Here is a 98,872-nt window from a genome sequence, read left to right as displayed (position 1 = left end):
ACTCGTCTTTGCGAGCAACGCGAAGCAATCCAGAACTGAGCCTTATTGGAACTGTATTCTGGATTACTTCACTTCGTTCGCAAAGACGGGGGTTTATATGACCATTAAGACCTAAATTAATGTTCGGTGTTATATTACTCAGGGCTCAGATCGCTCCTATTATTGATCAATTGAATCAGATGGATCTGATTTATTGTTCACAGCATGGCCTGTTTTTTTTAATTTTGTTTCTTTTCTTTTTTCTTGCCAGCTTTCCAACAACACATAAAAAACTGGAACGAAAACCACTGCAAGGCAAGTTGACGCGATCATTCCACTCGATACAGCAATTCCGATAGATTTCCTCGCATTTGCTCCAGCGCCAGTAGCAAATACCAAGGGCATTACCCCCATTATGAAGGCAAAAGAGGTCATTAAAATGGGGCGAAAGCGAGTTTTAGCTCCAAGAACCGCAGATTCAAATATGGATTTATGATGGATTTGGCGCTGTTCGTGAGCTACTTCTACAATCAATATCGCGTTTTTGGTTGCGAGAGCAATTAAGAGCAATAAGCCTATTTGGGTGTACATATTGTTATCCATACCGAGACTGGATAAAGCCAATACGGTTCCAATCAATGTGAGTGGTACACTTAAAATGATAGAGGTGGGTATGAGCCAGTTTTCATATTGGCCAGAAAGGATTAAATAAACAAGAACCAATGATAAGGCAAAAATAAAATAGCTCATGTTTCCTGCTATTTTTTCCTGATATGCAGTACTGGTCCATTCATAAGACATGCCCGGTGGCAGTTGTTCCTTTGCGATCTGTTCCATGGTTTGAATTCCTTGCCCTGAGCTGAAACCTTTTGCCGCAATCCCATTAATGTTGCTTGAAGGATATAGGTTGTATAATGAAATGATCGCAGGCCCTACGGCTGGAGATACGTCCGTTAATGTTCCTAATGAGACCATAGATCCGGCCTCATTTTTTACATAATAATTTCTCAGATTTTCGGCTGTACCTCGTGAAGCGGCATCAGCTTGAACATAAACTGGAAATACCTGACCAAATTTTGTAAAAAGATTTACATAAGAGGAACCTAAATAAGTTTGTAATGTATCAAACGCGTCACCTACATGAACCCCCAAAGCCTCAGCCTTGGTACGATTAATAGGGGCTGAAACCTGTGGTACATTAGAGCGAAAAGAAGTCATAAGATTTTGCATCTGAGGTTCTTGGACGCCGTAATTGATAAAGCTGTCAGTAACCTGTTGAAGCTTGTTATAATCAAAAGTGCCATCTTGCAATTCAATCTGCATCTGAAACCCACCTGAAAGTCCTAATCCTTGGATAGAGGGCGGTATCACGACCATTACTTTTGCATCCAGTGTTTCTTTGGCAATCGCATTGAGTTTGGTGTAAAGTGCTAAAAGGTTCTCCGATTTTCCTCGTAAACTCCAATCTTTAAATATCAGATACATAACACCTGAATTTGCTAGGCTGGAATTGTTATCCAGTAGGGAGATACCATCAATTGCGATTACATTTTCAATGCCATCAATATGTGAAATTTTCTTTGTCAATTCGTTCAACACTGCATCTGTACGACCCAGACTGGCTCCATCGGGTAATTGCACACTTAACACGAGGTATCCTTGGTCTTCGATAGGAATGAAGCCAGTCGGTATACGCGTCAAACCAAAAATTGCCAAGGCTACTAAAAGGGCTCCAATCAGGCAAACAGGGCCACTATGATGTACCAATCGATTAATAAATTTTAGATAGGCAGCCTCTAAAGGATTGTAAATTCGATCAAATGTTCTAAAAACAATATTTTTAGGTTTCGATGTATCTACAGGTTTTAGCCATAGAGCACATTGAGTGGGTTTCAGGGTCATTGCATTGATAGCACTGATAAATGCTGTTGCCGCGATTACCAGAGCAAACTGAGCATACATGGCTCCAGTCAAACCCGGCATAAAACCTGCGGGGACAAAGACTGCCATAAGAACCATGGTTATGCCCAGAATTGGGCCAAAAAGCTCTTTCATGGCTTTTATTGATGCTTCTTTCGGAGGGACTCCATTTTCTATATGTTGCGTAACTCCTTCAACAATGACAATGGCATCATCTACGACAATACCTATCGCGAGTACCAGTCCAAAAAGCGTCAACAAGTTGATTGTGTATCCCAATAATAATAAGGCGAAAAAGGTACCAATAATAGTAACTGGTACTGTTGTTGCTGGTACCAGGGTTGCGCGAAAATTCTGTAAGAACACAACTATTACCAGTAAAACAAGTATGCCTGCTTCGATGAGCGTTTTATAAACCTCGGTAATGGATGCCTTGACAAACATGGTTGTATCGAAGGGAATATCATATTGTAAACCCGGGGGGAATTTTTTAGCCATTTTTTCTACGGTTTTTCTCACTTCACTGGCAACCTCAAGAGCATTGGCGCCGGGTAATTGATAAATACCAATAGCAGCGGTGGGTTTACCGTTAAATTTTGCAAGCTGACTGTAACTGGATGAACCTAATTCAACTCGTCCCACATCCCGTATCCGTACTATCTGAGCAGTACTGCTTGCCGACGCGTTAACATCTGGGGCGGTTGATATGGTTTTGATAATAATGTTGGCAAATTGATTGGGATCAGCGAGCTGACCAGGAACGTTCACTGTGAATTGATAGGATTGGTCTCCCACAGTTGGAGGAGCTCCCAGCTGACCGGCTGATACTTCTTTGTTTTGATAACTTATCGCATTGATAACATCACTTGGATTAAGGGAGTATGCCTGCATTTTTCCTGGATCAAGCCAGATACGCATTGCATAACTTCCAGATCCAAAGACCAGAACATTTCCAACGCCTGGTAATCGTGACAATTCATCCTGCATATTAATTTCAGCATAGCTGTCAAGAAAAACACCATCATATTCATTATTCTGTGAGGTTAAAGTAATGAATTGCAGAATGGCTGTGGACTTCTGTTGAACAAGTACCCCTTGCTTTTGTACGGCTTCCGGTAGTTGGGCCATCGCCGCTTGTACCCTGTTCTGAACAAGCACCTGGGCGTAATTAAGGTCTGTTCCAATCGCGAAGGTTACGATGAGATTATAATTACCACTATTAGTACTGGTTGATTGCATATACAGCATATCTTCCACGCCATTGACTTGCTGTTCAATAGGCAGGGCAACGGTACTAATCAGTGTTTTCGCGTCCGCACCTGGATAATTTGTAGTCACCTGAATAGTTGGTGGAACTATAGCGGGGTATTGAGATACCGGTAAAACATAAATCGCAATTAATCCTATAAAAACAAGGAAGAGAGCAATTACATTCGCCAGGACAGGACGTTCTATGAAAAATTTCGATATCATTTATGTTGCTACTCTCCCTGTATAACCCTGGTGATAAAAAAGGATAATGTGATTTTATCAAATCCGGTTATTTTAATTAGATCAATTGTTTTGCACTTTAGGCGTCACTTGATGGCTCGGTGTCGCATTTTGAAGTCCTGAAACAATGACATTGTCCTGGGCATCAACTCCTTTAAGGATCGCGCGCATTCCGTTATTTAAACTACCAATAACCACCCGTTTCAGCACTACATTATTATTTTTATCTACCACCAGCAGGTAGGGGCCTATTTGATCGTATTGGACTGAAGTATCCGGTACGGTTAATTTCTTAGACGGTTGGGAAATGGGAATCCGCACTTTAACAAAAAGTCCTGGAACCAGTTCAAATTGGTCATTAGCTAATAAAGCTCTGAATTCCATTGTACCTGTTGAAGAGTTCAAACCGGTATTCACAAAATCCATACTGCCTTTATGGGGAAAATCGGTCTCAGATTGCAGACCTACAAAAACTGGAATTTGAGTAATGTCAGTAGAGTTATATCCCTTCTTTCTTGCGGCTGTTCTTATTTTGATTAAATCTAATTCATTAAGATAAATATATACATATATAGGCTTAATCTGTTCGATAGTCGCGAGCTCAGTAGCTGTTCCATTCCCGACAAGGTTTCCGGGATCGACTAAATGACGCCCAATGCGACCATCAAATGGCGCATTCACATGGGTATAGCTGTAATTAATCGCTGCAATTTTGGCGTTGGCCTCAGCCTTATCAATTTCTGCTTTCACTTCATCTTTTTTGGATGCCCATTTTTCAACACTTTTTAAAGAAGTGGCATTTTGCTTATACATGAGTTGCTGACGTTCGTATTCTGTTTTGGCAAACGCATAGGCCGCTTTTTGTGCAGCCACTGTAGCTTCAGCGGCCTTTAGCTGTTCATAATAAGGCTCAGGTTCTATGACAAATAGTTCTTGTCCTTTTTTAACAAATGAACCGTCGACAAACTTCTGTGAGTCTAAATAGCCCTCGACTCGTGCAACCAAATCTACCGAGTTATAGGCAACGGTGTTTCCCGTTTGAGTGATGTATTCGGTGACTTCCATTAGTTTGGGTTTCTGGATGGCAACAACTGGCGGAGGAAGCCCGGGTTTGGCACTTTTATTATGTTGATGTGTCAACATGTAAATTACGAACAGTATTGCAACCGCAATTGCTGCTCTTTTTATAAGTTGAGTTTTTTTATCTGAATTCATAAACATTACCAGGTTGGTAGATAAAGTTGTTTTATTCTTTGCTTGTTTGTAGCTGGCTTTTGGTGATTCGATTGTTTTAACAAACTACCCCAATTGGTTCGTTCAGCCATTTCATTTTTTACCTGATTTGAAACAATATCATTACCATTTCGTATTTGCCAGCCTCCGCCGAGAGAACGATAAAGTGCTACCAAAGATTGAGACACATCACCTTTAGCATTGGTTAATGATGTCTGAACACGAAGTTGCTGCTGCTCCGCATTCAAGACTGTGGTGTAATCAGATTCTCCCTCTTTATAACGAACAATAGCTAATTTGGTAGATCTGATTGCTGAGCTATTCGCTCTTGAAAGTAAATATTCTGTTTTTTGCGATTCAATGTATTGGGTAATGTTATCCTGTACTTCCTGTTGAACCTTAAGTACGAGGTTCAGGTAGTTTAATAAGGACTGTTGAAATACAGCATCCTGAACTCGTACAGAGTTTGTAATTTGTCCGTAATTCAAGAATGGCCAGACAACTGAAGGACCTGCGGTAATCATTCGATTGGACCAGTTAAACAGATCGCTTATTGAAGAGCTGCCAATATTGTTGGAAGAAAATGAAAAAGTACCGTTTAGTGATAAAGAAGGGAAGAGGTTGGCTTTGATTGCTCCTATAGCCTCTGATTGAGCAATAGCCTCCATTCTGGCTTGATAAATATCAGGTCTGCGTGCAACTGCTTCTTTGGGTATGCCCACAGCAACTTTGGAAGACGCTTTAGGAATTCCATGGCTTTTTTGAAGCAGAGCATCTACCTCATTCGGAGTTGTTCCCAATAAAACTCCCAGATTGTCTTTTTGATGCTGTAATTGACTGACGTATTGTGGAAGTTTTGATTGTGTTTCAGCCAGCTCTGTCTCGGCTTGTTCGACATCCAGTAAACTCGTTTGTCCTCCTTTATACCGTGATTTTGCAATTCGTAGACTTGATGTCTGCACCTGGATGTTTGTTTTGGTTATTCGAATCAACTCTTCCTGAGTACGGATATTGATGAAGGTACTGGCAATATCTGCTGTAAGAGTCACTAGGGCTTGATCATAAGCGGCGAGCGAAGCCAGGAAAGCTGCATCATTAGAGAGTATGGCTCTGCGGTATTTTCCCCAAAAATCAAGTTCCCAACTTGCAGAAAAACCCAGTGAAGCAGTCAGGAAATCGGGAGGTAAAATAGATTGCAATTGGCTGCCACCAATTCGCCAGTAGGTATAACTCCCATTCAGAACTTGTTGTTGAGGATACAGCTCACCGACTGATTGAGCGAGTTGCGCTCTGGCTTGTAATACGCGTACTCCTGCTATTTGCAATGACAGATTGTTTCTGTACCCTTTCTGAATTAACGAAGTCAAAGTCTGATCATGAAACACCTTCCACCAGTTCGCATTTTGAATAGGGGTTTGTTTTAGTGCAGGGTTATTTTGCAGCCAATGATCGGCAATCTTTTTTTGAGGCTCTTTATAATTAGGTCCAACCATACAGGAACTAAGTAAAAAGCAAATGATTACTGTTAGAGTCCTCAACATAAGTTCCTGAATTTCCCTATATAATGATGGCTGCTGCCTAATTCAACTGGTGACAGTTTGTGGTTAAAGTCATTTATTAGATAGATAATAACGATGAATGTTCCTGGGAACAAGTCATTTTCATCACTGAATTTTGATTTGTCTCTAATTCAAAAAACTTATTTTTACCACTGTCTTAACATCGACAGTTTTGATCTAATCGATATGGCATTCTCAGAAGGTTTGGACACTTAAGGTGTAGTCTCAATGAAACCGAATTTAGTATCTTGAAAAAACTCCACCTCACCAGTCGAGATATCGTGATTGCCACCAATGATTCCACAGGCGCCAGTTTCAATTAGTTCTTTTAATATAGGGCTGCGCTCCATAACCGCATGTACAGTTTTGTGTACATTGATTGTTGTAACCTTTTCCACAAACTCCTCGTTACTTGAAGTCCGGTTCTCCACTACTGTTTTTTCAGCACTAACTGCAGGTTGGATTTTAGTTAACAGAGCGGTCAGATTGCCCATTTCTATGTGATCACATGCGCCTTTTATCGCTCCGCATTTTGTATGACCTAAAACCACAATAATCTTAGCTCCGGCTACTTTGCAGGCAAATTCCATACTGCCTAAAATATCTTCGTTGATAATCGTTCCCGCTATGCGTACGCTAAATACGTCACCTAAACCCTGGTCAAAAATCAGCTCAACTGAGGTTCGTGAATCAATACAGCTCAAAATGATTGCAAAGGGATGCTGTCCATCAGAGGTATCATTAGCTTGTTGCAACAGGTTACGATTAACTTTTAAGTTATTTATAAATCTTTTGTTACCTTCTTGTAATAAATGCAATGCAAGTTGAGGGGTAATAGCTTCTTGCATCTCTTTAGTTAATGTTTTCATTGTTCATTCTCCGTATACGGCTTGAGTGTTAGCTGGGTTCAATAAAATCAATAGTTATAACAGAACTATTGTTCAGGTTTGTGTTCTTTGAACGTATCAAATCTCCCACATAGTTCTTGTTTAACGTTAATTGAACATTTTTTAGAGTTTGAAGTATCTAATTTTATGGATGTGATTCACTATCCTTATAAAGGGCATCTGGGGTATGGCTCCAAATGGTTTTAACCTCCTTAACTGCTGAACGAATGGTTTCATCAGATTGTAATCCACCTTCAAGATAAGCTAGCCCTTGAAGGAGCCAATCTGCCAATTCTGGTTGAGCCAATTGATAAAACACCAGGTTACCTTCTTTGCGCTGTTTGACTACTTTATGCGCTCTAAGTGTGGATAGATGTTGTGATACAACAGAGTGACTTGTTCCCAAAATGGCTTGTAGGCTATTGACATTATGTTCACCTGTATGCAATTCCTCGATAATTCTTATCCGGTGTTGATGTGCTATAGCGCTTAAAAACTCTGCCATTTTTTCTGAAATTAGTTTTCTAGAGGGCATAGTAAGTTCCTGTGTATGCATATTAGTATATTTTAATATACTAATTTAACTATGCAACTCAATTTTAAAACATTATGTTGATGTTTCTTGTTGATAATGTTTCAACAGTCAAGTGAGTTGCAGCGAGTTGGTTTTTACCGCATATCCAGCCCAAACTGGCAATGAACTATATATGCTTCAGAACATTTTAGTTATATTCAAATTGAGATCTTGATTCTTTTATTGTTTTACTTTCAGTACCTAGCTTCGCATTTTGTCGAACCTCTTCGGTTCGAACCCTTCCGGGAAATGAAGTTTTATTCTTGTTTAGTAGGTTTTCGATTGGGATTTGATTACAGAGTGCCAATAAGTGATGGAGTGCCACTTGATGAGTAAGGATAGATTCGTCATTCGCTTTCGCTCATTCTTCACCGATTTGCGGCGCTAAAGCGCGTCCAAAATACTTCGCCGCGCTTTGCGCTCTACGCTTCGTATTTTGTCGAACCTCTTCGGTTCGAACCCTTCCGGGAAATGAAGTTTTATTCTTGTGCAGTGGGTTTTCGATTGGGATTTGATTACTTATTTAGTAATGGCGCGCCCGGAAGGATTCGAACCTCCGACCCTTTGGTTCGTAGCCAAATACTCTATCCAACTGAGCTACGGGCGCGTTGATTGGCGGAGAGAGAGGGATTCGAACCCTCGATGGGATTTCTCCCATACTCCCTTAGCAGGGGAGCGCCTTCGACCACTCGGCCATCTCTCCAATCAATGGTTGCGGAGTATATCAGGTATTTTGACGTCGTCAATAACTCTTTAGTTTTTAGTAAAGAAATTTATGAGGAAGCATGCAAAATAGGCTTTATGCTCATCAAGATCGCATGGCATATTTTTTTACAAAAATCTGTGTTATTACATATACATCACTAATTATGGTGTCTGAAATCATGTGGTATATTAAATTCCTTGAACAATTGGCAACAACTATTTGTGCTTCTGATGCAAGTGCCGCAGTCGTCTTCATTAACCAACTAATGACATTAGTTAAAAAGGAAATTTTTGGAGATGAAGACCTTGAACCGTTATTTGTCCTGGGCTTGATAAAAGATTTGTTTAAATATTCAAAAAACACCAAGGATAAAGACATCACCTTAGCGGAATTTGCTCAAAAATGTATGGGTTTAGTTATTCTTCATGCTAAAAGCTCCGATGATGAATCCATATACTGTATTGATTTCATTGATATTTTAAAGGACAAAACAATATTCAACGCACTTAATATCAATAAAGATTTGGCTGTATTAAGGCAAGAGTGTCTTGATGGTAAACGAAAAAGCGAATCGATATTACCCAGTTCAGAATTAAAAACGGTTAATGATTACATTGCCAATAGAGTACAACTCACTACCTACACCCAAAATTACATGCTTAAACTCTTTGAAAGAAAATCTTTCAATGACCTGAAGTATGTAGTTAAAGTTGATCTTGGATATTCAGTGCATGTATTAACTGTGTTATTGAATCAACAAAAAAATCCTTATCCAGTATTAAAAAGTCTGCATTCTTTTTTGTTGCCTTTAAAAGATAAAGACAAGCGATTTGACTTATTGATACGTTCTGTTGAAAAGGAAATTAATACCATGGAACAGTCGGAGAAGAGTTCGATACGATGCACTTTATCACGAGTTTTTAATCAGTCCGCAGTAACAAAGCGCTCTCGATCATTTAATTCAGAAAGTGATAACAAGGAAAATCATTGTTTAAAATCTATAAATGTAAATAACTAAAGTTTATTTGAAATTATAGCGCAGGAGCTGATTAATATTTTAATAAATATAATGACAAGAACCCAATTAATTCCAAATCAATAATTGATTTTTCTTATAATAATCAATGAAAAATTTCCAAATTTAAAGGATTACTGCTAATCTTTGTGTCTATTAATTTAAGTAAATACCTGTAATTCAGGCCCGGATAAGGAGGACTAATGAAACAGCAGTCGAATTTAAGTGGTCGAGATGTATACGTGGTTGATGGGAGTCGAACTCCGTTTCTCAAAGCTAAAGGGATTGGTTCATTTACAGGCTCTGATCTGGCTGTAGCTGCCGGAATGACCTTATTGAACAGACAACCTTTTTCACCATCGGATTTGGATGAAGTCATTATTGGTAGTGCCATGCCCGGACCCGATGAAGCAAATATAGCTCGTGTAGTTGCATTACGGTTGGGATGTGGTGAGAAAGTTCCTGCCTTTACTGTCATGAGAAATTGTGCTTCCGGAATGCAGGCTCTCGATAATGCTGCGATGCAAATTGCCAGCGGTCGAAGTCATTTGGTATTAGCCGGGGGCACAGAGGCCATGAGTCATGCTCCTTTACTCTTCAATCAAAAAATGGCTGGCTGGCTAGCAAATTGGTATTCAGCAAAAAGTTTGGGGCAAAAAGCGGGTTTGATTACTCAGTTTAGACTGTCGTATTTAGCTCCTGTGATTGCGTTGCTCAGAGGATTAACGGATCCTATTGTCGGTCTCAATATGGGACAAACTGCTGAAAAAGTTGCTTACAGATTTAATATTACTCGAGAGCAAATGGATGCGTTTGCTGTTCAAAGTCATCTAAAACTGGCGAACGCTTATTCTGAAAATAGAATGTCTGAAGTGATGCCAATTATTGACTATAAAGGTAAAGTTTACCCACAGGATGATGGAATTCGGGCTGATTCGACTGTTGAAAAATTAGCTCAACTAAAACCATTTTTTGATAGAAAATATGGCATGGTCACTGCGGGAAACAGCTCTCAAATAACCGATGGAGCCTGTTTACTGTTACTGGCAAGTGCTGATGCAGTTAAAAAATATAATTTAAAGGTTCTCGGCAAAATTGTGGATTCTCAGTGGTCTGCTTTAGATCCATCGCAAATGGGTTTGGGACCAGTTCATGCGGTTACACCTATATTGGTACGGCAAAAATTAAAACCTCAGGATATTGATTGCTGGGAAATAAACGAAGCTTTTGCAGCGCAGGTTTTAGGATGTGTGGCGGCATGGAATGATGAAGACTACTGCAAAACTCAACTGGGATTGAGTGAAGCGATTGGTGGTCCATCAATGGATAAATTGAATCGTGAAGGTGGTGCTATAGCTGCAGGTCATCCTATTGGAGCCAGTGGAGCTCGGATCGTTTTGCATACTTTAAAATCCATGGAACAAAGAAATGAGTCCAGAGGTATGGCTTCCATATGCATTGGCGGTGGTCAGGGTGGTGCTATGTATCTTGAACGAGTGACTGAGGTGAAAGGACATGAATAATTACAAACATTGGGATCTTCAACGCGATAAAGATGCCATTTTATGGCTAGGCATCAATAGAAAAGATACCGCCGTTAACAGCATTAATGAAGAAGTTTTGGATGAATTAAATAGCCTTTTACAAGAAATAGCCCAGGATAAAAAGGCTATCGGGTTGGTTATTTATTCATTAAAAGATAAAGGCTTTATTGCTGGTGCTGATGTTAACGCATTCTCTCAGTTTGAAAATGCTGCCCAGGCTGTAGATTTTTTACAAAAAGGTCAGGCTGTATTTTCTCGATTACAAAATCTGGCAATTCCTACCGTTGCCATGATTGATGGTTTTTGTATGGGTGGTGGATTTGAATTAGCTCTTGCGTGTACCTACCGCATCGCAACAGATGAACAAGATACACGTATCGGTTTGCCTGAAGTGATGTTAGGCATACATCCAGGCTGGGGAGGAACCGTCAGATTACCTCAGTTAATTGGTGGTTTTAAAGCATTGTCACAAGTGATCCTCACCGGCAGTGGAATATCCTCTTCTCGGGCTAAAAGTTTGGGAATGGTTGATGAGGTAGTTCCTGTCCGACAATTGAAAAGAGCCGCAGTGTACTTTATCAAGATTAAACCTCTCAAACATAAACCTTCCTTTATTGATGGTTTAACGAACAGTTCCTGGTTGAGAAAACCTATTGCATATTTGCTACGTTATAATGTTGCGAAACGTGTTCGTAAAGAACATTATCCAGCGCCATATGCTGTCATTGATCTTTGGGAGAAAGAGGGTGGTTTTGGCGACAGGGCTTATTTAAAAGAAGCAGACTCAGTAGAGCAACTCGTTTCCAATGGTGATACCTCTAAAAACTTGATTCGTGCGTTTCATTTGCGTGAACGGTTAAAAGGTTTTTCCAAGAACAGTAATTTCAAAGCAAAGCACGTTCATGTTATAGGTGCTGGAGTCATGGGTGGTGATATTGCTGCCTGGTGTGCATTACGTGGTATTCATGTTACTTTGCAAGATAAAACTTATGCACAAATTGCGCCTGCGATTGGAAGAGCTCATGCATTATATAAGAAAAAGTTACGCAAGCCCCGTTTGATTCAAGCTGCAATGGATAATTTGATTCCCGATCCTGAAGGGCATGGCGTTGCCAAAGCAGATGTCATCATTGAGGCGGTTTTTGAGAATTTAGCTGTAAAACAGGACATTATGAAATCTGTTGAGAAGGCTGCCAAGAAAGATGCCATTCTTGCTACGAATACATCCAGTATTCCATTGGATGAAATTAGTGCTGTAATGGCTGATCCCAAAAGGCTGGTAGGAATACACTTCTTTAATCCCGTTGCTAAAATGGATCTGGTTGAAATAGTGAGCAGTTCAACCACAGCTAAAAAGGTAGAGCATAACTCCTGTGCATTTGTTGGTCAAATCGGGAAATTACCATTACCTGTCAAATCAAGTCCTGGCTTTTTGGTCAACAGAGTACTCATGCCTTATTTAATGGAATGTGTCCAACTCTTGGATGAGGGATATAGCGCAGAAACCATTGATGAAGCCGCTCTTGAATTTGGTATGTTCATGGGGCCTGTTGAACTCGCTGATACTGTTGGTATGGATGTTTGCCTCGCAGTAGCTGAAAATCTAACCAGTCATTTTGGTGGATCTGTTCCTCAGAAATTACGTGATATGGTTAAAGCAGGTAAACTGGGTCGTAAAACAGGAGAAGGGTTTTATCGCTATAAGAAAGGTAAAGCAGTTAAAAAACGTCCTGGTTCGAAAATTGATAAAACCATTGCAGACAGATTGATCCTGAGAATGGTAAATGAGTCTGCGGCCTGTTTACGTGAGGGTGTTGTGGCAGATTCTGATTTGCTTGACGCGGGAATGATCTTTGCCACTGGCTTTGCTCCATTTCGTGGTGGTCCAATGAACTATGCTAATGATTTTGGCAAAGATAAATTGGAAACTTTATTTAAAACATTTGAATCTAAATTTGGTGAACGCTTTAAAGTGGATACCAGTTTGTAATCTTAAAGGCAAAGCATTTTTGCTTTGCCTTGCTGTGTTACACAATTCCACGAACAAATCTGGTTAAGAGTAGCCAATGTTGAACAAAAAATTTATATCAATAATTTTTTCTCTTATCGCTCTATCAGGTAACAGTTCAAACGCCGAAACTTTTGTTTTGCCTGCGGCAGGAGATGTAGTAGGTCAAATTCAATATTCTTACTCAAAGATTGATGAATCTATTGATGAGGTTGGGCGACGATTTAACGTAGGGTATTATGAAATGGTTCGAGCCAATCCATTAGCGGATCCGGTTCACTCATTACCTGAACATACTCGTTTAATCATTCCATCACAATATATTCTTCCTGATGTTCCCCGAAGAGGTATCGTTATTAATCTTGCTGAATATCGCTTGTATTATTTTCCTGATGATGAAAATGTAGTCATTACTTTTCCTGTTGGGATAGGAAAAGAAGGGTGGAATACCCCATTAGGGCTTACCCGAATTACAAGTAAAGTGGTTAATCCGATCTGGAGGCCTACCGCAAAAGTACGAGCCGCTGCAGAAGAGATTGGTGCTCCATTACCAGAATTATTTCCTGCTGGAGCTGACAATCCTCTTGGAAAACATGTTCTACGACTCGGATGGCCCACGTTTCTTATACATGGGACAAACAGAGCTGATGGAGTCGGAGCGAGAGTCAGTGCCGGATGCATCCGTATGTTGCCAGCAGATATTGAGCATCTTTATGAGCTGGTCTCGATAGGCACACCAGTTCGAGTGATTAATGAGCCCGTGAAGATTGGAACTCTGGATGGCATGATATACATTCAAGTCCAACCCCCTTTAAAGGGGCAAGCAAATTCAAGCCTCAAGCGTCTCACTGAAGCGCTATTAATAAAAAATAATCAGCTTCAATTGAGTACTAATCAAGTAATTCAGAATGAGCTTTCAAAACCTACTGGAATCGTGAAGCAAATCAGCAGGGGGTAGTAACCTGTTCCTATTTGTATTCGTCATCTCGAACGCAGTGAGAGATCTCCTAAAACTCGCACGGTGGCTGTATTTGGAGATCTCTCACTGCGTTCGAGATGACGGAATTTTGGTCGTTATTGATAAATTACATGAAAGAATCATTAAATTTATTGATTATGAAGAGATAGCGGTTTTTGATTTGGTTAGACTTAATAAATAAAAGCCTCCAGCAGCCAATATAAATCCACCAAGGATATCTACGGGGTAATGCCAGCCTAAAAGGACACATGAAGTAATTAATAGGACATTAATTATTAATAGAATAATCCAAGGGATCATCCATTCTTTAAGTAAATAAACACAAAATATGGCCCAGATGGTATGGAATGAAGGTAAAGCGATTAATCCTCCTTCGTTTGTTGACGGATTAATATGATTGTGAATTTGATAAAATTTATATCCTGTAGCTGTCTGTTCAGGCAAAAACAATGAACTGGAAATAATGCTTGCGGGAGCAGTAGTTGGAAAGAAGTAATAAAATGCAAAACCAATAATCGCAGTGACGAGTAACAGAAAATAATAGTCCCTAAGAAGATAAAATCTTCCAGACGCAATGATAATTAAGGGAATGATACTCATTTGATAGTGAATGCTATTGTATATAACGTTCAGTAGGTACTTAAACCATGGGTAAGTATTTGTCCATTCCAATATCCGAACCATATTAATATTTAGTTTGGATTCAAAACGTACTATATACAGATCAATAGGAGAAAACGGTGTTAGTTGAACTGCATTTGTAGCAAGGGCGATAAGACACATTACGCCAAAAAAATAGAGTAACTCTTTACCAGAATTAGTTGCCCTGGTATTTGTTCCAAAGAATAAAATCAATCCGAAATAATTAATAAATAGAATTAAGGCAAGAAGAGGCGTGTCTTCCGGGAAATAATTATTCCCCGGAAATTTAAAATAAAAGCTGTTAATAAGCAATACGCTTAATGACAAGCTTATTATTAAACCCAAGAGAATCGGTAAGTATCGACTCGCATTATTCTGCATGGTTAAATGCTATTCTACTGAATTTAATAGTTCTTTCTGTTTGATTGCGTGGAAAATCTCTTCTCTATGTATATTAATGGTTCTTGGGGCTTCAACTCCAAACTTAATATTACCATGCTCTTGGGTTTTGAAAGCAAGAATTTTTACAACAGTATCTCCAATGCGTATTATTAGCGGTTCTTCAAATTGAAGAGATATAATATCCATTAAAAAAACCTCATTATTTTATAATTAGTTATGTATTAAGGTTAACTGTAAATCTTTGCCTTTTGATATGTGGACGGTAACCTAATTCAGGGATGCTTGTCACTATAAATTCTTCCAAAATTAAAGAAATAATTCCACTTTAGAATTTTAAGAAAACAAGTGATTTTTAAAAGAGCACAATATTGCCTTCAGGAACACTTTAAGCGCGATATTGAACAATGATCTGTTTTAATTGTAACTAATATCTAAACCAGTTATAATTGGCAGCTTTTTAAAACCTTGCCTTACTGGTTCTAATCAGAATTAGAAGGCTTTAATCCACAAGGAGAAACCATGAGACATTACGAAATTATGTTTCTTGTGCACCCAGATCAAAGCGAACAAGTACCAGCGATGGTTGAGCGCTATGAAGGGATCATAAGCAAGCACAATGGCATTATTCACCGCAAAGAAGACTTAGGTCGTCGGCAATTAGCATACCCTATAAATGATGTACATAAAGCCCACTATATTCTGTTGAATATAGAATGTAATCTGGAAGCGCTGGAAGAAATTAAAAATGCATTTAAATTTAACGATGCTATTTTAAGAAATTTAATCACTGTTCAAAAACAAGCGATTACAAGTGAATCCGTGTTGATGAAGAAAGAAAAAGAAACCAGAACAGCTTAAGAGGAGAACATCTATGTCAGCTTATTTCCGTAGAAAAAAAATGTGCCGCTTCAGTGCTGAAGGTGGAAATGAAATTGATTATAAAGACATTAATTTATTAAAAAATTATATTTCTGAAACAGGCAAGATAGTACCCAGTCGAATCACAGGTACTCAAACTCGTTTTCAAAGACAATTAGCCAAAGCAATCAAGCATGCCCGATTTATTGGTTTATTGCCTTATTGTGACAGCCATAGATAATATAATGATGCGTGCAGGCAATTTTATAATTAGACAAAGTAAAATATTGCTCGAGAATAAACAGCAGGCGATAATGTTTGCTGTTATTTTCTCTATATTGCCATTTGCTTCCTGGCTATCCGTAGCTTTAGTATCTCTAGTTACTTTGAGAAAGGGAGTAAAACCTGGCTTTGAAGTAATGTTACCTGCGCTTGTAGTTCATTCTGTTCCGTTGATGATGCTGGTGCCCGTACAAAGTGCTTTAATAAATACCCTGATAACTTATATACCCTGTTTTATTGCCGCGTTGACGCTACGCGCAACAACCAGTTGGCAATCAGTATTTGGGATGTTTTTTATACAGGCTTTTATTGGTTTTGTAAGCCTTCAGTTTATAGCTCCAGATTTTGTTGTTGACCAATACAATCAGTTTAAACATCTATTGGATCAATTTCAGGAATACAATCAAGTTGTTAACAACAGTACAGATGGCTTGAGTTCATTTATTTTGGCTCAATTATTTTTTGGCTTGCAAATTCTAAGCGTGATTTTCTCCGCAGTGATCTCCTTATTATTTGCACGCTCAATTCAATCAAAATTATTTTTGCCGGAAGGATTTAAAACAGAAATACTGGAGTTTCGAAGTGGCAGATTGGCCTTTTTACTAATGGTTATAGTATCAATCGCATGCTATTTTGAAGTATCTTATGCGATTAATTTATTACCGCTTGTTCTTGGTTATTTTTTGTTATCCGGTTTTTCTTTGGCATATTTTGCTTTTGCACGCAAACGACAGGTTAGAGTTGTTATTTTATTATTATTAATAATTTTATTAAAACCAGCTTTTGTCCTGTTTGCCTATATAGTTTTTGGCGCATTGGATAGTTTATTTAATTTTAGATTATATCTCCCAGCTAGGGTGAGAGAATCAACTTAAGGGGTTATTAAGATGGAAGTAATCTTATTAGAAAAAGTACGCAACCTGGGAAATCTGGGTGATAAAGTAAACGTAAAGTCAGGTTATGGCCGTAATTATTTGATTCCACAAAATAAAGCAGTATTTGCTACAGCTAAAAGTATTGAGTTATTTGAGAAGCGACGTGCAGAACTTGAGAAAAAAGCGCAACAAGCTTTGGCTTTAGCAGAGCAACGTGCTTCAAAATTAAATGATATTACTTTAGTTATTAGCGCTATGGCGAGTGATGAAGGTAAATTATATGGTTCAGTTGGTGTTAATGAGATTAAAGATGCCTTAGTGGAAAAAGCAATCGAAATCAGTAAGCGTGAGATTGTAATGCCTGAAGGACCATTGCACTCTATTGGTAATTACGTTGTTGAAGTACACGTTCACAGTGATGTAATTGCTAATTTACAACTTGAAATTATACCATCCAAATAATTGTCATTAATAAGACAATACTTTCATAGTGTTACGTCGTCTTTATAGTATTCAAATCTAACTTGTGCAGTGTAACTGCACAAGTTTTTTTTAATCCCCGTATTTATTATGATGTTTTTTTCTACATAGTCGCCTCTTTGTTTCCATCTAATATCTTTTTTTTACAATTGGGTGTGACTTTTTAAATAAATGTGTATATAATTAAGGCATGTTAACTCTAGGCGTATGAATCATGTCAAAACTAAATGACAAAAAATTTAACGAAAAACTATCTGAACTACGCAATGTGATATCAGATATTAATCGAGAAGGTCTTCAGGTGAGTGCTGTCAATGCTGAAAAGCTTTTAAAGCTTACTACACGATATTCAGCGTTATCCTTATATTTCGATCGATACGAACTAACTCAAGTGCAACGAAGAGAGTTGCGCGAAGCTAGAAAAAGCTATCCCAAAGCAGAGCGCAGTCCTTTGAAACGAAATATACGTGATCGTATGCAAGAAAAAGACGTCGCTGATCAAAAGGTTAAAGTTGAAATAGCAGCTCGTGAAAATAAAGAAGCAGAAGCAAGGGAAACTGTAAAATCATTTTTTCCATCAGTACGACTTGCTGCAGAAAAAGTGCTTCAAGCGAATACTACAACCATCGAACCTTTGCTTGAAAGCTACAGATTATTGGCTGCTGAGCTGCGTAAGGCAATTGATTTATTACCTAAAACAGAGCGTGCCGAACAGACCAGAACACTAAGTTCTATTGCTGAACAAGTGAATGTACATAAAGAAAAAATAGATGAGCAGGATCGTCAGGTTCGTAGCCAAATTGAACAGGCCATCAAGAAAGCACGAGAAACTGTTTCAGGAATGACGGTTCAGGATATGGTTGTTAGTCTTATAGGTGGTGCTTCTAAACAAGAACTGTCAAGTTTACTGGAAAGTACGCGCATGCAAGCGATTACTGGTGGAACTGGTGCTGGTACTTTAGTTGTAGCAGATATGCCTATAAAAGCACAATCCGAACTGGTTCGAGTGCTAATGTCTGAATTAGCCAAAACCAAAACTAGCAAAACAGGTCCTTTAGGACAAATAATTAAAGCAATGGAAAAAGACGTCAATGCACTCATGAGTGGTGAGAAAACGCACCTATCCATACTTTATGATAATGGTAAAGGTAATGTTGGAAGTGTTCATATTGACATTCGTGACTTCATCAGATCTCCGCAATCAACTCTTAACAGTCTTTTCTTCCATTTATACAAACAAGGCGTAAGTGGAGATAGCGGTTTGGTTATGTCAGTTACATCTCCTGCTGAAGTTGGAGCATTGTTGCAACTCCAGGGATTCGAAATGCAAAGTGTGCCAGCAATAGAGAACCTGGAAGCGTTAACTGCTCTAGTGATTCAAAATGCGAATAATCCACAAGCACTTTCTCGTATTATGAACAGAACTGTAACTGAAAATGCTTTATCTGCATCGCTGAGTCAAACTCTACAGGCAGCAAAAGGCAGACCAGGCTTCAATCCTCAGGAAGTAATCAGTTTCATTGGATCTATGGCTGTCATGTTAGAAGCCGGTAAATTACTTGTTACTACTCCATCTAAACAGCAGCAACGTGAATTAGGATTGACAGGACTTACTAATACCATACAAGGTTCTATTCAATATGTTCAGATTTCCTCACCTCAAACAGCTGCCGTTACGACTTCAATAGTACCAATGATAGCACCTTCCAAGCCAGATAATGTTGTAGTGAGTATTCCTCCAGTACTTAGTGAAAAGAAACAACCGGCAGAGCCGAAAATTGATCTATCAAAAGAACACGCTCAATTTAACACATTATTAGATGATTTGAAGGCCATTCATGCTAAATTGGATAAGAAATTCAAAAGCGGTAACACAAAATATGAAATTGCAGCTAAGTTAGCTGATTTAACACACACCAATATTAAACATTTTGGTGAGCAGTTTTTTGCTAATCCCAATAAAGAGACGCTAAAAACATTAAATCAGATGACTAATTATTTTGTTAAACAACTTGATCCAGTGTTAAAAGAGCATCGAGGAAATTCTTTTGTACATGCTCTTGTTGCGGCTCTAAAAGGTATCATGGGCGTTGTTGCGGCATTGACTGTTATACCTGCGTTGGTTGTTGAGGCTACAACTAAGAAAGGATATACAGGAACCTTCTTCTCAACTCCCGAGACTGCTTCTGCAAAAGCATTTAAACCTGTTGAAGAGGGTTTATTACAACAGGAAGATGAGATTGAGAAAAAGATGCAAGGTCCGAAATAACATCTGATAGACTAAAAAAGTTCGATTTTTTAATTCTGATTAAAAATTCGAACTTTTTTTATTTGTTGTAATTTCTCGATAACCCAGGGATTTTCGTCATCCTGAGCGTAGTGAAGGATCTCCAAATGCAGGAACAGAGCCACGTTCAGGAGATCCCTCATTGCATTCGGGATGACGTATCCTTTGAGATTCTCGTCATCCTGAACGCAGTGAAGGATCTCCAAATGCAGGCACAGCACCACGTTCAGGAGATCCCTCATTGCATTCGGGATGACGTTTCCTTTGGGATTTTCGACATCCTGAACTTAGTGAAGGATCTCCAAATGCAGGCCAGCGCCACGTTCGGGAGATCCCTCATTGCATTCGGGATGACGTATCCTTTGGGATTTTCGTCATCCTGAATGTAGTGAAGGATCTCTAAATGCAGGCACAGCACTACGTTCAGGAGATCCCACATTGCATTCGGGATGACGTTTTCTTTAACTTGTTGAATGTGTAAACAATCAATTCGTCGTCTAGACTGGCTTCCACTTGATATTACATCCAAGACTGGGTTTTTGGGCAAAATTAAATGGCTTGTTTGCCAGCAGACACTCCAGTGCCATTCGAATAGAATCGCCAGTTACCGGAATAGTATTACCTGGCCTTGAATCATCCAGTTGCCCTCTGTACACCAAAGACAGATTCTTATCAAATACAAAAAAGTCAGGTGTGCATGCCGCATGATACGCCATAGCAACTTCCTGAGTTTCATCATAAAGATAAGGAAATGGATACTGTTCTGTTTTTGCTGTAGTGATCATATGTTCAGGTGAATCATCGGGATAGTTTTCGACATCATTCGAGTTTATGGCTAAAAAGCGAACTCCTTTAGATCGATAATCATTGGCTAAACGCGTTAATTCGGAATTGATATGTTTTACATAGGGACAATGATTACATATAAACATAATCACTGAAGCTTTGTAGTCTGGTGATTGGTCAAACTTGACATGTTTGCCAGTAGATACATCTAATAACTCAAAGTTAGGTGCCACTGTTCCCAAGGCCAGCATGGTTGATTCTGTTCGGCTCATAATGTTTCCAGATTAAAAAAAAATTAACTTATATAATGCAATTAATGAAAATATGGTATTGAGTATTGCCCAGATATACGAAGCGAATTGACCTCTATATGCACTATAATAGGCATAAATCGCGACAAAAGAACTTCCTGAAAAAAAAATCCATTGATTGTTAAAAGCAAACCCAAACGAAAGGAGGGCGATGCCAATAATACCAATTAATAATAAAAAAATATTTTCTTTACCAATCATTAAATAAAAAATAAATAATTGGAGACATAAAAATATTGGAAGCGCAAATTGAGTATTGGGTCCAATTCCCAGCAATATTGCAGAATGACCTGCTGCCAGTATTAATTCTAAAGCAACGAAATATACCAGCCTGAAATGGATCGCGGTAAATAGTAAGATCAGGGAGCCAAAAATATAGTAGGGCTGCGGGTAATTCTGATTGTGCCCATACAATATAATCAGCGCTCCTATTATTCCTGATGTGATGTAGTGATAATCATAGTTTATTTTAGACACTGATCACCATTTTAAATAAATACCTTTAGCTACCGAATCCTGGATTACTTCATTTTGAGTTTTATTAGAAGAAATCCAATAGTTTCCCATATTACTCAGTGCAAATCTGACTCTTGGATACTGACAGACGTCAAGTACATCGCGACAATCCACTGTAGTGGTATTTTCTTCTATATGTTTATAACATTTAAAATTTAAATTTTTAACATCAGAGGCAAAAGCGGCCCAATTCAGAGGTTCTAGAGTTGCCTGCAAAGGTGGACTCATAAATACATCACCGGTTTCATGACGTTCTAATTCAATTTTAGCGTCTGATCTGTTCTGAATTAAGTAATAGGATTGTTCACCTGATTCATTCAAAATCAAAAAATTTTGTTGGTATCCGAAACCAGATACTTCACATCCTCGTGGAAAAGTAGAAACAGCCTGAGCTGAATTGATAATTAATAAGGATATCAGTAGTATTTTATTAATTTGATTAAATAATGTCATAATTTCCTCTAGAAACAAACTTTAGTTGCTATTTTAATCATAATATAGCCAAAGTCTATCCTGGAATGAAAAAATAGAACTATAAATCTCTATTTGCTGATATTTTAGCTTTTATCATCGGTGAATAGGTTCTATAAAAACTCAAAAATAAATACATGGCTATGTAACCCAGGGACAGTGTGAGCCAGATAGTACTAGGGTTTGGGTAATAAATAAGCAGGCACGCTGAGCTGATGCCATAAATCGCTGAGCAGCAATGCATGAGAATTTTCAGTATCCTTGAATCAGTAAGGTAATCAAGTCGTGACGGATACACATATTTGACCGGAACAAAAATAAGCACACAAAATATTGACAAAAGTATAGCATTTAAAGTCATCGATGTATTAAATATAAACATATAAAAAACGGCAATATTCCAGTAGCACGGAAATCCTTTAAAGAAATGATCCGGTGTTTTCGCATCATCCTGGCAAAATTGGTACGCTGAAGTGATGGTGATCGCTCCAATTATCAATGCGGAATAGTCCTGCGGGAGCATCCCTGGTTTAACCAATAAGAAAAAGCAGGGGGTTATCACATAGTTAAGATAATCAACAATATTATCCAGCAAAGCCCCATCAATTTTGGGTAACACAGTTTTAACGTGAGATAAACGAGCAAATGTTCCATCGACTGCATCGATAAAAACAGTTAATGCCATTAGCCATAATGCAAAGATGTATTCCTGTTGATAGATTTTGGCTAAGGTAAAAACCCCGATGAGCGCTCCACTGGCCGTAAATATATGTACAGCCCAGGCTGCCATATATTGCATAGGATTAAAAGGTGGTTTTATCTGCTTCATTAATTATCCCAGGGTTAATTAATTAAATTAACATCTTGATTTATAATACTGTTCTTTATACTAAAACAGCATAGAATATAAAAATAGTATCAACAATCAAAAGTAAAGTGCAAGGAGAGTTGCAAACTTTAGCTAAAATAGTATCTAGTGATTGGTCCAAACATATAATAACGTATCTTACATATGGTGATTAAATGAAAATACAGACTATTAATCCTGCAACAGAACAGCTTTTAGCGGTATATGATTGCCTTAATGATGATGCTATTAATACTAAACTAGAAGCTGGACACAAGGCTTATTTATCCTGGAATACTACTCCATTCCAAAAAAGACAGGGATTAATGCTGCAGTTGGCACATCTACTTGAGAACAATAAAGAAGAACTGGCTCATTTAATGAGTGAGGAAATGGGAAAACCTGTTACTGCCGGTAAAGCCGAAATTGATAAATGTTCCTGGGTGTGTGAACATTATGCTGAACATGCTGAGTCCTATCTTGCTTCGCGAACAATAGAAACTGATATGAAAATGGCAAAGGTATGTTATAGACCTTTAGGGTTGGTTTTTGGGATAATGCCCTGGAATTTTCCATTTTGGCAGGTTTTTCGTTTCGCAGTTCCAACTTTAATGGCTGGAAATGCGGCAGTGTTAAAACATGCACCTATATCTTCGGGAACAGGAAATCGGATCGAACGCTTGTTCAAAGAGGCCGAATTTCCTACGAATTTATTTCAGCATCTCATTGTTGACAATGAGGGTGCGGCAAAAGTAATTCAGAATCCTTATGTTTCTGCGGTAACTCTCACAGGAAGTGAACGTGCGGGTAGTTCAGTTGCATCACAGGCAGGCAAGTATTTAAAAAAATCAGTATTAGAACTGGGAGGCTCTGATCCTTATCTGATCCTTGAAGATGCTGATATCGATCTGGCTGCTCATTCTATAGTCGCTTCACGGTTAAATAATTCCGGGCAGGTGTGTATTGCAGCAAAACGCGTTATTGTAGTCAAAGCCATTGAAGCAGAATTAACCCAGAAAATCATGGAACACATTTCTTCATACAAAATGGGTAATCCTCTAGACCCTAAAACCAATCTTGGACCTCTTGCCCGTAAGGATTTGCGTGATAATCTTCACAATCAAGTAGAAAAATCCATTAAACAAGGTGCTAAATTATTGCTTGGTGGTATAATTCCTGAGGGTAAGGGGTTTTATTATCCTCCAACTGTATTAACAGATATTAAACCTGGCATGGCTGCTTTTGATGAGGAATTATTTGGTCCTGTTATTTCAATATGCGCTGTGGAAAACGAGGAAGAAGGGATTTCTTTTGCTAACAAAGGTAAGTATGGCTTGGGGGCTGCTGTATTTACGCGAAATGTGCAAAAGGGCGAAAGGATTGCTTCAAATGAGATTGAAGCAGGGGTGTGTTTTGTAAATAGCTTTGTTGCATCCGACCCACGATTACCGTTTGGAGGAATTAAACACTCCGGTTATGGTAGAGAGTTATCCCGTGAAGGAATTTTAGAGTTCGTTAATACTAAAACAATTGCAATCAGTGACTCATAAAATGATAAAAAACAACAAAACCCTCTTTATTTCTATTGCACAACAGGAAATGAAGGGTTTCGAAAACGAAAGTCTGGCTTTTACTTACCAGGTATCTACTGGGAAAAAAGGCGCTGGAGAAATTAAAAATAGCGAGTGCACACCCAGAGGGTGGCATAGAGTCTATTCTATTATCGGATTAGAACATCAAATTAATAGTGTTCTGGTTGCCAGAGAATGGACTGGTGAAATATATTCAGAGCAACTGGCTGAACAATTTCCTGACCGTGACTGGATTTTAACGCGAATTATACAATTAGAGGGTTTGGAGCCAGGAAAAAATAAGGGCGGTAATGTAGATACTCTGGAACGGTTTATCTACATACATGGCACCCCTGACTCCACAAAATTAGGTACACCAGGTTCTCATGGTTGTATCCGGTTAAATAATAGATCGGTTATTGATCTGGCAAACTGGGTTGCAACAGATACATTGGTATATATTCAGTAATTTAAACAATAATTAATGCTGCAGAGCATATGAAAATCTGACGGGGTGAGCTAATGTCCTATAAATTTGAAGAGGGTAAAGACGTAATAATTGAAGCTGTTGTGGAAAAAATTAAAAATTCTATGGCAGGTGAGCAAGCAGGATTTTGTGCCGAGTTTGCCAAACAATTATATGGAACTGTTGCCCTGGAAGATCTTCGTGAATGGGATGTCGATGATCTGTATGGTGCGGTAGTCAATTTCTGGTCGTTAATCGTCGAACGTTCTCCACAGGAAACCAAGATCAGAATTTATAATCCGGATTTTGAACGCCATGGCTGGCAGACAACGCACACTGTTGTTGAAATTATTTGTGATGACATGCCCTTTATTGTTGACTCGCTTCGTATGGTGATTAACCGCATGGGACTGACTTCTCATCTTATAATTCATATGGGTGGTATCAGGGTAAAAAGAGACAGTCATAACCATGTTTGTGAAATCTTACCTCGTAATGGAATAGTTTCCGAAGAAAAAAACGTCTTGCATGAAGCTCCTATTTTTATGGAAATTGACCGGCAGACCGATCCTTTAATGCTTGAAGAATTACATAAGAGCTTTGAACGTGTTCTTGAGGACAATAGGGCTGTTTTTGAAGATTGGGAGAAAATGAGGGCCGAAGTTCGAGAAGCAATAAAAGAACTTGATCATGTATCCAAGGTAGTTGATTCTAATGAGCTTGAAGAAACAAAGGCATTTTTGAACTGGATAGAAGATCATCATTTTACTTTTCTGGGAATTCGAGATTACGAATTGATACAAAAGGGAACAGAAACCATATTACAGGCCATTCCTCACACTGGACTTGGTGTTTTAAGGGAGACTTCAAGTAAATCATCCACTCGAAGCATCTCTGCAATGACACCTGAAGCCAGGGAATTAACCTTATCTCCCAGAATATTGGTCATGTCAAAAACGAATACATTGGCTAGTGTTCATAGAGATGCTTATACCGACTATATCGGTATTAAGCGATTTAACTCTAAAGGACAAGTCATCGGTGAACGACGAATTATAGGACTATATACATCAGCAGCATATCATACTAACCCGAAACATATTCCATTCCTGCGTCATAAAGTCGCATTAATTATGGAAAATTCCAAGTTAAATCCTCGCAGCCACGCAGGAAAAGTACTACTCAATATACTTGAAACCTTACCAAGAGATGATTTGATTCAAGGTTCAGAAGATGAGCTCCTTGAAATTGCTATGGGTATTTTTTACATGCAGGATAGGAAGAGAATCCGTCTGTTTGCACGTATGGATGTATACCGACGATTTATTTCCTGTCTGGTCTATGTTCCCAAGGATCGCTTTAATACTGAATTAAGACATGCCATGCAAAAAATATTGGCAGAGAGTTTTAATGCCGAGGAAATTACCTTCTCTACTTTATTCTCGGAATCAGTACTTGCCCGTATTCATTTTATTATTAAGGTGAACCCTCAGGATTGTCCTGAATATGATTTGAAAGAAATAGAGAAGAAACTTATTGATGTAGGACGTTTATGGTCTGATGATCTACAGCACTACTTACATGAAGCATATGGTGAGGAACAGGCAAACGCCTTATTTGCTCATTATAAGAATGCGTTTCCTATATCGTATTGTGATAATTTTACTCCGCGCACTGCTGTGAATGATATTAAACACATTGAGGTTCTCACTCCGGAAAACTCTTTGGGAATTAATTTTTACCGACCACTTGATGAATCTGAGAATAATTTTAGATTAAAAGTATATCAACATGATTCAACTATAGCATTATCAGATGTCTTGCCTATATTGGAGAATATGGGGTTAAGAGCCATTAGTGAACGCCCTTATGTTCTCAAGTTTGAAGACGGTAAAGTCACATGGATTAATGATTTTGCCATGCAATATACTAAAGAATTTGAATTCAATATTGATGAGATCAAGGAGTTATTCCAGAATGCTTTCTCCAGAGTATGGTTTGGCGATGCGGAGAATGATGGATTTAATCAACTGGTTTTATCAGCAGGGCTTGATTGGCGTGAAGTTGCGATTCTAAGAACTTTTGCAAAATACTTTAAGCAGATTGGTTTTACATTCAGCCAGGAGTATATGGAAACGGCGTTAAATAATAATGTAAAAATCGCGAAAAAATTGGTACGGTTGTTTGAAATTCGCTGTAATCCTTTAGAACATAGTAAAAGAGAATCACGTTTTAATGATTTAATGGCTGAAATATTAAATGATCTTGATAGTGTCTCCAATCTTGATGAAGACAAAATTATCAGACAATACGTGCAGGCAATTAATGCCACTCTTCGTACTAACTTTTATCAAGTAGATTCCAATGGCAAACCCAAAAGTTATATATCAATTAAATTAAACAGCAAGATGATTCCAGGTGTACCTAAACCTCATCCAATGTTTGAGATATTTGTTTATTCGCCACGTTTTGAAGGGGTACATTTACGATGCGGCAAAGTGGCTCGAGGAGGGTTACGTTGGTCGGATCGCAGAGAAGATTTCCGTACGGAAATTCTTGGCTTGATGAAAGCTCAACAGGTTAAAAATTCGGTCATCGTTCCAAGTGGCGCTAAAGGCGGTTTTGTACCAAAGCATTTACCAGCTAATGGTACTCGTGAAGAAATTATGGCTGAAGGCATCAGTTGTTATCAACTGTTTATCAGAGGATTATTGGATATTACTGATAATTATAAAGACGGCCATATCGTTAAACCTCAAAACGTCGTTTTTTATGATGAGGATGATCCTTATCTTGTCGTTGCAGCTGATAAAGGGACAGCAACGTTTTCGGATATTGCAAACTCAATTTCCCTGGAATATGGTTTTTGGCTGGGAGACGCTTTTGCCTCAGGTGGATCCATCGGATATGACCATAAAAAAATGGGGATTACAGCAAAAGGCGCCTGGGAATCAGTTAAACGTCATTTCTATGAACTGGATATTGATATTCACAATAATGATTTTACCGTTGTTGGAATTGGCGATATGGCCGGCGATGTATTTGGTAATGGTATGTTGTTATCGAAACACATCAAGTTAGTGGGTGCCTTCAATCATATTCATATTTTTATTGATCCTAATCCAGATGCGGCATTGAGCTATGAAGAACGAAAACGATTATTTAACTTACCACGATCAAATTGGACCGATTATGATAAAAAGTTGATTTCAAAAGGTGGAGGCGTATTCAATCGCAGCGCAAAATCAATTCCGGTTAGCCCTGAAATGCAAAAAGTTTTTGGCATCAAACACACTGAAATTGAGCCTAATGAGTTAATTAAAACAATTTTAAAAGCTAAAGTTGATTTACTTTGGAGTGGTGGTATAGGAACTTATGTCAAATCAAGTCTGGAGTCGAATGCCAGCGTTGGCGATAGAACTAATGACTCAACTCGTGTTAATGCCAAACAATTGCGTTGCAAGGTAATTGGTGAGGGCGGTAATTTAGGACTGACCCAACTGGCTCGAGTAGAATATACTCTCCAAGGTGGAATGGTTTATACTGATTTTATTGATAATTCGGGTGGAGTTAACTGCTCTGATAAAGAAGTTAATATTAAAATTTTACTTAATACTATCGTAGCTGCAGGAGATTTAACGCCCAAGCAAAGGAATGAGTTATTAAGCGAAATGACGGAAGAAGTGTCTAAATTAGTACTCAGAGATAACTTTTTACAAACACGTGCCATTAGTTTATCCGCATCACAGGCATTGCGTTCATTGGAGTTACAATCGCGTTATATTAATGAACTCGAGAGAACAGGAAAATTAGACCGTAATCTTGAGTTTTTACCTGATGATAAGGCATTGCTGGAACGTAAATTGATGGGGCAAGGACTGGGTAGACCTGGTATTGCTGTATTGATGTGCTATAGCAAAACCCTATTAAAAGAACAAATTCTTGCATCTGATGTGCCTGAAGAAAGCTATATGAATGAAGTACTTATTAATTCATTTCCAAAGCCATTACAGGAACGTTTCAGTAAACAAATGCAGGATCACCCACTGAGACGAGAAATTATTGCTACACGATTAAGCAATATTATCGTTAATGAAATGGGCTTCACTTATGTTTACAGGCTGCAAGATGAAACTGGCGCGCCAGTTTCTGCTATAGTCAGAGCCTATATGATCGCTCGTACTGTTCTTGATTTAGAGTCCATCTGGAAACAAATTGAAGAGTTAGGTACCAAGATCAGCGCGCAACAACAGATTGACATGATGATGCTTTATGTCCGACTTTCAAGAAGAGTTACGCGATGGTTTTTACGCAACCAACGAAGAACATTAGATGTGAGTCATGCAATCAAACTGTATTCTAAAGGGGTTGTAGAATTTAAGAAATCAATGCCCGCTGTGTTTGGTGAGCATGGCCGAGCCCAATATGAAGAGCAGTATGAAGAACGGATCCGTGATGGAATTCCACCTGCCTTGGCACATGAATTAACGGTAACGCGTGGATTATTTGCGGCTACTGATATTATTGAACTGGCAAACATTAAGAAGATGAAAATTGCTCAGGTTGCTGAAATTTACTTTGGTATAGGTGAATTCCTTGATTTATCCTGGATTAGAACACAAGTGATTATTCATCCAACTGAAAATCATTGGGAGTCATTATCCAGAGAGGCCTTACGTGATGATTTGGATTGGCAGCAACGTCAGTTAACTTCAGGATTAATGAGTTTTCAATCTAAAAATAATGATCTTAAAGCCAGATTGGAGTCTTGGGGGGATGCTCATGTTGGTTTAATCGAGCGATGGCGTTTTATCCTGACTGATTTAAAATCCAGTACTGCTTTAAATTACACGATGTTCTTTGTTGCAATAAGGGAGTTGCTGGATTTAACACAGACCACCTTACAATCTTATGCAAAACCAGAGGATGTTTATTAATCAAGTGTCATCCCATGTTATTGACGTTTAAGTGATAACATGGGATTTTAATGGTGATGTGATTGATTCAATTGGTAGTTCAAGGAGTGATTAAGTGGAAAACAAAATTGATGCGGGATATTCTTCCATATCCAAATGGTTTCATTGGGTTATAGCTCTGACTGTTATAGGAATGTTGTTCATGGGATTTTTTCTTGATGAGATTCCTGAGCAGTACCAGGGCACTGCATATATGTTGCATAAATCGACAGGTATTACCTTATTGTTTTTGATGCTCTTGCGTTTTATCTGGGTTCATGCCAAAGGAAAACCCTCTTTACCTGAATCAGTTAAACCTTGGGAAAAGGCATTATCGCGTTTTGTACAATATAGTTTTTATGTTCTTTTACTTATTATGCCCATGAGTGGCTGGATTATGTCTGTCGCTGCTGATCGCGTTCCCACTTACTTCGGCTTATTTAAAATGCCATTGCCCTGGATAACCCCCGACAAATCGTTGGCTGAGTTAATGGAAGAGTCACATGAGGTTATTGCATGGATTATCATTGTATTTATTTGCCTGCATGTCATTGGTGCTTTGAAACATCATTTTATTGACAAAAACAATGTATTAAAACGCATGCTGCCTGGACAAAAACGATAAACTTTGCAATTGAAAAACTGGTTTTTTTTGTTTCAGTGTAAAGCGTATTAAACCCGAGAGAGCTGAATAAAACAGGCGTATTGCTCAATAAGTCCATAAGAAGTATCTCTAACGAAGTGAAAGATCTCCTGAAATAGGCATGGTGCCTGCATTTGGAGTTCATTCACTTCGTTCCGATGTATCCCCTTATAATTATTTCGAGGATAATTATCTACTTTTCAGTATAAACTTTCGTCTTTACGAACGAAGTGAAGTATTCCAGAATACAGTTTCAATAAGACTCCGCTGTGGATTGCTTCACCTTGCTCGCAAGGACGGGCTTTAATTTATCATCGAGACCCCAATAAATACATTTTTGATGTTGTAAATGATGATGGGATCCCTCAGCACTTCGTTCCGGATGATGTTATTTTGGGCCGTACTGTGAAAGAACCCTCATTTACGAGGCTTTCACTGACGTTAGTACCCAAACTCAAATTAATCAATTTAATTATCTCTATACATAATTAGAGAACAGGTATTTCAAGGACAACCTTGTCGTTATGTCCTTCAAATCGAGCAGATGTAATTGGTTCTTTAAGCAGGCTTACGGCAATCAGAAATCGATTATTGCCTACTCTTGAATAATCAATTAATTCACCAACTTCTAATTCTTCATTGCATTTAAATAGTTTTTGACCTGAATACAGATCATGTTTTACATCAATAACAAAAATTTTTAATTCATGTTTTATTGTCGCTCTGTACTGTGTTCTTGCTATAATTTCTTGTCCTTTATAGCACCCTTTGTTAAAACTAATGTATTTCGTTTCATGTAAACCGAGTCTATGGGGTAGAAATAACCCTCGGGATTCTGGATAAATATCGATTTGTTTTTGCATTAGTCTCAGTGTATGCCAAGGTAAAGAGCCTAAATATTGATTGTGTTCTTTAAACAATTCAGAACATCTTTTAAATTCATTTTGAGGTACTATAAAAATGTAAAATCCATTACCTAAATGGTAATAACAATAATTGGAACTAAACGAAAGAGCATAAACATCAGGTGAAAAGAACGTGGTATCAGGTAAAATATCTTTAGAATTTTGCAAATAAAATCCTAAAACACTAAATTCAGAACACTCTTGTAAAGTCACTTTAGATAGCAGAGCCGCTTTAGTGAGTGAATTGACGGTAGCCTCAATCAAATCCTTGGGAAGAACTAATTTTATTCCTTTCCAGTTGATGACATCCAGAAGTGAAAGGATACGGCCTTTCAAATTGCATTGAGCTCCTTGGACCATTTGTATATCCGATACAGCTGCCAAATCGCAGGTCAATTGACCTTGAAGAAAGTCAACAGCTTTCTCGCCATCTACTCCGATTATACCAAGATAGGATAAATCAAAAAGATAGTTTTTGAGTGGATCAGGTTTGAATTCAACAGTTTTCGTATCAAGTGTTGTTAACGTTCTGGAGTTAATAGTATGTTCCTGGTGTATGTTCATGGTCATATCAATGTTTCCGTTTATAATTTGACTAGTGTATCATCAGCACGGATGATTTTAGAGTCATTTTAGAGTTTAAGATTTTATTATCTTATGATTCAATAATGATAAAATAACTATGACACACTAATTTTGAGATGATTCATGCTAGATGTACGAGAAAAGGCCAGGATCACGTGGCATTGCCGACGTGGTATGCTCGAGTTGGATCTTATCCTGCAACGATTTTTGGAACATGGTTTAGAGCTTTTAAATGAGAATGAACTCAAATCCTTTGATTTGTTATTAAGTTGTACGGATCCTGAGTTGTTTTCGTGGTTAATGGGGCATACAAAACCAGAAGATACTGAGCTGAATGAAATTGTCACTATTATCAGAAATAATACTTAAGCCTGCTAAATCAAAGGTATATTTTCGTTTGATTTTAGTATTATACCTGCTCACTGTGGCTCTTATTAGTTATTCGTCCGTGTTTATTCTGATTAAGCTGGTTTTGATTACAGCACTTACTGTATGTATGAGGCTGGAATTTAAGAACCAAAATCCATGTTTCTTCATTGATGAGATGTCTTATCGCAATAAACAATGGTTTGTAACGATGCGAAATGGCTCAACACAGGACTGTGATAATCTCCGAATTATTGTTCATAACACTGTGTTTCACCTCCTTCAGCTATGCACTCCGGATAAAAAAAAATTATTAGTACTCTTTAATGATCAGCTTTCGGACCATCAAGTGCGACAACTTCACCTTTTATCTTCAAATAGATAGTATATAATTATACATAATGTATGCAAAATGCTCCAATCTCGAGTTGTACTGTTACTATCTTTCATGATAAGCAGCAACCAATAATGGACTAAAGAGGACGTTATGAATAGAGACGGATCAGATACTGATGAGTATTTAGTTGAACTGGCTAGAGGTGGTAATTCCGTTGCATACAATAAATTGCTTGAACGATACGATCATAAAGTTCAACGAATAATATATTTTTATATTAACGATCAAGCTTATGCTAAAGACTTAACTCAGGAAGTATTGCTTAAGGTGTACCGTAATTTGCATTTTTTTAAAGAAAAAAGTCAATTTTCTACGTGGTTATATAAAATCACACAAAATACGATTAAAAATTATTACCGTTCAATCAGTGTACGTTTGGATTCAGAAGCTCATTTTGTTGATGAGCAATATTCCTCGTTTTATAACTCACCTGAGCATCAGTTAATTAATATGGAATTTACAGATCAGATAGAGTCAGCAATTTCGAGATTATCAGAGGAATTACGACTTTGTTATGGTATGCATATTTTTGAAGGCCTTACCTATGAGAATATTGCCCAAGAATTACAATGTCCTATTGGAACAGTCAGGTCGAGAATTTATAGAGCAAGGAAACTGGTGACGAATTTTGTTGATAGACGAAATCAGGATTTAACTGGGTAAATACTTCATTCCAGGGATACTATGGAGTGGTTTATCAATTTCACCTCGATCCGTTGGGGCTGTGGGCTTAGTAATACCCTGATAGTTTATAAGTCCATAATTGTATTTGTTTAAATCCAGATGGCCATATTAAAACATATCTTAGCGAACGACGAGAAGCAATCCAGAACACCCATCCAATACAGCTCCTTTTGGGATTGCTTGTCTTCGTGCGCAAAGACGAAAATTTAAACCGAACTATAGATAATTATCCTTATTAGTACCAAGATTACTGTAATTTAGCGATAACTTTATGCATCCGAATCCAGGTCATGGTATTCCCTGATTCTGCCAAATCTATTAGTTCATGAGATAATAAATCAATCTCAGCCTGTGTCGCGATGTGCAAATTGATGAGTTGAGGTGTCAGATCATGTAATGCCATTGAGTAGATTAGTTTTTCTTGAGCTGTCCGTAGAACCGGCTGATATAAAGAATGATGAGTGACATTAAGAGTACATGATGCAAACTCTTGTTCGAGGCGATGTGCAATTTCGAAGTCACGTTTATTCTTGGCAAAACAGGCTCTGACCCATTGAGTGAACTGCTCATATGATTTAGAGGGAGGGTAGCAAAAAGTTGAATCAAATATGGATGGCTCTTCACAAATGATCATGCCACCTGGCTTAAGGCAACGGCTCATTTGTTGAATTACAGAATGGGCATCAGCAACATGATGAAGAACCATGCGGCAGTAAATAAAATCAAATTGCTCACCAAGGTCTGAAATATGATTTACATCCCATAACTTGAATCGTATCGTACTGTAATCGCTGGTTATATTCTGTACATGTTCCAGTTGTGATTGACTTAAATCAATCGCGAGAAGAGAACCATCAAGCCCAATAAGTTTGGCCAGTTCAAGAGTCATCGTACCTGAACCACAACCAATTTCAAGGCCACTCATACCTTTTTTGATTCCTGCTTCCTGAATCAGGCTTTTGCTGCTTTGAGCATAGAGTTGATGCTGTAACGAAAGACGCTCTCTTGCTCTGTCGTTGGTATTTAGAATGTAAGTCGCTGTCATAATAGTCCTTTATTTCTGAGTCAATTATTCATTAATTTCAAACAGGGTTCTCTATAGTTTTTAAATGAGGGAACAAACTCTCCATATAGTTATTTAACTGTTGAGCCTGCAATTTAAACATACTGTCTAAATTTTCTCGAGTAGAACTCCCCATGTGTGGTGATAAGACCACGTTATCCAGTTGCCGCAACTTTAGAGGTACTTCAGGCTCATTACTGTATACATCCAAACCAGCTCCTGCAATAACTTTGTTGGTCAAAGCATCAATAAGCGCGTTTTGATCGACTATACTTCCTCTGGCGACATTAATAAGATATCCGCAGGGACCTAAAAGTTCCAAAACCGTTTTATCAACCAGATGATTCGATTCTGCATTAGCTGAACAGCAGATAATAAGAAAGTCACTGTTACTCGCGAGTGTTTTAATATCCGGACAGTAATGATAAGAACAAACTTTTCTACTACGTGCAGTGTATGAAATATTCATGTTCAGTGCATCAGCAAATTTAGCTATGGTTAATCCAATTTGGCCTAATCCAACCAGTCCTAGTTGTTTTCCCGACAAATGGTTTCCAAGAAATTTGGGTGTATTCTCAACCCAATGATTTTCGCGGGTATAACGATCGTTAGCTAAAATCCTTCGAGCAAGAGTCAACATTAATGTGAGTGCTAGTTCCGCTGTATCATGAACACCCGCATTGGGTTGTGATAATAGTGAAATATGGTGTTCTTTCAGATAGTGCTTGTTAATGTTATCAGTACCTATTCCCAGATGGCTGATTAACTTTAAATTGGGGAATTGGGATAAATAGGGTTCATCAATACGATCCCACACTGTGGTTGCTAAAGCTGAAACCTGTAATTTATCGTAATCAGAATTTGAATCCCATCCTGATATAATATGCCACTCGGGAAGTAACAGGGGAATAATCGGTTTAATAAATTGATTGGTTAGATAAACAGTAGGGGTCATTCAATATCCTATAAAAATGAGTATTTTTAAATAAAAACTAATATGAACTAAAAAAACAGAACAGGCAATTCAAAAAAACTATCTTTTAAATGACCGCAGAAATTTCGTCATCCTGAGCGTAGTGAAGAGGGCACCGTACCACATTCAGGAGATCCCTCGTTACAGTCGGGATGACGGTTATCCTGAACGCAGTGAAGGATCTCCGGATGTGAGCACCGTACCACATTCAGGAGATCCCTCGTTACACTCGGGATGACGGTCATCCTGAACGCAGTGAAGGATCTCCAGATGCGGACACCGCACCATATTTAAGAGATCCCTCGTTACACTCGGGATGACGGTCATCCTGAACGCAGTGAAGGATCTCCGGATGTGAGCACCGTACCACATTCAGGAGATCCCTCGTTACACTCGGGATGACGGTTATCCTGAACGCAGTGAATGATCTCCAGATGCGAGCACCGTACCACATTCAGGAGATCCCTCGTTACACTCGGGATGACGGTTAGATTTCGTCATCCTGAACGTAGTGAAGGATCTCCAGATTAGGGCACCGTACCACTTAGATGAGATCGATGACGTTTTCTGGTGTTGTTGAGAATCCTTTAGTTATCTGATTCAATACATCCGAACTGAGGTCTACTTTACAGGAAAAAAGGAAATAGGATGGGGCGACGGATTATTTTTCTTCTAATTACTTTATTGATTAATAGTATAGTGCATTTTGTGTACGCATCTTCTGAGAGCTTGAAAGCGAACATAATTCAGCAAAGATTGAATCAATTAACTACGCTTTTGAATACCAGTAAATGGACAAGTCACCCCGTTAATCAAATAAACTTACCAGAACCTTATGACTATTTACTGACACAACAATTATTAACTCCAGCCATTGAGAATTATTATAAAAGGACTGCAATCATTCGAGTGATTCATACACACCAAAATTCAAATGAACATACTTATTCTCGCGTCATTTCCATGCTCCTGGATCCTGTTAAAGAGCGAGATGACGCAAAACTGGCTCAGAATATGAAGGAAGATCTCATTGTAGAGCTGGCGTTTATAACCATATTTTATAGGGAATTACCACAGCAGTTTATCCGAGATATCATCCATTCAAATATTCCGTTTGGTACGCTTTTAAAAAAGAATCATATCAATACATACTCTACAAACCGATACTATTTTTCAACCTCATGTAATTCTGAATTGGTACAACACATTAAATGCCGTTTAAACACAACACTTTATGGCCGGGTCAATACTATTGTCAAGGGAGATAATAAACAACAAATTGCTCAGGTAGTCGAACTTTTATCAGGACTTAAATGTAATAATCCAGGGTGTGATTTAATTTCAACAGGGTAATATATTAAATAATTCCTAAAAGAAAGCTGATATTAAAAAAACATATGTTAAAATGTTTTAAATTCGGGTGAATCTAATAAGACTCTTATGCTGGAAAGTGATCGCTTAATCAGTACCCAAAGTATTGTCTCTGAAGAAGCTATAGACCGGGCAATTCGTCCTTTAAGTCTCAATGAATATATTGGGCAGGATGCGGTGAGCTCTCAAATGCAGATATTTATTGATGCGGCTAGAAAAAGAAAAGATGCCTTGGATCATGTACTCATCTTTGGGCCTCCAGGATTAGGTAAAACTACTCTTGCAAACATTATTGCTCATGAAATGGGCGTTAATATTCGTCAAACATCAGGGCCGGTTATAGAGCGTGCCGGAGATATAGCCGCCATTTTAACCAATCTTCAACAAAATGATGTTCTTTTTATTGATGAAATTCATCGACTTAGCCCAGTAATAGAGGAAATTCTTTATCCTGCCATGGAGGATTACAAGCTCGATATAATGATTGGGGAGGGGCCAGCAGCCCGTTCCATTAAACTGGAATTACCACCCTTTACTTTAATCGGAGCCACAACCAGAGCTGGTTTACTTACATCTCCTTTAAGAGACAGGTTTGGTATTGTTCAGCGGCTTGAATATTACTCCATTGATTCGTTAACACAAATTGTAACTCGATCCGCCCAACTACTGAATGTAGTAACTGAACCAGAGGGCGCCAGAGAAATTGCTATGCGATCCAGAGGGACTCCACGAATTGCCAATAGATTATTACGACGCGTACGAGATTATGCAGAAGTTAAAGGACGTGGCATAATTAGCATCGATATTGCTCAAAAAGCACTGGTCATGCTGGAAGTGGATCAGCATGGTTTTGATCTTATGGATAGAAAGTTGCTTTTGGCAGTTATTGAGCGCTTTAATGGCGGTCCAGTGGGGGTCGACAGCATTGCCGCGGCTATTGGTGAAGAAAAAGGAACGATTGAAGACGTTTTAGAGCCTTTTTTAATACAACAAGGATTCCTAATGCGCACTCCACGCGGTAGAATGGCTACTCCAAGGGCCTACCAGCATTTTGGCCTAGATGCTATTAAACAGGATTAATTAATGAAACTTGCAACAAGTCATCAATCCAGTGTAAGAGTATATGCTGAAGACGTGGATTATATGGGCATCGTTTATCATGCAAATTATTTGCGATATTTTGAACGAGCCAGAACGGAACTGTTGCGATCCAACGGTTTATCATTAAGTGAACTGATAAATGAACAGGTTCTATTTGCAATAAGTGAACTTAATATAAAACATCTGTTCCCGGCAAAGCTGGATGATTTATTAACTATATCCACCCGGATTGGTGAGCAAAATAAGTGCAGCTTCGTGTTTGAACAAATGATGCACAATGAAAACAATCATTTAATTTGTGAAGCACATATTAAAGTAGTCTGTGTTGATAGTCATTTAAAACCGAGACGACTACCCGAATTATTTGCAGCAGCAAATGAATAACAAAAAACTTCGATACTGGAGATAAAAAAGTGGGTAATCAAGCAAATGTATTGATGTATTTTATGCAAGCAGGCCTAGTCGTTAAATCAGTAATGCTGATCTTACTGACTGCCTCAATAGTATCTTGGACTTTAATATTTCAACGAGCATGGTTTTTTAACCGAAAAAAACAACTGACTGATGCATTCAACAGAAGATTCTGGGACAGCAGTGATTTAAGCAAACTTTATGCTGATGTGGACAGTAATTCTGAAGAAAATCAGGGGATGGCTGCTATATTTCATGCGGGATTCAAAGAATTTGTACGCGCCAGGAAGCAGGGGACTGTAACTCTTGAGCCTATTCAACGGGTCATGCAAATCAGTCATGCAAAAGAAGCGGAGAAATTAGAACAGCATTTACCATTTTTCGCCTCAGTAGGATCCATTTCTCCTTATGTGGGTTTATTTGGTACAGTATGGGGTATAATGACCTCATTCCAGGCCTTAGGCCATGCGCAACAGGCAACGATTGCCATGGTTGCTCCAGGTATTTCTGAAGCACTTGTTGCTACAGCACTCGGCTTATTTACGGCTATTCCTGCAGTAATTGCATACAATCGCTATACAACTAGAGCGAATACTCTACTAAATCGATTCGATTTATTTCAGGAAGAGCTTATTTCCCTGATTGAACAACAAACATCGGGTACCTCAAGAGGATAATACTCAAATGATTAGAGCAAAAACCAAACGTGACCGTCCAATTTCAGAAATCAATGTTGTACCCTATATTGATGTTATGTTGGTTTTATTAGTTATTTTTATGATCACTGCACCTATGTTGACTCAAGGAGTTACTGTCGATTTACCAAAAGCGGCAAGTCAAAATCTGCAACCAACTGACAGAGAGCCCATTATTGTTTCTGTAAATCAGCAAGGTACTTATTTTCTCAATATCAGCAGTACTCCCGCTGATCCAATAGAAGCGCAGGCACTGGTGGTCCGTGTTGCTGCAGAATTGGAGCTTGCGAAACAGTCTGGGCAAAAGCTCAATGTTTTAGTAAAGGGAGATCAAGGAGTAGCTTATGGTAAGGTTGTCCAGGCGATGGCATTACTGAAGCAGGCGGGTGCAGAACAAGTAGGATTACTGACTGATTCATCAGATGAACCTTCAGAGGGTCAAGCATGATTAGTACAGACAATTATCGCAAAGCATTTATTTCAGCAATAGCACTTCATCTTTGTTTGGTGATTTTGTTGCTGACAGATACATCAACACAGCGTCCCGTTTTGACTGCCGAGAATAAAACTACTCCCGGCATGCAGCTCCCTGTTGCAAATGTACCCCAACAGGAAGTGGTTAAAGCGGTCAGTGTAGATAATAAAGAAATAATGGATACAGTGAATCGATTAAAACAGGAACGTGAACAGAAGCAAAGAGCTGAAATTAATCATCAAAATGAACTTAAACGTCAAGCAGAAGCCGCAAAACAACAACGTATCAAGGAGCAACAACAAATTGCCAAACTCAGAGAAGAGGCAAATAAAATTGCGATTGCGCGCAAAAAGCAAGCAGAAGAAGAAAAGAAGCGCTTAAAAGAACTTGCTGAACAAAAGGCTCTTGAAGCGAAACGTATCGAGGAGCTTAAAAAACAGAAAGAAACACTTGTTAAACAACAAGAGCTGGAGGCGAAAAAACTTGCTGAACTGAATAAGAAAAAACTGGAAGAAAAAGCCAAGGCAGATCAATTGAAATCAGAACAAGCTAAAGCAGAGAAACTTCGTGCGGATCAGGCACGTGCTGCACAGGCAAAAGCAGACATGGAACGAAAAAAACAAGCGGAGGCAGCTGCAGCACAACAAGCAGCACAAAATGCAGAAAATCAGGCACGAATCGCAGGAGAAGTTGATAAGTATAAGGCGCTCATCGTTAATGCGATAGGAAGAAACTGGATTTTACCTGAAAACGCTGATAGTAACTTATCAAGCCAATTCAGAATTCGCCTTGCTCCTGATGGGATGGTATTAGAAGTCACTTTAACTCGTAGTAGTGGGGATCCGCTTTTGGATAGATCAGCACAAACTGCAATCTATAAAGCATCGCCACTTCCTGTACCAACAGACGCAGAAACATTTAATTTGTTTCGTGAAATCAGTTTAACCGTTCGACCAGAACAAGTTAGGGGGTAAAACTCGTGATTAACCGAATTATTACACTTATATTGATGTTATGTACCAGTCAGATTTATGCTCTGGATCTGGAGCTTACTCAAGGCATTAATTCTGCCTTGCCCATTGCAATAAATTCATTTGGCTCAGATGCCGGCGCAGAGGAAATAGCCCATGTTATTGAAAACGATTTGACGCTTTCAGGTCAATTTAAAATCGTTTCAGGTCCTCAGAGCGCGAACTCTCAATCCTCTATTGGTGTATTGCGTCAGCTGGGTGCTGACAGTGTCGTTACTGGTCGGGTAAATCGTGTTGGCAATCGTTATGAGGTTAGCTTTACTCTCGCGGATGCTGTTGCCAATGGAAACATACTCCTTACCAAAACGTATCAGATAGGTGCAAATGAAATCAGACCATTGGCACATCACATCAGTGATGAAGTCTATCAGAAGTTAACTGGCGAACGCGGAATTTTTTCTACTCGTATTGCTTATATTTCGGTACAAAGAGGAGGTCCTAGAAATCGTTATTCACTTGAAGTGGCTGATGCAGATGGACATAATCCTCAAAGTTTACTGGTATCTTCCGAGCCAATCATGTCTCCTTCATGGTCACCTGATGGTAAGTCAATATCTTATGTGTCTTTTGAAAAGAAACGCGCGCAGATATTTACAGTTTCTGTAGAATCAGGTCAACGACGCTTGATAACCAGTTTCCCTGGTATTAATGGTGCGCCGGCATGGTCACCTGATGGACGTCAGTTGGCGGTTGTATTATCAAAGACAGGAACACCGAAAATTTATAACATCGATTTAAGTTCTGGCAGCATGAAGCAAATAACATTTGGTGATGCCATTGATACAGAACCCAGATTTTCTCCTGATGGACGCAGTTTACTGTTTACCTCTGGAAGAGGTGGATCACCGCAGGTTTATCGCTTATCACTAGCAGATGGTCAAGTCAGCAGAGTAACGTTTGAAGGGAACTATAATGCCCGAGCATCATATACTCCTGATATGAAAAATATTGTGATGCTGCATCGTGACGATCGCAATTTTAATATTGGTTTACAAAATGCTTCAGGTGGTCCAATTGCCAGTTTAACATTCTCTGGTCTGGATGAGTCTCCTTCAGTATCTCCAAACAGCCGATTGGTTCTTTACGCTACGCGAATTCAGGATAAAGGTGTATTAGGCATCGTTTCTATTGACGGCAGAATACGAATGAAGCTTCCGGCACGTGAAGGTGATGTTCAAGAACCCGCATGGTCTCCTTATTTGAGTTAAATATGAAGCGATCTATTATTACATTTTTTTTGGTGCTCAGTTGTTGTACCAGTTATGCATGGAATGCAATGGGGCATCAATTGGTTGCTCAAATTGCATATGATAATTTAACACCTGCTGCAAAAAAAATGTGTAATAATTACAATCGTTCTTATAGTGCAGATGCTTCAAATGCAAATTTTATTGTAGCCGCTACTTGGCTGGATGCTATACGAGCAAATGACATTCACTGGTTTGATTCATTGCATTATATTGATATTCCTTTTTCGTATGATGAAACACCGCTCCCCCCTCTGCAGGAAGTTAATGCTTTGTGGGGGATCAAACAGGCCATTACTGTTTTGTCTTCCGAAAAATCCAGTATGGCGGATAAAGGTCTAAGCCTTCGGATATTGACCCATTTAATTGGTGATGTACATCAGCCATTGCACACCGTTACCAAGGTAAGTAAACGATTACCGCGAGGAGACATGGGTGGCAACCTGTTCAAATTAGCCCACAACCCAATCGGTGATAATTTGCATAAGTACTGGGATAACGGCGCCGGAAGCTTAACTGGACAAAGTAAGCAATTCCAGGTAAAAAATAAAGCGCGTCAATTGGAACAAAAATGGCCCTGTTCTGAGGCAGTTAAAGAGAAGAATCCCAGAAAATGGATCAATGCATCGCACCAACTGGCTTTAAATAAAGTATATAAGGTTGCTCAAAATAAAATACCTGGCAAACGTTATCAATTAGAAGCTCAGAATATAACTCAAAAGCAGATCTTATTGGCTGGTTGTCGCTTAGCTACAGTACTGAATGGAATTGCCGCACATCAAGCGCATCATGAGTCTATGTCTGAATCATCAAAAATATGATGAGGTGCTTGGAACATCTTATTGGATAGAATGAATCACGAGATGAATGAAGTGTGTTGAAAATCCCGATTTCTAGATCCCGCGAACAAGGCCAAAGAGAACCTTACAAAATTGAATCATCTTCTAGTTTCCTACGTACAGGGCTTTATGCCTGAGAGTTCCTCGTATTTCGGGCTTGGGGAGCAATGGAACAGCCAACCGACGTAAGGCTTTCTAATAGTCTAAACCATTCATCAAACTTCAACATTCACCAGGTGCTTTAGGCGTAATTTTAAATGGTGATGGTGGTGAAGGTTTATCAGTTTCTGCTGGGCTTTCTACTTCGACCACCATTGCACGAGAAGATTCCTCAGTGGATTGTTTTTTTATTTCCTGAGTACTTAGGGCGGCCGGAGATTGCGATGGCATTAGCGCTCCCATTACAGCATAGCTACCTGCTTGTACTTCTGGGCTAGCACCAGACTCTTCTCTTTTTTCATGAGTACTTGGAGCAGGTGTTGGCACACTTATTGACATAAATACTGCCATAACAGCATCGCTGTCTGCCTTTTTATCCTCGCCTTGTACTCTTGTGCCAAAACGAGACTCCTCAGAGAGTTGGTCAATGTGTAATGCAAAGGGGAATTTTGAGTAAAACCATGTATGGGCGTAATCGACGGGAATTTTCGGTGTAATAATGAGCGGGCCTAAAACATGGCCATTTGCCTCTAAGTCTTTATCAGCATTCGAAAAATAAACAATGCAGGATTTCTTTTCTAAATCGAGTGCCATTTGCGCACGAAACTGATTCATATCGCCTGTATGAAACGCTTTAACTGCTTTTCCAGTCTCATCAAGTTCTAATCCCAATCCTAAACCCCATGCAAGACGCTCTTTAACTTTAGTGTCTACATATTTAGCACTTTCCCCGGAAGGAAATATTTGGTTATCTTTAATTAACGATATTTGAGGCTCAAAAGCTTCCTGCATGATAGTGCTTTTATCTTGCATCCAAGCATTCATCAATACTGCATAATCACTAGGGGTGGTAAAAAGGGAGTTAGCAGCACAAGCTTTCTCTTTGGGTGCTTCAGGTGGAACGAAACTACTGTGTTCCATTTTCAACTTACTAAACACATACTCTTGGGCGAGAACTTCTAATAATTCTTCTCCAGTTGCCTTCTCAACTACTGCCTGTAAATAAAATAACCCCATACCTGAATATGTGTATTCTTTACCAGGAGTAAAGTTCAATTGCGCATTATGATCATTGATACCTGAGGTATGTGCAAGTAGCATTCTTGGGGTTATTGATCTGGCTACTTCTATGTCAGCTTCGCTTAGTTTCAGGCTATGTTTACTAAAAAAATCCTTCAAAGGTAAGATTTCATACAATGGCCTATCTAAGCCACTCGCGGCACTTTCTCCAGGTCTACTTAATTTACCTTCGTCTATAAGTTTTAATACCAGGTAAGCAAAAACAGGCTTGCTCAAAGAGGCTGCACCGAAAGGAGTATCAGGCTGCACATCGCTTACAGTTGATGTATCAGGTGTATCACGGGTGTCAGTTCTGCCAATGGTTGTTGTTGAAAGAGTGCTTGTTTTACCATCTCTATAGGCAATACTGACACCAGGTATATGAGCTTTACGCATAGTGGATTCAATCAGCTCGCTCTCAATTCCTGTAATTTCCGGCATAATTTGGTAACATAAATTAAACACTATGAGCTAATTATAGCATAACACCATGCTAATTTAATTCCTAGGTAGAGTAATCTCAGATGCAAGTTGGTTCGAGAACTGGCGTGCTACATTAGAGTTTGCTTATTGGGGAAGGAGAATAAAGTATATAGGCTACCTCCATGAAACATTATTAGTTAGAGCTCCATGCTCATCTTCTGCATCAGGTATATTGTTGCTTTATGAACATTAAAACTTTTAGCAACCTCACTAACTGATTTATCTTCTTGTAACAGACGCTTGGCCAATGATTTTTGCTCCGCATTCATTTTTTCAGGACGTCCAAATTGTACCCCTCTTTTCTTAGCCGCAGCTCTACCAGCACCCGTCCGCTCACGAATTAAATCCCGTTCAAATTCAGCAATACCAGCAAACACCGTCATGATCGTCTTCCCAGATGAAGATGTAGTATCGGCCCATGCTCGGAGAGTGAACAAAGGAAAAAAACAATTCAGAAATTTTTACCTTCGCTCCTTCGAATAATAAATTTTGATAGTAATCAAGCGGGAAAACATCTTCTTGTCAGTCTTGAATGGTTAAAGGAAAAAAAAACAGATGAACCGCCAATGGAGATTATTGGAATATCATGGAAACGTAATATTGTTATTAAAAATGAATGCAGTGTTATCAATTGGCCACAAGACGAACCAAGACCCACTTATCGTGCCATAAAGAAACTTGTAAAAACCCAAGATGGTATTATTTTGCATAACGATAAACTTTTGTAGGCTGATCTTATCAATAAAAAAATTACGGCAATCGTTGTACCAGAGAAAAAACAACCTCATGTTGAGAAATTGAAAAAATCCATTTTGAACATGGAGGAAGTTCAAAAAAATGCGAATGATAAAGAGCTTGTATTAATAGCATCCATAACTGGCAGAGATAGCAAAAAAACTACAATTGACCGGACGGCATATACTTTTTGCGTTCTTGATAAATTGCAATCGGCACTGAAACGTAGGGATGTATTCATAAGTCCAAGTTGGCGGTATGCTGATCCAAGAGCCAATCTTTATTCTGGCTCAGAGTGGGAGGCAGTACGCCCTATGATTTGCCGTTCATTAAATTTAACAATTGACTCAACACCAATAGTCACAAGCCTTTCAGATGAACTACATCAAGTGTATCGGTTAGTTGCTGAAAATATTGATAATAATCCTGCTGTTCGATTTGAAACGGTTAAAGGTAATGAAGAACTGATTCTAACTCAGCTCGATGCACTTGATGAGCCTCCATCACTAAAAGCATTGAGAGCCGCTGTAAAAGCAAAATTACCTCGTGTCGATTTACCCGAGATGGTACTTGAAATAGCCACACGAACTGGATTTGCGGATGGATTTACCCACATCAATGAAGGAAGTGCGCATGCCGAGGATCTATTAATCAGTTTATGTGCTGAATTGCTAGCAGGTGCTTGCAATACTGGACGAGAACCGTTTGTTCGTGAGGATATACCTGCTTTAAAAAGAGACAGGTTAGTGTGGGTTGATCAAAATTATATTCGAAATGAAACGATAATGGCGGTCAATGCCATTTTTCGTTTCTGCTCGAAATCAAATTCCATTAGCTAAGAAATGGGGAGGAGGAGATATTGCATCGGCTGATGGCATGCGCTTCGTTGTACCTGTTAGAACAGTGCACGCTGCTCCAAATCCAAAATATTTTAAATCCGGTCGTGGTGTTACTTGGTACAATCTAATTTCTAATCAACGAACAGGCTTAAATGCTGTAACAGTACCAGGCACTTTACGTGATAGCCTAATATTGTTAGACGTTGTTCTTGAACAACATACTGAATTACAGCCAACGCGGATCATGACAGATGCAGGTGCATATAATGATATTGTGTTTGGACTTTTTCGTTTGTTGGGACTTCGTTTCAGTCCGCGATTGGCTGATATGGGTGGGGCTCGATTCTAGCGGATTGATCCGTTGGCTGATTATGGAAAGCTCAATGTGCTGGCAAAAAGCCGTATAAATATAAATCTTGTTCCTCCTGTGTGGGATGATATTTTACGTTTGTTAGCCTCATTAAAGCTAGGGAGAGTCCCTGCAGAGGGCATTATGCGCACTCTTCAAGTGGCTGATAAACCAACTCGTTTAGCTAAAGCAATTGCAGAAGTTGGATGAATTGACAAAACCATCCACATGTTCAATTATCTTCATGATGAATCATTCCGTCGTCAGACCTTAGTGCAATTAAATTTGGGTGAAGGTCGACATAGTTTAGGTCGCGCTGTTTTTCACGGTAAGCGTGGGGAGCTTCATCAACGGTATCGGGCTGGACAAGAAGATCAGCTTGGTGCTCTTGGGCTTGTTTTAAATATTATCACACTTTGGAATACCATTTATATGGATGCTGCCATCAATCAATTACGACAAGAAGGCTTCCTGGTACTTGATGAAGATGTAGCCAGACTGTCCGCATATGGGTATGGTCACATTAATATGCTCGGACGATATTCCTTTGCCATGCCAGATGAGGTGAAACGTGGTGAGTTAAGACCATTAAGAACTGCAGAAAGGCCTTAAGTCGGTTGGCTGTTCCATTGCTCCCCAAGCCCGATATTCACTCAATGATTTAATCTTTTGGTGTCGCTTGAAGCTTCAGACAGTTCTACCCCGGGATGACATTTTATATCAAAAGTATTTTCAACCCTGTCACATAATGTTGTTTTTTGCACTTCATCTTTAGCGCAATCAATCAATTTAAAGACATTTTCTTCTGTTAACAGACTCTCAGAAATCAAGGCATTCAACCCATGAAAAATATTCCCGCCTAAAGAAACCATGTTTTTTACTTCTGCAAAATGTAATCCAGAAGAATAACCTTCAAGTGCTGAGTTGACTAAAGCCAGTTGAGGGATAGTCAAGCCAGTAATAGTGTTATAGGGATTAAAACTTAATTGTTCGAACAGTTTGTTTACAAGCAGAGTATGCTTAAATTTAGCTGCCTCTTTGATGGCATCAGGATAAAAGCGTGTACCTGCTATTAATTTTAATAATTTGTCTTCATTACCTTCTCTAGCTAATTGAAGAATTTCATCTTTCATTTTAAAGTCCTGTTCTTTATGTACATAGTATTGTAAAAATTATTTGTATATAATATCCAAGTATTTATTTCACTCAACGTGAAAATGATTTAGTAGGCTCTACTTCAGCATCATGCTGTGCTTCATCCTCATGCTCTGTAAGAGCACCTGATTGTTCAAGAATAGACCTTACTTCAGCTTTAGGTACAGTGACACTTGATGATAATTTATTCAGATTTTCCTCTTCAAGTTCCTCGACTTTTGCTGTCGGTACACTTTTAACTCCAAGACCTATAACCATTGCTGAGGGCCCACCATTAATAGTGGTTTTTGAAACTGCTTGTTCAGTAATCTCTCGACCTTTTTCGGAAATCACTACACTGTCCTTAGTTGCGCCACCAAATAATAGTTGTCCGAAAGTCATATGACCATTCCACCAGGCACGAAGATTAGGGAATAAAATTCCTCTATTATCCATCCAGGCATTAAAATCAGCAAACAGGGAACGCTCTCCTCGGAAGACGGCTCGTAATTTTTCAAAGGGTCGAGTATATAATACTGCTTTACCATCATGAGCCGGATCGTATTTATCATAAACCGCAGTTTTTAATGGAGCAATTTTTTCAGGACTGAACTCAGCCAAAATTGCTTTTGATTTCTCTGACAGGGTCAGTGCTCCAACATCAGACTTCAGCAGATCTGTAGGAGAGTCCATGGTTTTACCTGCCAGTTTCATTAACGATGTTTCTTGTTTTAAATCATTCCATTTTGCTTGAACAATATTTTGATAATTATCAAGATGTTTATTAATGACCGAAACATCCGGATTAATACTATCCATTTCTCCTTTGATTGCTTGCCATGTTTCAGTCCATTTCTTATCCGTTTCGTCAAAGAATTTCTTCCATGGTGTGCTTAGATGCGGTTGTTGATAGGTAGCAACCTCATTAAAAAATTGATCAAAATAATTATTTGTTAAATCTCGTCTGAAATCAGCAACAGTAAATTTTATCATCCTTTCAACCTGAGCCTTTCTATCCATAATAGCATGTTGCTGCTTGATGTAGGCTTCTGTAGCTGTATAAAAGCCATCATTGAGACTTGTTTTTCCGAATTGCTTTTTCAAGTCTACTTTATTGAGAATAAGACGTGTATCACCTTCAGCGCCAAACCGACCTGCACGGCCTATTATTTGGTTCAGCTCTCGCTCCCGAGGTAAATAATTTACAAGTACTTTTAATCCACGATCGGCAGCCTTATCTTTCAAGGGTATGTCTGTTCCACGACCAATCATGCCTGTTGATACAGTAACCATTCCAGGAAGTCCAGCATGGTTTTCTATATGTTCTGCTTCTTCAGTTGAACTTGTTTGTGAACTAATTCGAACCATCGAGGGATCTTCAGGGAACACTGTTTTTAAGTAATCCATCATTGCCTGACTTTCTATATCATTTTCACAAATAATTGCGACAGGTTGATTGGCAGCTCGGGCTTCTCGAATTTGTTGAGCAAAAAGTTCGAATTGTGATTTTTTATCCGCGGCGAGGTAAAGAGGGTAGTCGACTCGATTTAAGCCCCTATGTCTTGGAACTGAAATGAAACTCATTTCCTCATTATCTTTACTACTACCATATAAGGCTTTTGCTTCCTCTTGCTCCCGTATTGATCCAGCAGTTCCCGTTACAGCGCAGACCGTACCCTGATCATACTCATCCAGCATGGATTTACTGGTAGATGAATATATAATTTGTTTTTCATTATCAATAAAAAATTGGTTTTCACATTCAGCCAATCGTGCTATTAATTTTTCATCTCCAGGTTTTGCAGCATCTGGTTTGTTTTTCAGCATATTTAATCGTGCATGCAGACATTGATGCACACCGAATGAAAATTTAGAACTGCGATCTTCGCGGTTACCAATGAGTAAACGTGCCTCGCTTACCATCAGTGGACCCTTGGCCGTTTCAATTTCAATATCCGGTTTAATCACAAAGTCCTTATCCAGCTCCAGTACCAAAGCTGTTAAGGCTGACTGTTGCCATGACTCTAGTTGAGACTGAGCAACCGATTCCAAGCGTTTTGCATTTTCAGGTCCCACTTTATTATAGGCATACTCAATTAACAGTTTATTGCAGGCATCAATATCTTCTTGATACAACCTCATTATTTCAGGATTATCCTGGGAAAAAAATCCAACCAATACTTCATAAGCCCAGGGCATATCGCGTATGGTTGCATCAGCCATTGCAGAATAATTAAATCGGGTATCAGACATATCGAAATAGGTTCTGTCTGCCTCATCAAGCATCATGGCTCTTTGATCGGGATTTTCAGCAATAACCTGATGCGCTTTTCCTTCACTTCGCGCTTTATTACGGAATAAGCTTAAATTGGCCGCGTCTGAGAAATTGATCCCATCCAGAGCATATTCATTTGAAGGGGTATTTTGATAAATAATATTTGTTTTAGCGCCCAGAGATTGAAACAATGATCTGAAGGATAAGTAATCTCGTGTGGCGAGTTGCACATCAGCTGTAACAAAGTCGACGGTTTTCCCTTGAGCATATTGACATAAGATCATGAGCATCATAATCCGTGACTTACCTTCACCTGTACCAATTTCGCTCGTCACGTGCGTACCGGCTTTTAGCATGGAGTGAATTGCTAAATATTGGGTAGTATGAATTTCAAAAGAACGTCCCAGTTTTTGCTTGCCTTTCTCATCAAAAACAGCCGGCATACCTTTGGTCCGATACATCAGCTCAGCAGATAATGCGACCAGACGTTCAGTACTTAGCTCTTTTGTTTTACTTCTTAACTCCAGCAATTCATTTTTGATTTCATCGGTCGATAAATTCCGTACTGCTTTAACTTCTTTGTCAATTGACTCTAATTCTTTATCGCTGTAGGTTACTCCACCCATTTTGGCGACTTGTTCTTTTGCAAAATCAAGTTTGAACCCATTAACACTTTCTCGGGCGCATGGTTCTTTATCAAATTGTGCATAGCAATCAGCAAGATGCTTCGCTAAGTCACTATCTTTAGGACACTTGTTTTCCCATTCCTGAAATTGTTCGAGAGTAGGGTAAGGTGCTGATTTATATATATTTTTTAATGTTTCAAGAAGAATCGGCCCCGTTTTCTCATCTTTACATCGAGTCATTAAATCGTTGAGTTCAAGAAGGGTACAGGGCTTATCGTTGTTAATTAATGAAGTTAAGATGCTTAAAAATAACTTTTTCTCGTCTTTAGGAAATGTTGAATACTCTTCTGAAGACAATAATTTTAATAAGGACTCATGAGTAAATTCACCTTCGTCATTACTGAAATGGTTGCAAAGAGATCGAACCACATCAGGATCATCAAGATCAATAAATGCATCTTTAATTAAGTTGATGTTGTTCCATGAAAAAACGATTTGTTCATCACTTGAGTAATTGTTAGAAAGAAAGTGTCTCAGGTAGTTGATGATGGTGTTTTTATCACCAGGATAATGCTCCGCTGCTTGATTGATACTTTTAAACAAATCAACAAACACTTGATCGAATTGCTTTCTTTTTTCAATAATTGTTGCTAGTTCAGTGCTGGCTTTTGCTAATAAGTTGGCATCTAGAATTTTAGGTTTTTTGATGACAACGGTTACCGGTTGAGTTGGTTGTGCAGGAATGACTGCTGCTGGGGTAACTTCAGTTTTGGCATCAGTTGTTCCACTAAAAAAATTATAAATAGATCCAGCAATTGCTTTTGCTCCGCCAACTACTGCTTTTGCTCCGCCAACAATTACTTTTACTACTATATTACTTTCTGATGGTTTATCCTGTTCTGGCTGAACCACAACAGGTTCAGGTTTGTTCAAGTCCTGTAAATGTTCCTGCAAGTTTTTTAGAGCGATAAGATTTTTTGCGCCAGGCACTTGCTCAATGAATGAGTTAATTTGTGTTTCGAGCAGTTTAGGATCTGCAGCATCAACTGTTACGGCAAGTTGCTTTTGTATTTCTAGAAAATCATTATCATCTGGACGTGCTATTTTAGGTGAGGAACCCAACTTATCGGGATTGGTTGTTAACAATAAATCGATAACCAGATTCAAAGAGTCCATCTTGGATACTACTTTGCTCTTCATTTGCTCCATTGAAGGCAGTATCGTGTTCAAATAGACTTGGGTTTTTTGCATTAAACCACGGACTTGACCTTCGACACTAGTTTGTCCTTTGAAATGTTCTGCTTTATTAAGGAAAAATAGGAAATCATTTGGAGAACCACTGTTTTTTATACCTTCCAATAACTGATTTAAATCATTTATTGTTGTATTGTTTAAAATAGCCGGAGAATTTAATTTTTGTAAAAACGTTTCTCGTTCTAATTTTGATAAGTCGCGAGTTATGACTACGAGTTTTTTAATAACATCTAAATACTGTAAGGAATCACCTGGCTCAGTATAATGTGATACTAATCCCTCAACAAACTTACGTTCATTTTCACTAAATTTGGAGTTAAGTACCTGTTTTGCTTCAGCAGGCATGCCTTCGGCTTGCAGTAATTTAAAGTAGTTATCTGGAAAGTAGTTTTCAAATCGGTCTTTGACCATATTTTGGATTTTAGTGATGTCCCTTGAACTAATGTACTCATTGCTAAATTGACTAATGAACTGATATAAATCGTCAGGAGTTAATGGAGGTGGGCCATTTTTATCCATGGATTGCAACATATATAGGGCAGTATTAACAGCTGATGTACTTGACATTAATGCCGCATCAAAGATTGTTCTTATTCTAAAAGCTGTGGATTGATTGGCCTCTTTATCCCCATTTGCGAGTCCAAATGTACTGATGAGCGATAGTATTTTTCTACCGTATTCCTTGTCATCGAAGGCCCAGCCATTTGGTCCGTTTAAAAGTGCTACCGCGGTATCCAAATGACGATAAAATATTGATTCACCTGGTTCTTTATAAGTATCATCGGTATAAAATTTCATACCGGTATAGATTGAATCACCCCAATTCTGTGTGACTTGCTCAAGAATATAACAGGTAGTGTTGAGACGCTGACTTTTTTCTTGTAATTCTGATTTAGCGTTAAAGACACTCCCTTCAATTTTCAAAGCATTGCCAATTAAATCCAGTAATTTTTTCAATACTGGTAATGCGGGAGCATTACCTAAGTCATATAAACGATCGACTAATTGTTCCCGAATTTTACTTTCAAACAGTTTTAAAACACTTGGTAGAGGGATATCATTTAATGTATCGACAATATGAGTCCAGTTTTGTCTTGACTCCTCTAAATTACTTGATAGTTCTACGTTGGTTATCCCTGTAGTACTATCGGCCAGCAATGCAAATAATTTCGCTTTTTCTGTATCAGTACACTTTGAAGATACAATTTTTGCATCCATCTCACGATAAAAATCCAAGGGCAATCGATCTTTCTGGTGCGCGATAAAACGATAAAATTCTTTTCTTGTCTCAACCAGATTGCCTTGCTCCGCAATGGTTTTCCATTTTCCCTTTGCAGAATAATCAGTATTGTTATACTCAAGTGGATTAACCCTCATTTCGGGTATAACAAATACTTTTAGATTGGAACGGGTAAATTCGCGGATGGCACCATTTGGTTCTAATGAAATGGCAGTTATTTCTTTCCATTGTTGTTTTCGGTCAGCTGGTGCTGTATTTTCTAGGATGGTTAATATTCGTCCCAATACCGTGGGCATACTTTTAACTTCAGAGAAGGATACATTGGGATAAAAGGTTAAACCCATTTCTTCAATTTTTTTGGTAAATGAATTAAAGGCACTAACCAATTCAGGTAAACTGTCGTAACCTACTGCAGAAGCATGTTGCTCTAATAACTTGGACCACCAGGCATATTTGCTTTTATCCTGACTTAATCCACTCAGAACTTTTAATGCAACCTGCATTTTTTCGTCTTTGATCAGGGGAACAAATGAATCGGCTTTTTTAAACACCGTATTATTCAATTGTTTCAGCAGATCACTATCAATATCCTTCCATACATCAAATAATTTTGATAACCCTGCGCTTGAATACTCAGTATAAACTTGTAATAGCGCATTCATTTGTTTGTCATCAAATGAAAGTTTGCTTGCCCAGCTTTCGACCTGATTTTTTAGTTCAGGATTATCTGCTAACAAAGTCAGAAGAATATGTTGGTTTTTATCCGGCACAGTAGTAGCGATATGATGTGATAATTCAATAAAGCTTTTTGCTAAATCTTCAGATCCATTAAATAGTTTTACAATACTGTCAAATGCAACGGAATTATCCTCTGTCCTATTAGCATTCCCTTTAAAGAGTGATTCTGTGCGTTGATTGTTCTCCATGATGTAATGCAATATTTTTGCATTGAATGTTCCTTCTGCATTACATAGATTAAAAACCTGTTCCAGTTGATCTTTATTCAACAATAATAATTTGGAAAATTGACCTCGAAATTCAAAAGTATTATCTCGTGAATAATTAGAACTGTTTATAGCATTCCATTGTTTTAATAATACTGCGTCTCGAGCATTATCATTGGGTTTTAATGAACTGATCATTTCAGCAAACACATCTGCTGATGGTGGCTTATTGTACTTTTTGTCCTGTAGTTGAGGAGCTATATCCGTACTGGCAGGGGCCGCGCTCTTATCATAATGCAAGATAAGACTCTCAGAATTTCCGGGATCTGGAACCAACGCAAATCCAGGCGGAAGAAAATCTGGATTAAGGCCATATCGGAATTGTTCCCTATGTTCCATTAATTGTTCTATTGCTTCGATACTGATTTTACCAAATCGTGTATCGCTAATAATGACCTCTCTTCCCTGGGGTACAGTATCTGATTTTAGTGGATCATAACGAACACCATTATGTTCCACATAAACAATGTCTCCCATCCAGGTATGCCAGTTTTTCTTTAACTCGCTATTGGAGATCAATTGGGCTTCAGGACTAATCGCCAAGCCACCTTTACTAAGAAATAGTTTCATCATGCCATCTAAATCCAGAGCATGAATTTCACCAAAGCCTACTTCCTCTTCATTTGACTCACGAGTTTTTTGAACAGCTACGGCCACTTCAACCTGTTGTTCCTGTTGAAGTTCTATATCAATATTTATTCCGGCTCGAGCATCCTTTAAAGTGGGTCTCTTGCGAATTCCTTTGTTTTCAATATCCAGAGCTTTTCGCTCTTTTTGTTCCTTACCCAGTTCATTTTGATTTTTTACGCGCTGGTTAACAGAAACAACATCATCAAGTTGGTGTTGTACTGCAGAATTTAAGAACTTCTCTGGAAGAGTAATGGCAATTGGAACTTGTTTCTTTTCAACAAAGTTATAGATTTGTAACCAGTGTTCTTCTTTCAGAACATTACCTTTGTCAGAGATAGCAAGTTCTGCTAAATTATTTTCTGAGAGGTTATTCAGCGCTAATTTTAATTTAGCGACAAAGACCTCGGGGTTGACTGATGGATCGAGATCGATTTTAAGTTTATCAACTCTTATTCCTGCATTTAAGCCACAATATGCATTTAACCCATCCAACATATCGGCATTACAGGGAGTCAAGGTCAGTACTTTTAGATTAATATCTAATCTATCCAGTTTTATTTGAAGTTGAGTAAACAATTGTTCAAAATCTGTCGCGCTTAATGACGGATCACTTATTCCGGGAAATGAAAAAACAGAGGAAAATCCATTTAACTTGTTTACAGCCTCACTTACTGCTGGATTGACCAAAAAGCTGGGATCTTCTGTGACTGAGGGATTTTGCAGCGTTAGGATTTCTTGTACTGCAGTGTTTTTGATTCGTTTTTGATCATGATCTGATTCAAATAGTTTTCGTTGTTTGTGATTAATCGCATCATACACCGATGCATCGATTACTAAATTCTCAAGTTGTGCTTCATAAAATGCCTTTACTAACTCACTGCTGTCTTCAAGTAATCCGCCATCTTTACCTTTGATTCCTTTATAGTCTTTTGCAATTTCATTATCACCAACAATACCTTCAATTTGAAATAAATTATGCAGTGCCCTATACCCACAGGAAAAACCATCATTTTGATTTTGACTTACAACGTCTTTATCGGATCGTTTAAGAGTCCATCCTTCGTTTGCGGGAAAACCTTTAAATGAAATAAGATCAGGAGAATTGTGTTCTTGATAATTAATGGCATCTTCGATCAGTTTTTTATAAGCCTGCTCTTCGCTTGCCGATAATTTCATGCTATCAGTAATCGTATAAGAAACAGTACGTGCAGTTGGATCAACTGTTATGTTAGCAGCAAGCCAATGAGATCCCTGATTAGAGGCGTCACTTCCTTTATTGAGTAAAATTGGAATGGAGTAAGGTAGGCCGTCAGTATGTTTTTCTCGTTCAAAATGTAATGCTGTACCAATTGATTGTGGATCAAAGGTCAGGATATGAATTTTGTCCTGAGTTCCTGTTAATTCGAGCATTCGTTGTAAATCAAGATCGGTTAACCATTCTGATTTTGTTAAGTTGCCTTTGATTAGTTTTTCTCTTAATCCCTGGTTTCTGGTCATTCCATGAATTGATATCAGGGAGGTATGGACAATTTTTTGTTCTACCTTGATTTTCTCCAGTTCAGCTCTATTGGTATCAAATTTAAAATTATTTTGTGCTGGTAAACTCGCATCAAATATTTGGCATGCAAAGTCCCAATGTGACTTATGCTCTTCAAATGTGTCTTCTTTGGAACTACTCAAGGCAAATAAATTAATAAAATCGGATTCAAATTTTCTTTCAATATATTCAATAGCAAGTTTGAATTGTTTTCTGGCAGCATCACTCGCTGGAAAATTGGGATTTTTACTCCTGTAACGACCAAATAAAATATCGAACTGTTCTTTATTTAGATTCATTGTAAAAAACCAGTCAAGTGTCTTATAAGTTGATTATAGACCTTAAATATTAAAGAAATATTAACCGATCTGCGTAATAATTTTTCTTAATATACTTTGTATTGTTTCAATTTGTTATGAAATGATATAAGTGAAACAGCAGGGGATTGTTAACAATTATATCCAGGCCTGCGTTCGACGCTTTTAGCGTGGAATTCAACCATAATTTGAGTCAACTATAGAATTATTGACTCAGGTTATCTATTGATCCTTCGTATAATGCGCAGGAAGAGGGCTAAGCAAGATGAATAGTGATACATAAATAATTCAAAAAGCGATGGGTAGGAATTAACACTAGAGAGGCTACAGGGCTTTAATACCTATGTGGTTGACAGCAGCTCTCAGCACTAATTGCTACCGAGAGCCGGTATATAAAAGATCAGGCTTTCTGCAATGATTCTATGACTGCACCAAGGAATCGAGTCGCCTCACCTCCGGTTACAGCCCTATGATCAAAGCTGAGGGAGAGAGGAAGCATGTTGTGTGCTTCAATTGAACCTTCAGGTGTGACAACAGCACTTTTATAGAGTCTTCCTACAGCCAATATAGATACCATTGGAGGAACTATGATAGGGCTGGCAAAACGACCTGCAAATTTACCGAAGTTGGATAAGGTAATTGTCGCACCTTTTAATTTATCAGCGGTAACAGCACGATTTCGTACCGATTCTTTGAAGTCATTGATTATCTGGCGTAATTCACCATCTGAATGCTTATTGGCGTCGTGTATAACCGGCACAAATAAACCTTCATCATTATCCATAGCCAATCCAAGATGAACTTCTTCAAAACACTGACGGGCGCCATGTCGGGTATCAAACCAGGCGTTAAGAGCCGGCTCCGTTTTCGATGCATGGATAATTGCTCTTATTAAACGAACGGTGATGTCCGTTCCTTGTTTCCAACTGTTAATATCCGCTTCGTCAAAAATACTCACAGGTACTATTTCAGCATGGGACTGAACCATGCTGTTTAGCATGGCTCTTCTGACTCCACGCAATGGTTCAAAACCGACAGGGGGCTGCGAATTTTTATCAGCCTGATTCTGAACATCATGTCGAGTAATGACACCATGATCTCCTGTGCCTTTTAAGGTGTTCAGATCCACACCCAATTTTTTAGCCAACATCCTTACGGCAGGAGTTGTTTTAACACGATTTCGATCCGAATTCTGTGAGCCTATTACAAAATTATCCTCACTGATTTCGGTGCTTTCTTCAAGATTACCCACTACAGTACCTTTATCAGCAGGTTTTGCACTTGTAGAAACGAAGGCAACCAAAGCCTCACCGGTTTTAATAACATCACCAGGCTTGCCAAAAAGTTTGGCAATAGTACCGCTTTGAGGGCAGGGAACATCAACTACAGCTTTAGCTGTTTCCATAGAAACCAAGGGTTGATCTGCTTTTACTGTATCGCCTTCTTTAACAAACCATTCATGAATTTCAGCATCAGGCAATCCTTCACCTAAATCAGGTAGATTAAAAATATTCATTATCACTCCATTATGCTCATAACACTGTTTTTAATGCGTGTAACACTTGGTATGTACTGTTTTTCAAGCTGGAAGTAAGGCATAACGGTATCATAACCAGTGACCCGCTGAACCGGGGCAAGAAGATCAGCCATACACTGTTCCATAATTTGAGCTGATATCTCAGCTCCAACTCCACATGTTTTAGCTCCCTCATGGACAATAACACAACGTCCTGTTTTTTCTACTGAAGCTATTATGGTCTCAATATCTAATGGTTTGATTGTCGCCACATCAATCACGTCACAGGAAATGCCTTCATCGCTTAATTGTTTCGCTGCTTGCAGAGTTTCGTGCATACTGGCACCCCAGCTGATCAAAGTTAGATCATCACCTTGCTGCAATGTAAAACACTTTCCAATTGGTAATGCCTGTCCATCATCTGCGACAGGTTGTTTGACTAAACGATAGATCCGTTTTGGCTCAAGAAAAATAACGGGATCAGGGTTTCGCATTGCAGCCAGCAATAATCCATAAGCACGTTTTGGAGATGAGGGAATAACCACTTGTAAACCAGGAATGTGAGCGAATAAAGCTTCTGTACTTTCAGAATGATGTTCGGGTGCTCTAATACCACCGCCAAATGGTGCTCGGTATACCAGTGGACAATGCAATCGTCCACGAGTTCTGTTTCGCATACGAGCAGCATGAGAAATGATTTGATTCATCGCAGGATATATAAAACCCATAAATTGAAACTCTGCTACAGGTTTTAATCCCTGGATGGACATTCCTATGGCCAAACCGGCTATCATGGATTCTGCAAGAGGAGTATCAAAAACTCGTTTCTCTCCAAAACGTTCTTGTAAACCAACGGTCGCACGGAACACACCACCGTTTTTACCCACGTCTTCACCAAATACGACGACGTTTTCATCATGGGCTAACTCATAAGCCAGAGCCTGAGTTACTGCTTCAATTAAGGTTATATCAGGCATGACCTGCTTCCTCCATGGCTATTGCGCGTTGTTCCACAAGATATTCAGGTAACTCTGCATAGTGATAATCGAAAATACTGCCTATAGATTGAGGGGCAGTACTTAAATATTCATCAACTGCTTGTTCTACCTTTTCGGAACATTCCATAACTAATTGTTCCTCTTCATCTGAAGACCATAGTTTCTGCGCCATCAGAAAATGTTTGAATCGGGCTATGGGTTCTTTAGGTTTAGCATGCTCCACTTCTTCTGAAGGTTGATATCGTGTCGCATCATCAGCAGTAGTGTGATCACAAAGACGGTATGTTAATGCTTCAATTAAAGTAGGACCTTCCCCGCGGCGCGCTTTTTCAATGGCTTCACCGATGATTTGGCGCGTTGCGAGCACATCATTGCCATCGATCTGTACCCCTTTAAATCCAGCAGCAATGGCTTTTTGGGCAATTGTTTGAGTACTTGTCTGTTTGTCACGAGGAACTGAAATGGCCCATTGGTTATTATTTACTACAAAAACAACGGGTAAATTCCATGTACCAGCTACATTCATTGCTTCATAAAAGTCACCTTCAGAAGTACCGCCTTCACCAATACAGACGACAGCAACACGATTCTGATTTCGATATTTAAAAGCAAAGGCAACTCCTGCAGCATGAAGGCATTGAGAGGCTATAGGTACACAGATAGGTAAGTCCTGGGAATTGCCGGAAAAATTACTACCACGCTCATCTCCACCCCAAAAGGCAAGAATTTCGGACATTTTTACACCACGCTGTAACTGAGCGGCATAATCACGATAATAGGGGACGAAGACATCATCGGGTTTCATTGCATGGCCAATTGCCGTTGAAATAGCTTCCTGACCATTAATAGGAGCATAGGTTCCCATTTTGCCAGTTCTTTGTAAGGCAATTGCTTTTTTATCAAAAGTACGGGTAAGTACCATTGTTCTGTATAAATCTTTTAAAGCGGAATGATCTTCTGCAAAGGAGGGTAGTTTACCTACTAACTCACCTTGCTCATTCAAAAACTGCGTGAAAGTAATATCAAATTGAGCAACTGTTGTCATTACATGGCTCCTTGTCAACAACGCGTTGCCATAGAATACTCACAAATTGATTTAAAAACCAGTGAATTAAATTGAAATTAAGTAACTTCCTAATAAGTCCAGGTGACGTCATCTCGAACGAAATGAGAACTCTCCTGAATCCGGCATGGTGCGAGCTTTTGGAGATCCTTCACGGCGTTCAGGATGACGGACAGTGCGTTAGAGTAAGGAGACGTTATCTCGAACGAAGTGAGAGATCTCCTGAAACTGGCATGGTGCCGGCACTTGGAGATCCTTCACTGCGTTCAGGATGACGGACAGTGCGTTAGAGTAAGGATACGTCATCTCGAACGAAGTGAGAGATCTCTTGAAACTGGCATGGTGCGAGCATTTGGAGATCCTTCACGGCGTTCAGGATGACGGATAGTGCGTTAGAGTAAGGATACGTCATCTCGAACGAAGTGAGAGATCTCCTGAAACTGGCATGGTGCGAGCTTTTGGAGATCCTTCACGGCGTTCAGGATGACGGATAGTGCGTTAGAGTAAGGAGACGTCATCTCGAACGAAGTAAGGGATCTCCTGAAACTGGCATGGTGCCGGCACTTGGAGATCCTTCACTGCGTTCAGGATGACGAATAGTGCGTTAGAGTAAGGAGACGTCATCTCTAACGAAGTAAGGGATCTCCTGAAACTGGCATGGTGCCGGCACTTGGAGATACTACACTGCGTTCAGGATGACGGACAGTGCGTTAGAGTAAGGATACGTCATCTCGAACGAAGTGAGAGATCTCCTGAAACCGGCATGGTGCCGTTTTTTGGAGATCAATCAACGATATAAAGATGATAAAGTTCTTGATGTGAATCAGAATTTAAGACTTTAGAGTGAATATGAAGTTGAATTGGAGGATGAGGCCTGATTTAGAGATTGTTCATCCTCGTTATTTAATAAAGCCAATTGCTCCGCTAATACATCCTTAATTACATGAATAATCTCTTGTTTCAATTTGTCAGGTTTCACGCTGTCTTTTCGACTTTTGCCATAGTGTTGCGTTTTATCGATAAATTTCTTGTCTAATGCCATTTTCCATGCGGAGCTAATATACATATCGGTGTCATTAGGTCTGATTGTATGGGATATATATTTTGCTGAAGGAGTGCGAGTGTCTCCATTAGTCGATTCAAGAAATAAAGGTTGAATTAATCTGATAGTATCTGCAACCAACTCATTAATACCCTGTTCTTTTAATTTTGCTTTAGTTGATTGAGTCATTGCTGTTTGATACCAGGAATAGATAATCATCGACAATGGCTTTAAAACAGGGGGAAGAGATATTACAGAATCTTCGGGTAATTTATATTCTCTATCAAGCTTGTCAAGCGCGTAATGAAGTGTGGATTTGCCTTCATGCATTGACCTTATCGCTGTTACAAGCAGGTTAAAGTCTACTTGTCCATTAATAACAATATCATTCAATTGAAGTTGTTTATAATCATGATCCATCAAACCAGAGCAAATAATTGATTGTTCCAGAGACGCAAACGTCTTATTAATTAGTTCCCAATTCTTTGGACGAAGTGAACGTTCTCTTACTGTTTCGTCATCAAGATGTATATGTGCCTTAAATTCTTGAAGCCATAGATCTAATTCAGGGTTACCCGTTTCTGAACTGGCTGATTTATCAATAAAAAATAATAAAGAAGATAACATTTCTCTTGCATAAACAGCACGAACTTCATAGTTGGATTTAATAGGGATCGGTATGCCTTCCTTAATGAAATTGGTTTCAAAAGCAGTATCTTTACTGTTGTAACTGGTATTAACCATGATATTTCGTACAGCCTGTGCAAAATATTCTGATACAAACTTAGGCAGAGGCCTGCCATTTTGAAATTCTTGAATCGAAGGTATCAGTTCATTATCAAAAAGGTTCTTCGCCATGCTGATTTGGTGTTGGCGCAGAAAATACAGATTTATATTTTTTATAACTTGTATGGTCAGATTGACTGAACCGATAGAATGTACGCCAAGTGTTGATAGTTTTTTTAGATTGCTTTCATTATTAGCAAGTATATTCGGTTCTGCATCAGCATCATATACAAGTGTTTCGCCTGAGAATGGTGCCAGTAGTGACGTAAATGTCAGTGCAAATCGAACTCTAGGCGTTCTTGGTGGTGGTGGAGGTGCTAAATCTGCTCTGGGCGATGTACTGGGCGATGTGCTGGATGATGAGGACATGGGAAGATTTTGGTCCGACCCTGCTCTATAAAATGTAGTACCTCTGATTGAGCTTGGACATATTTGATGTTGTCCTGGATCATCGAGCGGAAGCACTATATTAAAGGGATGACGAATTCGAAACTCTTGTACATTAGATACAGTTGCTCTACCGTCTCTAATTTCTATGCCCACGATTCCCGCTAAAGCAACATTGATTAGTTGGTGCTCGATGGGATCTTTTTCGCCCGCAATTTTATAAACACATTCAGCTGAAATTGATCCGTCTGGGAATGACCATAAGATGGGTTTTGTTTGATAAGTAATATTATTGAAATAAATGAGCATAGGGCTTATAAAATCAGGGTTTATGAAAAACAACACTGTACAATTTATTGACTTTTATGTAAAGATATATTCAAAAAAAATAGTATTAATAGGGGTTATTTTGAGTAATTTCACGTCATTGGAACTAAATTACCATCTTTTTTTACAAGATTCATATAAAAAGTTCTGTGATTTACCTGGATTTGTACTGCTCGAAAGCTCCGACAAAACACGTGGACGCTATGATATTTTAAGTGCCTATCCCTACGATCGTGTAGTCTTCTGGGCTGATCAAGCGTCAAAATATTCCTCTCAAGATAAATTACGTGAACTTTTGTTAAACCATCAATCAATCGATGATCTTCCCTTTCAAGGTGGAGCAATTGGGTATATTTCTTATGATTTTGGAGCCCAGCTGTACGGTATCAAAACCAAGCCTCAAGAGTCTCTGTCAGACATGCCTCTTATAGATATGGGACTTTATGATTGGGCGATTATTACGGATCATCATTTGAGAAAGGTCACATTATTCGCGGCCAATCGTCATACATCTACAAAAAATCTAATTGAAGAAATCATTCAAATATGGAACGAACCGCCAATTAAATCACATCTTTTTAAATTAAACAGTGAGTTCATTCCGCTGGTTTCAAAAGAGGATTATCAACATTCTTTTTCTGCAATAAATAGCTACTTGAACGAAGGGAGAACATATCAGGTCAATTTGACCCAACCATTTCATGCCGATTTTTCAGGCGATTCCTGGGAAATTTATAGAACGATTACCAATAAAAACCCAGTTCCATTTTCTGCCTTTATAAGGAACAAAGAAGCAGATATTCTTAGTTTTTCACCCGAGCGATTTCTCCAATATAATCAGGGGACTATTCTAGCATCCCCAATAAAAGGCACTATTGCTCGTTCGATTGATCCTAATATTGACGAGGAATTGAAAAATCAACTGATTTCCTGTGAAAAAAATCGTGCGGAAAATGTGATGATAGTCGATCTGATGCGTAATGATTTGGGAAAAATTGCGAAGCCGGGTTCAGTGAAGGTTACTAATCTTTGTGAAGTACAAAGTTATAATTCCGTACATCATCTGGTTAGTGACATCGAAGCTACCTGCATGGATCACTTGAATCCATTTGATATTTTTCTTTCATGCTTTCCTGGGGGATCAATAACTGGCGCTCCAAAATTGGAAGCAATGAACATAATTAATGAGCAAGAACCCTATGCTCGAGGTATTTATTGCGGCAGCATAGGCTATTTCTCAAGTCATGGTCGATTCGATACCAATATTGCTATTCGTACCATCACCGCAAAAAATAATATTCTACATTTAGCAGCCGGAGGCGGGATTCTTATTGACTCCAAATGCGAAGATGAATATCTTGAATGTTATACTAAAATTGCAGCGATAATTAATGGACTTAAATAAATTCTCAAAAAATGAGACCACACACTCAGCTGTAATTGTTTTGCATGACCTTTCTACTGATTCATTAATTCTAACAAAACGAAGCGAACAGTTAAGAAATCATCCCGGCGAAATCAGTTTTCCAGGTGGCTTATGGGAAGAGAATGACCAAAATTTTTCAAATACTGCATTAAGGGAGCTCCATGAAGAGCTTGGGATAAGAAGGGACCGCGTTACTCTGGTTAAAGAGCTAAATGATGAACGTACTCTGTCCGGTATTATCATACATCCATGGTTAGGTCAGATTGAATCCATAGAGCCCTATGTTTTAAATTTTGATGAAGTAACAGGGCTTATCACCATTCCTATGTCTTTAGTCCATACTGCCCGAAATTATAAGGAAATTACTGTTGAGCGATATGGTGTTCAATTTACGACATGCGAATTTATAACAAATACTGATTATATTTGGGGGGCTACAGCCCGAATCATGAAACAATTGGTTATTGATTCCAAATAATTGTACAAAAATAGAAATTTATACCATGCTTATGGTGTGATTAATGCTGATTATTCAAGGTAAAACTTATGAAATCATTCGTTTTATTTATATTGTGTATCTCATCTTTATTCTGTTATTCCCAATCCATAACCATTGGTTCTTCCAAATTTAATCCACCATTTGAAACATGGGCCAGTCAAGAATCTGCCTATTATGGATATGATATTGATTTAATGGTGGAAATTTGCAAAAGATTAAATTTGACCTGTAAATTTAAAGCCTACACATTTAATGATCTCTTCAGCGCAACTAAGAATAAAGAAGTTGATTTAGTGATATCATCAATGATTATAACCAAATCAAGAACAAAACAGTTTTTATTCAGTGTTCCTTATTTGGAGAGTTGTTCGCAATACATTACTTCTAATGATAATTCTACAATTAACACTCCAGATGATCTTTATGGAAAAAGAATAGGGGTAAGGAAAGGAACTCCCTATGGGGATCAAGTACGTTCTGATTATAGAAACAATACAATTGTAACTTATCCTCTGATTAATGACATGTTTGTTGGGTTACAGAACAATGAAATTGATGCATTTATATTGGATTATGAGTCAGCTAAATATTGGATTGCTACAAATCCCGGCATTTACAAACTAATAGGTGGTAAAAAACCTGTAGGGGCAGGTTATGCGGTTATGACCAATTTAAATAATCGCGAATTAATAAATCGTATCAATCAAATTATTTTGCAGATGGAGGATGACGGCACGTTCATTCGACTTTATTCGAAGTATTTTCAATGGGATAATCCTGAATAAATTAACCGGGGCAAACTAGGCCCCGATTGAATATGTCTATTAATGTAAGAATACTTTAAGCAGTGACTATTGGTTTTTTATTTTGTGGTGCATCAGCTTCAATTGATCCTTCTTTTAAAGATCTTCGCATTATTTTGCCAACATTCGTTTTGGGTAGTTCATTAAAAAACTCGACTATCTTTGGCACTTTATAAGCGGTTAAATGTTCTCTGCAATGAGCGATTATTTGTTCCGCTGTCAAATTGGGATCTTTTTTGACTATGCAGGCTTTTACCCGTTCACCTGATTCTTCATCAACAACTCCAACAACGCCAATTTCCAATACCCCTGGATGCATGCCAATGACTTGTTCGACTTCATTGGGATATACATTGAAGCCGGAGACTACAATCATATCTTTTTTCCTGTCAACCAGATAAATAAATCCTTCTTCATCCATTCTGGCAATATCACCTGTTTTTAAAAAACCATCTTTAGTGAAAACCAGAGCAGTTTCATCGGGACGCTTCCAGTATCCAGGCATAACCTGTGGCCCTTTGATGCATAACTCACCACTTGTGCCTATTGGAACTTCCTTGCCATTATCATCGCGGATTGATACATCTGTTGAGGGCAATGGCAAACCGATGCTGCCATTATATCCGTCCATATACATTGGATTCATCGTTGCAGCCGGGCTTGTTTCTGTTAAACCATAAGCCTCTAATACTCGTGTTTTAGTCATTTCTGCCCATCGAAGTGATACGCTTTTTTGAAGCGCCATTCCCCCAGATAAGGCCAGCTTAAGTTTGCTGAAATCAATTTCTTTAAATTTGGGGTGATTTAACAGTGAGTTATATAAAGTATTAACACCTGTAAATGCTGTAAAACCGGAGTTTTTAATTTCATCAATAAAATGACTTACATCTCTAGGATTGGTAATAAGTATGTTTTTGGCACCAACTTTCATAAAGGTCAGACAATTCGCTGTTAATGAAAATATATGATAAAGAGGGAGGGCTGTAACAATGATGTCATTATCCGAAATACCGAGAGGCGCAATCCAGGAATAAGCTTGCAATACGTTGGCTACCAGGTTTCCGTGTGTCAGCATTGCCCCTTTTGCAACTCCTGTTGTACCTCCTGTATATTGAAGGAATGCGATATCTTCATGATTTAAATCAATATGATGCAATGTTGCTTGCTTGCCTTCGAGTAAGGCGTAGTTAAATGCGACTGCGTGAGGAATTTTGTACGCAGGAACGAGTTTTTTAATATGTTTCACAACAAAATTAACGATTAATCGTTTAAAGGTTGGGAACAGATCGCCAATTTGAGTAACAATCACATGTTTGACTGAATTCATTGAAGGCAAGGCTTTTTCTATAGTTTTTGCAAAATTGGCAAGAACGATAACTACTTCTGCTCCAGAATCATTCATCTGGTGAATCACTTCATCCGTTGTATAAAGTGGGTTGGTATTTACCACAACAAAACCCGCGCGCAAAATTCCAAATAATGCTACAGGATATTGAAGCAAGTTAGGCATCATTATAGCAATACGGGCGCCTTTTTGTAGACCCAGTTGTTGCAGGTATGCCGCGAAATCCCTGGTCAAGTGGTCCAATTGGGCATAAGTAATGTCACTGCCCAGATTTGTATATGCTGTACGATTGGCATAAAGGCTACATGATTCTTTAAATAAAGATACTAGGGATAAATATTGACTGGGGTCAATTTCATGGGGCACGCCATTTTGATATTGTTCAAACCATCGTTTATCCACTTTGATATCCTTCTGTTATTGGTTCCCACATGCTAGTATAAACAAAAATATCAGTTATGGATATCATAGAAATGAGTGAAAATATAACTAAAACTCAAGCATTTAAATTAAAAGGAAGGCTTTATACCTTTACAGTTTTACACGTGATGAATACAGATATTGATATTTTTTCACGACAATTTGCAGAAACTGTAGTTAAAGCTCCTAAATTATTCGAAAAAACCCCTGTGGTATTTGATCTGTCTTCAGTGAATCAGTTGGAATTTGATCTGAATGCTTTATTTCAAATTGCACGAGAGCATGGAATGATTCCAGTTGCCATTCAGGGAGGAAATGCCCTGCAGGAAACACTCGCCCAATGTAGTGGTTTAGCAGTTCTAAATGCATCAACTTCACAGGATAAACCTTTAGTTGAACAACCTGTTGAACATAGTACCGCGGAAATGAATAAAACCAAATTATTGACTACACCCGTTCGTTCTGGACAACAAGTTGTAGCCAAAGGAGCTGATTTAATCGTTACATCTTCAGTGAGTCATGGAGCTGAATTATTGTCTGATGGAAATATTCATGTGTACGGAGCACTACGAGGAAGGGCTTTAGCCGGTATATCTGGTGATTTAGATGCAAGAATATTCTGTCAATCCCTTGAAGCAGAATTAGTATCAATAGCAGGTTTTTATCGATTAAGTGATGCAATAGAACCAATCAATGGGCCTTGTCAGATTTATTTGTCCAATCAACATATTGTTATAGAGTCCTTATGCTAGAGGCAATTTTTATATCCGATTTACATCTACATCCAGAAGACTCCGCGATTCAAGAACGTTTTAATCATTTTTTAAAATGGGCGCGAGTATCAGTTAAAAAAATATATATTCTTGGTGATTTTTTTCATGCATGGGCTGGTGATGACTCGATTAATGAATGGAGCAAAGGGATAGCCAGGCAATTATATGAACTGACCTTGCAAGGCATATCAATATACTACATGTGTGGCAACCGTGATTTTCTATTGGGTAAAAAATTCGCTAAACTCGCTGGCTGGACTATTTTGCAGGAACCAACCCTGGTTAAATTAGGTGGTGAGAACATATTATTAACCCATGGAGATCGCTATTGTACCAAAGATATAGGTCATCAAAGGCTAAGACGTTTAACTCGCAACCCCATATTTGTGCTGTTGTTTTTAAGTCTTTCTTTAAAATTTCGCGAGCGTATTGTTAATAAAGTTCGAACTATCAGCTCCAATAAGCAAAATAAACCAATGGAAGAAATGGATGTTGTCGCAGAATCAGTAATAGCTCATATGACAAAATATCAAGTACGTATTTTAGTACATGGTCATACCCATAAGCCAGGCCTTACTCAATATCAGAATAATATGCATCTAATGCAGCGATTTGTGCTTAGTGATTGGGATGACACGCCACAAGTATTGTGTTATCATAATACAAAGGGATTCTATTTTACCCACCCCCAATTGCAAGAGGAGTACAGTAATGTCTAAACCAGAAGATAAAATGCGCGAGGAGCTCGCTAGAATTCGTAGAGAAGAAGAGCAAAAAGTACTGACTCGTGAGCTTCAGGAACTTGAAAGGCAAAGAGCAGACACTCGTGCTGCAGAAATGGATAAATTACGTAAAGGCCACACAACTATTGATCCTCATACTGGCAGAGAGGCAACTCTTTGGGAAGTAGCGATTAAAGAAGCTGATAAAGCACTAGAGGCTGATGTTAATGCTTACAATGACTGGCGTTCTGCAATGATGAAATTATGGAATATTTATGGCGCCATGGCAAAAGCCCTGCATCAATCAACTAATGAAACTATTTGGGCTCCAGCAAGTAACTTAATAACAGATAATGTATTATTGCCTGCATCTGATATTCTAAGAGAACTCTTTAGAAAGAATCCAGAGGTAGATCTTCCAGCACTTCAGCATTTAGTTCAATGTTCTGATGACGGAACATTATCTATACAACCACTGACCCGTGCGGATAATAATCAAGAAACCAGTCCAGTACTCGATCAATTATTCGATAAAGGGGTGCGGATGTGGCTTGAACAGCAAGGCTATGAGGCAACTCCAGGCGATAAATTCAAATTTGTTGATAAACATGGCGTAGCTTTAGACAAAGATACTTTTGAGAAATTAAAAAATGACCCCGACAATGGATTAGACAACTTCCTGAAAGGTGAATCGGAACTGGATTTCAGACCTCGTGGTCCATAGGACGAGTTTATTTAGTAACCGGTTGTATGTATTAGATCGCTCACTTTCATACCCGCTCAGGCGGGTATGTATTCATAAGTTAAGGGTTTCTCCTCGAATCGCTATGGCCGAGGAAGTTAACGCCTCTTCTCAACCTTGAGTAATCCTCTCAACATTATCTAATATTCAGTAGAATCATTCGTTTTGGTGAACGAAGAGAAACAATCCAGAATGTATATCCAGTAGAACTCTGTCGTGGATTGCTTCCCGTTGTTCTCAAGGACTGATTTTTTAAAAGCCAGGCTCATTATAAATCGTGTCAATCCTAATCAGGAATACCGCTATGAAACCTGAACACTGTATCCTGGCTTAAAATAAACTCATTCTCAACCGTTAAAAAACGATCGAGTCGTTCATCAATTGAACCGCCGTAAAGATTGGCCAGGTATAAGTAATCCTGAAAGTGGCGAGCTTCAGATTTAATTAAAGTTCTATAGAATTTGGCTAGTTCCAGGTCATTTAAAAAAGGAATAATCGCATTGAAACGTTCACAAGATCGTGCTTCTATTATTGCGCCAATAATTAGCTGATCACATAAGCGTTCAATTCCATCTCGTTTTGTAATGAGTTTATGAAGTTTAGTGGCGTAATCCGAAGGTTGCAAAGGACCATAAGAAATGCCTTTTTGCTTCATAATTTGCATTACTTTTTCAAAATGAAGTAATTCCTCTCTAGCCAAGGGTGACATGATGGTAACTAACTCGGCTTTTTCAGGATATTTGCTCATGAAATTAATCGCGGTAGCGGCTGCTTTTCGTTCACAATGAGCATGATCAACCAATAATACAGGTATATTGATTGATGCGTGATGAAGCCATGAGTTTGGTGTCGAAACCCGCAGAAATTCATTTAAAGTTTGTAAATCAGTATCTAATCGTTTTAACATCATTGAAATACACTATAATTTCAAATAATAAGCCTTATATCACAGACGCTAGCTAATTTAAATTGGATGAATTATGGACGAGATAATACAAGACGAACAATTGAGTAAATGGTTTTCAACTTATGGTTTGATAACCGCAGAACGATTACTGGGTACCTATCACATTACCTTGCCGCAAAATGAATTAATCAGTGCGATTAAAAGTCCATTCAGTTTCTACCATCAATTATTAAAAATGCCCTTAAAAAATGTGTTGAATGGCATTGTGCTTCAACAGGCCGGAGATTATCACATTTATGCTCAGAAACTATTTATTGATTATTTATTATCTGGAGAAAGCGGTAAAAGTGAATCTTCTCCTGGCGCATTGACTCGAGAATCGCTGGAAGCTGAGCGTCAGAAGTTAGTGACCTTGGGTGAAGATTTTCATCATTTGCAACAGGAACAAAACAAATTAATTGCCAACTCTCAAGCACGACTGATAAAAATTGCAGAAGACTGGAGAAAGAAATTTGAGTCGGTACTCTCCCTTATCAATAAAACATTAAACTCCAGCGGATTTGAAGTTAATAAAAGCACCATACGCAAAGCAGTCAATTATGCAATTATTCATTGTGATTATGTAAAGGCCGCGTCACTTGGTAACACGCTTCTGATTGTGGAGGAGTTTAATAAAATTACCAAACTTAAGTTGAGCGATGATTTAAAAAATAAAATACTTAGTAATATGTCGGAGATCCTGGAGATATTGTCTCATTTTGATTCGCAAATCAGCTCATTTTTTCAGGAAAACAAGGTGTTGGGGGAACAGGCAAAATCCTATAGATCCCAATTTTACGATACCATACTTCGCGTAGTTGAATTAATCAAATTATTACCTGAGTACAAAATAAATCCAGAACAGGATGCCATCAACAAGGAATCTTTGTATTTTGATAAAACAATTGGAGAAAATTAATTGTGAATACTCTCTAACATACAGCAAGAATTAAAAAAGAGTATTCGAATATTAAGTCATTTGTTGAGTCTTTAGATTGATTGTTTCGAAACAATCATTCATTTGTAATAAATTCTATTGACAAAAACCAAGTGGTGATTATAATTCACTCAAAAAGACCAAATTAAAAGCTTGTAATGTGAAATAAAATACGCCATTTTTCATCGATTTTAGGTACCCGCAAAATGAGTAACTCCAAAAATCAAGCGCAATTTGATTCACTAATTAAGGAATTGAATCGCAGTATACTAAATTATAAGAGTGATAATAATATATTATCAAATCTTAAATATAATAGCTTAAAGTTTCTTGTCGATGAAGTGCAGGTAGTTTATCCCAGGCTTAAAAAACGATCTTCTTTGCGTACACTTGAAGAAGTACAACAAATTACAATTAATCTTTTGCAAAAAGCTAAAAGTATAGCTGAGTCTGATATTCAGAGCCCTCAGTTATTGCACAATCTTTTGGAGGCTCAAAAGTTTGCAAAAGAATTAGACAAACAGGAGCGCCGCTCTATTCCATCAAAAGCTATATCCACATCCTTGCCGTTCATGGCATTATCTCTAGGATTTTTATTCTGTGGTGTAATAGCAGTAGCAGTTTTCAATTTGTTTTGGTTTTTTGGGGTAATGGCAGCGCTCTCTACCCTAATTATGCTTGCACTTTCACAGAATAGAGAAGATGAAAACTGCTCTCTCATCTTGCGTATAAATCGCCCTTTCCGCTTTTTTCAAGAAACATATACGGCTAATAATGATAATTGCTCTGCCTTGTTGACTAAATATAATAACCTTACAAAGAAAGAAGAGAAAAAAAGACAATCACAATCAGCAACAGAGGGCTCTGCAATAGAGGATGTGCTCAGTTCTTATGGAGTAGGACCCTATAGTACTATGCATGCCCATTGATACTAATTTGGCTTCTGATTGATAAATAATCATTCAAACAATCACACGTATGTTTGTATTTTAGTACAGAATAATCCAAGGAATAATCATTATCCTTAAAATGTGCTATCACAAAAAGGGTACCAGGCGGAATCGTTTAAAAATAAGTCTATTCTTTCCAGGTAAAAGCAGGGCTTGTTGTCAATTACTCTCAGGATGAATTTATATTAGCCAGAACCCTATATATTGATGTATAATAATGCACTTTAAAACTAACCCCTTGGAGTGCATGATGGCGATAGAACAAACACTATCTATTATTAAACCAGACGCTGTAGCTAAATCTGTTATAGGTCAAATTTACAGTCGTTTTGAAAGTGCTGGCTTAAATATAGTTGCAGCAAAAATGATGCAATTGTCCAGAGCTCAGGCTGAAGCATTTTATGAAATCCATAAAGCTCGACCTTTTTTTAATGATCTCGTTGAATTTATGATTTCTGGCCCAGTAATGATTCAGGCTTTAAAAGGCGATAACGCTGTAATTAAAAATCGTGATCTTATGGGTGCAACAAATCCTAAAGAAGCGGCTCCTGGAACTATTCGCGCTGATTTTGCTGACAGTATCGATGCAAATGCAGTCCACGGCTCAGACAGTTCTGAAAATGCTGCCCGTGAAATAGCATTTTTCTTTGAACCCCATGAAATATGTGATAGATAAGGTTGTTTTGGAGTCACTATGGCCGATCAAAAAGTTAATTTATTGAATTATAATTATCAGCAGTTACGCGAGTTACTGACTCAATGGGGTGAAAAACCATTTAGAGCTCAACAATTAATTCAATGGATTCATCAGGCCGGCCTGACTGACTTCACTCAAATGACTAATATAGGGAAAGCTTTAATTGAGAAACTTTCTCGGCTTTCCTATATAAAATTACCTGAAATTGTTGCGTGCCAAAAATCCAACGATGGTACTCATAAATGGTTATTAAAACTGGATTGCGGTAACTGCATTGAAACTGTCTATATTCCTGAGTCCAATCGAGGCACTCTGTGTGTATCATCTCAGGTAGGATGTGCATTAAATTGTTCTTTTTGCTCGACTGCAAAACAAGGTTTCAATCGAAATTTGAATACCGCTGAAATAATCGGCCAGGTGTGGGTGGCTGCCAGAGAATTATCTCAGGCTCAAGGCGCTCATGATAAACGAATTACGAATGTTGTGATGATGGGTATGGGTGAACCTTTACTCAATTTTGATAATGTCGTATCTGCCATGAATATTATGATGGATGATTTTGCTTATGGATTATCCAAGCGGCGCGTTACATTAAGTACCTCAGGAGTTCTGCCCGAGTTGGAGCGATTAAAAGAAGTGAGTCCTGTTGCTTTGGCTGTATCGTTACATGCTCCCAATGATGCTTTACGAAATGAATTGGTTCCAATCAACAAAAAATATCCCTTGGCGCAACTCATGGCTTTATGTAAACGCTATTTTAAAGACGAACCCAGAAGAAAAGTTACTTTTGAATACGTGATGTTAAAAGATATTAATGATCAGCCCGAACATGCGAATCAGTTGATCAAATTACTTCGCGATGTACCCGCTAAAGTCAATCTAATTCCCTTTAATCCATTTCCCATGACTCAGTATCAACGCTCATCGCAGGACACAATTGATGCCTTTAGAGACCGACTAATTAAAAACGGTATCAATACCATCACACGTAAAACCCGAGGTGATGATATTGATGCGGCTTGTGGTCAACTGGCTGGTGAAGTAAAAGACAGGACCAGTCGCTCCGAGAGATGGCAAAAACTTCATTTTATTCCTAAAAACAGTAAAACTGATGAGAATAGCCTATCTACGAATTAATTAATGCGAAATGAGATGACAAAACATTTTTAATTTCTCAGTAAGTGGTTATAATGCGAAATCATTTCTAACGTTAAGTGGTTGTCGTGCGAATAGTATTACGGTTCTTATTAATCAGTACATTCGTGTTTCTCCAAGCGTGTAAACATGCGGATGAAAATACTGAGCCAGAAATAAAAAAAACCGACCTGACTAAGGCTGCCAGTTACAATATGCAACTGGGATTAGGATACTTAAAGCAGGGTGATAGACCACGAGCCAAGAAGAAATTGCTTACCGCAATGGAACAAGAACCTAATTCAGCTGATGTAAATGCCGCTATGGCCTATTATTTTGAGCAGACGAATGAACTTGATGAAGCTAAAAAATACTATTTAAAAGCCATCTCATTGTCTTCAGGAGGCGGTGCGCAATTAAATAATTATGGGACATTTTTATGTCGTCAAGGTGATTATCAAAAAGCTGAAACCTATTTTCTGAAAGCAGTTAAAGATGTTCAGTACATTAATACTTCTGCCGCGTATGAAAATGCAGGGCTTTGTGCACTGGCTATTCCTGATAATGATAAAGCAAAACTGTATTTTACAAATGCTTTGGATCAAGATCCTTCAAGAAAGGAATCCTTATACGAACTGGTAAAACTGGAAAGCAAAATGGGGCATGATGCAGAAGCTTATAGTCTTTTGCAAAACCACCCGGATTTGGTATTAAACGATCGATATTTTTTAGCTTTAGCTAAAGACATTGCCATTAAAACTGGCAATTACGCTGTAGCAGCAGAATATGAAAATAATTTCAGGAAAATGGAAACAACTACTGATAATAGTGGAGCAAATAATGAATACAACAGCCACAATGGATGATGTAAATCCTAATGAGATTGACAATCCAGGAAAACAACTAGCGAATCTGCGTCAACAAAAAGGTTACACAATTGAGTATGTTGCCAGTAAATTGCATTTAAGAGTTCGGATTATCGAGTTAATTGAAGCAGGTGATTTTCAGTTATTACCCGAACCGGTTTTTGTTAAAGGTTATTTACGAGCTTACTCAAAATTATTAGGAGTCTCTCCTGAACCTTTTTTAGCGGTATTTAATAATCAATATACTTACGAAAAGAAGCCTGAGCGTGCTCTATGGCAAAGTAAACGTGAATCTCATAAAGCGGAATACATTATCAGATTAGTGACTATCTTATTTGCTGTTGGAGTAATGGTAGCTGTTGGTGTCTGGTGGCAAAAAAATCGGGATACACAGCCTGTATTTTCCAGTAAAGAAAGTCCTGCAAACTTATCCTTAAACGATAATACGACAGAACTTAAACTAACTGATTTATCCAAAATGCAGTCATTATTGACCCCTAACTCACAAATGACACCTCTGGAGAAAGAAGGTGGCTGAAAAAATTCAAGCAATCCGCGGTATGAATGACATTTTACCTGATAGAACAAGCATTTGGCGCCACATTGAACAAGTTTTTGTACACTGTTTGTCTCGCTATGGTTATCAGGAAATTCGTTTTCCACTAATAGAAAGCACTCAATTATTTAAAAGAAGTATTGGAGAAGTTACTGATATCGTTGAAAAGGAAATGTACACTTTCAACGATTTAAATGGTGATAGCCTGACGTTAAGACCTGAAGGTACTGCCGGATGTGTACGTGCCTGTGTGGAACATGGTTTATTACATAATCAACAGCAGAAACTCTGGTATATGGGGCCCATGTTTCGTCATGAAAGACCTCAAAAAGGGCGATACAGACAATTTACCCAATTCGGTGTAGAAGCGTTTGGAATGCCCAGCTCCATTATTGAAGTGGAACTGATAGCCTTATCTTATCGTATCTGGAGAGAGCTTGGATTTGAACGCGAAGTTGAACTGCAAATCAATACATTAGGTGAGCTGACGGAGCGTCAAGCCTATAAGAAGATACTTGTTGACTATTTGCGCGATAATTTTGATCACTTGGATGAAGACAGTAAAAGACGCCTGGATAGAAATCCATTACGTATATTGGACAGTAAAAATCCTGAATTACACCAATTGATTGCAAAAGCTCCAAAACTGATTGATGTTCTCGGAGAACAGAGCAAAGATCATTTTAATACTTTTCGGGAAGGTTTGCATGCACTGGATATACCTTATACCATAAACCCATTTTTGGTAAGAGGTCTTGATTACTATGGGCATACTGTATTTGAATGGGTAACCGATAAGTTGGGTAGTCAGGCAACAATTTGTGCCGGTGGGCGATACGATATACTGGTTGAGCAAATTGGCGGAACTTCAACGCCAGCAGCAGGTTTTGCACTAGGTATAGAGCGAATTGTATTATTGATGGAAACATTAAATCTATTGAGACAACACAATCCAAAACAATCTTTATATATTATTACAACAAATCAAGCAGCATCAATAAAAGGTCTTTTGATGGCGGAAACGATTCGAGATGCTTATGCAAATGTTGAAATAATCACGAATACAACCGGTGGCTCGTTTAAAAGCCAGTTTAAAAAAGCAGATAAGAGCGGGGCTCGCCTAGCATTGATTTTAGGCGATGATGAAATAGCAAATGAGAAGGTCAGTATAAAGGATCTGCGAGTTGAAACAGAGCAGGTCACATTAGATCAAAATGCTATTATTGAATTCTTGAACAACTATCTTGGGTGAGTGCGGGAGAGCTATATGTCAGTGTATATGACTGAAGATGAACAATTAGAGGTTATAAAAAAATGGTGGAAACGTTACGGTAATTTAGTAACTGTTTTTTTATCACTTATTCTTCTTTGCATAGCAGGGTATAGATATATGCATTGGCATCAGGATAAATTAAAGCAACAGGCCTCTATAACATATGAAAATATGATGGTGGCATTTTCTAATCAGGATATTAAATCAGTTCGATCCTTCGCCAATGAATTAATAAAGGATTATGACCATACTGTATACGCGGATGTTGCTCATATGACTTTGGCCAAAATCTATGTAACCAAAAATAAATTGGATAAAGCCCAAAGCGAATTACAATTGGTTGCTGACAACAGTGATATGAATGCCATAAAACAAATCGCAAAAATTCGAATCGCTCGCTTAATGGCAGCAGAAAAATCGTACACAAAAGCTTTAAATGAGCTCAGTTCCATTGTTGATGAAACTTATTTACCGGTTATCAATGAATTAAAAGGTGATATTTATGGAGCAACTGGTCAATATCAAGAAGCGATTAATGCCTATCGCTTAGCAATTGATGAAGTAAAAACAAATGGTATGGGTAATTTATTTTTAGAAATGAAAACCAATGAATTAGCAATTAAAAATCAATCGACGAATATAAATGAAAAGAAAGTCCAATCTGCTTAATGCTGTTGAAAATAGGGTTTATGGTTTATGAAAATTAAAATATTAATATTAGTACTGTGCACAATGATTCAGGGATGTACTCAGGTTGATGATTATCTGTTAGGTAAAGATAACACTCCCAAGCCTAAAAACCTTGAGGAAATTCAACCGAAAATTAAAGTATCCCAAAACTGGACTGCTCCAGTAGGCAAGGCACGAAAATACAGTGAGTATTTAAAGCTTAAGCCTGTTATCAAAGGTGGTGTAATATACACTGCTGATACCAGCGGAATAGTACAGGCTGTTAATAAGAAAAATGGTCAGGTTATATGGTCAACTCAATTAAATCATGGAATCCTCAGTGGCCCAACTGTTGCAGATGGTTTTATTGTTGTTAGTACAAACGCTTCTACTTTAGCTTTATTGAATCAAGCTGATGGTAAAGAGTTGTGGCAAACCAAAGTATCCGGAGAAATTTTATCTCCACCAGCACTCTCTCATAAGAAGATTATAGCAAAAACTATTGATGGAAAAGTGTATGCTTTCGATGCCTTAAATGGTAAGCAGTTATGGTCTGCAGAACACGGTTCACCAAGTCTGGTATTAAAAGCCAGTTCTTCACCGATAATTGTGGACAATCTGGTACTTATCGGGTTTTCAGATGGAAAACTGGATGCTCTGGAATTGGATACGGGCCGTCTTGTATGGCAAAGAAGTATTGCTTATGCAACAGGGGCTAGCGATGTTGAACGATTAATTGATATTGATTCAGATCCTATAATTAAAGACAAGGTAGCCTATTTAGGTAGCTATCAAGGATATATTGGTGCTTTATCCTTGACTGATGGTCAATTCATCTGGAGAAAACCAGGATCTGTATTTAAAAATATGGTCTTGAGTGCCAATACTCTATATCTTACTGATAGTAATGATGTGGTTTGGTCTCTGGATAGACAAACAGGTCATGTTAATTGGAAGCAAACTGCACTAAAAGCAAGAGGTCTCACGGAACCAGTGCTCGTTGGTGAGGATATTGTTGTTGGTGATAAAACAGGTTATCTGCATTTCATGGACTCGCAAACCGGTGAATTAATGGCACGATCTCAATTATCGGCAGGAGTCAGTATTTCTCCAACGGTGGCTGGAAGGAATCTGTATGTATTAACAGACAATGGACTGCTTAATCAACTGTCTGTGAGTTAAAATAATGATTCCAGTAATTGCTCTTGTTGGACGCCCTAATGTTGGTAAGTCAACTTTATTTAATAGACTTACTAAAACACAGGATGCTCTGGTAGCTGATTTTCCTGGCCTGACCCGTGACAGGCAATATGGACAGGCTTTACATGATAATAAGCCGTTTATCGTAGTGGATACCGGTGGAATTGGGGTCGATGATATTGCGGTTGACAGTTTAATGTCGAAACAATCTGCGATTGCATTGAATGAAGCAGACGCAGTACTTTTTCTGGTAGATGGCCGTTCAGGTTTAACCGGAATTGATGAACAAATTGCAGCCAATTTACGAAAACTGAATAAACAAATTCACCTTGTTGTTAATAAAACAGAAGGGTTGGATGATGACATTGCCTGTTCAGATTTTCAATCTTTAGGTATTACTGAAGTTCACTCCATTTCCGCATCTCATGGAAGTGGTATCAGTTCCTTATTAGAAACAATTTTATCACCTTATACTATACCTGAAGTTGATGATTTAGCTCAGGATAAAACTATTAAAATAGCGTTCGCTGGTAGGCCTAATGTTGGAAAATCAACTTTAATAAATAGAATACTAGGTGAAGAACGTGTTGTTGTATATGACATGCCGGGTACTACACGTGACAGTATCTCAATACCATTTGAAAGAGACGAACAGAAGTATATTCTTATTGATACTGCAGGCGTCCGCAGAAAATCTCGTGTGGATGAAAAAATTGAGAAGTTTTCTGTAATTAAAACATTGCAGGCGATCAAAGAATCGAATGTATGTTTGCAGTTACTGGATGCAAAAGAAGGCATTACCGATCAGGATATGAATTTACTTGGTTTTATTATTGAATCGGGTAAAGCACTGGTTATTGCTTTTAATAAATGGGATGGTCTGGACGAAGAACATAAAGAGCGGGTTAAAGACGAATTATCCCGACGTTTACATTTTGCTAATTTCGCTAAAATCAGGTTTATTTCAGCCCTCCATGGCAGTGGGGTAGGTGGGTTATTTAAAGACATCAATGAGGCCTATGAATCAGCTACTCAATCATTTTCAACCCCGAGATTAACACGCTTATTACAAGATATCAGCACCAAGCATACACCTCCCTGTGTTAGTGGCAGAAGAATTAAACTACGTTACGCGCATATTGGTGGACACAACCCTCCTGTAATTGTTATTCATGGTAATCAGCTTGACGCATTACCAGACAGCTATAAGCGCTATTTAAATAATGAGTTTATTAAACATCTTGGCTTGGTTGGTACTCCCTTGAAAATTGAGTTTAAAGGCGGAGCGAATCCATTTGCCGAGAAAAAAAATAAATTATCTCAACGCCAGGTCAATAAAAAGCGAAGATTGATGAAGCGAGTTAAAAGCAAGAAATAGAGACACATGTGATTGTTTAATTCCTAACTTTATTGATTATCGTTCATACAACTTACGATCTTTTTATATTGCCAGGCTCTTTAAATTATTAAAAAGCCTAACGTTGATTTGAATTACAGAAAAGGCGCAAAGGCGAACTAAACATCCTTGGCGCCAAAGGTAACGGTTTTACTGCCTCATTCTTTTATGCCTCATTACACTATTCGTACGTCCAATTGCCCAATTAAAAATCATATTGTGCTATAATGCCATTATTTTGATCTGAGTGATTCTCAATTGAATCGAAAATCTTCGACTTTGATTGCACTAAAAATACAGTTTTGGAAGATTTATGCCGAAAATACACGATATTAAAAAACAATGTGACTTAATACGAGGACTATACCATTCCCGTAAAGAAGATACCTTACTACCCGTTTGTTTTCACAATGAAAAAGTAACTTTGATTAATACGCAATATGTAGATGAAAGGCGCTTTATCAGTGACGCACCCGTTCCAAATGGTGAGCTATTAGGTAAAGGCGGAATAAAGCATGTATATCATATAAATGGGAAGGCTGTGTTTTTAGTGGCTTGTTACGACATTAATCGTTTGGAGCAAATCATTGATGAGGAGGTCTCCATTTCACAAGAAATGAATAAGAGAGGTCTTCATGCACAGGAGTTAAATAAAGGTTATATTGGTATCTATGATCCAGATAGTGATAGCTATCTGGACTATCCCTGCATGTTTGCTGATTCATTTTCAACATTAAGCCTTGAAAAAGGGATTGAAGTATTTGACACAAAAAATCTTTATAGATTTGGATCGAAATATAAACTCTTTCATTCAGATGATGGTTGTATGGATAATTCTGTCAATAGAATTGTATTTCAAGATATATTGAATGATTTGGCATTATTACTTTATTTAGGGTTTGATATTAATGATAATGACTCAGTAAATCTAACTTTTGTGCCTTCAGAGCGCGAGGGAATACCTTTCACTGTAAGATTATTTATGTATGATTTTTCATCTAAATCGTACACACCTAAAATGGGTCCCAGTCCAGTATTAACTCTTCCGGAAGACGCAAGAATTAAAATCCTATTAAAGGGTATTGTAAGAAATGTATTAGAGGCGGACCACATTGCAAGAAGTGGCAGAAGGTCAATAGTTACTCCCAAGTTTATAAATACCTTTTTTGATACGATTTATCCGGCAATAGAAGATGAGTTTGTTAATTGTATAAAAAACAAGATAATACAGCATATAAGCACCCATAGTGCACCAAACATCGTTGCTGGACGCGAGCTTGTGGATCTTCAAATAAAATTTAACGATTTATTGGCAACGCTTCAAATAAAAACGAAGGAACTTATAGCAAAAGGAACGGAGGATAATACACTCTTTGATCCTCGATATGTTAAAATTGGGAAAGCCGCTGCAACTTTAAATCAAGAGTTAGAAAAAGCAGGGAATCAATTTTTTGCTAATCCGACAGCGACTAACTTCCCATTATTTAAACAAGCATGTAATGCTGCAATCAAAACAGCTGCGGTCGAATTTAAAAATAATCGTAGCTCATGGAGTATTAAGGCTTGGAATGAAATCAATCCGATTCTGAGGGGGATTTTAGGTATTGTTGCACTACTCACCTTCATTCCTGCATTAATTGTTGCAATGAAATCCAGGCATGGCTATTTCAATACTTTTTTTTCTAAACTTCAAACTGATTCGTTTGAACAATTGCAGTCTTTTGAAAGAGGGCAAGAAGATATAATGCAAGTAGTTGGATCTCTGGTTTAAATTATAGAATATGCAATCTTAAAGTGAATTTATCAACCTCTTCATTAAATCCGTATTTCATAGAACACATTACGTTTGAATCTATCGCAAGCTCATATAATGAACAAAATCTGCTCGATAACTTGGTTACACCTAGATGAGCTATCGAGCATTTATTCACAATCAAGTCAATCTGATCATAGGCGAGGCTTCCTCAACCTTATCTCGAAGGACATCTTTATGTGATTTCCAAAATTGGAACGTTCCTAGTTGAGTACCACGCATGATCGCATAAATACCGACAGTGAGAAGTGCATAACCAATACGACGCCAAAATCGTTTATTAGCTTTTTCATCTTCAATAACCGGGTCTGCGGCTGCATATCTCTTCTTAAACAGTTCAAATTGGGTATTAAATTCCATTAATTGTTCACTTGGATTTTTGGTCTCATCAAATTTAAGCATATTGTGCAAATCGGATAATTTATTCTTGGCTCTTTGAATCCGTTCCGCATTGTGAGCAGCTTGTTTTTCTTGAGTAATGTCATTTAAGTGTTTTTGATATAATCCACATTGTTCTTTAATGATTTTAATTGCATTAAAACATTTTTCCTGATCAAACTTGGATATCGTTTCTGGTCGTTGTTTTTTTGCAAAAACTTCTAATGATCGCAAATCATCACGTAATGTCATTAATAATTTAGCATATTGGCCTGAATGTGTATCAATCAGTTGATTCACAGAAATGATAAGGGATTGAATTTTGGCGGCATCTGTTAAATTTAAAAAACAACGACGCATTTTATCTTTTAATACATCCCAATCTTCAACTTGCTTTCTGATTTTATCATCTAACAAATCGAGAAGAGGTATTCCGTCTGTTTCCTTTTCAAGATATTGGGTCATCTCTCCCGCAGTTTCACAGATTTTAGCAATAATTGGATTTGTCCAATACTGTACGAAATTATCGTAGGCATGTTTTTCAGTGTTTTCAAGTTGATTATTCTGCGTTAGTTCTTGCTGGCAATATTCAAGATACAATTGGATAAAAGTAAAAAGCTCTTTTTGCTCTTGTTTAGTTCGCTTATCTTCCACTGTCTCCGGCGAGTCTTTTTCCTTTTTTCCAGATAAATTTTTTGCCAAATTCGATAGCGCTTGAAAAGGGCTAAAAAAAGCCTTCGCTGTTTCTGTCGCTGCAATTGTTTTTAGGAGTTTGATTTTTTGTGTATAAGGTAAAAATTCAGGGATCGCAGTAGAACTTACCTGCTTTGCTGCGGCCATAATTTGAAAGAATTGCGTGGGTAAATGGCATTTTGGAAACAAGTCCAGTTGATTCATTTGCGTTGGTGTTAATGACACGTTGGCGGATTCATTCGCATAACTAAAAATGATACCACGCAACAACTCTAAGGTATATGTAGGATTAACTCCTGGTTTTTGCGCATTTGCATCTAATGAAGAGATGATACTTTTATTCACTAGATCACGTTCATCAATATAAACTTGATTCGGTGGATCGATGGTCATTCCCAGTAGGCCAAGAACCTTTCTTAACTCGACTTTTTGCTCTAGATTCTGTGGTAATATACTGGTGATTGCCATGAATAATTTGCTTGCCCACGCGACAGACTGATCTCTTTTAAGATGAGGTAGCGTAAATAAAAAACCAGGAATGGGTTTTGTATGAAGAGTACAATAAACCGCTAATGCTAAGCATAATTCTTTATATCTCTCTGGATATTGGAGAATTTTATCTCGAATAATAAGTTGAGAACCAACTTGATCGAACTTTCCAAAAAGCTGTTCATTATTACGGGAAGCTAAGAATGTTGATTGCATGATTATCCCGGAATCTAATACGGCTTCCCATAATGGAATAGGATCCTTCTGGTTGTTTGGATCCTCATAATGTTTTCGTAAAGCCATAAGGGGAAAATCTTCTAATTTTAGACCAATTTTATTTGCTAATTCTGAATCTATAAAAGAGAGGTGTTGATCTAATTGATTTCCATCTATAAAAATAGTGGAGAGCAATTTAATTAAAGAAGGTTTATCATATTTGCTGATAATTGCTATAAATTGATCAGCATCTTTAATCATCTCGTAAAAAATCTCAGCCGATGGAGGTACCATGCCTAACTCAAAAGCTTTTTTCACGATCATATTGATATCAGACATTGCTGCGAGCGAGAGTGCAGGTAGTGATTTATTCTCAATATCAGTATTGACAAGGGCGAGATAGCCATGGGCTTGTTCTAGATAGTGTTGATCTTGATAAACGCGTTTACAACATAAATATAATACACGAGATAATTCAAGATGCTGTGGTTGTTTTTTTGCTTCTGCAATGAGATCCTTGCAAATATTAAGCATTACCCAATCAGATAAATGACTATTTAATAAGTACGCTTCATATTTTTGCAGCTTATGCTCAAAAGCTTGGCTTGCCAAATCGTTCCAAACATTCGCTTCAATTTTGAGAAAATCTGTCAATGCTCTATCAATAGCGGGGGTCAGCTTTTGACCACCGATCTCAAGGAGTTTCTGCCCAATAGGTGTTGGATATTTGATGTGAGATAGTTTTAAAAATTCTTCAATAAGCTGGTCTCTGCCCTCGCTATTCACAAGTAATTCACGCTTAAAGAAAACAGATAGCCATGGTAGTATTTCTTGGTCTTGTGAGCCTATTGCTTTAAAAATTTGGTTAAGTAATTCCTTATTTTCATCAACTCTTTTTGTAATAATAATATTGAGTAGATAATTGGCTAATAAACGGTTTACTGCATCAATGCGATTAATTAAATAAGGATTTGGTGTCGAAGGTTGATTTTGATTATGTGTCGCCAGCTCCACACGCAAAGTATCAAGTACTCGAAATAAGACAGATAAATAATAAGTATCTTTATTAACATCGGATGTGTCTGGATTAGCTTGTACAAATAACTCACCAAGTGCGGATAATTGCGATAACTGATCGGCAAGCTGTTTTGCTTCATCCAATTGCTTTTTATCATTGGCAGTTCTAATTAATTGATAGTCATCATAATTAGTTAGAAAGTTTTCCGCAATTATTTCCTTTCGCCTTTCAGTTAATATACCTTTAATTTCATCACTATCTTGTCGAGAATCATAATATGAATTCATCTCCTTACCTGGCCAGGGCGTTATTTTTTTCAATGCCTTCAGGGCTGATAAATCATATTCCCAGGCTATATTGGGATTGCCAAAAAAATTCTCTATAATGCTTTTTTCTTTCTGCACCAATAATAATCTTATTTCTTCTAAAGGGGTATTTTGGGGAATATTAAATCGTTCCAACAAGTCATAATCTATCATTTGGTCTCTTTCAAATTTAAAAAGGAAATGATGATACATTTTTTATTCGCTCTGTTCAATTTTATAGGTTTGTAATTAGGTATAGGAATTAAGTTTCTCTACCCGATCGAACTAATTATGCGATTGGTTTTCAATGATAACTAATTGTTTTAAAATGAATTATTTATTTTTTAACCGAAAATTTTGGTGATTAAATATTGAGATATATTTATATAAATATGTTTAACCTAGTGGAAAATGGAGCTCCGTTCGCATTTGACCCGTTTCTATAGTTTAACACCATAATGCGCTCAATTTTGAAAATTCATTGGCCAAATTGATAAATATTGTGTCTGAGTCTATTTTTATACTATAAGCATAAATATATGGATAGATATCATGAGTGACACGAACAAATTAAATCATATGAAGCTGGAAGAGGAATATATTAGGGCAAGGAAAGTTTATTGTGAAGCAATGATGGGCTTGCTGAGTAGAGCAAGCGAATTGATGAACGAAACACCAATAAATGAACCGATGAAGCAGGCTATAATTAAGTCTTGCGGGGTAACAATCCAGGATGGTGAAACACAAGATGACTTCGAGGAACGTTTTGAGGACACAATGGGTCAGACTGTAGACGAATACGCTGACTTTGTTCTTACTCATTTAAAACAGAAATTAGAGCCAGCCAGGCATGCTATACTTTTTGCTGCAAATAAAGAACTTGACTCACTTACTTCTGGAACATCGGGAACTGCAAGGAAAGATTTTCAAGAGACGATTCATGAAGGAGCGGAAGCTAAAACTACAGAGGTGGCGAAGTGTCTCCCTGAGCATGAACTCTGTGTGCAGGCTTTTAATCGAGCTAGAGAGACCTACAGAGATTCAGCTACAAACTTGATAGAAGGGATGAGTCCCGATGAACTTGAAGATCAAGAAAATTTGAATAACGGGCCGAGGTTTTAAAGCACTGACTCATTCCAATGCTCGATGCTAATCAATTCATTTATCGTTTCAGTCAATAATTAATAACCGTATTCAACGAGTACTCAGGAACGGTGGCGTTGCTGATATCCTTCTTTATAAGGAGTTACTTTTTTCAATGTTTGCAATAGTTTGCGGGATTGATACACATCCAACAATCTGACATTAAGGACAACAGAAATTAGTAGGATAACAGCTGTTGCAAGATGCATTGGATAACATGGTTTGTTTATGTAGGCTCAATTGATTCTAGAATTAACAACCATAGGCTATTGATAACTCACCAAATGAGTTCCAATAAAATTTGGATAATTTTTCATTAAGAATGATCGTATATAATAAAAAAATAAAGTTCTGTTTGAGAGGTACTGTATGCCTAATCTTTTAAATGACGAAAAAGCAGCTGCAAAAGCTCGATATGAGGAATTTTTAAATGCAGTGATTGCGATGAATGCTCGTAATGCAAACATGAAATTTATAATATCCCCTAACCAGTCGCTATTTACCCGCATGCACCAAAATAATTCTATTTGTCCATTGCACCTGGAATTCAAATCACATAATACAGGCGCTACTTTTACGGTTGATAATAAATTTTTTCCTTCCAGCTGGCTATTGACTGTCCCAAAGAATGCAACAAAAGAAGAAATGGATTGCATGAGAGATATCATACTGGAAACAATAGCTCATCCAGTAGGTGCTCATAAAGACTATGAACCTAAAATGATAATCTGTTTCCCAGAAGATACTCCCGAGGAAGAAATCATTCAATTCGTTGAAACCGCTCAAGCAAAAGGGATTGAAGTTCACTTGTATATTGGAAAACCAGCTGATTTCGAAAAAATAAGTTTAGACCATCAAAAGTTATCGCAAGAATTGGTTGCAGCTGGAGATATTGACAAGGTACCTGGTTGGCCTGGGTTACTGAATACAGTATCAAATACAGAAGGAGGACGAAAGGGCGAGGAAATGATGGAGCGAATTAACTCGGAACAAAGTATTTCTCTTCGCTGTTGAACTATTCATTTCAAAAAGGGGACATCCTTAACGACGATCGAGATGATCCAACAAAACTGATATTTAGAAGGCATTTATACACGATTCATGCTAAACAATACGGTAATTATCAGAACATAAACATAGAACATTAACTTTATTACCAGTCTATCTAGATATTAAAAAGACTGGCTATAATTTAGTTATGTATTTTTTAAGATGAACAACGATGAGTGGCACAAATACTCCATCTGATACAAATAGAACCTATGATGTTGTCATTTGTGGTGCAGGTCCAATAGGCCTTATCGCCGCTTTTGAGTTACTTCGCAATCGACACAAAATTCTTATTATTGAAAAGCGTAGTAAAGAGGAGTCTACATCAAGACAACAAATGATTCTTTTGACCGAAGTCACTAGAATACAGTTACTAAACTGTATTCATACGAGAGATAAACTAGATGATAACGATTTTAAATTTCTCGAGGGATTAGGATCATCGAAAGTAGTAAGTATTAGCAGATTACAAAGATTTCTACTCAATCGACTTCATCATTTAAATAATACAATCAATCGAAATTCAAGTCCAAACCCGATTATTGAATATAAAACGAGAATCAAATCTGCATCTCTGCCGGAAGGCACTGCAACACTTATAAGCCATGATCAGGAAATTGATATTCAATTTGGTCACTTGATTGGCGCAGATGGCGCAAACTGTGAATCCCTTGAAAAAATAAATTTTGGGGATATAAGAAAGCCAGTACGTAAATCCGTTTCAAAATTGAGTTATCTTAAAAATACATTCCATCTTGGGGTGTACGCAATCTGCAAAAGAATTGATGGGCTCCCATTTGAAATACCGGATGAAGAGTTTATAAGAGGGCACAGCTCTCATAAGTTACTCTATTTTTTACGGGTTGATAAAGCGTCCCACAAAAAATCTGGTGGTACCTGTGTTAAAGTCGGATTTGTAGGAGAAATTCCAAAAAAAATTTTTCTACAACATCAAAGAGAACATCAAGAATTCAATCAAGCTGGCATTGATAACCAGAGTATCGATCTAAAGTACTATACTGCATTAAACTTTGTTAAAAAAATATTCGCCAAAAGTTTAAAGCTACGTAAAACTGATGTGATACTTGAGTTAAAAACAAGTAAAAATACTAAAAAAAACTCAACTAGAGTATTAGCGTTTAAAGGTCGAAGTATAAAAGCAGATACTGCAGCTGTGAGAGCAAATACTCATGGATTTTACTTAATCGGGGACGCATATTTCAGCCCCAACTATCCTATCGGCCATGGCTTAAATGATGGAGCATTTGCCGCAAGCTATTTAGGCTGTATTAAAAAATCAACGGAAGCATCTGTAAATTACCTAGATAAACACATCCATCAGTATAATCAAATGACTAACAATTTAGCTCAAATAGCCATTGATATAATGAAACAATTATATTGGATTGATGCTTTTAGGCAAAAATGGCTTATCAGGAGATTATTAACACCAGAATTTACAATCAAGGATAATGGATCTTACCTAATGATAAGAGACCAGTACGACAATAAGTTAAATAGTGAGTCAGTTTTAAGGCTTGGATACAATTCTATTGACTTACAAATCCTTAATTATATCAATATTAAATTTAATCAATATATCGCCTGTTTTCCGAATGAAGACGAGACAAAAATAAATGATTTAATGATTTTATTTATGAAGTTAAATTCAACCATAATCAATCAATATCGAATTGAAATAAAACATATTCTAAGAAAGCTTCAGGACAAAAATCCTGAAATTGACTTAGGGGCCGCAAATAAGTACATCGAGAGGATAATTAAATTAACCAGAAAACGTATACTAGCTAAAGCAGCTTATCTGTTGAAAAAGGAAAAAAATACTGATGAATTATTTCAAAGCGACACGTTCAGCGATCCTGTTATTGTTAGAGAATTATTAAGCAAAGAAATTAACCCTTTTAAAAACAATAAACATTCTGTAATCAAGACAATTCACAATAGAAAATCAATTTACATCCTTTTAGCTATTGAATACCTTATGTATCTCTACGAGGATAATTTATCCAAAAGCAATGCTGATTCAGATTTGATTGACGAACTGGTGACGATTATTCAGGATATAACTCGGGAAAGAGAAGCTTTTAAACTATATACCTATATTTTTGATATTGATTATCTTAATCAAATTTTAAAAAAACTAGATCCAAATCATCATATATTATCAAACTGGGAATTAGCATTCACAAGTTTGAGAAATCACATTGCCATTTTAAAAAAGGTGAATCGATTCGATGAGGATATCATATCAACTATCAGCTCATCTGATTCATTTTCAGAGTACAATGACTATTTGGAAGCAGCCCAGTATGGCAATTTACATAAATTAAAAGATATTGAATCTACACTATCAGATCCTTCTAAAATCGAATCCTATTTACAAAATCGTAGATATCTAGTGTATAAAATGGCGATTCAAAATGGACACATCAACGTAATTCAACATTTTTATGAGATATCATCTGAGAATTTTAAAAAAGCAATACAATCAGACGATTACACGTTACTAAATGCCGCACTTTATATCAAATCGAACGAGATAATTAAGTTCATTTTCACAATTTCAGATGACAAGCCAAATGACATAATTAAAAAAAATTCATATAAATTGTTCTTATCGGCTATTGAGCTAAATAATGAAGTCTTGTTTGTGTATTTATCTAAATATGTTGATTCTTACGATTTAGCCAAAATGCTCACAGAGCATAGATTACTTTACAGTGCACTTAAATCAAACGATATTAAAGCAATCGATTGTATTTGTTCAATGGTGAACAATTCAGTAGACCACCAATATTTAAGTACTCTTCTAAATGACAAAATAATCTTGTCAGCCAGATTATTAATAAATTCGACACATATGTTTATTACCAACATCACAACTTTAGTTCATTTGCTAAAGTTGTTGAATAGTACATCCTACACCAGTCCGAATATTAGAGAGCTATTAAGTTTTGCTCAGGAATCCTCAATTGGCGGAAAAGCATATGAAGACAGAGTCCATTTTGTAGTATCTGTACTATCCGGGATTGAAGAAGTTTCAAGGCTTTTCTCTGGAAAAGATCGTAATGAGTTAAAAAGTTATTTTAAATACGCAGCATGTGGTGGATTTGATTATGTAATTGCATACATAATGCAAAACCAACTGCTTGATATTTCATCTGTTATCACAGAACGAAAATACAATTTATTAATGCTTGTTATTCTAAACAAAAAGCTCAATACACTAAAGATCTTACTGAATCAAATCCCCAATCGAATACCCTCTTTTCTTGAAGCTCGAGATTATAAGGTATTCATTCTAGCTAGCGATATTGAAGACATATCTATATATAATTATCTTCTAATAATTGCAATGGAACATCACGTTTCCATTGACGCAATAATTGAATCTCATGACTATAAGATTATTGATAATCTAATATATCACAAGAACATTCATCAATTGAATCAAATGATTTCCATGTCTGCAAGTACTTACAATAAAATGCTGATTCAGAAGAAACTGATGGAGAGTAATCTTTCCTTGATTTTAGACGATTTTACTCAAGATCCACATATAGATACTAAAAGCGTAGATACCGTTAATGAAATAACAGATCCTTTCGAACTTTTTATGAAATACATAAAAGATCGCGACATTCGCTCTTTGTACCATTTTTTGAATAGAGAGGATCAAATTCCTGTCGCAATTATTAACCTTTTAGAGTTTAATGACTATGAAGGATTCAAAACTGCATTATCAACACGCGAGCCCGATCTTATATTGATTCTATTTGAAAAGGCATCTAGATACGATATTGCAACTCAAATGCTCCTATCCATCATTGATCAATATAAAGAATCAAACTTAGCACATAAAATTGATGATATGTTTATTCTTGAGCCAATTCAAGAGTGGGCTATGTCAAAATACGAATTATTTAAGGAGTATTTTGTTAAAGATGAATCGAGCCAGACCCGATATTCATTTTTCATAAAAACGGTACATTCACAACATACGGATGATGAATCATTTGCACCTACCCATGAAGGAAAAGGAAAACCTAATCGGTAAAGATGCTGTATACATCTTCTATACACTAATTTTTGCAGAATATGTTCAAAAGACACTATTGAGCATATCAATTAAGAGTATGTTTGTATTCATACGCAGGATAAAAGAAATAGAATGGGAATATTTTGATTAGGTTATACACTAATACAATGGGCGCTAAAAAAACAACCAGTAGAAAAAAAGCTCGCGGGAGATGTGCAGACCACATCATTATAAAGATCGGAGCCATCAGTGACGCTAGAGTTAAGATCCGTACGAAATATATTTTTAAGGTCAATCTCCAGTTTCCGAAGGCCAATTTAATTGACTCTCTCCAGGCAAAATAAGGTGCCGCGTTGTTTGTTACGGTTAGTAACGGTGTAAAAATAATACAAGGGTAAGTAATTAATATTATCGGCAATTTAAGGAATTTAATATAAATACCTATCGCATTTACAAGAGCAATTAAAACCATCATTACAAATAAGCCGATTCCCGTATTCGCAGAGTTGTATAAATCTTTAAACCCCGAGTTTTCATCGATTTCTTCACCATCGAGATAAGAAAATATTGCTTTATATAATCCGTCAAGCAATGGAAATAGAGTAAAAAAAACGAGGGTGCCAGCTAAAGTAAGATAAATAAAATTTAATACTGGGTACTTGAACGTTATGAAACCGATGCTTTCGAGGCTCAAGGGAATAAGTACTCCAAAAACAATCAAAGCTGCCAAAGGCGTTAACAGTAAAAAACTTAATGGCCACCATAGCTTGCTGCGACATTTATTATAGGATTGCCATGCTGTAGTAAGTGAATTCATGTTTTTATCTTGTAAATCAATGGATTAATTGTGTGATATTAACACAATTAATCGGTTGTATTTAACAATTTAAGTAAATAAATTGTGATTCTAGGAATAGAGAACTCTCTGGATTAAACTTTTAATGTTAATACATCACATGGCGCATGATTCACAGTGGCATGAGCAGTACTTCCCAGAAATGTTTGTATTCCTTTGGATGAGTGATTGCCTATAATAATCAATTGGCAATCTAGTTCTTTAACTTTACTGAATATATGTTCTTTAACTGAACCAATTTCCACAAATTGTTGATTAGTAGGAACTTTAAGATCTTCACCAATTAAAGATAAAACAGTTTGAGCATCATCCTTAGCGGGGTTAGCTAATTCGGTAAAGCCCAATCCTTGCGCCAATTGTACACTGGCTGGTAAGTCGATTACGTGTAGCAGATATAACTTTGCATTAAATTGTTTGGCGATATTGGCAGCTTTTTCTGCAAGATGGTAGTGCTCATTAAGTAGATCGGAAGCAAACAGAATATTTTTGTACATATTAACCTCATTTTAAGTAGACGCGTTAAATTAAATTGTAGCCGATTAATGACGGTGCAAATTGGATTTACAGACTCATTTCCGGGTTAATTTCTAATAGTGGTTGTATTACAAAGTCCCTTGATAAGTAATGTGGATGAGGAATAGTCAGATTCTTCTTATGAAGTGTTCTATTTCCATATAATATTATATCGATATCAAGAGTTCTTGGTCCCCAACGTTTTTTTCTGACCCGTTCATGTTGGTCTTCAATTTTTTGACACCATTTTAAAAGTAATTCAGGCTTTAGTAATGTAGATATTTTAACTACTACATTACAAAAATCTTGCTGACATGTCAGTCCCCAGGCCTTTGTCCAGTATAAACTGGAGTATGATAAGACTGCAGTATCAGGTAGAACACGTAAATCCCTAATTGCCTTTCTAATCTGACGTTCGGGTGCTTTTTGATTCGAGCCCAGACTTAAATAGCAGATATTCATTTGGCAGGTTTGGGCTTGCGTCTTCGTCGTGGCTTGGATGAAGAAGCTGGGGTAAGAAGAGTCACCATTTTTGCTTGTTCAGTTTCATCCACTTCCTGAAAGTTCGTCCACCATTGCGCCAACTCAATTGACTCATCGCCAGCCAAAGCTCTTAGGGCCATAAAATCAAATGCGGCTCTGAATCGTGGATGTTGGAGCAAATTAAAAGCACGCCCACCCAATCTTTTCGAAAATCGATATTGTAACAACCATATTTCCCTGATTACCTGGCTATAACGTTTCGGGATGGAAATTATTTTATTTTGCTCTGCTATAGTCAGAGACATAGCCTTCTCTATTGCAGGTAAAGGGTCCATGCCTTCACTTTGTAATTTTTTTGAGATTTCAATCATTGGAAACCATAATAACACCGCAAATAGAAATGCTGGGGTGACGGGTTTATTATCTCTGATACGAGTATCCGTATTTTCCAAGGCGATACCCAGCAAAGCATGCACTGGATAGTCACTTTGAAATAATACTGAAGTCTGGGGGCATAGATGTTCAAATAAGCCATATTGGATTAATAATTTTTGTACTGTTTCTGCTTCGCCACATTGATACAACTTGGTCATTTCATCAAATAAACGAGAATTGGAAACATGCGTAATCAAATGACTGATATCCGGGAAGGGGGCTTCTGTTTCCGGAGCCAGCTTAAATTGTAATTTAGCACTAAATCTGATAGCTCGCAGCATTCGAACGGGATCCTCTTTATATCGTGTTACAGGATCTCCAATCATTCGAATTAATTTCTGCTGTACATCATTAACCCCGCCGGTAAAGTCGATAATCGTTGAATCATCAATGTTATAGTATAAAGAATTTATGGTGAAATCTCTTCGCCATGCATCTTCATCAAGTGAACCATAAACATTATCTCGAACAAGCATGCCGCGCTCATTTGTTTGTTGGCTGGCATCTACAGCATCATGTCCTCTAAATGTTGCAACTTCAATAATTTCTCTATGAAATAAAATGTGTACCAGTTTAAAGCGACGACCAATTATCCGACCATTCCTAAACAGGTTTTTAATTTCATTAGGCGTTGCATTAGTAGCCACATCAAAATCTTTGGGCGCTTTATGAAGTAACAAATCACGAACGCTACCACCAACAAGATATGCTTGAAATCCGCTGCTTATCAAGCGATTAAGTACTTTTATAGCATTAGTACTAATATCTGTTTTGGATATTGAATGCTTGGTTCGTGGTATTATATAAGCTGAATCCACAGGGGGTTTATGAGCCCTGTTTTTCTTTAACAGCTTTTTGATGAATTTGATGATTGCTGATTCTCACTTGTTTGATTAAACGCAAATAATTATAACGAAGCAAATGAATAAAGTGAATCATTTACCTTTACAAATATTTTAGAGAGAATGGTTCAACTAAAAAATTACAGGGATAGGATATGGAATTTTTTGATATATTCTTGAGTTTAATTGCATTAATTATTCTTGAAGTCGTTTTAGGTATAGATAACCTGGTCATTTTATCGATACTAACTGAAAAATTACCTCAGGAAAAAAGAAAAAAAGCACGAAGATGGGGACTTACCTTTGCCTGGATGACTCGGTTGATATTACTAGCCTCGGCAGTATACATGGTAAAACTGGTAAAACCTTTGTTTTCAATAGGAAGTTTTACATTTTCAGCACGAGATATATTTCTTTGTCTGGGTGGCGCGTTTTTGATTTGGAAGTCAACTGATGAAATTCATCAGGACGTCACAAATGAATCCAGAACAGCATCTGTGCCTAAAAATTCAACTTCAGCGGCTACTTTCAGAGGAGTCATTATCCAAATCGCATTACTGGATGTTATTTTTTCCCTGGATAGCGTATTAACGGCTGTTGGATTAACTACACGTTTCTGGGTAATGGCGCTTGCTATAACCTGTGCCATCATTATCATGATCTATGCTAGTGAACCAGTCAGTGACTTTATCTCGAAACATCCTACTATAAAAATGCTGGCACTAAGTTACTTGATCCTGATTGGTACAGTTCTGGTAGCAGATGGTTTTTCATTCCATATTCCAAGAGGTTATTTATATTTTGCAATGGGATTCTCTTTAGGGGTCGAATCTTTGAATTTACTGAAACGTTCAAGAAATAAACGAAAAAAATGACGAGGAAGTAGTATGTTATTAATCAAAGCTTTTCATATTATTGCACTTGTAGCTTGGTTTGCAGGTTTGTTCTATTTACCCAGACTATTTGTATACCACTCTGTCACTGAGGATAGCATAAGCCTTGATCGATTTAAGATAATGGAACGAAGACTCTATTACGGGATTACCTGGCCTGCGGCTATTCTGACAACGGTGTTTGGTTTGTGGTTGATCTATTTCAATATGGACTACTATCTGAAAGCCGGATGGATGCATGCCAAATTATCATTGGTTCTTCTTTTATGGATTTATCATTTAACCTGCGGTTTTTATCTTAAAACTTTTGCCCAGGACAAAAATATAAAATCATCCCGGTTTTATCGGATATTCAATGAGTTACCGACGTTATTGCTTATTTCTATTGTTATTTTGGTTGTGGTTAAACCCTTTTGATTTCAACTGAGCAGCAACCTCATCCCTGTATTGATGCTCATTAGAATAAACAGGGATAGCAGGGCGTTCCTATCAGGGTGTGTTGACAATTCATTAAATTTTTTCCAACGTCGCGCGACGTCGAAATCGGAATTGTCAACACACCCCAATGATTTAATATTAATCCATTTCAACCATGTCAAAATCTTCTTTCCCGGCCCCACAGTCAGGACAAAACCAGTTTTCAGGGACGTCAGCCCACAATGTACCTGGTTCTATACCATCTTCTGGCCATCCTTCAGCCTCATCATAAATAAATCCGCAGATGACGCATATGTACTTTTTATACTCTTGCATAATGAATACTCGTTAAAAAAATGGGTAATTTATCTACTGTTGCGCATTAAGTAAAGTTAAACCTGGAATCGGTGTTGTTTTTTTTGCTAAACCAATTAAATAATTGTAACATCAGTACATGAAAGTGCTTCTAAAAGAAGCACCAGGAGGGATTTGTCGTCAATTGTTCTCCAACTCTGATGTGGTGCGCTATTCAGGCGCGAACTGGATACCTCAGTCAAGCCGCGGTATGTTGGCGTTTTTTACTCTCATGGCACAATGAGTTAGCAACAGACCTTGGTATTTTGCATTAATTGTATTTATTTTTAATTTAGAAATGTGAGTTTTCTTATGTCTCGATCATCCGATTTATTTGTTCAGGCCCAAACAGTTATTCCAGGTGGTGTTAATTCCCCCGTACGAGCATTCAAAGGAGTAGGTGGAGATCCTCTGTTTTTTAAGCAAGGTATAGGTGCTTATTTAATCGATGAAGATAATAATCACTACATCGATTATGTGGGTTCTTGGGGGCCGCTTATTCTCGGACATTGTCATCCGAAAGTAATTGAAGCCGTAAACCATGTCCTGCATAGTGGAATGAGTTTTGGCGCACCAACAGAACTTGAAATACTATTAGCTAAAAAAATTATATCGCTTGTCCCTTCAATTGAAAAAGTGCGAATGGTTAATTCAGGTACCGAAGCAACAATGACAGCGATCAGACTGGCTCGAGGGTATACCAATAGAAACAAATTTATCAAATTTAATGGGTGCTATCATGGTCATAGTGATAGCTTGCTCGTAAAAGCGGGCTCTGGCCTGCTCACCCTCGGTATCCCATCAACACCGGGAATTCCTGCAAGCATCACTGAACATACGTTAACAGCTGACTTTAATGACCTTGATCAGGTCGCTCAATTGTTTGAAAAATATCCTGATGATATCGCAACAGTTATTTTGGAGCCAGTTGCTGGCAATATGGGATTTATCCTTCCTAAACCGGGTTTTTTAAAAGGCCTGCGCGAGCTTTGTGATAAATATCATGCCGTATTAATTTTTGATGAAGTAATGACCGGATTTAGAGTCGGTTTACATGGAGCTCAAGGTTTATTTGGAATTAAACCGGATATCACCACTTTTGGCAAAGTGATTGGTGGTGGAATGCCTGTTGGCGCATTAGGGGGAAGTTCGGAAATCATGTCTTTTCTGGCTCCTGAAGGCCCTGTCTATCAGGCCGGAACTCTTTCTGGTAATCCGCTGGCTATGGCAGCAGGTTTGGCTACCTTGAATGAAATAGAACAGCCCGGATTTTTTAACCAATTAAATGAAACAACCAGTAACTTGATTTCAGCACTGTCTGATGTTGCCCAATCATTACAAATTCCGATATTCACCGCATCATTAGGTGGAATGTTTGGATTTTGTTTTACTGATAAAAACGAGGTCAGTGATTATGGTGATGTCGCCTCCTCAGATGAGCAATTATTCAAACAATTCTTTCATGGTATGTTGGAAAATGGAGTATATTTTGCACCCTCAATGTATGAGGCTGGTTTTGTTTCCAGTGCGCATGGTGAACAGGAAATACTTAAAACTCAAAATGCGGCAGAGCGAGTATTGAAGAAATTAAAGGGGTAATAGTGTTATTTTAACTTGCTCTAATTTCAATAGATTATTCGTGGACAGTTTAAATTTTAAAATACTAGACAGTCGTTTTTCTCCATGTCATTCTTGGGTATAAATCAGCTGGCTAAGGAAAGCATATCATGTCGATATTGGGTAAACAAAGAGCGCTATGGAATACAATTCCCGAGGGGACTATTGCGCTTTTTTTCATACAAGTAGTTTCGACGCTTAGTTTTAGTGTTCTTTACTCGACATTAGTTTTATACATGAAAGGAAAACTGGGACTTCAAGTTACTACAGCAAACAGCATTATGGGTGTTTTTATTGCATTTAATTTTGCGCTGCATTTACTTGGAGGTTTCTGGGGTGGGCGATTATTGTCAAACAGATCCCTTTTCTGTGTTGGTATGATAGCTCAGGTTGTAGGCTGCATCTTATTATCTATTGGCGGAATTAACTATCTGTATTACGGTCTTGCTGCGTTTTTAACAGGGTCAGGATTGAATGTAACCTGTCTCAATTGCATGCTCACTCAAAGATTTTCACCTAATGACACTCGACGTGAAACCGCATTTTTATGGAATTATGCTGGTATGAATATAGGCTTTTTCATAGGATTCAGCCTAAGTGGTGTATTTCAAATAACCCAAAATTATCAAAGACTCTTCCTGCTTAGTAGTCTTGGAAATTTATTTGCCTTGCTTATTTGTCTTTATTGTTGGAACCAATTGGCGGATAAGGAAACAACCTATTCCAGAAAAGATAAACACTCTCAGAAGAAAGCCACTGCTTTGGGAGTTGGCTTCATTATTGTACTTCCGTTTTTGTTAAGCCAAATGCTGCAATATGCTGATTGGGCTAATAAACTGGTCATTGCTACAGGTATATGTATGTTGGCATTGACATTTTATATTGCCTATCAACAACCTACAAAAGAAGCTAAGGATAAAATACTGGCCTTTGCCATTCTGATGATTGTTGGTGCTATTTTTTGGATGCTGTATCAAATAGGGCCAATGGGTTTAACGGTATTTATAGATCATAATGTGCAAAGAGAATATGGTAACTGGATTATTCCTCCCCAATGGTTCCAAAATATCAACACTGTAGCTATAGTTATTGGCGGTCCTTTATTGGGAGTACTCTTTTCCCGAATGCGTACGAAAGGAGTACAAATCAATATCCCGACGCAATTTGCTCTCGCTTTATTTTGTATTGGGTTGGCTTTTGCAATACTTCCATTGGGAATTGTTTATGCGAGTTCCACAGGGATGGTTAATCCTGGCTGGATAGTTGCCAGCTTTGTTTTGCAAAGCATCGGGGAACTTTTAATCTCTCCAATTGGTTATGCCATGATAGGCTATCTGGCTCCGACATCACTTCAAGGTGTAATGATGGGGATGTGGATGCTGATTACTGGAGTAGGGGCAACCTTGTCTAGCTACAGTTCAAATCTAATGATAGTTGGGCAGAACAGTACATCAGCATTACTTACTAACACAGGATACAGCAGGGTGTTTTTATGTTTGGGTTTATTTGCTATAGGATCCTCATTTATACTATTAATGCTTGTTCCCAAATTAAGGAAGTTAATTCAGGAAAAAAAGCATGAATTTGTGAAAGATACTAATGTTAATGTAACCGAGAGAGTGACTGTATTTGAGTAGTCCATTTGTACCAATTAAAACGGCAGATCTTGAGTGGATCAATGATTTGCCATGTTCTAAACACTTCAATGATGTATATAACTCTGCTGAAAGTGGGATCAAACAAAGTCGTTACG

At 37.9% G+C, this 98,872-nt stretch carries 79 protein-coding genes, 2 tRNA genes and 1 pseudogene (1 of these 82 running past the window's edge); 50 read left to right on the top strand and 32 right to left on the bottom strand.

Annotated features, from left to right (window positions below):
* Positions 1-159 precede the first annotated feature (159 nt).
* The 7 genes from Lqua_RS06235 to Lqua_RS06205 all read right to left on the bottom strand — a co-directional run bounded on the left by Lqua_RS06235 (position 160) and on the right by Lqua_RS06205 (position 8,346).
* Positions 160-3,372 (bottom strand): efflux RND transporter permease subunit, encoded by a 3,213-nt coding sequence (locus Lqua_RS06235; RefSeq protein WP_058473413.1) that lies wholly within the window; start codon positions 3,370-3,372, stop codon positions 160-162.
* A gap of 81 nt (positions 3,373-3,453) precedes the next feature.
* Positions 3,454-4,605 carry an efflux RND transporter periplasmic adaptor subunit gene (locus Lqua_RS06230; RefSeq protein ID WP_058473412.1) on the bottom strand — a complete coding sequence of 384 codons (1,152 nt, stop codon included), beginning with the start codon at positions 4,603-4,605 and terminating at the stop codon, positions 3,454-3,456.
* A 5-nt stretch (positions 4,606-4,610) separates the two neighbouring features.
* A complete protein-coding gene (locus Lqua_RS06225; protein WP_058473411.1) occupies positions 4,611-6,164 on the bottom strand; it encodes an efflux transporter outer membrane subunit in 1,554 nt (517 codons plus the stop codon).
* Between the two features lie 230 nt (positions 6,165-6,394).
* Positions 6,395-7,051: a carbonic anhydrase family protein gene (locus tag Lqua_RS06220; RefSeq protein ID WP_058473410.1), complete on the bottom strand. Its 657-nt coding sequence runs from the start codon at positions 7,049-7,051 to the stop codon at positions 6,395-6,397.
* 163 nt (positions 7,052-7,214) lie between these two features.
* Positions 7,215-7,604 (bottom strand): ArsR/SmtB family transcription factor, encoded by a 390-nt coding sequence (locus Lqua_RS06215; RefSeq protein WP_058473409.1) that lies wholly within the window; start codon positions 7,602-7,604, stop codon positions 7,215-7,217.
* 569 nt (positions 7,605-8,173) lie between these two features.
* Positions 8,174-8,250, bottom strand: a tRNA-Arg gene (locus tag Lqua_RS06210).
* A 6-nt stretch (positions 8,251-8,256) separates the two neighbouring features.
* Positions 8,257-8,346, bottom strand: a tRNA-Ser gene (locus Lqua_RS06205).
* 181 nt (positions 8,347-8,527) lie between these two features.
* Here Lqua_RS06205 and Lqua_RS06200 point away from each other — a divergent pair.
* The 4 genes from Lqua_RS06200 (at position 8,528) to Lqua_RS06185 (ending at position 13,874) form a co-directional block, all read left to right on the top strand.
* Entirely contained in the window at positions 8,528-9,367 is an 840-nt protein-coding gene (locus tag Lqua_RS06200; protein ID WP_133141056.1) for a hypothetical protein, read from the top strand.
* A gap of 200 nt (positions 9,368-9,567) precedes the next feature.
* A complete protein-coding gene (locus tag Lqua_RS06195; protein WP_058473407.1) occupies positions 9,568-10,887 on the top strand; it encodes an acetyl-CoA C-acetyltransferase in 1,320 nt (439 codons plus the stop codon).
* A complete protein-coding gene (locus tag Lqua_RS06190; protein ID WP_058473406.1) occupies positions 10,880-12,898 on the top strand; it encodes a 3-hydroxyacyl-CoA dehydrogenase NAD-binding domain-containing protein in 2,019 nt (672 codons plus the stop codon). The genes Lqua_RS06195 and Lqua_RS06190 overlap by 8 nt, the downstream gene beginning before the upstream one ends.
* Positions 12,899-12,974: 76 nt before the next feature.
* Complete coding sequence (locus Lqua_RS06185) at positions 12,975-13,874, top strand: L,D-transpeptidase family protein (RefSeq protein ID WP_058473405.1); 900 nt, start codon at positions 12,975-12,977, stop codon at positions 13,872-13,874.
* A 156-nt stretch (positions 13,875-14,030) separates the two neighbouring features.
* Here Lqua_RS06185 and Lqua_RS06180 read toward each other — a convergent pair whose 3' ends face one another.
* Complete coding sequence (locus Lqua_RS06180; protein WP_058473404.1) at positions 14,031-14,918, bottom strand: phosphatase PAP2 family protein; 888 nt, start codon at positions 14,916-14,918, stop codon at positions 14,031-14,033.
* A gap of 9 nt (positions 14,919-14,927) precedes the next feature.
* Positions 14,928-15,125, bottom strand: a complete 198-nt coding sequence (locus Lqua_RS06175; RefSeq protein ID WP_058473403.1) for a carbon storage regulator — start codon at positions 15,123-15,125, stop codon at positions 14,928-14,930.
* A 333-nt stretch (positions 15,126-15,458) separates the two neighbouring features.
* On the opposite strand from Lqua_RS06175, the gene rpsF reads away from it, so the two are divergent.
* From rpsF to Lqua_RS06145, 6 genes are all read left to right on the top strand, one after another.
* A complete protein-coding gene (rpsF, locus tag Lqua_RS06170) occupies positions 15,459-15,797 on the top strand; it encodes a 30S ribosomal protein S6 (protein WP_028384723.1) in 339 nt (112 codons plus the stop codon).
* 13 nt (positions 15,798-15,810) lie between these two features.
* Entirely contained in the window at positions 15,811-16,038 is a 228-nt protein-coding gene (gene rpsR / locus Lqua_RS06165) for a 30S ribosomal protein S18 (RefSeq protein ID WP_018578206.1), read from the top strand.
* 4 nt (positions 16,039-16,042) lie between these two features.
* Entirely contained in the window at positions 16,043-16,954 is a 912-nt protein-coding gene (locus tag Lqua_RS06160) for a hypothetical protein (protein ID WP_083501272.1), read from the top strand.
* A 12-nt stretch (positions 16,955-16,966) separates the two neighbouring features.
* The gene (gene rplI, locus Lqua_RS06155; protein ID WP_058473402.1) at positions 16,967-17,416 is read left to right on the top strand and encodes a 50S ribosomal protein L9; all 450 of its coding nucleotides are present in this window, start codon (positions 16,967-16,969) and stop codon (positions 17,414-17,416) included.
* Between the two features lie 232 nt (positions 17,417-17,648).
* Complete coding sequence (locus Lqua_RS06150; RefSeq protein ID WP_058473401.1) at positions 17,649-19,703, top strand: hypothetical protein; 2,055 nt, start codon at positions 17,649-17,651, stop codon at positions 19,701-19,703.
* A 125-nt stretch (positions 19,704-19,828) separates the two neighbouring features.
* Complete coding sequence (locus Lqua_RS06145) at positions 19,829-20,104, top strand: hypothetical protein (protein WP_058473400.1); 276 nt, start codon at positions 19,829-19,831, stop codon at positions 20,102-20,104.
* A 114-nt stretch (positions 20,105-20,218) separates the two neighbouring features.
* Here the strand turns inward: Lqua_RS06145 and Lqua_RS06140 are convergent, their stop codons facing one another.
* The 4 genes from Lqua_RS06140 to pcsA form a co-directional block, all read right to left on the bottom strand.
* Positions 20,219-20,779 carry a thioredoxin family protein gene (locus tag Lqua_RS06140; RefSeq protein ID WP_058473399.1) on the bottom strand — a complete coding sequence of 187 codons (561 nt, stop codon included), beginning with the start codon at positions 20,777-20,779 and terminating at the stop codon, positions 20,219-20,221.
* A gap of 12 nt (positions 20,780-20,791) precedes the next feature.
* Complete coding sequence (locus tag Lqua_RS06135) at positions 20,792-21,295, bottom strand: hypothetical protein (protein WP_058473398.1); 504 nt, start codon at positions 21,293-21,295, stop codon at positions 20,792-20,794.
* A 3-nt stretch (positions 21,296-21,298) separates the two neighbouring features.
* Positions 21,299-21,787, bottom strand: coding sequence for a hypothetical protein (locus Lqua_RS06130; RefSeq protein ID WP_058473397.1), 489 nt, complete (start codon positions 21,785-21,787; stop codon positions 21,299-21,301).
* A gap of 79 nt (positions 21,788-21,866) precedes the next feature.
* Entirely contained in the window at positions 21,867-22,634 is a 768-nt protein-coding gene (gene pcsA, locus Lqua_RS06125; RefSeq protein ID WP_058473396.1) for a phosphatidylcholine synthase, read from the bottom strand.
* A 194-nt stretch (positions 22,635-22,828) separates the two neighbouring features.
* Here pcsA and Lqua_RS06120 point away from each other — a divergent pair, with 194 nt between their 5' ends.
* The 4 genes from Lqua_RS06120 (at position 22,829) to Lqua_RS06105 (ending at position 30,269) form a co-directional block, all read left to right on the top strand.
* Positions 22,829-24,202 (top strand): NAD-dependent succinate-semialdehyde dehydrogenase, encoded by a 1,374-nt coding sequence (locus Lqua_RS06120; protein ID WP_058473395.1) that lies wholly within the window; start codon positions 22,829-22,831, stop codon positions 24,200-24,202.
* 1 nt (position 24,203) lies between these two features.
* On the top strand, positions 24,204-24,692 hold the full coding sequence (locus tag Lqua_RS06115; RefSeq protein ID WP_058473394.1) for a L,D-transpeptidase: 489 nt from the start codon (positions 24,204-24,206) through the stop codon (positions 24,690-24,692).
* 53 nt (positions 24,693-24,745) lie between these two features.
* Complete coding sequence (locus Lqua_RS06110; RefSeq protein WP_058473393.1) at positions 24,746-29,626, top strand: NAD-glutamate dehydrogenase; 4,881 nt, start codon at positions 24,746-24,748, stop codon at positions 29,624-29,626.
* A 94-nt stretch (positions 29,627-29,720) separates the two neighbouring features.
* Positions 29,721-30,269: a cytochrome b gene (locus Lqua_RS06105; protein ID WP_058473392.1), complete on the top strand. Its 549-nt coding sequence runs from the start codon at positions 29,721-29,723 to the stop codon at positions 30,267-30,269.
* A 506-nt stretch (positions 30,270-30,775) separates the two neighbouring features.
* Here the strand turns inward: Lqua_RS06105 and ygfZ are convergent.
* A complete protein-coding gene (gene ygfZ, locus Lqua_RS06100) occupies positions 30,776-31,756 on the bottom strand; it encodes a CAF17-like 4Fe-4S cluster assembly/insertion protein YgfZ (protein ID WP_058473766.1) in 981 nt (326 codons plus the stop codon).
* Between the two features lie 144 nt (positions 31,757-31,900).
* On the opposite strand from ygfZ, the gene Lqua_RS06095 reads away from it, so the two are divergent.
* Together Lqua_RS06095 and Lqua_RS06085 are read left to right on the top strand one after the other, a co-directional pair.
* Positions 31,901-32,146: an FAD assembly factor SdhE gene (locus Lqua_RS06095; protein WP_058473391.1), complete on the top strand. Its 246-nt coding sequence runs from the start codon at positions 31,901-31,903 to the stop codon at positions 32,144-32,146.
* A gap of 484 nt (positions 32,147-32,630) precedes the next feature.
* The gene (locus Lqua_RS06085; RefSeq protein ID WP_058473389.1) at positions 32,631-33,203 is read left to right on the top strand and encodes a sigma-70 family RNA polymerase sigma factor; all 573 of its coding nucleotides are present in this window, start codon (positions 32,631-32,633) and stop codon (positions 33,201-33,203) included.
* Between the two features lie 268 nt (positions 33,204-33,471).
* Here the strand turns inward: Lqua_RS06085 and Lqua_RS06080 are convergent, their stop codons facing one another.
* Together Lqua_RS06080 and Lqua_RS06075 are read right to left on the bottom strand one after the other, a co-directional pair.
* Complete coding sequence (locus Lqua_RS06080) at positions 33,472-34,269, bottom strand: class I SAM-dependent methyltransferase (protein ID WP_058473388.1); 798 nt, start codon at positions 34,267-34,269, stop codon at positions 33,472-33,474.
* Between the two features lie 37 nt (positions 34,270-34,306).
* Complete coding sequence (locus Lqua_RS06075; RefSeq protein ID WP_058473387.1) at positions 34,307-35,242, bottom strand: NAD(P)-dependent oxidoreductase; 936 nt, start codon at positions 35,240-35,242, stop codon at positions 34,307-34,309.
* Between the two features lie 666 nt (positions 35,243-35,908).
* On the opposite strand from Lqua_RS06075, the gene Lqua_RS06070 reads away from it, so the two are divergent.
* The 8 genes from Lqua_RS06070 (at position 35,909) to Lqua_RS06035 (ending at position 42,412) form a co-directional block, all read left to right on the top strand.
* Entirely contained in the window at positions 35,909-36,613 is a 705-nt protein-coding gene (locus Lqua_RS06070; RefSeq protein ID WP_065240149.1) for a hypothetical protein, read from the top strand.
* Between the two features lie 87 nt (positions 36,614-36,700).
* The gene (gene ruvB / locus Lqua_RS06065) at positions 36,701-37,711 is read left to right on the top strand and encodes a Holliday junction branch migration DNA helicase RuvB (protein ID WP_058473386.1); all 1,011 of its coding nucleotides are present in this window, start codon (positions 36,701-36,703) and stop codon (positions 37,709-37,711) included.
* A gap of 3 nt (positions 37,712-37,714) precedes the next feature.
* Positions 37,715-38,116: a YbgC/FadM family acyl-CoA thioesterase gene (locus Lqua_RS06060; protein ID WP_058473385.1), complete on the top strand. Its 402-nt coding sequence runs from the start codon at positions 37,715-37,717 to the stop codon at positions 38,114-38,116.
* Between the two features lie 29 nt (positions 38,117-38,145).
* Positions 38,146-38,820 carry a protein TolQ gene (gene tolQ, locus Lqua_RS06055; protein WP_058473384.1) on the top strand — a complete coding sequence of 225 codons (675 nt, stop codon included), beginning with the start codon at positions 38,146-38,148 and terminating at the stop codon, positions 38,818-38,820.
* A 7-nt stretch (positions 38,821-38,827) separates the two neighbouring features.
* Positions 38,828-39,286 carry a protein TolR gene (tolR, locus tag Lqua_RS06050; protein ID WP_058473383.1) on the top strand — a complete coding sequence of 153 codons (459 nt, stop codon included), beginning with the start codon at positions 38,828-38,830 and terminating at the stop codon, positions 39,284-39,286.
* On the top strand, positions 39,283-40,287 hold the full coding sequence (gene tolA / locus Lqua_RS06045) for a cell envelope integrity protein TolA (RefSeq protein WP_058473382.1): 1,005 nt from the start codon (positions 39,283-39,285) through the stop codon (positions 40,285-40,287). The genes tolR and tolA overlap by 4 nt, the downstream gene beginning before the upstream one ends.
* A 5-nt stretch (positions 40,288-40,292) precedes the next feature.
* The gene (gene tolB / locus Lqua_RS06040; RefSeq protein ID WP_058473381.1) at positions 40,293-41,552 is read left to right on the top strand and encodes a Tol-Pal system beta propeller repeat protein TolB; all 1,260 of its coding nucleotides are present in this window, start codon (positions 40,293-40,295) and stop codon (positions 41,550-41,552) included.
* Between the two features lie 2 nt (positions 41,553-41,554).
* Positions 41,555-42,412, top strand: coding sequence for a S1/P1 nuclease (locus Lqua_RS06035; RefSeq protein ID WP_058473764.1), 858 nt, complete (start codon positions 41,555-41,557; stop codon positions 42,410-42,412).
* Between the two features lie 240 nt (positions 42,413-42,652).
* Here the strand turns inward: Lqua_RS06035 and Lqua_RS06030 are convergent, their stop codons facing one another.
* Together Lqua_RS06030 and Lqua_RS06025 are read right to left on the bottom strand one after the other, a co-directional pair.
* Positions 42,653-44,089 carry a serine hydrolase domain-containing protein gene (locus Lqua_RS06030; RefSeq protein ID WP_058473380.1) on the bottom strand — a complete coding sequence of 479 codons (1,437 nt, stop codon included), beginning with the start codon at positions 44,087-44,089 and terminating at the stop codon, positions 42,653-42,655.
* 179 nt (positions 44,090-44,268) lie between these two features.
* Entirely contained in the window at positions 44,269-44,514 is a 246-nt protein-coding gene (locus Lqua_RS06025; RefSeq protein ID WP_083501271.1) for a recombinase family protein, read from the bottom strand.
* A gap of 519 nt (positions 44,515-45,033) precedes the next feature.
* Here Lqua_RS06025 and Lqua_RS18695 point away from each other — a divergent pair.
* Positions 45,034-46,666 (top strand): annotated as a pseudogene (locus tag Lqua_RS18695) (Tn3 family transposase); the annotation flags it as partial.
* Positions 46,667-46,707: 41 nt separating this feature from the next.
* Here the strand turns inward: Lqua_RS18695 and Lqua_RS06015 are convergent.
* The 6 genes from Lqua_RS06015 to Lqua_RS05990 form a co-directional block, all read right to left on the bottom strand.
* The gene (locus Lqua_RS06015; RefSeq protein ID WP_058473379.1) at positions 46,708-47,187 is read right to left on the bottom strand and encodes a hypothetical protein; all 480 of its coding nucleotides are present in this window, start codon (positions 47,185-47,187) and stop codon (positions 46,708-46,710) included.
* A 73-nt stretch (positions 47,188-47,260) separates the two neighbouring features.
* On the bottom strand, positions 47,261-56,053 hold the full coding sequence (locus Lqua_RS06010) for a preprotein translocase subunit SecA (RefSeq protein WP_058473378.1): 8,793 nt from the start codon (positions 56,051-56,053) through the stop codon (positions 47,261-47,263).
* A 418-nt stretch (positions 56,054-56,471) separates the two neighbouring features.
* On the bottom strand, positions 56,472-57,587 hold the full coding sequence (locus Lqua_RS06005) for a dihydrolipoamide acetyltransferase family protein (RefSeq protein ID WP_058473377.1): 1,116 nt from the start codon (positions 57,585-57,587) through the stop codon (positions 56,472-56,474).
* 2 nt (positions 57,588-57,589) lie between these two features.
* Positions 57,590-58,564 (bottom strand): alpha-ketoacid dehydrogenase subunit beta, encoded by a 975-nt coding sequence (locus Lqua_RS06000; protein ID WP_058473376.1) that lies wholly within the window; start codon positions 58,562-58,564, stop codon positions 57,590-57,592.
* Complete coding sequence (gene pdhA / locus Lqua_RS05995) at positions 58,557-59,630, bottom strand: pyruvate dehydrogenase (acetyl-transferring) E1 component subunit alpha (protein ID WP_058473375.1); 1,074 nt, start codon at positions 59,628-59,630, stop codon at positions 58,557-58,559. Before pdhA ends, Lqua_RS06000 begins: the two co-directional genes overlap by 8 nt.
* An 856-nt stretch (positions 59,631-60,486) precedes the next feature.
* Positions 60,487-62,172: a hypothetical protein gene (locus tag Lqua_RS05990; RefSeq protein ID WP_115148724.1), complete on the bottom strand. Its 1,686-nt coding sequence runs from the start codon at positions 62,170-62,172 to the stop codon at positions 60,487-60,489.
* Between the two features lie 100 nt (positions 62,173-62,272).
* On the opposite strand from Lqua_RS05990, the gene pabB reads away from it, so the two are divergent.
* From pabB to Lqua_RS05975, 3 genes are all read left to right on the top strand, one after another.
* Positions 62,273-63,595 (top strand): aminodeoxychorismate synthase component I, encoded by a 1,323-nt coding sequence (pabB, locus tag Lqua_RS05985; RefSeq protein WP_058473762.1) that lies wholly within the window; start codon positions 62,273-62,275, stop codon positions 63,593-63,595.
* A complete protein-coding gene (locus Lqua_RS05980; RefSeq protein WP_058473373.1) occupies positions 63,582-64,094 on the top strand; it encodes an NUDIX hydrolase in 513 nt (170 codons plus the stop codon). The genes pabB and Lqua_RS05980 overlap by 14 nt, the downstream gene beginning before the upstream one ends.
* A 68-nt stretch (positions 64,095-64,162) precedes the next feature.
* Positions 64,163-64,900 (top strand): transporter substrate-binding domain-containing protein, encoded by a 738-nt coding sequence (locus Lqua_RS05975; RefSeq protein WP_058473372.1) that lies wholly within the window; start codon positions 64,163-64,165, stop codon positions 64,898-64,900.
* A 55-nt stretch (positions 64,901-64,955) separates the two neighbouring features.
* Here the strand turns inward: Lqua_RS05975 and Lqua_RS05970 are convergent, their stop codons facing one another.
* Positions 64,956-66,665 carry an AMP-binding protein gene (locus Lqua_RS05970; protein WP_058473371.1) on the bottom strand — a complete coding sequence of 570 codons (1,710 nt, stop codon included), beginning with the start codon at positions 66,663-66,665 and terminating at the stop codon, positions 64,956-64,958.
* Positions 66,666-66,736: 71 nt separating this feature from the next.
* Here Lqua_RS05970 and minC point away from each other — a divergent pair, with 71 nt between their 5' ends.
* The 3 genes from minC to Lqua_RS05955 are packed head-to-tail and all read left to right on the top strand — an operon-like array spanning position 66,737 to position 68,902.
* Complete coding sequence (gene minC, locus Lqua_RS05965; RefSeq protein ID WP_058473370.1) at positions 66,737-67,435, top strand: septum site-determining protein MinC; 699 nt, start codon at positions 66,737-66,739, stop codon at positions 67,433-67,435.
* Positions 67,429-68,175, top strand: coding sequence for a UDP-2,3-diacylglucosamine diphosphatase (locus Lqua_RS05960; protein ID WP_058473369.1), 747 nt, complete (start codon positions 67,429-67,431; stop codon positions 68,173-68,175). The genes minC and Lqua_RS05960 overlap by 7 nt, the downstream gene beginning before the upstream one ends.
* Entirely contained in the window at positions 68,168-68,902 is a 735-nt protein-coding gene (locus Lqua_RS05955) for a hypothetical protein (protein WP_058473368.1), read from the top strand. The genes Lqua_RS05960 and Lqua_RS05955 overlap by 8 nt, the downstream gene beginning before the upstream one ends.
* Before the next feature lie 304 nt (positions 68,903-69,206).
* Here the strand turns inward: Lqua_RS05955 and Lqua_RS05950 are convergent, their stop codons facing one another.
* Positions 69,207-69,827, bottom strand: coding sequence for a MiaE family protein (locus Lqua_RS05950; protein ID WP_058473761.1), 621 nt, complete (start codon positions 69,825-69,827; stop codon positions 69,207-69,209).
* A gap of 73 nt (positions 69,828-69,900) precedes the next feature.
* Between Lqua_RS05950 and Lqua_RS05945 the strand changes: the two genes are divergently transcribed.
* The 11 genes from Lqua_RS05945 (at position 69,901) to Lqua_RS05895 (ending at position 81,315) form a co-directional block, all read left to right on the top strand.
* On the top strand, positions 69,901-70,785 hold the full coding sequence (locus Lqua_RS05945; RefSeq protein ID WP_058473367.1) for a hypothetical protein: 885 nt from the start codon (positions 69,901-69,903) through the stop codon (positions 70,783-70,785).
* Positions 70,786-71,009: 224 nt separating this feature from the next.
* Positions 71,010-71,732 (top strand): hypothetical protein, encoded by a 723-nt coding sequence (locus Lqua_RS05940; RefSeq protein WP_058473366.1) that lies wholly within the window; start codon positions 71,010-71,012, stop codon positions 71,730-71,732.
* A gap of 271 nt (positions 71,733-72,003) precedes the next feature.
* Entirely contained in the window at positions 72,004-72,429 is a 426-nt protein-coding gene (ndk, locus tag Lqua_RS05935) for a nucleoside-diphosphate kinase (RefSeq protein WP_058473365.1), read from the top strand.
* Between the two features lie 18 nt (positions 72,430-72,447).
* Complete coding sequence (rlmN, locus tag Lqua_RS05930; RefSeq protein ID WP_058473364.1) at positions 72,448-73,587, top strand: dual-specificity RNA methyltransferase RlmN; 1,140 nt, start codon at positions 72,448-72,450, stop codon at positions 73,585-73,587.
* 92 nt (positions 73,588-73,679) lie between these two features.
* Complete coding sequence (gene pilW, locus Lqua_RS05925) at positions 73,680-74,450, top strand: type IV pilus biogenesis/stability protein PilW (protein ID WP_162264391.1); 771 nt, start codon at positions 73,680-73,682, stop codon at positions 74,448-74,450.
* On the top strand, positions 74,425-74,988 hold the full coding sequence (locus Lqua_RS05920; protein ID WP_058473362.1) for a helix-turn-helix domain-containing protein: 564 nt from the start codon (positions 74,425-74,427) through the stop codon (positions 74,986-74,988). Before pilW ends, Lqua_RS05920 begins: the two co-directional genes overlap by 26 nt.
* The gene (gene hisS, locus Lqua_RS05915; RefSeq protein ID WP_058473361.1) at positions 74,981-76,258 is read left to right on the top strand and encodes a histidine--tRNA ligase; all 1,278 of its coding nucleotides are present in this window, start codon (positions 74,981-74,983) and stop codon (positions 76,256-76,258) included. Before Lqua_RS05920 ends, hisS begins: the two co-directional genes overlap by 8 nt.
* 15 nt (positions 76,259-76,273) lie before the next feature.
* Positions 76,274-76,948, top strand: coding sequence for a YfgM family protein (locus Lqua_RS05910; protein ID WP_058473360.1), 675 nt, complete (start codon positions 76,274-76,276; stop codon positions 76,946-76,948).
* A 27-nt stretch (positions 76,949-76,975) separates the two neighbouring features.
* Positions 76,976-78,130: an outer membrane protein assembly factor BamB gene (gene bamB, locus Lqua_RS05905; protein ID WP_058473359.1), complete on the top strand. Its 1,155-nt coding sequence runs from the start codon at positions 76,976-76,978 to the stop codon at positions 78,128-78,130.
* A gap of 4 nt (positions 78,131-78,134) precedes the next feature.
* Positions 78,135-79,526 (top strand): ribosome biogenesis GTPase Der, encoded by a 1,392-nt coding sequence (gene der, locus Lqua_RS05900; RefSeq protein ID WP_058473358.1) that lies wholly within the window; start codon positions 78,135-78,137, stop codon positions 79,524-79,526.
* Positions 79,527-79,857: 331 nt separating this feature from the next.
* Positions 79,858-81,315, top strand: a complete 1,458-nt coding sequence (locus Lqua_RS05895; protein WP_058473357.1) for a hypothetical protein — start codon at positions 79,858-79,860, stop codon at positions 81,313-81,315.
* Positions 81,316-81,477: 162 nt separating this feature from the next.
* Here the strand turns inward: Lqua_RS05895 and Lqua_RS05890 are convergent, their stop codons facing one another.
* Positions 81,478-84,630, bottom strand: coding sequence for a hypothetical protein (locus Lqua_RS05890; protein ID WP_058473356.1), 3,153 nt, complete (start codon positions 84,628-84,630; stop codon positions 81,478-81,480).
* Between the two features lie 378 nt (positions 84,631-85,008).
* Between Lqua_RS05890 and Lqua_RS05885 the strand changes: the two genes are divergently transcribed.
* The 3 genes from Lqua_RS05885 (at position 85,009) to Lqua_RS05875 (ending at position 90,727) form a co-directional block, all read left to right on the top strand.
* The gene (locus Lqua_RS05885) at positions 85,009-85,578 is read left to right on the top strand and encodes a hypothetical protein (protein ID WP_058473355.1); all 570 of its coding nucleotides are present in this window, start codon (positions 85,009-85,011) and stop codon (positions 85,576-85,578) included.
* 390 nt (positions 85,579-85,968) lie between these two features.
* On the top strand, positions 85,969-86,613 hold the full coding sequence (locus tag Lqua_RS05880; protein ID WP_058473354.1) for a hypothetical protein: 645 nt from the start codon (positions 85,969-85,971) through the stop codon (positions 86,611-86,613).
* A gap of 208 nt (positions 86,614-86,821) precedes the next feature.
* Positions 86,822-90,727, top strand: coding sequence for an FAD-dependent oxidoreductase (locus tag Lqua_RS05875; RefSeq protein WP_058473353.1), 3,906 nt, complete (start codon positions 86,822-86,824; stop codon positions 90,725-90,727).
* Between the two features lie 67 nt (positions 90,728-90,794).
* Here Lqua_RS05875 and Lqua_RS05870 read toward each other — a convergent pair whose 3' ends face one another.
* The 4 genes from Lqua_RS05870 to pcnB form a co-directional block, all read right to left on the bottom strand.
* On the bottom strand, positions 90,795-91,526 hold the full coding sequence (locus tag Lqua_RS05870; RefSeq protein ID WP_058473352.1) for a hypothetical protein: 732 nt from the start codon (positions 91,524-91,526) through the stop codon (positions 90,795-90,797).
* A gap of 113 nt (positions 91,527-91,639) precedes the next feature.
* Entirely contained in the window at positions 91,640-92,059 is a 420-nt protein-coding gene (locus Lqua_RS05865) for a universal stress protein (RefSeq protein ID WP_058473351.1), read from the bottom strand.
* A gap of 67 nt (positions 92,060-92,126) precedes the next feature.
* Entirely contained in the window at positions 92,127-92,540 is a 414-nt protein-coding gene (gene folK, locus Lqua_RS05860) for a 2-amino-4-hydroxy-6-hydroxymethyldihydropteridine diphosphokinase (protein WP_058473350.1), read from the bottom strand.
* A complete protein-coding gene (pcnB, locus tag Lqua_RS05855; protein ID WP_058473349.1) occupies positions 92,537-93,847 on the bottom strand; it encodes a polynucleotide adenylyltransferase PcnB in 1,311 nt (436 codons plus the stop codon). Before pcnB ends, folK begins: the two co-directional genes overlap by 4 nt.
* 146 nt (positions 93,848-93,993) lie before the next feature.
* Here pcnB and Lqua_RS05850 point away from each other — a divergent pair, with 146 nt between their 5' ends.
* Both Lqua_RS05850 and hemJ read left to right on the top strand, forming a co-directional pair.
* A complete protein-coding gene (locus Lqua_RS05850; protein WP_058473348.1) occupies positions 93,994-94,713 on the top strand; it encodes a TerC family protein in 720 nt (239 codons plus the stop codon).
* 12 nt (positions 94,714-94,725) lie between these two features.
* Positions 94,726-95,148, top strand: a complete 423-nt coding sequence (gene hemJ, locus Lqua_RS05845) for a protoporphyrinogen oxidase HemJ (protein ID WP_058473347.1) — start codon at positions 94,726-94,728, stop codon at positions 95,146-95,148.
* Positions 95,149-95,307: 159 nt separating this feature from the next.
* Here hemJ and Lqua_RS05840 read toward each other — a convergent pair whose 3' ends face one another.
* Positions 95,308-95,484 (bottom strand): rubredoxin, encoded by a 177-nt coding sequence (locus Lqua_RS05840; RefSeq protein WP_058473346.1) that lies wholly within the window; start codon positions 95,482-95,484, stop codon positions 95,308-95,310.
* Positions 95,485-95,814: 330 nt separating this feature from the next.
* Here Lqua_RS05840 and hemL point away from each other — a divergent pair, with 330 nt between their 5' ends.
* From hemL to mnmC, 3 genes are all read left to right on the top strand, one after another.
* Positions 95,815-97,101 (top strand): glutamate-1-semialdehyde 2,1-aminomutase, encoded by a 1,287-nt coding sequence (gene hemL / locus Lqua_RS05835; RefSeq protein WP_058473345.1) that lies wholly within the window; start codon positions 95,815-95,817, stop codon positions 97,099-97,101.
* A 128-nt stretch (positions 97,102-97,229) separates the two neighbouring features.
* A complete protein-coding gene (locus Lqua_RS05830) occupies positions 97,230-98,756 on the top strand; it encodes a peptide MFS transporter (RefSeq protein ID WP_058473344.1) in 1,527 nt (508 codons plus the stop codon).
* On the top strand, positions 98,749-98,872 hold the beginning of the coding sequence (gene mnmC, locus Lqua_RS05825; protein WP_058473343.1) for a bifunctional tRNA (5-methylaminomethyl-2-thiouridine)(34)-methyltransferase MnmC2/FAD-dependent 5-carboxymethylaminomethyl-2-thiouridine(34) oxidoreductase MnmC1. Its footprint extends 1,883 nt past the window's final position; the window shows 124 of its 2,007 coding nt (coding positions 1-124); its start codon is at positions 98,749-98,751; the stop codon falls past the right edge of the window. The genes Lqua_RS05830 and mnmC overlap by 8 nt, the downstream gene beginning before the upstream one ends.

This window comes from Legionella quateirensis (assembly GCF_001467955.1).
In the GTDB taxonomy this organism is placed as follows: domain Bacteria; phylum Pseudomonadota; class Gammaproteobacteria; order Legionellales; family Legionellaceae; genus Legionella; species Legionella quateirensis.
This window is presented reverse-complemented; position numbering and strand designations above follow the sequence as displayed.

Bases quoted from the DNA above. Each gene is read 5' to 3' on its own strand.
- Lqua_RS06140 (WP_058473399.1), bottom strand. From the start codon at position 20,779: ATGAGCCGAACAGAATCAACCATGCTGGCCTTGGGAACAGTGGCACCT.
- Lqua_RS06180 (WP_058473404.1), bottom strand. From the start codon at position 14,918: ATGCAGAATAATGCGAGTCGATACTTACCGATTCTCTTGGGTTTAATA.
- Lqua_RS05940 (WP_058473366.1), top strand. From the start codon at position 71,010: ATGAGTAACTCCAAAAATCAAGCGCAATTTGATTCACTAATTAAGGAA.
- Lqua_RS05950 (WP_058473761.1), bottom strand. From the start codon at position 69,827: ATGTTAAAACGATTAGATACTGATTTACAAACTTTAAATGAATTTCTG.
- rpsR (WP_018578206.1), top strand. From the start codon at position 15,811: ATGTCAGCTTATTTCCGTAGAAAAAAAATGTGCCGCTTCAGTGCTGAA.
- pcsA (WP_058473396.1), bottom strand. From the start codon at position 22,634: ATGAAGCAGATAAAACCACCTTTTAATCCTATGCAATATATGGCAGCC.
- Lqua_RS05850 (WP_058473348.1), top strand. From the start codon at position 93,994: ATGGAATTTTTTGATATATTCTTGAGTTTAATTGCATTAATTATTCTT.
- Lqua_RS06070 (WP_065240149.1), top strand. From the start codon at position 35,909: ATGGGGCGACGGATTATTTTTCTTCTAATTACTTTATTGATTAATAGT.
- ruvB (WP_058473386.1), top strand. From the start codon at position 36,701: ATGCTGGAAAGTGATCGCTTAATCAGTACCCAAAGTATTGTCTCTGAA.
- Lqua_RS06060 (WP_058473385.1), top strand. From the start codon at position 37,715: ATGAAACTTGCAACAAGTCATCAATCCAGTGTAAGAGTATATGCTGAA.
- Lqua_RS06230 (WP_058473412.1), bottom strand. From the start codon at position 4,605: ATGAATTCAGATAAAAAAACTCAACTTATAAAAAGAGCAGCAATTGCG.
- Lqua_RS05880 (WP_058473354.1), top strand. From the start codon at position 85,969: ATGCCTAATCTTTTAAATGACGAAAAAGCAGCTGCAAAAGCTCGATAT.
- pdhA (WP_058473375.1), bottom strand. From the start codon at position 59,630: ATGACAACAGTTGCTCAATTTGATATTACTTTCACGCAGTTTTTGAAT.
- Lqua_RS06120 (WP_058473395.1), top strand. From the start codon at position 22,829: ATGAAAATACAGACTATTAATCCTGCAACAGAACAGCTTTTAGCGGTA.
- Lqua_RS06190 (WP_058473406.1), top strand. From the start codon at position 10,880: ATGAATAATTACAAACATTGGGATCTTCAACGCGATAAAGATGCCATT.
- Lqua_RS06080 (WP_058473388.1), bottom strand. From the start codon at position 34,269: ATGACAGCGACTTACATTCTAAATACCAACGACAGAGCAAGAGAGCGT.
- hemJ (WP_058473347.1), top strand. From the start codon at position 94,726: ATGTTATTAATCAAAGCTTTTCATATTATTGCACTTGTAGCTTGGTTT.
- Lqua_RS06150 (WP_058473401.1), top strand. From the start codon at position 17,649: ATGTCAAAACTAAATGACAAAAAATTTAACGAAAAACTATCTGAACTA.
- Lqua_RS05980 (WP_058473373.1), top strand. From the start codon at position 63,582: ATGGACTTAAATAAATTCTCAAAAAATGAGACCACACACTCAGCTGTA.
- Lqua_RS06010 (WP_058473378.1), bottom strand. From the start codon at position 56,053: ATGAATCTAAATAAAGAACAGTTCGATATTTTATTTGGTCGTTACAGG.
- Lqua_RS06215 (WP_058473409.1), bottom strand. From the start codon at position 7,604: ATGCCCTCTAGAAAACTAATTTCAGAAAAAATGGCAGAGTTTTTAAGC.
- Lqua_RS06110 (WP_058473393.1), top strand. From the start codon at position 24,746: ATGTCCTATAAATTTGAAGAGGGTAAAGACGTAATAATTGAAGCTGTT.
- Lqua_RS06145 (WP_058473400.1), top strand. From the start codon at position 19,829: ATGCAGGAACAGAGCCACGTTCAGGAGATCCCTCATTGCATTCGGGAT.
- Lqua_RS06130 (WP_058473397.1), bottom strand. From the start codon at position 21,787: ATGACATTATTTAATCAAATTAATAAAATACTACTGATATCCTTATTA.
- Lqua_RS05895 (WP_058473357.1), top strand. From the start codon at position 79,858: ATGCCGAAAATACACGATATTAAAAAACAATGTGACTTAATACGAGGA.
- rlmN (WP_058473364.1), top strand. From the start codon at position 72,448: ATGGCCGATCAAAAAGTTAATTTATTGAATTATAATTATCAGCAGTTA.
- Lqua_RS06085 (WP_058473389.1), top strand. From the start codon at position 32,631: ATGAATAGAGACGGATCAGATACTGATGAGTATTTAGTTGAACTGGCT.
- Lqua_RS06220 (WP_058473410.1), bottom strand. From the start codon at position 7,051: ATGAAAACATTAACTAAAGAGATGCAAGAAGCTATTACCCCTCAACTT.
- Lqua_RS05960 (WP_058473369.1), top strand. From the start codon at position 67,429: ATGCTAGAGGCAATTTTTATATCCGATTTACATCTACATCCAGAAGAC.
- Lqua_RS05955 (WP_058473368.1), top strand. From the start codon at position 68,168: ATGTCTAAACCAGAAGATAAAATGCGCGAGGAGCTCGCTAGAATTCGT.
- Lqua_RS06235 (WP_058473413.1), bottom strand. From the start codon at position 3,372: ATGATATCGAAATTTTTCATAGAACGTCCTGTCCTGGCGAATGTAATT.
- rpsF (WP_028384723.1), top strand. From the start codon at position 15,459: ATGAGACATTACGAAATTATGTTTCTTGTGCACCCAGATCAAAGCGAA.
- Lqua_RS06000 (WP_058473376.1), bottom strand. From the start codon at position 58,564: ATGCCTGATATAACCTTAATTGAAGCAGTAACTCAGGCTCTGGCTTAT.
- tolA (WP_058473382.1), top strand. From the start codon at position 39,283: ATGATTAGTACAGACAATTATCGCAAAGCATTTATTTCAGCAATAGCA.
- Lqua_RS05910 (WP_058473360.1), top strand. From the start codon at position 76,274: ATGTCAGTGTATATGACTGAAGATGAACAATTAGAGGTTATAAAAAAA.
- Lqua_RS06200 (WP_133141056.1), top strand. From the start codon at position 8,528: ATGTGGTATATTAAATTCCTTGAACAATTGGCAACAACTATTTGTGCT.
- rplI (WP_058473402.1), top strand. From the start codon at position 16,967: ATGGAAGTAATCTTATTAGAAAAAGTACGCAACCTGGGAAATCTGGGT.
- Lqua_RS05990 (WP_115148724.1), bottom strand. From the start codon at position 62,172: ATGCTCATTTATTTCAATAATATTACTTATCAAACAAAACCCATCTTA.
- Lqua_RS05870 (WP_058473352.1), bottom strand. From the start codon at position 91,526: ATGAATTCACTTACTACAGCATGGCAATCCTATAATAAATGTCGCAGC.
- Lqua_RS05875 (WP_058473353.1), top strand. From the start codon at position 86,822: ATGAGTGGCACAAATACTCCATCTGATACAAATAGAACCTATGATGTT.
- ygfZ (WP_058473766.1), bottom strand. From the start codon at position 31,756: ATGAACATACACCAGGAACATACTATTAACTCCAGAACGTTAACAACA.
- Lqua_RS05920 (WP_058473362.1), top strand. From the start codon at position 74,425: ATGAATACAACAGCCACAATGGATGATGTAAATCCTAATGAGATTGAC.
- bamB (WP_058473359.1), top strand. From the start codon at position 76,976: ATGAAAATTAAAATATTAATATTAGTACTGTGCACAATGATTCAGGGA.
- Lqua_RS06095 (WP_058473391.1), top strand. From the start codon at position 31,901: ATGCTAGATGTACGAGAAAAGGCCAGGATCACGTGGCATTGCCGACGT.
- ndk (WP_058473365.1), top strand. From the start codon at position 72,004: ATGGCGATAGAACAAACACTATCTATTATTAAACCAGACGCTGTAGCT.
- Lqua_RS05885 (WP_058473355.1), top strand. From the start codon at position 85,009: ATGAGTGACACGAACAAATTAAATCATATGAAGCTGGAAGAGGAATAT.
- Lqua_RS06115 (WP_058473394.1), top strand. From the start codon at position 24,204: ATGATAAAAAACAACAAAACCCTCTTTATTTCTATTGCACAACAGGAA.
- Lqua_RS06015 (WP_058473379.1), bottom strand. From the start codon at position 47,187: ATGAAAGATGAAATTCTTCAATTAGCTAGAGAAGGTAATGAAGACAAA.
- Lqua_RS06005 (WP_058473377.1), bottom strand. From the start codon at position 57,587: ATGAATATTTTTAATCTACCTGATTTAGGTGAAGGATTGCCTGATGCT.
- Lqua_RS05975 (WP_058473372.1), top strand. From the start codon at position 64,163: ATGAAATCATTCGTTTTATTTATATTGTGTATCTCATCTTTATTCTGT.
- hemL (WP_058473345.1), top strand. From the start codon at position 95,815: ATGTCTCGATCATCCGATTTATTTGTTCAGGCCCAAACAGTTATTCCA.
- Lqua_RS06030 (WP_058473380.1), bottom strand. From the start codon at position 44,089: ATGCCGGAAATTACAGGAATTGAGAGCGAGCTGATTGAATCCACTATG.
- Lqua_RS06035 (WP_058473764.1), top strand. From the start codon at position 41,555: ATGAAGCGATCTATTATTACATTTTTTTTGGTGCTCAGTTGTTGTACC.
- Lqua_RS06175 (WP_058473403.1), bottom strand. From the start codon at position 15,125: ATGGATATTATATCTCTTCAATTTGAAGAACCGCTAATAATACGCATT.
- Lqua_RS06075 (WP_058473387.1), bottom strand. From the start codon at position 35,242: ATGACCCCTACTGTTTATCTAACCAATCAATTTATTAAACCGATTATT.
- Lqua_RS05830 (WP_058473344.1), top strand. From the start codon at position 97,230: ATGTCGATATTGGGTAAACAAAGAGCGCTATGGAATACAATTCCCGAG.
- Lqua_RS06195 (WP_058473407.1), top strand. From the start codon at position 9,568: ATGAAACAGCAGTCGAATTTAAGTGGTCGAGATGTATACGTGGTTGAT.
- Lqua_RS06185 (WP_058473405.1), top strand. From the start codon at position 12,975: ATGTTGAACAAAAAATTTATATCAATAATTTTTTCTCTTATCGCTCTA.
- Lqua_RS05890 (WP_058473356.1), bottom strand. From the start codon at position 84,630: ATGATAGATTATGACTTGTTGGAACGATTTAATATTCCCCAAAATACC.
- Lqua_RS06160 (WP_083501272.1), top strand. From the start codon at position 16,043: ATGATGCGTGCAGGCAATTTTATAATTAGACAAAGTAAAATATTGCTC.
- der (WP_058473358.1), top strand. From the start codon at position 78,135: ATGATTCCAGTAATTGCTCTTGTTGGACGCCCTAATGTTGGTAAGTCA.
- tolR (WP_058473383.1), top strand. From the start codon at position 38,828: ATGATTAGAGCAAAAACCAAACGTGACCGTCCAATTTCAGAAATCAAT.
- Lqua_RS06225 (WP_058473411.1), bottom strand. From the start codon at position 6,164: ATGTTGAGGACTCTAACAGTAATCATTTGCTTTTTACTTAGTTCCTGT.
- Lqua_RS05865 (WP_058473351.1), bottom strand. From the start codon at position 92,059: ATGTACAAAAATATTCTGTTTGCTTCCGATCTACTTAATGAGCACTAC.
- Lqua_RS05945 (WP_058473367.1), top strand. From the start codon at position 69,901: ATGGACGAGATAATACAAGACGAACAATTGAGTAAATGGTTTTCAACT.
- Lqua_RS05840 (WP_058473346.1), bottom strand. From the start codon at position 95,484: ATGCAAGAGTATAAAAAGTACATATGCGTCATCTGCGGATTTATTTAT.
- folK (WP_058473350.1), bottom strand. From the start codon at position 92,540: ATGAATATCTGCTATTTAAGTCTGGGCTCGAATCAAAAAGCACCCGAA.
- minC (WP_058473370.1), top strand. From the start codon at position 66,737: ATGAGTGAAAATATAACTAAAACTCAAGCATTTAAATTAAAAGGAAGG.
- Lqua_RS06025 (WP_083501271.1), bottom strand. From the start codon at position 44,514: ATGACGGTGTTTGCTGGTATTGCTGAATTTGAACGGGATTTAATTCGT.